This window comes from Oceanobacillus sp. J11TS1 (genome assembly GCF_018333215.1).
In the GTDB taxonomy this organism is placed as follows: domain Bacteria; phylum Bacillota; class Bacilli; order Bacillales; family Amphibacillaceae; genus Oceanobacillus.
Genome location: NZ_BORO01000005.1, coordinates 1 through 115,343, shown reverse-complemented (window position 1 = coordinate 115,343; position 115,343 = coordinate 1). Strand labels below are relative to the sequence as shown.

119 protein-coding genes and 1 riboswitch (1 of these 120 running past the window's edge) are annotated in these 115,343 nt (G+C 37.4%); of the genes, 7 read left to right on the top strand and 112 right to left on the bottom strand.

What is annotated here, in order from left to right; all coding sequences use genetic code 11:
• A protein-coding gene (locus KI343_RS06080) for a PBP1A family penicillin-binding protein (RefSeq protein ID WP_212925549.1) crosses the window boundary here: on the top strand, nucleotides 1-1,515 show its 3' portion. The gene continues 1,410 nt to the left of window position 1, outside the view; the window shows 1,515 of its 2,925 coding nt (coding positions 1,411-2,925); the start codon falls outside the window, past its left edge; the stop codon is at nucleotides 1,513-1,515.
• A gap of 167 nt (nucleotides 1,516-1,682) precedes the next feature.
• Here the strand turns inward: KI343_RS06080 and nth are convergent, their stop codons facing one another.
• The 12 genes from nth to KI343_RS06020 all read right to left on the bottom strand — a co-directional run bounded on the left by nth (nucleotide 1,683) and on the right by KI343_RS06020 (nucleotide 14,345).
• Nucleotides 1,683-2,333, bottom strand: a complete 651-nt coding sequence (nth, locus tag KI343_RS06075) for an endonuclease III (RefSeq protein ID WP_212925548.1) — start codon at nucleotides 2,331-2,333, stop codon at nucleotides 1,683-1,685.
• Nucleotides 2,334-2,337: 4 nt separating this feature from the next.
• On the bottom strand, nucleotides 2,338-3,027 hold the full coding sequence (locus KI343_RS06070) for a DnaD domain-containing protein (RefSeq protein ID WP_212925547.1): 690 nt from the start codon (nucleotides 3,025-3,027) through the stop codon (nucleotides 2,338-2,340).
• A gap of 160 nt (nucleotides 3,028-3,187) precedes the next feature.
• Entirely contained in the window at nucleotides 3,188-4,480 is a 1,293-nt protein-coding gene (gene asnS / locus KI343_RS06065) for an asparagine--tRNA ligase (RefSeq protein ID WP_212925546.1), read from the bottom strand.
• 19 nt (nucleotides 4,481-4,499) lie between these two features.
• The gene (locus tag KI343_RS06060; protein WP_212925545.1) at nucleotides 4,500-5,684 is read right to left on the bottom strand and encodes a pyridoxal phosphate-dependent aminotransferase; all 1,185 of its coding nucleotides are present in this window, start codon (nucleotides 5,682-5,684) and stop codon (nucleotides 4,500-4,502) included.
• A 20-nt stretch (nucleotides 5,685-5,704) separates the two neighbouring features.
• Nucleotides 5,705-6,220, bottom strand: coding sequence for a hypothetical protein (locus tag KI343_RS06055; protein ID WP_212925544.1), 516 nt, complete (start codon nucleotides 6,218-6,220; stop codon nucleotides 5,705-5,707).
• A 120-nt stretch (nucleotides 6,221-6,340) separates the two neighbouring features.
• A complete protein-coding gene (gene dinG, locus KI343_RS06050; protein ID WP_212925543.1) occupies nucleotides 6,341-9,151 on the bottom strand; it encodes an ATP-dependent DNA helicase DinG in 2,811 nt (936 codons plus the stop codon).
• A 157-nt stretch (nucleotides 9,152-9,308) separates the two neighbouring features.
• The gene (locus KI343_RS06045) at nucleotides 9,309-10,289 is read right to left on the bottom strand and encodes a biotin--[acetyl-CoA-carboxylase] ligase (protein WP_212925542.1); all 981 of its coding nucleotides are present in this window, start codon (nucleotides 10,287-10,289) and stop codon (nucleotides 9,309-9,311) included.
• Complete coding sequence (locus tag KI343_RS06040) at nucleotides 10,265-11,452, bottom strand: CCA tRNA nucleotidyltransferase (protein ID WP_212925541.1); 1,188 nt, start codon at nucleotides 11,450-11,452, stop codon at nucleotides 10,265-10,267. Before KI343_RS06040 ends, KI343_RS06045 begins: the two co-directional genes overlap by 25 nt.
• Before the next feature lie 15 nt (nucleotides 11,453-11,467).
• On the bottom strand, nucleotides 11,468-12,592 hold the full coding sequence (gene bshA / locus KI343_RS06035; RefSeq protein WP_212925540.1) for an N-acetyl-alpha-D-glucosaminyl L-malate synthase BshA: 1,125 nt from the start codon (nucleotides 12,590-12,592) through the stop codon (nucleotides 11,468-11,470).
• Nucleotides 12,593-12,607: 15 nt separating this feature from the next.
• Complete coding sequence (gene mgsA, locus KI343_RS06030; protein WP_212925539.1) at nucleotides 12,608-13,009, bottom strand: methylglyoxal synthase; 402 nt, start codon at nucleotides 13,007-13,009, stop codon at nucleotides 12,608-12,610.
• 195 nt (nucleotides 13,010-13,204) lie between these two features.
• Complete coding sequence (gene dapB, locus KI343_RS06025; protein WP_212925538.1) at nucleotides 13,205-14,002, bottom strand: 4-hydroxy-tetrahydrodipicolinate reductase; 798 nt, start codon at nucleotides 14,000-14,002, stop codon at nucleotides 13,205-13,207.
• Entirely contained in the window at nucleotides 13,992-14,345 is a 354-nt protein-coding gene (locus KI343_RS06020; protein ID WP_212925537.1) for a nucleotide pyrophosphohydrolase, read from the bottom strand. The genes dapB and KI343_RS06020 overlap by 11 nt, the downstream gene beginning before the upstream one ends.
• A 319-nt stretch (nucleotides 14,346-14,664) precedes the next feature.
• Here KI343_RS06020 and KI343_RS06015 point away from each other — a divergent pair, with 319 nt between their 5' ends.
• Nucleotides 14,665-15,531, top strand: coding sequence for a YitT family protein (locus KI343_RS06015; RefSeq protein WP_244856751.1), 867 nt, complete (start codon nucleotides 14,665-14,667; stop codon nucleotides 15,529-15,531).
• Nucleotides 15,532-15,691: 160 nt separating this feature from the next.
• On the opposite strand, the gene KI343_RS06010 is transcribed toward KI343_RS06015, so the two are convergent.
• The 58 genes from KI343_RS06010 to KI343_RS05725 all read right to left on the bottom strand — a co-directional run bounded on the left by KI343_RS06010 (nucleotide 15,692) and on the right by KI343_RS05725 (nucleotide 69,951).
• Nucleotides 15,692-16,372 carry a zinc metallopeptidase gene (locus tag KI343_RS06010; protein ID WP_212925536.1) on the bottom strand — a complete coding sequence of 227 codons (681 nt, stop codon included), beginning with the start codon at nucleotides 16,370-16,372 and terminating at the stop codon, nucleotides 15,692-15,694.
• 55 nt (nucleotides 16,373-16,427) lie between these two features.
• Entirely contained in the window at nucleotides 16,428-16,685 is a 258-nt protein-coding gene (locus tag KI343_RS06005; protein WP_212925535.1) for a sporulation protein YpjB, read from the bottom strand.
• A 66-nt stretch (nucleotides 16,686-16,751) separates the two neighbouring features.
• Complete coding sequence (gene lhaT, locus KI343_RS06000) at nucleotides 16,752-17,327, bottom strand: lipoprotein heptaprenylglyceryl N-acetyltransferase LhaT (protein WP_212925534.1); 576 nt, start codon at nucleotides 17,325-17,327, stop codon at nucleotides 16,752-16,754.
• Nucleotides 17,328-17,398: 71 nt separating this feature from the next.
• Nucleotides 17,399-18,181: a menaquinol-cytochrome c reductase cytochrome b/c subunit gene (locus KI343_RS05995; protein WP_212925533.1), complete on the bottom strand. Its 783-nt coding sequence runs from the start codon at nucleotides 18,179-18,181 to the stop codon at nucleotides 17,399-17,401.
• A gap of 15 nt (nucleotides 18,182-18,196) precedes the next feature.
• Nucleotides 18,197-18,871 carry a menaquinol-cytochrome c reductase cytochrome b subunit gene (gene qcrB, locus KI343_RS05990; protein ID WP_212925532.1) on the bottom strand — a complete coding sequence of 225 codons (675 nt, stop codon included), beginning with the start codon at nucleotides 18,869-18,871 and terminating at the stop codon, nucleotides 18,197-18,199.
• A gap of 6 nt (nucleotides 18,872-18,877) precedes the next feature.
• On the bottom strand, nucleotides 18,878-19,390 hold the full coding sequence (locus KI343_RS05985) for a QcrA and Rieske domain-containing protein (RefSeq protein ID WP_212925531.1): 513 nt from the start codon (nucleotides 19,388-19,390) through the stop codon (nucleotides 18,878-18,880).
• A gap of 168 nt (nucleotides 19,391-19,558) precedes the next feature.
• Nucleotides 19,559-20,017, bottom strand: coding sequence for a DUF2487 family protein (locus KI343_RS05980; RefSeq protein ID WP_212925530.1), 459 nt, complete (start codon nucleotides 20,015-20,017; stop codon nucleotides 19,559-19,561).
• A 414-nt stretch (nucleotides 20,018-20,431) separates the two neighbouring features.
• A complete protein-coding gene (locus tag KI343_RS05975) occupies nucleotides 20,432-20,980 on the bottom strand; it encodes a ReoY family proteolytic degradation factor (RefSeq protein WP_212925529.1) in 549 nt (182 codons plus the stop codon).
• Nucleotides 20,981-21,014: 34 nt separating this feature from the next.
• A complete protein-coding gene (locus KI343_RS05970; protein WP_212925528.1) occupies nucleotides 21,015-22,274 on the bottom strand; it encodes a tetratricopeptide repeat protein in 1,260 nt (419 codons plus the stop codon).
• A gap of 152 nt (nucleotides 22,275-22,426) precedes the next feature.
• Nucleotides 22,427-23,716: a 3-phosphoshikimate 1-carboxyvinyltransferase gene (gene aroA / locus KI343_RS05965; RefSeq protein WP_212925527.1), complete on the bottom strand. Its 1,290-nt coding sequence runs from the start codon at nucleotides 23,714-23,716 to the stop codon at nucleotides 22,427-22,429.
• A 103-nt stretch (nucleotides 23,717-23,819) separates the two neighbouring features.
• Nucleotides 23,820-24,923 (bottom strand): prephenate dehydrogenase, encoded by a 1,104-nt coding sequence (locus tag KI343_RS05960; RefSeq protein WP_212925526.1) that lies wholly within the window; start codon nucleotides 24,921-24,923, stop codon nucleotides 23,820-23,822.
• Nucleotides 24,924-24,936: 13 nt separating this feature from the next.
• Nucleotides 24,937-26,031: a histidinol-phosphate transaminase gene (hisC, locus tag KI343_RS05955; RefSeq protein WP_212925525.1), complete on the bottom strand. Its 1,095-nt coding sequence runs from the start codon at nucleotides 26,029-26,031 to the stop codon at nucleotides 24,937-24,939.
• A 3-nt stretch (nucleotides 26,032-26,034) separates the two neighbouring features.
• Nucleotides 26,035-26,409 carry a chorismate mutase gene (gene aroH / locus KI343_RS05950; protein WP_212925524.1) on the bottom strand — a complete coding sequence of 125 codons (375 nt, stop codon included), beginning with the start codon at nucleotides 26,407-26,409 and terminating at the stop codon, nucleotides 26,035-26,037.
• Entirely contained in the window at nucleotides 26,406-27,482 is a 1,077-nt protein-coding gene (gene aroB / locus KI343_RS05945; RefSeq protein ID WP_212925523.1) for a 3-dehydroquinate synthase, read from the bottom strand. Before aroB ends, aroH begins: the two co-directional genes overlap by 4 nt.
• Complete coding sequence (gene aroC, locus KI343_RS05940) at nucleotides 27,483-28,652, bottom strand: chorismate synthase (RefSeq protein ID WP_212925522.1); 1,170 nt, start codon at nucleotides 28,650-28,652, stop codon at nucleotides 27,483-27,485.
• A 180-nt stretch (nucleotides 28,653-28,832) separates the two neighbouring features.
• A complete protein-coding gene (locus tag KI343_RS05935) occupies nucleotides 28,833-29,606 on the bottom strand; it encodes a CheR family methyltransferase (RefSeq protein ID WP_212925521.1) in 774 nt (257 codons plus the stop codon).
• A 70-nt stretch (nucleotides 29,607-29,676) separates the two neighbouring features.
• Nucleotides 29,677-30,123 (bottom strand): nucleoside-diphosphate kinase, encoded by a 447-nt coding sequence (ndk, locus tag KI343_RS05930; protein WP_212925520.1) that lies wholly within the window; start codon nucleotides 30,121-30,123, stop codon nucleotides 29,677-29,679.
• Between the two features lie 99 nt (nucleotides 30,124-30,222).
• A complete protein-coding gene (hepT, locus tag KI343_RS05925; protein ID WP_212925519.1) occupies nucleotides 30,223-31,194 on the bottom strand; it encodes a heptaprenyl diphosphate synthase component II in 972 nt (323 codons plus the stop codon).
• Between the two features lie 39 nt (nucleotides 31,195-31,233).
• Nucleotides 31,234-31,941 (bottom strand): demethylmenaquinone methyltransferase, encoded by a 708-nt coding sequence (gene menG, locus KI343_RS05920; RefSeq protein ID WP_212925518.1) that lies wholly within the window; start codon nucleotides 31,939-31,941, stop codon nucleotides 31,234-31,236.
• A gap of 18 nt (nucleotides 31,942-31,959) precedes the next feature.
• Nucleotides 31,960-32,730: a heptaprenyl diphosphate synthase component 1 gene (locus KI343_RS05915; RefSeq protein ID WP_483874247.1), complete on the bottom strand. Its 771-nt coding sequence runs from the start codon at nucleotides 32,728-32,730 to the stop codon at nucleotides 31,960-31,962.
• A gap of 255 nt (nucleotides 32,731-32,985) precedes the next feature.
• Nucleotides 32,986-33,210, bottom strand: a complete 225-nt coding sequence (gene mtrB / locus KI343_RS05910) for a trp RNA-binding attenuation protein MtrB (protein ID WP_212925516.1) — start codon at nucleotides 33,208-33,210, stop codon at nucleotides 32,986-32,988.
• Between the two features lie 128 nt (nucleotides 33,211-33,338).
• Entirely contained in the window at nucleotides 33,339-33,611 is a 273-nt protein-coding gene (locus tag KI343_RS05905; RefSeq protein ID WP_147207791.1) for an HU family DNA-binding protein, read from the bottom strand.
• A gap of 380 nt (nucleotides 33,612-33,991) precedes the next feature.
• Nucleotides 33,992-35,470 (bottom strand): stage IV sporulation protein A, encoded by a 1,479-nt coding sequence (gene spoIVA / locus KI343_RS05900; RefSeq protein WP_212925515.1) that lies wholly within the window; start codon nucleotides 35,468-35,470, stop codon nucleotides 33,992-33,994.
• A gap of 616 nt (nucleotides 35,471-36,086) precedes the next feature.
• On the bottom strand, nucleotides 36,087-36,806 hold the full coding sequence (locus KI343_RS05895; RefSeq protein ID WP_212925514.1) for a hypothetical protein: 720 nt from the start codon (nucleotides 36,804-36,806) through the stop codon (nucleotides 36,087-36,089).
• A 16-nt stretch (nucleotides 36,807-36,822) separates the two neighbouring features.
• Nucleotides 36,823-37,029, bottom strand: coding sequence for a DUF2768 family protein (locus KI343_RS05890; protein ID WP_306432548.1), 207 nt, complete (start codon nucleotides 37,027-37,029; stop codon nucleotides 36,823-36,825).
• Nucleotides 37,030-37,289: 260 nt separating this feature from the next.
• Nucleotides 37,290-37,550, bottom strand: a complete 261-nt coding sequence (locus tag KI343_RS05885; RefSeq protein WP_212925512.1) for a stage VI sporulation protein F — start codon at nucleotides 37,548-37,550, stop codon at nucleotides 37,290-37,292.
• A gap of 57 nt (nucleotides 37,551-37,607) precedes the next feature.
• Complete coding sequence (locus KI343_RS05880) at nucleotides 37,608-38,648, bottom strand: NAD(P)H-dependent glycerol-3-phosphate dehydrogenase (RefSeq protein ID WP_212925511.1); 1,041 nt, start codon at nucleotides 38,646-38,648, stop codon at nucleotides 37,608-37,610.
• A gap of 14 nt (nucleotides 38,649-38,662) precedes the next feature.
• Entirely contained in the window at nucleotides 38,663-39,973 is a 1,311-nt protein-coding gene (gene der / locus KI343_RS05875) for a ribosome biogenesis GTPase Der (RefSeq protein WP_212925510.1), read from the bottom strand.
• 358 nt (nucleotides 39,974-40,331) lie between these two features.
• Nucleotides 40,332-40,517 carry a capping complex subunit for YIEGIA gene (locus KI343_RS05870; protein WP_212925509.1) on the bottom strand — a complete coding sequence of 62 codons (186 nt, stop codon included), beginning with the start codon at nucleotides 40,515-40,517 and terminating at the stop codon, nucleotides 40,332-40,334.
• Nucleotides 40,518-41,414, bottom strand: a complete 897-nt coding sequence (locus KI343_RS05865; protein WP_212925508.1) for a YIEGIA family protein — start codon at nucleotides 41,412-41,414, stop codon at nucleotides 40,518-40,520.
• Nucleotides 41,415-41,661: 247 nt separating this feature from the next.
• On the bottom strand, nucleotides 41,662-42,792 hold the full coding sequence (rpsA, locus tag KI343_RS05860) for a 30S ribosomal protein S1 (RefSeq protein ID WP_212925507.1): 1,131 nt from the start codon (nucleotides 42,790-42,792) through the stop codon (nucleotides 41,662-41,664).
• Nucleotides 42,793-42,908: 116 nt separating this feature from the next.
• On the bottom strand, nucleotides 42,909-43,490 hold the full coding sequence (locus tag KI343_RS05855) for a lysophospholipid acyltransferase family protein (RefSeq protein ID WP_212925506.1): 582 nt from the start codon (nucleotides 43,488-43,490) through the stop codon (nucleotides 42,909-42,911).
• A gap of 97 nt (nucleotides 43,491-43,587) precedes the next feature.
• Entirely contained in the window at nucleotides 43,588-44,274 is a 687-nt protein-coding gene (cmk, locus tag KI343_RS05850) for a (d)CMP kinase (protein WP_212925505.1), read from the bottom strand.
• A 195-nt stretch (nucleotides 44,275-44,469) separates the two neighbouring features.
• Nucleotides 44,470-45,813, bottom strand: coding sequence for a germination protein YpeB (gene ypeB, locus KI343_RS05845; RefSeq protein ID WP_212925504.1), 1,344 nt, complete (start codon nucleotides 45,811-45,813; stop codon nucleotides 44,470-44,472).
• Between the two features lie 16 nt (nucleotides 45,814-45,829).
• Nucleotides 45,830-46,582 carry a spore cortex-lytic enzyme gene (gene sleB / locus KI343_RS05840; protein WP_212925621.1) on the bottom strand — a complete coding sequence of 251 codons (753 nt, stop codon included), beginning with the start codon at nucleotides 46,580-46,582 and terminating at the stop codon, nucleotides 45,830-45,832.
• 488 nt (nucleotides 46,583-47,070) lie between these two features.
• Nucleotides 47,071-47,751, bottom strand: a complete 681-nt coding sequence (gene prsW, locus KI343_RS05835; RefSeq protein WP_212925503.1) for a glutamic-type intramembrane protease PrsW — start codon at nucleotides 47,749-47,751, stop codon at nucleotides 47,071-47,073.
• Between the two features lie 34 nt (nucleotides 47,752-47,785).
• Nucleotides 47,786-48,751 carry an asparaginase gene (locus tag KI343_RS05830; RefSeq protein WP_212925502.1) on the bottom strand — a complete coding sequence of 322 codons (966 nt, stop codon included), beginning with the start codon at nucleotides 48,749-48,751 and terminating at the stop codon, nucleotides 47,786-47,788.
• A 400-nt stretch (nucleotides 48,752-49,151) separates the two neighbouring features.
• Complete coding sequence (locus KI343_RS05825; protein ID WP_212925501.1) at nucleotides 49,152-50,126, bottom strand: YpdA family putative bacillithiol disulfide reductase; 975 nt, start codon at nucleotides 50,124-50,126, stop codon at nucleotides 49,152-49,154.
• 230 nt (nucleotides 50,127-50,356) lie between these two features.
• Nucleotides 50,357-51,637, bottom strand: a complete 1,281-nt coding sequence (locus KI343_RS05820) for a Glu/Leu/Phe/Val family dehydrogenase (protein ID WP_212925500.1) — start codon at nucleotides 51,635-51,637, stop codon at nucleotides 50,357-50,359.
• A gap of 225 nt (nucleotides 51,638-51,862) precedes the next feature.
• Complete coding sequence (locus tag KI343_RS05815; protein ID WP_212925499.1) at nucleotides 51,863-52,444, bottom strand: genetic competence negative regulator; 582 nt, start codon at nucleotides 52,442-52,444, stop codon at nucleotides 51,863-51,865.
• 801 nt (nucleotides 52,445-53,245) lie between these two features.
• Complete coding sequence (locus KI343_RS05810) at nucleotides 53,246-53,521, bottom strand: hypothetical protein (RefSeq protein ID WP_212925498.1); 276 nt, start codon at nucleotides 53,519-53,521, stop codon at nucleotides 53,246-53,248.
• Nucleotides 53,522-53,531: 10 nt separating this feature from the next.
• Nucleotides 53,532-54,098 carry a CPBP family intramembrane glutamic endopeptidase gene (locus tag KI343_RS05805; protein ID WP_212925497.1) on the bottom strand — a complete coding sequence of 189 codons (567 nt, stop codon included), beginning with the start codon at nucleotides 54,096-54,098 and terminating at the stop codon, nucleotides 53,532-53,534.
• A 1-nt stretch (nucleotide 54,099) separates the two neighbouring features.
• Nucleotides 54,100-55,632 carry a RecQ family ATP-dependent DNA helicase gene (locus KI343_RS05800; RefSeq protein WP_212925496.1) on the bottom strand — a complete coding sequence of 511 codons (1,533 nt, stop codon included), beginning with the start codon at nucleotides 55,630-55,632 and terminating at the stop codon, nucleotides 54,100-54,102.
• A gap of 11 nt (nucleotides 55,633-55,643) precedes the next feature.
• The gene (locus tag KI343_RS05795) at nucleotides 55,644-56,684 is read right to left on the bottom strand and encodes a YpbB family protein (protein ID WP_212925495.1); all 1,041 of its coding nucleotides are present in this window, start codon (nucleotides 56,682-56,684) and stop codon (nucleotides 55,644-55,646) included.
• 113 nt (nucleotides 56,685-56,797) lie between these two features.
• Nucleotides 56,798-57,532: a YkgJ family cysteine cluster protein gene (locus tag KI343_RS05790; RefSeq protein ID WP_212925494.1), complete on the bottom strand. Its 735-nt coding sequence runs from the start codon at nucleotides 57,530-57,532 to the stop codon at nucleotides 56,798-56,800.
• A gap of 255 nt (nucleotides 57,533-57,787) precedes the next feature.
• Entirely contained in the window at nucleotides 57,788-58,297 is a 510-nt protein-coding gene (locus KI343_RS05785) for an ECF transporter S component (RefSeq protein WP_212925493.1), read from the bottom strand.
• Nucleotides 58,298-58,300: 3 nt separating this feature from the next.
• Nucleotides 58,301-58,750 (bottom strand): DUF4430 domain-containing protein, encoded by a 450-nt coding sequence (locus KI343_RS05780; protein ID WP_212925492.1) that lies wholly within the window; start codon nucleotides 58,748-58,750, stop codon nucleotides 58,301-58,303.
• 129 nt (nucleotides 58,751-58,879) lie between these two features.
• Nucleotides 58,880-59,044, bottom strand: a riboswitch (cobalamin riboswitch).
• Nucleotides 59,045-59,087: 43 nt separating this feature from the next.
• Entirely contained in the window at nucleotides 59,088-60,842 is a 1,755-nt protein-coding gene (locus KI343_RS05775; protein ID WP_212925491.1) for an ATP-binding protein, read from the bottom strand.
• Nucleotides 60,842-61,558 carry a response regulator transcription factor gene (locus tag KI343_RS05770; protein ID WP_212925490.1) on the bottom strand — a complete coding sequence of 239 codons (717 nt, stop codon included), beginning with the start codon at nucleotides 61,556-61,558 and terminating at the stop codon, nucleotides 60,842-60,844. The genes KI343_RS05775 and KI343_RS05770 overlap by 1 nt, the downstream gene beginning before the upstream one ends.
• Before the next feature lie 215 nt (nucleotides 61,559-61,773).
• Nucleotides 61,774-62,964 (bottom strand): c-type cytochrome biogenesis protein CcsB, encoded by a 1,191-nt coding sequence (gene ccsB / locus KI343_RS05765; RefSeq protein ID WP_212925489.1) that lies wholly within the window; start codon nucleotides 62,962-62,964, stop codon nucleotides 61,774-61,776.
• A gap of 55 nt (nucleotides 62,965-63,019) precedes the next feature.
• Nucleotides 63,020-64,660 (bottom strand): cytochrome c biogenesis protein ResB, encoded by a 1,641-nt coding sequence (gene resB, locus KI343_RS05760; protein WP_212925488.1) that lies wholly within the window; start codon nucleotides 64,658-64,660, stop codon nucleotides 63,020-63,022.
• 25 nt (nucleotides 64,661-64,685) lie between these two features.
• Nucleotides 64,686-65,264 (bottom strand): thiol-disulfide oxidoreductase ResA, encoded by a 579-nt coding sequence (gene resA, locus KI343_RS05755; RefSeq protein ID WP_212925487.1) that lies wholly within the window; start codon nucleotides 65,262-65,264, stop codon nucleotides 64,686-64,688.
• Nucleotides 65,265-65,329: 65 nt separating this feature from the next.
• Nucleotides 65,330-66,064, bottom strand: coding sequence for a pseudouridine synthase (locus KI343_RS05750; protein WP_212925486.1), 735 nt, complete (start codon nucleotides 66,062-66,064; stop codon nucleotides 65,330-65,332).
• A gap of 148 nt (nucleotides 66,065-66,212) precedes the next feature.
• Nucleotides 66,213-66,743 carry a spore maturation protein gene (locus tag KI343_RS05745; protein ID WP_212925620.1) on the bottom strand — a complete coding sequence of 177 codons (531 nt, stop codon included), beginning with the start codon at nucleotides 66,741-66,743 and terminating at the stop codon, nucleotides 66,213-66,215.
• Nucleotides 66,743-67,333 carry a nucleoside recognition domain-containing protein gene (locus tag KI343_RS05740; RefSeq protein ID WP_212925485.1) on the bottom strand — a complete coding sequence of 197 codons (591 nt, stop codon included), beginning with the start codon at nucleotides 67,331-67,333 and terminating at the stop codon, nucleotides 66,743-66,745. Before KI343_RS05740 ends, KI343_RS05745 begins: the two co-directional genes overlap by 1 nt.
• Complete coding sequence (locus KI343_RS05735) at nucleotides 67,326-68,378, bottom strand: D-alanyl-D-alanine carboxypeptidase family protein (protein WP_374705414.1); 1,053 nt, start codon at nucleotides 68,376-68,378, stop codon at nucleotides 67,326-67,328. Before KI343_RS05735 ends, KI343_RS05740 begins: the two co-directional genes overlap by 8 nt.
• 251 nt (nucleotides 68,379-68,629) lie before the next feature.
• Complete coding sequence (scpB, locus tag KI343_RS05730; protein WP_212925484.1) at nucleotides 68,630-69,205, bottom strand: SMC-Scp complex subunit ScpB; 576 nt, start codon at nucleotides 69,203-69,205, stop codon at nucleotides 68,630-68,632.
• Nucleotides 69,196-69,951: a segregation/condensation protein A gene (locus KI343_RS05725; protein ID WP_280530116.1), complete on the bottom strand. Its 756-nt coding sequence runs from the start codon at nucleotides 69,949-69,951 to the stop codon at nucleotides 69,196-69,198. Before KI343_RS05725 ends, scpB begins: the two co-directional genes overlap by 10 nt.
• A 175-nt stretch (nucleotides 69,952-70,126) precedes the next feature.
• Here KI343_RS05725 and KI343_RS05720 point away from each other — a divergent pair, with 175 nt between their 5' ends.
• Nucleotides 70,127-70,222 carry a YjcZ family sporulation protein gene (locus KI343_RS05720; protein WP_212925483.1) on the top strand — a complete coding sequence of 32 codons (96 nt, stop codon included), beginning with the start codon at nucleotides 70,127-70,129 and terminating at the stop codon, nucleotides 70,220-70,222.
• Between the two features lie 99 nt (nucleotides 70,223-70,321).
• Here the strand turns inward: KI343_RS05720 and KI343_RS05715 are convergent, their stop codons facing one another.
• The 10 genes from KI343_RS05715 to KI343_RS05670 all read right to left on the bottom strand — a co-directional run bounded on the left by KI343_RS05715 (nucleotide 70,322) and on the right by KI343_RS05670 (nucleotide 78,641).
• Nucleotides 70,322-70,678, bottom strand: coding sequence for a GNAT family N-acetyltransferase (locus KI343_RS05715; RefSeq protein WP_212925482.1), 357 nt, complete (start codon nucleotides 70,676-70,678; stop codon nucleotides 70,322-70,324).
• 306 nt (nucleotides 70,679-70,984) lie between these two features.
• A complete protein-coding gene (locus tag KI343_RS05710) occupies nucleotides 70,985-71,416 on the bottom strand; it encodes a peptidylprolyl isomerase (RefSeq protein WP_212925481.1) in 432 nt (143 codons plus the stop codon).
• A gap of 72 nt (nucleotides 71,417-71,488) precedes the next feature.
• Nucleotides 71,489-72,814 (bottom strand): diaminopimelate decarboxylase, encoded by a 1,326-nt coding sequence (gene lysA, locus KI343_RS05705; protein ID WP_212925480.1) that lies wholly within the window; start codon nucleotides 72,812-72,814, stop codon nucleotides 71,489-71,491.
• Between the two features lie 259 nt (nucleotides 72,815-73,073).
• Nucleotides 73,074-74,546, bottom strand: coding sequence for a spore germination protein (locus KI343_RS05700; protein WP_212925479.1), 1,473 nt, complete (start codon nucleotides 74,544-74,546; stop codon nucleotides 73,074-73,076).
• An 86-nt stretch (nucleotides 74,547-74,632) separates the two neighbouring features.
• The gene (locus tag KI343_RS05695; RefSeq protein WP_212925478.1) at nucleotides 74,633-75,064 is read right to left on the bottom strand and encodes a stage V sporulation protein AB; all 432 of its coding nucleotides are present in this window, start codon (nucleotides 75,062-75,064) and stop codon (nucleotides 74,633-74,635) included.
• Complete coding sequence (locus KI343_RS05690) at nucleotides 75,042-75,659, bottom strand: stage V sporulation protein AA (protein ID WP_212925477.1); 618 nt, start codon at nucleotides 75,657-75,659, stop codon at nucleotides 75,042-75,044. The genes KI343_RS05695 and KI343_RS05690 overlap by 23 nt, the downstream gene beginning before the upstream one ends.
• Before the next feature lie 141 nt (nucleotides 75,660-75,800).
• A complete protein-coding gene (gene sigF / locus KI343_RS05685) occupies nucleotides 75,801-76,553 on the bottom strand; it encodes an RNA polymerase sporulation sigma factor SigF (RefSeq protein WP_212925476.1) in 753 nt (250 codons plus the stop codon).
• Nucleotides 76,554-76,563: 10 nt separating this feature from the next.
• The gene (gene spoIIAB / locus KI343_RS05680) at nucleotides 76,564-77,004 is read right to left on the bottom strand and encodes an anti-sigma F factor (RefSeq protein ID WP_212925475.1); all 441 of its coding nucleotides are present in this window, start codon (nucleotides 77,002-77,004) and stop codon (nucleotides 76,564-76,566) included.
• Nucleotides 77,001-77,354, bottom strand: a complete 354-nt coding sequence (gene spoIIAA, locus KI343_RS05675) for an anti-sigma F factor antagonist (protein WP_212925474.1) — start codon at nucleotides 77,352-77,354, stop codon at nucleotides 77,001-77,003. Before spoIIAA ends, spoIIAB begins: the two co-directional genes overlap by 4 nt.
• A 108-nt stretch (nucleotides 77,355-77,462) precedes the next feature.
• Entirely contained in the window at nucleotides 77,463-78,641 is a 1,179-nt protein-coding gene (locus KI343_RS05670; protein ID WP_212925473.1) for a D-alanyl-D-alanine carboxypeptidase family protein, read from the bottom strand.
• 181 nt (nucleotides 78,642-78,822) lie between these two features.
• Between KI343_RS05670 and KI343_RS05665 the strand changes: the two genes are divergently transcribed.
• Entirely contained in the window at nucleotides 78,823-79,545 is a 723-nt protein-coding gene (locus tag KI343_RS05665; protein WP_212925472.1) for a 3-ketoacyl-ACP reductase, read from the top strand.
• Between the two features lie 180 nt (nucleotides 79,546-79,725).
• Here the strand turns inward: KI343_RS05665 and KI343_RS05660 are convergent, their stop codons facing one another.
• The 28 genes from KI343_RS05660 to KI343_RS05525 form a co-directional block, all read right to left on the bottom strand.
• Nucleotides 79,726-81,393, bottom strand: a complete 1,668-nt coding sequence (locus tag KI343_RS05660) for a long-chain fatty acid--CoA ligase (protein ID WP_212925471.1) — start codon at nucleotides 81,391-81,393, stop codon at nucleotides 79,726-79,728.
• 142 nt (nucleotides 81,394-81,535) lie between these two features.
• Nucleotides 81,536-82,732 carry an ABC transporter substrate-binding protein gene (locus KI343_RS05655; protein ID WP_212925470.1) on the bottom strand — a complete coding sequence of 399 codons (1,197 nt, stop codon included), beginning with the start codon at nucleotides 82,730-82,732 and terminating at the stop codon, nucleotides 81,536-81,538.
• Between the two features lie 70 nt (nucleotides 82,733-82,802).
• Nucleotides 82,803-83,510, bottom strand: a complete 708-nt coding sequence (locus tag KI343_RS05650; RefSeq protein ID WP_212925469.1) for an ABC transporter ATP-binding protein — start codon at nucleotides 83,508-83,510, stop codon at nucleotides 82,803-82,805.
• A complete protein-coding gene (locus tag KI343_RS05645) occupies nucleotides 83,503-84,267 on the bottom strand; it encodes an ABC transporter ATP-binding protein (RefSeq protein ID WP_212925468.1) in 765 nt (254 codons plus the stop codon). Before KI343_RS05645 ends, KI343_RS05650 begins: the two co-directional genes overlap by 8 nt.
• Before the next feature lie 12 nt (nucleotides 84,268-84,279).
• Nucleotides 84,280-85,278, bottom strand: coding sequence for a branched-chain amino acid ABC transporter permease (locus tag KI343_RS05640; protein WP_212925467.1), 999 nt, complete (start codon nucleotides 85,276-85,278; stop codon nucleotides 84,280-84,282).
• A complete protein-coding gene (locus tag KI343_RS05635; RefSeq protein WP_212925466.1) occupies nucleotides 85,279-86,142 on the bottom strand; it encodes a branched-chain amino acid ABC transporter permease in 864 nt (287 codons plus the stop codon). It abuts the gene before it with no gap.
• 193 nt (nucleotides 86,143-86,335) lie between these two features.
• Nucleotides 86,336-87,115: an enoyl-CoA hydratase/isomerase family protein gene (locus tag KI343_RS05630; protein ID WP_212925465.1), complete on the bottom strand. Its 780-nt coding sequence runs from the start codon at nucleotides 87,113-87,115 to the stop codon at nucleotides 86,336-86,338.
• A gap of 406 nt (nucleotides 87,116-87,521) precedes the next feature.
• Complete coding sequence (locus KI343_RS05625) at nucleotides 87,522-88,241, bottom strand: 2-phosphosulfolactate phosphatase (RefSeq protein WP_212925464.1); 720 nt, start codon at nucleotides 88,239-88,241, stop codon at nucleotides 87,522-87,524.
• A gap of 275 nt (nucleotides 88,242-88,516) precedes the next feature.
• The gene (locus KI343_RS05620) at nucleotides 88,517-89,590 is read right to left on the bottom strand and encodes a phosphotransferase family protein (RefSeq protein ID WP_212925463.1); all 1,074 of its coding nucleotides are present in this window, start codon (nucleotides 89,588-89,590) and stop codon (nucleotides 88,517-88,519) included.
• A 32-nt stretch (nucleotides 89,591-89,622) separates the two neighbouring features.
• A complete protein-coding gene (locus tag KI343_RS05615; RefSeq protein WP_212925462.1) occupies nucleotides 89,623-90,024 on the bottom strand; it encodes an acyl-CoA thioesterase in 402 nt (133 codons plus the stop codon).
• Between the two features lie 174 nt (nucleotides 90,025-90,198).
• Nucleotides 90,199-90,768 carry a TetR/AcrR family transcriptional regulator gene (locus KI343_RS05610; protein WP_212925461.1) on the bottom strand — a complete coding sequence of 190 codons (570 nt, stop codon included), beginning with the start codon at nucleotides 90,766-90,768 and terminating at the stop codon, nucleotides 90,199-90,201.
• Between the two features lie 73 nt (nucleotides 90,769-90,841).
• Nucleotides 90,842-92,011, bottom strand: a complete 1,170-nt coding sequence (locus KI343_RS05605; RefSeq protein ID WP_212925460.1) for a thiolase family protein — start codon at nucleotides 92,009-92,011, stop codon at nucleotides 90,842-90,844.
• Nucleotides 92,012-92,054: 43 nt separating this feature from the next.
• Complete coding sequence (locus KI343_RS05600; RefSeq protein ID WP_212925459.1) at nucleotides 92,055-92,828, bottom strand: SDR family oxidoreductase; 774 nt, start codon at nucleotides 92,826-92,828, stop codon at nucleotides 92,055-92,057.
• A gap of 27 nt (nucleotides 92,829-92,855) precedes the next feature.
• Nucleotides 92,856-94,061: an acyl-CoA dehydrogenase gene (locus KI343_RS05595; protein ID WP_212925458.1), complete on the bottom strand. Its 1,206-nt coding sequence runs from the start codon at nucleotides 94,059-94,061 to the stop codon at nucleotides 92,856-92,858.
• A gap of 50 nt (nucleotides 94,062-94,111) precedes the next feature.
• On the bottom strand, nucleotides 94,112-94,510 hold the full coding sequence (locus tag KI343_RS05590; RefSeq protein WP_212925457.1) for a MaoC/PaaZ C-terminal domain-containing protein: 399 nt from the start codon (nucleotides 94,508-94,510) through the stop codon (nucleotides 94,112-94,114).
• The gene (locus KI343_RS05585; RefSeq protein WP_212925456.1) at nucleotides 94,507-94,956 is read right to left on the bottom strand and encodes a MaoC family dehydratase N-terminal domain-containing protein; all 450 of its coding nucleotides are present in this window, start codon (nucleotides 94,954-94,956) and stop codon (nucleotides 94,507-94,509) included. Before KI343_RS05585 ends, KI343_RS05590 begins: the two co-directional genes overlap by 4 nt.
• Nucleotides 94,957-94,982: 26 nt before the next feature.
• Nucleotides 94,983-95,747: a 3-oxoacyl-ACP reductase FabG gene (gene fabG, locus KI343_RS05580; RefSeq protein ID WP_212925455.1), complete on the bottom strand. Its 765-nt coding sequence runs from the start codon at nucleotides 95,745-95,747 to the stop codon at nucleotides 94,983-94,985.
• Nucleotides 95,748-95,771: 24 nt separating this feature from the next.
• The gene (locus tag KI343_RS05575; protein WP_212925454.1) at nucleotides 95,772-96,950 is read right to left on the bottom strand and encodes an acyl-CoA dehydrogenase family protein; all 1,179 of its coding nucleotides are present in this window, start codon (nucleotides 96,948-96,950) and stop codon (nucleotides 95,772-95,774) included.
• A gap of 80 nt (nucleotides 96,951-97,030) precedes the next feature.
• On the bottom strand, nucleotides 97,031-98,614 hold the full coding sequence (locus KI343_RS05570) for a long-chain-fatty-acid--CoA ligase (protein ID WP_212925453.1): 1,584 nt from the start codon (nucleotides 98,612-98,614) through the stop codon (nucleotides 97,031-97,033).
• Between the two features lie 316 nt (nucleotides 98,615-98,930).
• Nucleotides 98,931-100,115, bottom strand: coding sequence for a thiolase family protein (locus KI343_RS05565; RefSeq protein WP_212925452.1), 1,185 nt, complete (start codon nucleotides 100,113-100,115; stop codon nucleotides 98,931-98,933).
• A gap of 584 nt (nucleotides 100,116-100,699) precedes the next feature.
• Nucleotides 100,700-102,301 carry a long-chain-fatty-acid--CoA ligase gene (locus tag KI343_RS05560; RefSeq protein WP_212925451.1) on the bottom strand — a complete coding sequence of 534 codons (1,602 nt, stop codon included), beginning with the start codon at nucleotides 102,299-102,301 and terminating at the stop codon, nucleotides 100,700-100,702.
• Between the two features lie 27 nt (nucleotides 102,302-102,328).
• On the bottom strand, nucleotides 102,329-102,706 hold the full coding sequence (locus tag KI343_RS05555) for a hypothetical protein (RefSeq protein WP_212925450.1): 378 nt from the start codon (nucleotides 102,704-102,706) through the stop codon (nucleotides 102,329-102,331).
• Between the two features lie 722 nt (nucleotides 102,707-103,428).
• On the bottom strand, nucleotides 103,429-104,364 hold the full coding sequence (locus KI343_RS05550) for a ketopantoate reductase family protein (protein ID WP_212925449.1): 936 nt from the start codon (nucleotides 104,362-104,364) through the stop codon (nucleotides 103,429-103,431).
• A gap of 4 nt (nucleotides 104,365-104,368) precedes the next feature.
• Complete coding sequence (locus tag KI343_RS05545) at nucleotides 104,369-106,054, bottom strand: sigma-54 interaction domain-containing protein (RefSeq protein WP_244856749.1); 1,686 nt, start codon at nucleotides 106,052-106,054, stop codon at nucleotides 104,369-104,371.
• A 169-nt stretch (nucleotides 106,055-106,223) separates the two neighbouring features.
• Nucleotides 106,224-107,516 (bottom strand): pyrimidine-nucleoside phosphorylase, encoded by a 1,293-nt coding sequence (locus tag KI343_RS05540; RefSeq protein ID WP_212925448.1) that lies wholly within the window; start codon nucleotides 107,514-107,516, stop codon nucleotides 106,224-106,226.
• A gap of 28 nt (nucleotides 107,517-107,544) precedes the next feature.
• Nucleotides 107,545-108,726: a phosphopentomutase gene (gene deoB, locus KI343_RS05535; protein WP_212925447.1), complete on the bottom strand. Its 1,182-nt coding sequence runs from the start codon at nucleotides 108,724-108,726 to the stop codon at nucleotides 107,545-107,547.
• Between the two features lie 147 nt (nucleotides 108,727-108,873).
• The gene (gene xerD, locus KI343_RS05530) at nucleotides 108,874-109,764 is read right to left on the bottom strand and encodes a site-specific tyrosine recombinase XerD (RefSeq protein ID WP_212925446.1); all 891 of its coding nucleotides are present in this window, start codon (nucleotides 109,762-109,764) and stop codon (nucleotides 108,874-108,876) included.
• A 6-nt stretch (nucleotides 109,765-109,770) separates the two neighbouring features.
• Nucleotides 109,771-109,977 carry a DUF4227 family protein gene (locus tag KI343_RS05525; protein WP_212925445.1) on the bottom strand — a complete coding sequence of 69 codons (207 nt, stop codon included), beginning with the start codon at nucleotides 109,975-109,977 and terminating at the stop codon, nucleotides 109,771-109,773.
• 349 nt (nucleotides 109,978-110,326) lie between these two features.
• Between KI343_RS05525 and KI343_RS20330 the strand changes: the two genes are divergently transcribed.
• The gene (locus KI343_RS20330; protein WP_280530115.1) at nucleotides 110,327-110,455 is read left to right on the top strand and encodes a hypothetical protein; all 129 of its coding nucleotides are present in this window, start codon (nucleotides 110,327-110,329) and stop codon (nucleotides 110,453-110,455) included.
• Nucleotides 110,456-110,550: 95 nt separating this feature from the next.
• On the opposite strand, the gene fur is transcribed toward KI343_RS20330, so the two are convergent.
• The 3 genes from fur to KI343_RS05510 all read right to left on the bottom strand — a co-directional run bounded on the left by fur (nucleotide 110,551) and on the right by KI343_RS05510 (nucleotide 112,543).
• Nucleotides 110,551-111,021 carry a ferric iron uptake transcriptional regulator gene (gene fur / locus KI343_RS05520; RefSeq protein ID WP_212925444.1) on the bottom strand — a complete coding sequence of 157 codons (471 nt, stop codon included), beginning with the start codon at nucleotides 111,019-111,021 and terminating at the stop codon, nucleotides 110,551-110,553.
• A gap of 200 nt (nucleotides 111,022-111,221) precedes the next feature.
• Nucleotides 111,222-111,866: a stage II sporulation protein M gene (gene spoIIM, locus KI343_RS05515; RefSeq protein ID WP_212925443.1), complete on the bottom strand. Its 645-nt coding sequence runs from the start codon at nucleotides 111,864-111,866 to the stop codon at nucleotides 111,222-111,224.
• A gap of 137 nt (nucleotides 111,867-112,003) precedes the next feature.
• A complete protein-coding gene (locus KI343_RS05510; RefSeq protein WP_212925442.1) occupies nucleotides 112,004-112,543 on the bottom strand; it encodes an NUDIX hydrolase in 540 nt (179 codons plus the stop codon).
• A gap of 230 nt (nucleotides 112,544-112,773) precedes the next feature.
• Between KI343_RS05510 and KI343_RS05505 the strand changes: the two genes are divergently transcribed.
• Both KI343_RS05505 and KI343_RS05500 read left to right on the top strand, forming a co-directional pair.
• A complete protein-coding gene (locus KI343_RS05505; RefSeq protein ID WP_212925441.1) occupies nucleotides 112,774-113,694 on the top strand; it encodes an aldo/keto reductase in 921 nt (306 codons plus the stop codon).
• Nucleotides 113,695-113,937: 243 nt separating this feature from the next.
• Nucleotides 113,938-114,171, top strand: a complete 234-nt coding sequence (locus KI343_RS05500) for a hypothetical protein (RefSeq protein ID WP_212925440.1) — start codon at nucleotides 113,938-113,940, stop codon at nucleotides 114,169-114,171.
• Nucleotides 114,172-114,461: 290 nt separating this feature from the next.
• On the opposite strand, the gene KI343_RS05495 is transcribed toward KI343_RS05500, so the two are convergent.
• The gene (locus KI343_RS05495; RefSeq protein ID WP_212925617.1) at nucleotides 114,462-115,202 is read right to left on the bottom strand and encodes an SDR family NAD(P)-dependent oxidoreductase; all 741 of its coding nucleotides are present in this window, start codon (nucleotides 115,200-115,202) and stop codon (nucleotides 114,462-114,464) included.
• Between the last annotated feature and the right edge of the window lie 141 nt (nucleotides 115,203-115,343).

The following is a 115,343-nucleotide window of genomic DNA, read 5'->3' as shown; positions in this document are numbered from 1 at the left end:
TTTGACTCCGATTATTTAGATCTCCGGGAGGCAATTGGAGGTACAAATACGCAAGTAACGCCGCTGCAAATGGCGGGAGCATATAGCGCATTTGGTAATGAAGGTACCTATACAGAGCCTTATGCAGTAACCAAAGTAGAATTTTCTGATGGTCGGGAAGTTGATTTAACTCCGGATTCTGCAAAAGTAATGGAAGATTATACTGCATACATGGTAACAGATATGCTTAAATCTGTTGTAAGTTCTGGTACGGGTACAGGAGCAAGTGTGCCAGGCTTAGAGGTTGCCGGGAAAACAGGAACCACTACAATGGATGAGGAACCAGGAAGCCCAGACTCTTGGTTTGTCGGCTATACGACAAATTACACAATAGCGGCTTGGACTGGCGGTTATCAAATTAATGAAGAAACCAATAAAGCAAAACGTGTTCCTTTACAAGATACAAGCTTATCTGCAAAAATGTTCCAACAAACCATGAGTCATTTATCGGAAGGAATTGAGACTGCTGATTTCACCCGTCCTGACTCGGTAGTTGAAGTTACGGTAGAAAAAGGATCCAATCCTGCTGCTCTGGCTAGCGACAGTACACCAAGTGAAAACAAAGTGACAGAGCTATTTGTTAAAGGGACAGAGCCAACAAAAGTTTCAGAGCGCTTTGAAGAATTAGATGCTGTTAGTGGACTTTCTGGCAGCTATAATAAAGATGATAATTCCATTGAAGTTTCTTGGAATTACGATACAGATTCTGAAGAAGATGTTTCCTTTGAAGTAAGTGCCAGCATTGATGGCGGCAGTATGCAATCCCTCTCTTCTACTAGTGACACCTCAATGGAAATTTCAGATGTAGAGGAAGGCGCTGAATATACAATACAAGTTGTTGCAAAAAAAGGATCGCTAACGAGTGAACCGGCTACAACGACGGTTAAAGTCTCTGATGAAGAGGAAGCGGATGAAGAAATCCCAGGCGTCAGCAACCTTTCAGCCGAATTTGATGGAAGTGAATCCATTCAAGCTACATGGAGTTATGACGGTCCTCCAGCTTCCTTTGAAGTAAGTGTTAATGGAGAAACTCAAAATGTAAGCTCACAAAGCATCGCTATAAGCGGTGTTACGCCGGGAGATTATACCATAACAGTTACACCGGTTAGTGAAGAAGATAGTATCCGGGGGCCTTCTGAATCAACAAGCGTAACAGTACCTGGAGAAGAGGCAGAGGAAGAAGAAGCTGAAGAGGAACAACCGCCTGAAGAAGAATCAGATGAAACAGAATCTGATTCTGACACGGGTACGGATTCCGACTCTGGACAATCCGAAGATTCAGGTCAAGATGAATCGAATAATAGTGAAGAAAACAACGATAATAGTGACGGTTCCGATAGTGGTAATAACGCTGATAGTGGCAGCGAAACCGAACAACCCGAAGAACAAGAACCCGCAAGTGACCCGGCAGAAGCTGGTGAAGGCACAGATGAAGTTTCTCCTCAAGAAGACGGCAATGGCGATTCTGAGGAATAACAACAGGAACAAAAAAACAATCCCTGCTCATTTAAAAGAGCAGGGATTGTTTTTTTGTTTTACTATTTCTCGCAGCAGAAATTCCCTTCGCTGGCATTGTGATAAGCGTTGAGAGCGACTTCTCAGTTCACGCGGAGATCGACACGGCAAAAGCACATTTATTTCATTCACCCTATTTTTTTCATTCGTTTCTTTCCTTCTCGGCAAATATCTAATAAAGGACATTCTGGGCAGTTTGGGTTTCTTGCTTTGCAATGGTATCTTCCAAAGAAAATCATTCGATGGTGGGTGACACTCCACTCATCTCTTGGAACTTTGCGCATTAATGTATTTTCTACTTCGACGACACTATCTTTCCATTTGCATATCCCTAAACGTTTTGAAACACGCTCTACATGCGTATCTACCGCAATCGCCGGTTCATTAAAAGCAATAGAAGCGACAACATTAGCAGTTTTCCTGCCAACGCCGGCAAGTTTTACTAATTCCTCTTTCGTTTGTGGAACTTCACCGTTATAATCCTCTATTAATGTACGACAGAGTTTTTGAATATTTTTTGCTTTCGAACGATATAAACCAATCGAACGAATATCATTTTCAACCTCTTCTAAAGGTACTGCAAGATAGTCTTCTGGCGTTTTATATTTTTTAAATAGATCTGCTGTTACTTTATTAACCAATTTGTCTGTACACTGTGCAGAAAGCAAGACTGCTATCACCAATTCAAAGGGATTAGAATGGATTAGCTCCCCTTCTGCATCTGGAAACATTTCCGCCATCACATCTAAACAATGTCTGATTTGTGTATTATTTAGCATCATCTTACTCTCCTTCTAGCCAATTATAATAAAAGGATGTATCTCGTTTAGGACGTGTACTTGTATTATTTTCACTGGGTTGATTCTGGTGAAACTGCTGGCTTGCTTTTCTTGCATCCTGTACAGTATGAATTCCTTTTCTTTTCCATTCTCTTAAAATACGATCGATATATTTAAAATTAAGTTTACTCATAAGTACAGATTCGCGCAATCCTGCTTTGATAAGAGCTGGTTCGATATGGTCTACATCTAACCAGCTATTAATGGTTTCAATTTCGAACGGAGACAACGGTCTACCAAATTCTTGTTCAAATAAAATAAAGATATTGCCAATATTATCTTCATCCCTTGTTATTGTCGCAGCATTTGAATCATACAGTTTTTCGAATAAGGGTTCCAAAGAGTACGATTCGCTGATTGGTGTTTGTTCTATATTATTTTTTTCAATAGATAGAAATCCCTTTTGTACTAATTTTCGCAGCATGCTTGCAGCTTGTTCTTCAGAAAAGCTTCCTGATTGTGCGAGTTCAAAAGGTGTTGGAAAATGATTCCCTTCATCCGCAAAACGAGAAAGCTGAAGAAGCAAAATAAGCTCTGTTTCGTGAAGACCTAATTCATAATAATTTGTAAGCAATTTTTTGGAAACAGACATTTGGTCTTGGATAACATCTTGAAAGTTCAATTTTTTGTTCATATATAGCACCTCTAGTAACAGTATAGCATGAGTACTGCTTTGTTTCTTAAATGAGAAAGGAAAACCCCTCGCTGAAGAGCAAGGGATTTTTCATATTTAGAAACTTATAAAATGTTTTGGTTGACAATAGTTGATAGAGAAAACAGTCACACACAGTACATTAAGGATATAAGCGATTTAATAATCTTGGGAATGGAATGGTTTCTCGAACATGTTCTACTCCGGATAACCAGGCTACTGTTCGTTCCAGACCTAGTCCAAATCCACTATGTGGAACACTGCCGTATTTACGTAATTCTAAATACCATGCATAAGCAGGACCAGTTAATTCGTGCTCTTCGTATCGCTGTTCCATTAATTCAAGGTCATCAATACGTTGTGAACCGCCAATAATCTCTCCATAGCCTTCTGGAGCAATAAGATCGGCACATAGAACAACATCTGGACGCTCCGGATCTGGTTTCATATAGAAAGCTTTAATATCTTTTGGATAATTCGTAATGAAAACCGGTTTATCGAAGCTTTCGGCAATTGCTGTTTCATGTGGCGCACCAAAGTCTTCTCCCCACTCGATATCATCAAAGCCTTTTTCTTTTAAGAGTTCTATTGCCTTATCATAACTGATACGAGGAAATGGCGCTGTGATTTTTTCAAGCTTCGACGTATCTCTTTCTAATGCTTTAAGTTCTAGAGCACAATGATCTAAAACAGACTGGACAATGAAGCTAACATAGTTTTCTTGTACTTGTAAGCTTTCCTCATGGTCCATAAATGCCATCTCTGGTTCAATCATCCAAAATTCAATAAGATGTCTTCTCGTTTTTGATTTTTCTGCACGGAAAGTAGGACCGAATGAGAATACTTTCCCTAATGCCATCGCTGCTGCTTCCATATAAAGCTGTCCGCTTTGTGATAAGTATGCTTCTTCATCAAAATATTTTGTATGGAATAATTCTGTTGTCCCTTCTGCAGATGCACCAGTCAAAATAGGGGGATCTACTTTTACAAAACCATTCGTATTAAAGAATTCATACGTAGCGCGGATAATTTCATTACGAATTTTCATGACAGCATGTTGTTTTTTAGAACGGAGCCATAGATGACGGTGATCCATTAAAAATTCTGTACCATGATTTTTTGGTGTAATTGGATAATCGGTAGATTCATGGATTACTTCTAAATTACTCACCTGCATTTCATAGCCGAAATCAGATCGTGTATCTTCTACAATCTTTCCGGTGACATATAAAGATGTTTCTTGTGTTAAAGCTTTAGCTTTGGTGAATACGTCCTCGGGAACATCACTTTTTACAACAACACCTTGCATAAACCCTGTCCCGTCACGGAGCTGCAGAAAGGCAATTTTGCCGCTTGAACGTTTATTTGCTAACCAGCCGCCGATTGTTACCTCCTCTTCAACATGTTTTGATGCTTCTTGAATTGTTATTTTCATCTTCATATCCTCCAACTTCTTATTGATGCTTTTCTACAAAACGTTTGATTCTATGCGCTGCCTCAAGCAATTGAGTCTCAGATAACGCATACGATAAACGAACGTTTTCTGGTGAACCAAATCCTGATCCTGGAACAAGCGCAACCTTTTCTTCCTCTAATAGCGCAGCAACCCATTCATCGACCGTCTCGAAGCCATTTAATTTTGCTGCTTCGATAACATTTGGGAATAAGTAGAATGCGCCTTCTGGTTTAATGCATTGAAAACCAGGAATGGCTTGTAGTGCATTATAAAATTTATCAAGTCTTTCCGAAAAAATCGAGCGATATGTTTCGCTGATATTATTTTTATCATCGTTATAGGCAGCTAAGGCAGCATATTGTGCAATCGATGTTGGGTTGGAAGTAGAGTGAGAAGCAAGGCTCGTCATTGCTTTAATAATTTGAGCATTACCAGCCGCATACCCTATTCTCCAGCCTGTCATTGCGTGAGATTTTGATACGCCATTAATAATAATTGTTTTATCATATAGTTCCTTGGAAAGAGACGCAATAGAAACATGCGGTTTGGATGTATAAATAAGCTGTTCATATATTTCATCAGAAATAATCCAAATATCATGTTTTACAGCAACTTCTCCCAATGCTTGTAGCTCTTCCTTCGTATACATCATTCCAGTCGGGTTCGATGGAGAATTTAAAATAACCGCCTTTGTTTTTTCTGTGATTGCTTCTGTAAGCTCCTCCGGTGTTATTTTAAATTCATTTGCTTCTGCTGCTTTTATAAAAACAGGCTTTCCTTCTGCTAATTTCACTTGTTCTGGATAACTCACCCAGAAAGGTGCTGGAATGATAACTTCATCAGCAGGATTAAGAAGCACTTGGAACAATGTATATAAACCATGTTTTGCGCCGTTTGTAACAATAATTTGACTTGGATCATAGCTAATGTGATTATCCTTTTTAAATTTATCGATAATCGCTTGTTTTAAGGGTAAAATCCCTCCAGCCGGAGTATACTTTGTAAAGCCTTGATCCATTGCCTTTTTAGCTGCTTCTAAAATATAATCTGGCGTATTAAAGTCAGGCTCCCCGGCTCCTAAACCGATAACATCATATCCAGCTTCTTTTAACTCTTTCGCTTTGGCGGTAATTGCTAAAGTTGCGGAAGGTGTCAGCGTCTGTACTCTTTTAGCTAATTCCATCATCCGTTTCTCCTCTCTGCTTATTGAAACATCTTATTATATGTGTATCTTTCTTCTAAATCTTGACCATCAATCGAATAATAATCCATGACAAATTGGTCGTTCTTATCGTGGTACGTAATTTCCCATAAAGCTTGCCCGTCTTCATAAGCAGGCGTAATATCAGCAAGTCGGCAAGAATCACAACTTGAAGACCAGGCCTCTAAAATAGCGTCCTCACTCACCATGTCATTTTCATTAATAACGATTAATTCACGTTCATCCCCTTCTAAAGGAAGGAATATAAGGTGCTCTTCATTCTCCTCGTTACTCGCATAGAATACATGGTAACTATTTTCGCCATAATAAGCCTGTATAGAGTGAACATTATGATATGAGGTTTGTGTTTCTATTTGCTTTTTCGTCGTATCAAATCCGTCTGTACGGCTATCATTGATTACTTGATACAAATAAATGCCATACCCCGCTCCAATAAGGAGAAGGACTGTGATTACAACAAGCGTCCACCGTACCCACCTATTTTTTGATTCCCTCATTTGCTTCCATCCGTTTCTTATTAAATTATCTTTCTTTCATCACTTACTATACCTAGATGTAGGGTTTCTGTAAACAAATACCGTTAAAAAACTGGCCCCTAGATGAATATCGCCCGAAAATTAATCTTTTTGATGGAACCAATTTTCTGCGCTGTTCATCAACTTGCGTGTAGTATCGTAGTGAACAGGTACCTCCGGGATAGACTCCATAAAATATTTTCCGTATTTTGCAGTTCTGATACGCGCATCGCAAATAAATACAATGCCTCTATCCTCCGAGGAACGAATTAACCGTCCAAATCCTTGTTTAAATTTAATGACAGCCTGAGGTAAAGATAAATCCATAAACGGGTTTCTTCCCTCCTCTTTTAGTTGCTGCGATTTTGCTTCAAAAACAGGATGATTTGGCGGTTGAAAAGGCAACCTTACCATCACAAGTGCGGATAAATCTTCTCCCGGGATATCGACACCCTCCCAGAATGAACTTGTTCCAAGAAGTATTGCTTGATCATATGATTGGAAATTCTTCTTCAACCTGCTTCGACTGCCGCTTGTAACCCCTTGAGCAATAATGACATATTGCTGTTCCGTCATCATTTCCTTTAATAAATCATTGGCCTTTCTTAACATATCATAGGATGTAAATAAGACGAGCATTCTGCCGGATGTTACTTCTGCTAATGATAATATTGCTTCACAAACTGCGTAGACAAAATCATCGATATTTCCATATTTTATATCCGGGAAATCTGTAGGAATCAAAAGCTGTACTTGCTTCTTATATTGAAATGGGGAAGCAATTTGTTCTGTTATTAACGATTGTTCCGAAACGCCCAGTCTTTCTTTTATGAATTGGAAAGAGCTTCCCATTGTCAATGTGGCACTTGTAAAAATGACACTTTCTTTTTTTGAAAAGAAATCACTTGCTAAAATAGGTGCGACATTCGATGGCTCACTATAAAGAAATACACTATGGTGTTTTCCTTTTAGGTCTACTTCCACCCATTTAATTAGCGCTACTTCATTCTGTTCCTGAAACATCACTCTTAAATCATCGATATATTTTTGTAAGATGTCTTGCATCTGACCAATGTCTTCTAGAGATTTTTTTTCATTCTCATCCGCCGCAGAAAAATTATTCGTTAGCTGAGACAGGACATCTAATAGTTTTTGGAAATGCATACGCAAGCGGGCTGCCATATCCTGGACAAGCTGCCACGAATTCTGTTGATAGGTATCTGGCTTTATCCGGTACTGGACTCTTCCAATGTCACTTGTTGCTTTATCATTCTTTTGCTGCGACATAACAAATCGTTCGATATACTGAAACAGTTCATCAATATCATATTTAGCTTCTTTAATCGCAGCGTTCCATTTTTCTAGCAGCTTCTCCGATGGATTTATACCAGAAGCTTCTACCACTGTACTGAATTGTTTATCTTCATCTACTGTTCCTAAGTAGTTACATGTAAATTGCATCTGTATATAATCAAGTTTTAATCCATAGTGATGAGAAGCAGTTTCCTCAAAATGATGCGCCTCATCAATAATTATCTTTTGATAGCTTGGTAAAAAAGCGTACTGATTAAACATATCTGTACAAAGTAACGCATGATTTGTTATCACAATATCTGCTGATTGAGCACGCCGTCTAGCTAATTGATAATAGGAATAATGAAACCAGGGAGATTTAGGGTTAATTGATTTCTCTACACCCGCAGAAACTTTTTGAAAGAAAATATACCCCCCTGCTGGCAGCTGAATTTCATCAATGTCTCCTGTTTCCGTTTCTGTAATCCATACTAATAAGATGGCTTTGGTTAAGACAAAATCATAGTTATCCTTTGATCCATAATCTAGTTCATAAAGGAACTTTTCAAGATTCAAATAATGATTTTTCCCTTTCATTAAAGCGACTTTAAATGGCGTGTCTATAATTTTCTTTATCAGAGGTATTTCCTCTTCCAGCAGCTGACTCTGTAATTGTGTCGTATAGGTGCTAATAATTACGCGTTCTTGATGATTTATTGCTTGGTAAATAGCAGGTAATAAGTAAGCTAAAGATTTACCTGTTCCGGTACCCGCCTCAATAAATGCATGTTTTTTTGAAGAAAAAGCATCATAAATTGTTTCAGACATTTGCCGTTGCCCTTCTCTTGGTTCATAAGCAGAAAATGCTTTAGAAAGTGCACCGTTCTCTTGATAAATATCATCTAAGTATTCTCCAAAGGATAACTCCGTTGCAGACTGCGTTTTTGGCTCTTTCTCAGTCATACGAAAAGCAAGCCCTTGATAGTGTTTTATTTGATCATCTGGATGATCTTGAAATGCGAGTTGTTCCAATCGTTCCTCCAGCATTACAGCTAAATCAGATTGTAATTTATCCTCGAGCATTTTGATTTTGTATAATGTTTCATACGGGAGTTGGTCTAATTTCTCTTTTAACTCAAAAAATAACTTTGCGGTTACATAAGCATCTGATAAGGCACGATGTGGGTCATCATGATGCAGTTTAAAATGATCTGCTAAGTGGCTTAATTTATAACTTGAAATGCTTGGGAATAATATCCGAGATAGCTCGACGGTATCTAAGATTGGATTCTGTAATTCAGGGTAGCCATGAGAGGCTAATTCTTGGTTGAGAAATCCTACATCAAAGTTTGCATTATGGGCAATAATATAGCTGTCCTGTAAAATATCGATAATTTCTTCTGCTTTATCTATAAATAATGGCGCATTCTTTACATCTTCATCATGAATACCAGTCAGATTGGAAATGAACGGCGGTATCGGTTGATTTGGATTTAACAATGTAGTTTTTGTATCTTTTATCTCCTCTTTTTCAATCACTACCATACCTATTTCAATTATTTTTCCTGACTTTGCCGGAGAATGTCCAGTCGTCTCTAAATCAATCACCACATATCGCATAAAACCACCTCCAATCTTCTTTTCTCTTTTTTGGGCTCACCAAAATCTATGGTTATAAATCAAATACACAGCTAAGGTCTTATGAAAACACTGCCCTAGCTAGCCTTCCTATTTATTCTTTCATCTTAACAGTACGTTCATGTGTTGATTTATCTTTTTATCGATCAAACCAAGTAATTTCAGCAGAGTAAAGCGTTATTGGAGTGCCATCGGATGACTCTACAATTAAGGCTCCTTCATCTGAAATACCTAAAAAGCGTCCAGCCCATTCGTCATGAAATGTTTTTATTTTGATATTCTCGCCAATTTTAAAGGCATTCTCTTCCCATCTGGATTTAATTGTTTTAAACCCATCCTTTAAATATAGCTCATATGTATCTTCAAAACACTTTAATACAGCTTGGACAATCTCCTTCTTATCCCATGTCTCTCCTGTTTCTATTTTTAATGAGGTTGCAATATCACCAATCGACGTATCCCAGCTTGCTTCATCTTGATTTACATTTAAACCAATTCCAATTAAAACATAATCAATTCGATCTTGCTCTCCTTGCATTTCTGTTAAAATACCACAAAGTTTTTTATCACCAATTAATAAATCATTCGGCCATTTGATACCAATTGATAAATTTGTCAGCTGATGCAGTGCATCCCTTACTGCAACTGCAGTTAATAACGTTAACTCAGAGGCCTTATTCGGCGGAATGGATGGTCGTAAGAGAAGGGTCGTCCATAGCCCCTCTTTATTAGAAAACCAATTTTTTTTCATTCTGCCTCTGCCGGCAGTTTGTTCTTCAGCAATAATAATGGTTCCATCCGGAGCATTATCACGGGCTGCTTCATGACCAATTAATTGCGTCGAAGGTGTTGCATCTTTGTGAATGATATGGTGCCCTAACCATTTTGTTTCTAATCCCCAACGTATGGTATTACTGCTAACTTTATCAGGGAATGACACAATTCGATAGCCTTTGCTTCGTTTTGCATGAATAATGTATCCATCTCTCTCTAAATCTTTCATATGTTTCCAAATTGCATTTCTAGAAATCCCTAATTGTTCAGAGAGGGATTGGCCAGAGACATAGCTCTCCCTATTTTGTGATAAAAGATTTATCAATCTTGCTCGGGTTGATTCCATTGTATCCAGTCCTTTATTCTCGATTTATCATTTGCCAGCTCGCAAGTAACAATCCGATACTCAATTTCATCTAAAAGTTCTTTAATCCATTTTCCTCTGGGGCGATCCGGAAACCATTCCATTAAATCATGCCCATTCAGACAAAGTTCCTTTTTGGATGCGATAGGCAACCTTTCTTGCTTTGACTTAAGCTCTTGGATTTCAATATTTTCATGGTCTAATTGTTTTACTAAGTATACGAAATAATTCCATTGTTCCTTTGGAAGCAAATAAACAAACCACGCATCTATTCCATGTTTCTTATAACGATGATATGCATCTACTAGAGTTTTTGCCTGTTTCTTTAATTGGTTAGAACATTTATAAGCAGTAACACAATCGGTTACCGTAAATGGAGAATCACTCAGCTCGACAAATGCAAAAATAGGTGCAAGGGAAGAGACTGGTTTTAATTCTTTTAGCAATAGCGGTACATCTTTGAATATCGGTAAATGACAATAAAGCTCTAATTCAAAAATATAAGTCATTGCTTTCGTCAAAAAGGAACCTGCACATAATTTTTCTAATTCAACGGTCAATCGTTCTACTGCTAATTTGTCTGTTAATGCTCTGCTTCTTTTCATTGCTTCTTTCGTCTTTTCTTCAATTGAAAAACCTAGTTGGCTAGAAAACCGCAGCGCGCGGACAATTCGTAAAGCATCCTCTTCAAATCGAGCTGTAGCATCCCCAACGGTTTGGATTTGTTCTCCAGCGATATCTTTTCTTCCTTCAAAAGGATCCAAGATATTCCCTTTCATGTCCATGGCGATCGCATTCATGGTAAAATCTCTGCGCCCGAGATCCTCGTTAATATCGCGAACAAAGACAACTTTATCTGGACGGCGATGATCTGTATAGTTCCCATCCGTTCGATACGTGGTCACTTCAAAAGATTCTTGCTCATACCGAATAATGACTGTTCCGTGTTCCAAGCCTACGGGGATTACTTTTGGAAATAATGCTTGAATTTCTGAAGGAGTAGCTGAAGTTGCTATATCTATATCGTGAATCGGACGGTCAATGATAAAATCACGAACACACCCGCCAACAAAATAGGCTTCATATTGATTTGCTTCTAGGATAGATATAATTCCTGCTGCTTTTTGAAAAACAGATGGTAACATGTCTTTTGGCTCCTTTTATTCTTCCAAAACTCGGTTATATAAATGTTCATATTGATTCACAATGGTATCAGATGCAAAATGAGTGCGCACATGCTTTATGGCAGCTTCAGAAAATTGTAGCTGTTTCTCTCTATCGGAAAGTAGTTCGATAGCATAATCTGCTGCTTGATGAACATCTCCTAATTCTACAATATAACCTGTTTGATTATGAACTATCACCTCAGGTATCCCGCCAATATTTGTACCGATTCCAGGAACACCACAAGCCATTGCTTCTAATAGTACTAACCCAAAACTCTCTTTTTCAGACATAAGCAGCATTAAATCTGCCATCGATAAAATATCACTGACATTATTTTGTTTTCCAAGAAAGTGCACTTCTTTTTCTAGACCCATGTCATTAACATGTTGCACCATATTGGAGTATTCTGGGCCGTCGCCAATTAACAATAATTTGGAAGGTATTTTCTCGTTTACCTTTTTGAAAGTATCAATAACGTCTTGAACTCGTTTTACCTTTCGAAAATTCGATATGTGAATCATTATTTTATCTGATTGGTTAATTTGAAATTGTTGACGCAGTTCCGTTACTTGTTTAAGGTAATATTCTTTTTCATTAATAAAGTTATAGATCACATCAATTTCTTTATTCGTTTCCAGCATGGCAACAGTTTGCTCCCGTAAACTTTCTGAAACTGCCGTAACTGCATCTGATTGTTCAATACCATGGCGGATAACTGGTTTCAATGTATTATCTATACCTAATACAGTAATATCTGTACCGTGTAAGGTTGTGACGATTTTCACCGGATGCTCCGCCATATCTCTTGCTAAAATACCGCAAATAGCATGTGGCATTGCATAGTGAACATGGAGTATATCTAGTTTTTCACGATCAATAACTTCTGCCATTTTCGCAGCTAACGCTAAATCATAAGGAGGGTATTGAAATACAGGGTAATGACTCATCTCCACTTGATGATAGTACACATTCACATACACTTTTTCCAAACGAAAAGGCATACTGGAAGTGATAAAATGTATTTCATGCCCTCGTTCAGCTAATTTTTTTCCTAATTCTGTAGCGATAACCCCCGAACCCCCAATGGTTGGGTAACATGTAATTCCTATTTTTTTCACAATTCCCCTTCTCTCCTATTCTTCCTTCACAATGTCTCTCCACTTGAAATCGCCGCGGTTCAATCCATGCATAAAGATTTCCCCTCCAGCAATATTTGTTGCTAGCGGAATTTGATAGACATCACACAAACGCATTAAAGCACTAATATCAGGTTCATGCGGCTGAGCTGTTAATGGATCTCGGAAGAAAATAACCATATCCATTTTATTTTCAGCAATCATGCTGCCAATTTGTTGATCGCCCCCAAGTGGACCGGATCGAAAACGATGGACCGGAAGCCCTGTTGCTTCCATGATTCTCGTTCCAGTTGTTCCAGTTGCATACAATTGGTGATCCTTTAAAACATGTGTATAGGCTGTTGTAAATTGCACCATATCTTCTTTTTTCTTATCATGTGCAATTAATGCGACATTCATGGTATTCCCCCCTAAATAAGTATGTGTTTAAGAAAGGACGATAAATTGGACCAAGGAGTTCAAACCATGGCTAACTCTTGGTCCCCGGCAACCACATGATATGAGGACTTGTATATTGTCCGCATCCTATGGGTGGACTTCATCAATGTCCCATCTTCAGATATCTGTTTGTTTTTGGAACTTGCGAAGATTCCTTTATAAAACGTTCTCCAAGCCATAAATAAGCTCGTCTAAGTCCATTACTTGATAGACACATTCCCTAATTCCATCCATAAAAGAGGCACGGTTCATGGAATCATGTTGAATCGTTAATGTTTGGCCGGCACCGCCAAACACAACTTCCTGATGCGCTACAAGGCCAGGAAGCCGCATACTATGAATACGCATGCCATCAAAATCTGCTCCGCGAGCACCTTGAATCGTTTCTTCCTCACTTGCATGACCTTGTTTTTTCGATTTTCTAACTTCCTGAATAAGCTCTGCTGTTTTCTTAGCAGTGCCAGACGGAGCATCTAGTTTTTGATCATGGTGTTTTTCGATAATTTCTACATCAGGGAAGTATGCAGCAGCCATTTTCGCAAATTTCATCATTAAAACTGCTCCAATGGCAAAGTTTGGCGCAATAATACAGCCTGATTGTTTTTCTTTTGCTAATTGCTTTAATTCTTCTAACTGCTCCCTCGTATATCCTGTTGTACCAACTACTGGACGAATGCCATGATTTAATGCTGCCTTTGTATGTTTATAACCTGCCTCAGGAACTGTCAAATCAACAAATACATCTGCCTTCTGGTCCGCAAAGCACTTTTCGATATCTGTGTAGATTGGTACATTCCATCCGTTATCAAAGTCTTCTAAGTCACCTAATGTCTGTCCATCGTATTTATGATCAAGGCACGCAACTAATTCAAAATCTGCTGTTCCATCAATCATATAGACAGCTTCTTTTCCCATTCTCCCTCTTGGCCCTGCTAGTATAATTTTAATTGCCATGATTATTTTCCTCCTCTTTCCTTGTCCAACGATTTTTGTCCCTCGTTTCAAATTTTTGCATGGATGCCTCAAAGGAACCCGACAAATCAAAGTCTAGTGAATTGGCTAAACAAGCTAATACAAAGATGATATCACCGACTTCTTCCTCTACCGTATTTGCTTTCTCTGTAGCTTTCTTTGGTTTTTCCCCATGATAATGATTAATCTCTCTAGCTAATTCACCGGTTTCTTCAGACAACCTTGCCATTAAAGCCAATGGAGAAAAATACCCTTCTTTAAATTGAGATATGTATTGGTCCACACGTTCTTGAACATCCTTTAATGTATGGTTGGTATTCGACATCTGTAACACCTCTTCTGTATACTTGAAATTAAATAGCTCTTCACCGAAAATTTGTGGATCTAAAGCGGACAAGCTTCTACTTTGGGCTACCGCTTTAGTGTTGTTACCATTAGCCAAATTTAAGGTTTGTCTAATTAAATCAACACTTATTATTTTTCTCTTCTCTAATGTTAGCTAAAAGCAAGGATTTTGACAACTAATTGGTACAGGATGTGGATTGTTACTTCTTTTTCTATTGTCTATAATAGAGGTTGGTTGAAAGTTTTACCAATAAGCTTTGTATACAAGTTTGTACATATAACCTAAGGAGGAATAGTAATTGAACATTCGGGTTAAAAATATCGTATTTATTTTATTGGGAGCAGCTATATTCTCGTTTGGTCTGGTCCATTTCAATATGCAGCATAATCTAGGAGAAGGCGGTTTTACAGGAATTACACTGTTGCTGTTCTTCTTATGGAACATAGACCCAGCTATATCGAATATCATTCTAAATATTCCGGTATTTTTTATCGGGTGGAAAATATTAGGTAGAAATATCTTCGTTTATACAATGGTTGGAACTATTTCTGTTTCCCTATTTCTATGGATTTTTCAAATATACCAAATTCCAATTGGGTTGGAACATGATATGACGCTTGTTGCTTTATTTGCAGGTGTATTTATCGGTGTGGGCCTAGGAATTATTTTCCGTTTTGGGGGGACAACAGGCGGTGTCGACATTTTAGCCCGTATTATTAGCAAATATACCTCCTGGAGTATCGGTCGAGCTATGTTCGCATTTGACTTTCTCGTGATTTTAACCTCCATCTTCACATTTTTAAATCTGGCACAGGGGATGTATACGCTTGTTGCGGTCTTTATTGGCGCAAGGGTTATTGATTTTATCCAAGAGGGTGCTTATTCTGCTAAAGGAGCGTTTATTATCTCGAATCAAAGTGAGGAAATCGCTAATCAAATTATGGAAAAAATGGAGCGCGGCGTCACCATTTTGAACGGCCAAGGAAGTTTCTCAAAGGAAAAAAGAAATGTTCTATACTGTGTGGTAGCACGGAATGAAATTACGCGAATGAAAAATATCATTAATCAAACTGACCCTTATGCATTTGTTTCCATGACAACTGTCCATGAAGTCATGGGTGAGGGATTTACACTGGATGAAAATAAAAAGCCATTAAATGAATAGAACCGCTAAAGTGGCTGAGACAAAACTGTTTTTTATCTAGCAACTACCAAAAATAATTTATGCGAATACCCGCTTTGCAAATAATGTCATACCCATTTTATTAATTTGTTTTTGAGTATAAAAAAGATGACCCAGTTTTTTGGGTCATCTTTTATCAATATTATTCTCTGTTTGCTGCATAGATAAGAATAAAGCGGAGCAATTCCATAACGGCTACCAAGGCAGCAGCAACGTATGTCATTGCAGCAGCATTTAATACTTTCTTTGTTTCCCGTTCTTCATTATTACGTATGACGCCCGTTGAAATCATTTGCGTCATCGCCCGATTAGATGCATCAAACTCCACAGGCAATGTTACTAATTGGAATAGTACAGCAGCAGCGAAGAAGATAATCCCTAAGAGCAGCATATTCGTTGCTCCCATAAGCATACCTGCGATAATAAGGAACATAGAGACATTGGAACCAAAGTTCGCTACTGGAACTAATGCGCTTCTAAATCGTAAGAATGCATAGTCTTCCTGGTCCTGTATCGCATGCCCTACTTCGTGTGCTGCAACTGCAGAGGAAGCCATGGATCTTCCGTGGTAAATATCTTCGGAGAGATTCAATTGTTTTTTACGAGGATCATAATGGTCTGTTAATGTACCTTTAACCATTCCGATTTGCACATCATGCAACCCATTATCATCAAGAATTTTTCGTGCAACATCTGCCCCGCTCATACCAGAAGACGTTGATTTTTTAGAGTACTTGGAATACGTACTTTTTACTTTTGCCTGTGCAACTAATGGTATGATCATTAGTAAAAGAAAATAAATCAAATAACTGCCTAGACTCATTTTTTAATTCCCCCATTATTGTATCTTAAGGTCAATTTTAGTCAGTATTCTATTTTTAGTCAACTGATTTGTCGTTTTTACGAAGCTCCTTATTAGCTACTTTTTCCCCTTTGTATTTTTTCCAACTTACGTAAGATAATGTAGCAATAATGCAACCGCCTACAATAATGACACCTAAAATAAATGGAGATGGTACTAAACTGTTATGGTAGATGCTTGGTGTTGAAATAGAGGCTGCATAAATGACTTCTACACGGTAAGACAACATCCCTATGATTCCGATTGCCATGACACGAAGTAGTTTCCCCGCCATAGAGATCACCTCTAACCTTTTAGTATATAGTCTAAGTTTATGTGTCGAGGTGAATCGATATGACCGTTAGCATTTTTGTTTTCGGTGAATCGTTAAGTAATAAGCAAGAAGAATAGACCCAATGCTGAGCCAAAATGTAAAATATCCAATTTCATTCGTATAGGTCATTAAATTGGAATAAATAGGCATTTGACCAAAAACGTAGTCAATTATATCGTTATGTAATAAGACAATACCTGCAACTGCTAAATGCCGTAATTTTATTTTATAGTACGGTGCATATAGCAAGCCTTGGATAGCCATACCTAGATGAGATGCCATTAACATGTATCCGGCCGTATCTAACGTTCCGTTTATCGCTAATGTTAATAAGTTCATGACTACAGCCCAAACACCATATTTAAATAAAGACGTAATAGCTAAGGCCTCAATGTACGGAATATGTTTACCAAACAAGAAAAATAATACAAAAATGGTAAAGAATAGACTAGCGGTTGGACTGTCCGGGACAAAGGGAATAAATATAGCTGGAGTTATCTCTAGTTGCCAGCCATACCAGTAATACCCATAAATCGTTCCCAAGAAGTTTATTACGAAAAGGATAATTAAAAATTTTTTGTCTAACAGGATGTATGATAGCATTTTTTTCTCCGTTCTTTTTCAAAAGTATAGAGAAAGCACCTTTGCCTTATTTTGGTCAAAGGTGCTCATGTTTATTCTTGCTCTGCTGCTGCTTCACTTGTTTCAATAATGAAGTCCGCTAATTGTTCTAACTCTTCATCAGAGCCTTGGAACTGATCAGCAGGCATGGCTCCAATACCGTTTACAGCAATGTCCATAATTTCTTCTTTTGAGTGTTCCGTTCCTACTAATGTAGGACCGGCTCCACCTTCTAATTCGCCACCATGACATCCTAGACAGCTACTTTCATATGCTGCAAACCCAGGATGGTTTTGGTCGACGACAGATTCACCTGGTGGAATTGGTTTATTTTGTTCGGCACGTTCTTCCCAATCAACATGTGCTGCCGAAGAATACGTTAGCCAAATGACAGATGCTAAAGCTAAAAGCATCATGCCGACAGCGATTGGACGCTGACGCGGACGGCGTCCTGGACCATTATCTAAGAACGGTGCGATTAACAGTCCTCCAAATGCGAGTCCTGGAATTACAATAATTCCTAGGATTGTCCAATCACCACTTGCAAATTGATATTTCAATAATTCATATAAGAATAAGAAATACCAGTCTGGTAGAGGGATATATGCTGCATCTGTTGGATCAGCCATTCCTTCAAGCGGAGATGGATGCGCCAACACTAAGCATAAAAACCCGACAAGGAAAACTGCCCCAGCCAACCATTCTTTTAATAAAAAGTTGGGCCAAAACGCTTCTGTTCTACCAGGATATTCGGAATAATCTTTTGGTACTTTTGATGTTCTATCCGCTGTGATTCGGGAATCCCCAACGAATTTCATACCTTTACCCTTATGCATCAGTTGCCCTCCTTTTTATAGTGGTCCGGAAATACCTTGTCTACGGATTAAGATAAAGTGAATTGCTAATAATGCAAACAATGCTCCTGGTAAGAAGAAGACATGGATTGCAAAAAATCGAGTCAGGGTTTGTGCCCCAACAATCGTAGCGTCACCAGCTAGAAGCGTTTTTAAAGCTTCTCCAATAAATGGTACTTGTTCAGCAATCTCTAATCCAACCTGAGTTGCAAAGTATGCTTTATTATCCCAAGGAAGTAGATAACCTGTAAAGCCGAGACCTAGCATAACAAAGAAGATAAGAACTCCTACCATCCAGTTAAGCTCACGCGGTTTTTTGTATGCTCCTTGGAAAAATACACGTAAAGTATGTAATAATAGCATTACGACAACGACACTTGCCCCCCAGTGATGCATACCGCGAACAATTTGCCCATGTGCTACCTCTGTTTGCAAATAATAAACAGATTGCCATGCGTTTTCAATATCTGGTACATAATACATTGTTAGAAACATACCAGAAAGAATTTGGATAACTACTACAAAGAATGTTAATCCGCCAAAGCAGTATACAAATGCTGAAAAATGATGCGCTGGATTAACGTGCTCCGGAACCTCATGATCGGCAATATCTCGCCAAATCGGCGTAATATCAATGCGATCATCGATCCAATCATAAATCTTTTGTAACATTGTTCATTACGCCTCCTCATGTGGTTTAATATTACCTAGGAATAGCATGCCATCCCTTTCTTCCTGTTCATAAACATCAAGCGGTTGCAAAGGCGGTGTTCCAGGAACGTTAACTCCGTTCTTGTAATAACGACCATCATGACAAGGACAATAATATTGTTCTGGATAGTCGTCATTTCCTTCCCAAGAAACAACACAGCCTAAATGCTTACAAACTGGGGAAAAGGCTACAATTTCATCATTTTCATTCCGATATACCCAGGCAGAGCGATTTACTTCCGATTCATACCAGCCATCCACCTGATCGATTGTCCAATCGACACGCTGCGGATCAGAAGTAATTTCAGAAACTTCTAGGCCAACGTTTGCAAAATCTCCACCGTCATTTGATTTCAAAACAGGATCAATTGCCATACGGACAGGCGAGATTAACAAACCAGCGGCCATAAAGCCACCTACACCCGTAAGCGTATAATTCAGAAATTGTCTACGGGATACTTGCTGCTTTTCATCACTCATCTTTTTCCCCCCTCTTTTTCCAATAGTCACGGACATTATTTAGATTAAATCAGATTACTAGGACAATAACAATGATAGCGCAAACTATTAGTTCGGTCAATAAATATTCAAAGGTTAACGACAAATGTTTTGATAAATTTTGATAATGATGAGAATTTCGTCACGAGTCTACCAAAATGACTTCACTAATTCTACTGTTTGCATTGTTTGTTCTCTTATCATTCCTTTAACGACCGCAGGGTCAGAATCTTTCAAAGGAATGGACGGTAACCAAATAAATTCTCCATCTAAGTCGTTAGCTACTTTTCTCCAAGACGGATCAAAACTAATATAGAGTACTTGTTTAAATGGCTGCTCTTTAAAATGACTTGTCCATTCATTCATTCTTTCTGCTTCTTGTGATTTCTCTGCTGTGGTTATATATGTATAAGTCGGTGCGAGCATTACCCTGCCCATCAGCTCTTGTTCTAACTCTCTTGCAAAAAGGGTTAAAACATCAAACTGATCTGCGTTTTTTGCAGAAGGTTCTAAAGCGCCAATTTGAAAAGGAGCTAAGGGCACAATGATTGTATCTATATACTCCTTAGCTTGATCATATTTTTGCAAATCCATACTTGTCCATTTCATAAAAATTCCTCCTTCCATTACTTGCCTATATTGTAACAATTTTTTACGGTCCCTGAAAGCGCTAAGTATGAAAGCTTCCAAATACTAAATCGACAGAAGAAGTACCACAAAATTAAAATATGAGTCAACACTAAAATCAATGGTTCAAATATATGAATAAATATGGTATTGATAACTAGCTAGCGTAGTGTTTTTCCGTAGCGGTCACTATTTATCAAACTTAATTCATGAGATTTTGGTGAAGAGCCTAAAATATTAGCTAAAAAATAGCGAGACCTTCACAAACGAAGGGAATTATGGCAGTCCAGTTCTCACTCCATTCCAAATGACTTTCATTTTCTCAACGGGAAATAGAATGAAGAGCAAAAAAACAACCTACATAAAAAATATATAGGTTGTTTTTATATACAAAATTCAGGATTTATTCATAAGTTTTTCAAGCTCTCTCGTTAACTCTATAAATTTTGACTGGTTTCCAGTATCTAACGCTTGGTCAATCTCTCCAAGCAATCGTTCTTTTTTTTGATCCCTTAAAAGCTGATCGAGTAAATCAACGGTTATCTGTTTATCGTCTTTCGTCACATAATAATCATCTGGTAAGAACGGATTCTCTTCTAGTACAGCTGCATAATACGAGCTTTGATTTGCTTGATGAAAATTTAACTGGATAAATAGCGATTCCTGTTTGTTTAATCGGATGTCATGAAAAGTTTTCTCTGCGTCTGTAGTAACTAAATGATTCTTATAAAAGCGAAACGGGATTTTCTCTGAACAACGACTTGAAATCATTACCCCTCTTGGACAATACTTCACATCTCTTACAAAATGAACATGTTCTAAAATATCCATATGATTCACTAAATAATTAAGTATCCATACACTTTCTCTTTTCTTAAGACGATAATGGTTTAAGAACCACTGGATGAATTTTTTCTTGTCTTTTGCAGTTACAGATGATAGCATTCCACTCTCCCCTCTCTGAAGCTAGTTATTGCTTTCAAACTAAATCTTGTTCTAAGCGCTCCACGTGCTCAAGCACATCCTCATCCATAGGCTGGTGCTCTAAATACGCTTTTAGGACTGGGATAGCTTCTCGCACTCTTCCTTCTTCTGTCAAGAAATAGCCGTATTCTTTCAAAAAGTCGCTGTCGTGATTTAAACTAGTATATGCATCTTGGTAACTATTTAATGCATCATCAAACGATTCTATTTCCACATTTGCTTTCGCTAGTTCCCAATCATAGAGTGCATCTTCTGCACCTGTTTTTTTGATACTTTGGATTAATTCAATAATATCATTAAATGCTTCTCTTGTTTTAAGCAACTCAATTAAAAACAACACTGCTTCTTTATAATCCGGGTCTAATGCAATTGCTTGTCTGACATGTTCTTCGCTTTCTTCATTTTTCCCTAATTGATGAGCGATATCTCCGGCAAGGAAGAAAAGTTCTTTTTGATAGGAGTCTCTCTCTATCCCTTGCTGAACAGTTTTATATGCTTCATCCGACATGCCTTGTTCCTTATACACGTTCGCAAGTTGCGTATAGGCTGCATAATAATCTTGATCAATCTCTAACACATGCTGCCATGCTTTCATTGCAATGTCGTTACGGTCCGTTTGGTGTGCTGTAATTCCATGTCTAAATAATTTATCTGGATCTGGTTCTTCCTCTTCTTTGTAAAAGTCGAGAGCTTTCTCATATTCTCCAGCAGCTGCATACGCTTCGCCCAAACGGTCTTCAATGGAAACATGTCCCACCTCTTTTGTTTTCGCATATACGCGTTCATAATAGTTAATGGCCTTTACATATTCGCCAATCGAAAAGAACAGCTCTCCTAACGCGAAGTCAATAATGCTTTCCTGGGGCTCTATATGTTTTGCTTCAAGCAATTTTTGCTCAGAAACCTCAAATAATCCTTGTGCTTGGTATAAATCCGCTAATTGGATTAACGCTTGAACATACCCCTCATCGTCTTTTGAGATTTCATTTAATATTGTAATCGCAAGCTCATCTTCTTCTGATTCAATAAAAATATCGGATAACGCAAGCTTTAGCGACGTTTCTTCAGGATATTTTCCAATCAATTTTTCAAGAATGTTTCTTGATTCAAGTAAAAATCCCCATTGCAAATAAAGTTCTGCTATTTGATACAATGCATCATCGTCTGCATTTTTTTCAAATTCACGTAAAAGTGCCAATGCTTTTTCTGTTTCATTATTTTCAGCAAGTTCCATTGCTTTATGAATGGTGTTCATTTAAAGAACCCCTCTCTTCTGTGTTTCTATCACTTCCAATTTATCATACAAAAAAGATAGCTACAGTTCAAATAACTTAAACTGTAGCTATCCCTTAATTATTTTATTTTTATATGATTGCCAGTAAATAAAGCAAGCTGATTATCGTTCTTTTACTTCAAGACAGCTTCTAAATCCTTGAAAAAAGTTGGATAGGAGATGTTAATACTATCTTTTTCGTCCATTTCTACCGGTTTTTCTGTTACAAGTGCCGCAATAACCCCCATCATCGCAATCCGGTGGTCCATATAGGAAGAAATCGTACCGCCTGCAAGCTTTGTCGGCCCTTCAATAACCATTCCGTCTTCAGTTGGCGTGATATTTGCCCCAAGTGCCTGTAAATTATCACAAACAGCTTGAATACGATCTGTTTCTTTAACTTTTAGCTCCTCTGCATCCTTAATAACTGTTTTCCCCTCTGCCTGTGTTGCTAACAAAGCAAGGATTGGTATCTCGTCAATTAGACGGGGAATGACATCTCCTTCTATCGTCGTCCCTTTTAGGGTGGTATGTTTGACCGTCAAATCACCAATTTTTTCACCGCCAGTAATCCGTTCATTTGAAATGGTAATCGCTGCACCCATTTGTTTAAATACATCTAAAATACCGGTACGTGACTCATTTAAGCCAACATTTCTTAACGTTACCGTACTTCCAGGAACAATAGCTCCAGCCACCAGGAAGAAAGCGGCTGATGAAATATCTCCAGGCACTTCTACATCACACGCTGTTAATTTCCCTTTGTTTGAAATCATAATCCCATCTTCATATTGTTTAATATCTGCTCCAAACGCCTGAAGCATTACTTCGGTGTGATTTCTTGTTTCTGTATCTTCATAAACTACTGTTTCACCTTCTGCAAGCAATCCAGCTAATAAAATTGCAGACTTTACTTGTGCACTTTTTACAGGAAGACGATAAGTAATTCCTTTTAACGCACCGCCTTTAATCGTAATCGGAACATAATTCCCTTCCTGTTTTCCCTCAATGACTGCGCCCATTTCTCTTAACGGATTAACTACACGATCCATAGGACGTTTGGAAAGGGATGCATCCCCAAATATAGTTGTTTCAAATGGCAGTCCAGAAAGCAGACCGAGCATTAATCTTGTTGTCGTACCCGAATTCCCAAAATCTAATTCTTTCTCAGGCTTTTTCAACCCTTCTAACCCTTTACCGTCGACAAGTACTGTATTCCCTCGTTTTTCAATCTGAACGCCCATATCACGGAAAGCATCAATGGTTCTTAAACAATCCTCCCCATCAAGAAAGTTGCTTACTTTTGTTAAACCATGTGAAATACTTCCAAAAATAATGGAACGATGAGATATCGACTTATCTCCAGGGACAACTACTTCTCCTTCTAGTTTTGGAGAGGTATATTCAAGTATAACATTCGACATATCTTATCCTCCTTCTTTATTATACTGCAACCCTTTTTGCTTTGGTGTATCATTGCAGCTATTCCGTGTAAAGATTCAAATATACCACAGAATGAGTTTCGTTTTATACTTCCATCGTCGTTTCAAATCCGCGTTGCCTTAATACTTTTTGTCCTGCTTCTTGTTCTTCTTTCGTATAAAAGCTCAATCGGAGTGCACCAGTTATGCCTTCTCTTACCTCCAATATTTCGATATTTTTAATACTTAACGACGCATTCGCTAAAATAAGTGCAACTTCAGCAATGGCCCCCGGCTGATCGGCAATATCAACGTAAACATCGTAAAAGGCAGGTATCGCCCCGCGTTCACCTTCATTTAATCCGTCACGATAATTTTTAGCACTATCTAAGTAAGTAATGACTTCTTCCTTTTCATTTTCTTCAATCATTTTTTTCAAATGCTCCATCTCGATAATCCAATCTTCTAGCATGGCAGACATTTTCGACTGATTGTGATAAAAAATATCCTGCCACATAACAGGGTTACTGGAGGCGATGCGCGTGATATCACGAAATCCTCCTGCAGCAAGCTTGGGAAGAAAAGCATGCTTCTTTTCCCATTTTCTCGCCTGATGAACAAGGGAGGATGCGATAAGATGCGGAAAATGTGAAATAACCCCTGTCATTTCATCATGTTCTTCTGATTGCAATACAACAAAGTTACTTTTTGTTGAAGCTAAAACGCCTCTTAATGTATTTACATTTTCCTCAGTCGCATTATCAAGCGGCGATAAAACATAGATAGCATTTTCAAATAAATGTTCCTTCGCTGCTTCAATCCCTTTCTTGTGAGAGCCGGCCATAGGATGTCCCCCAATAAAACGAATGGATTGATTCGTTAATTCCTTTGCCGCAATAAGGATGGAACTCTTAACGGATGCCGTATCAGAGACAATAACATCTTTTGTAAAAGCTAGACCATCCAACTTGGCGATAAGCTGAATCGTCTCTGAAATTGGTGCAGAAATAATAATAATATCCGCCTGTAATGCAGCCTCCTCAAAGTTTGTAGAAGCTTCGTCAATGATATTGTGATCCAGCGCAAATCCCAATGTATTTTTCTGTATATCAAAACCGATTATGTAATGTTCAGACTGTTTTTTGATTGCCTTAGCAATGGACCCGCCAATAAGGCCGAGTCCAGCTATTAATACCAGTTGCTTTTCCATGTATTCACCTTACCTAATTTAATTGATTATGATAATCTTGTAGAACGCTCTGTAATACTTTCATATCTTCCTCTTTACCAATCGTGACACGAATAGTGTTGGGGATGCCTAATAACTCGCCTGGACGTACAATAAACCCATATCTAGTCAGAAAATCATATGCATCCATCCCGCTTTCAGGTGTCTTGACTAGTAAGAAATTAGCTTCGGACGGATAATAGTCCCACCCGATAGAGGTTAAGAAATCTTGAAATTGCGCTAATACTTTTTTGTTCTCCTGGTACGTATAGTTAATAAATTCCTGATCTGAAAAGGCTGCAGCAGCGGCTTGCTGCGCCAAAGAAGTTGTATTAAATGGACCGCGGACCTTATCTAAGGTTTCTACAATCAATGCATCCGCAACCCCGTAGCCAATACGCAAGCCTGCTAAACCATAAGCCTTAGAAAATGTACGTAACACTATGAGATTTTTATATTCGTTCAATAGGTGGATAGCATCTAAATCTTTTTCTTGCTGTAAAAATTCATAATATGCTTCGTCCAAGACAATTAAAACTTCAGATGGGCATTTCACTAAAAAGTCCTGTAATTCCTGTTTAGATAAAGCTGTACCAGTTGGATTATTAGGGGAGCAAAGCCATATAATTTTTGTATTTTCCTGTACAGCGTCAAGCATCGTTTCTAATGGATGGCTGCCATCTTCCTCAACTGGGATTTCTACTATTTCAGCACCTTCAATTAAAGCATAGTGCTTATACTGCGGAAAAGTAGGGGTGGTCATAATCACTTGATCGCCAACAGAAAGATAGGAACGGCAAAGCATTTGAATAATCTCCTCAGAACCGCTCCCGAAGATAAGAGACTCCGGTCTCACATTTAATGTCTCACTTATTAAAGACCGAAGCTCTGTGGTATAACCGTCCGGGTAAATATTAAAGTCGGGTTTATTTGTTTGAAATAATTCTTTTACTTTATCCGAAAAACCATAAGGATTCTCATTTGATGCAAGTTTGACAATATAATCGAGTCCAAATTCTTTTTGAATATCCTTTGTTTGTTTTCCTTGCTTATAGGGACGGAGCTGTTTTAATACCTCTTTACTTTTCATGACTTAACTATCCTTTCTTTCTAAAAGATCCGGACGAAGCTTTACAGCCTCTCTTTGGAATGTATGCTCTATTTTTTCTTGACTTTTTTCGGTATTTACTACCATCATAATTCGAATACATTTAGGCAGACTGTTCGGAACAGCTATTTCCTGCATACACATCACAGGTACGTATTTCCAGCCGTTAATTTCACGTAATGCTTTGGCGGGGAAAGCTGCGTCTACATCCTTCGTTACCGAAATAAAAGCGTGGGAAACGTCTTCCGGATGAATTTGATTCTTTGCTGCCATTTCAAGTACTAAATCTTTTGTACGTTCAATTATTTCGCCTGCTTCATTATGTTCTACAGTTGTAGCGCCTCGCACGCCTCTTGTCATAACTTTTTCATCCTCTCTATATATGTTCTCATATAGGCCTCCACAGAGGAATCATCTAAGTTTTGGACGGTTGGCTCACCAACTTTATTTAACAACACCATTTGGATTCGGCCTGAGACCGATTTTTTATCTGACTTCATACTTTTAATGATTTTGGGAATGTTCGCTTCTTCTATGTTAATAATTGGATATTCATTTTTCTTCATCCAACCATGTAGTTCAGAGAAAGGAAGTTGGTGCTGATTCACATCTTCACTGACATGAAAGGCAAATAATAAACCATTTGCAACAGCTTCCCCATGCGTTACTTTTCCATAACCAAGTGTAGATTCTAACGCATGTCCTAAAGTGTGACCAAGATTCAAATACTTACGAACACCCGCTTCTTTCTCATCTGCTTCCACAATATCTGCTTTTACTTTTATACCAGCTTCCAAATGGTTCTCCAGCTGGAAAGAAGAAATTCCCTTTAATGAAAGCGTCCATAATTCTTCTACTAAACTACTATTAGAAATCAGCCCTTCTTTTAAAATTTCAGCATAGCCGCTCCGAACTTCTTGATAAGGTAAAGATTCCAAGGTTTCCGTGTCATATAAAACAGCTGCCGGAGGATAGAAACAGCCAATTAGGTTCTTTCCTAATTCGTGATTAATAGCCACTTTCCCACCAACACTGCTGTCATGCGCTAAAATGGTTGTTGGGATTTGAATATAATCAATACCACGCATAAAAGTGGCTGCAACAAATCCTCCTAAATCGCCTATAACACCGCCGCCTAGAGCAACAAGGAGTGATTTACGATCTAAACCACTCTCTATTGCCTTTGTTTGTAATCTATCGTATTGTTCGATACTTTTAGAAGCCTCTCCAGCTGGAACGATATATGAAAAGATATTTTCAGCTCCCAAGCTGTCAAGAACATCCTGCAGGTATCTTTCTGCTACATGATCATCTGTCACAACTAAAATGGAACTGTATTCTTTCTTTAACCATCTGTTTAAACGAAACCTTAAACCAGCTTCCATCACAACGGGATAGCTATGCCGGCTAGATTGAATAGTCAATTGTTTCATTTAAAAGCACCTAATTTCTTCACGGTATGCGTCAATAGCTTGTTTTAATTGAGGAAAACGATCACTTGAAAATTGTTCCGTTATGGCCTTAGCAATTTCAAAAGCGACCACATGCTCCATAACCACGGAAGCAGCTGGAACAGCACAAGCATCCGATCTCTCTACAGTTGCCTTAAAAGGCTCTTTGGTTTCAATATCAACGCTTTGTAATGGGCGCTTCATCAACGTTGGAATAGGTTTCATCACACCGCGTACCACAATCGGCATGCCCGTAGTCATTCCACCTTCAAAACCGCCTAAACGGTTAGTTGTACGATAATATCCATCCTCTTTGTTCCAGGCAATTTCATCGTGAACTTCACTGCCATTTAATCGGGCAGCTTCAAATCCAATACCGAATTCTACCCCTTTAAAAGCATTAATACTTACCACACTCGCTGCAATTTTACTATCTAGCTTCCTATCATAGTGAACATAAGATCCAATTCCAGCCGGCATACCTTCCACATATACTTCACAAATACCGCCAATCGAATCACCTGCTTTTTTTGCCTCATCGATGGCTTCAATCATCGGCTGCTCAACATTTGAATCTAATACCATAACAGGGGAACTCTCAGAAATTTCAGCTCGTTCCTTGGCTGTCAAATCTAGTTTTTCTTCTGCACGAATGCCAGCAATCTCTTTCACATATCCAGTAACATAAATACCTAGTTGTTCTAAAAGAGATTTTGCCACAGCGCCTGCAGCAACTCTTGCGCCTGTCTCTCTTGCGGAGGAACGTTCTAATACATTCCGCATATCCCGATGACCATATTTCAGACCGCCATTCAAATCAGCATGACCCGGGCGCGGCTTGGTTACAACTCTGCGTAATTTAGCTCCTTCTTCTAAAGGATCGGCTCCCATAATGTCTGTCCAATGCTTAAAATCATCGTTATGTATGACTAGTGAAACAGGAGAACCGAGCGTATATCCATGTCTTACACCACTTGTAATGTCTACTGTATCCTTTTCAATTTGCATCCTCTTTCCTCTGCCATGTCCGCCTTGTCTTCTACGCAGGCTTTTGTTAATATCTTCTGCTTTTAATTCCATCTGGGAAGGTAACCCTTCGATAATCGTAGTTAATTGTTTTCCATGTGACTCTCCAGCTGTTAAGTAACGCACTATACATTCTCCTTTACCTTTTGAAGCTATTAAAAACGAGTAAGAAAAGTTATCACCAAAACATTCCTAACATAACATGTCGTATTTTTTTGATAATACCGAATATACTTCACTCGTTTAAATAGTTGAAAGTTTTCTAATTACTATACCACATTTCTCAACATTTCGGGTAGTGTAAATTTAGTCTTTCCGATAAAAAAAGCTATCTTCTAAGTAAAATCCAAATTGTTCGGGGTTAAATATCTGTTCTGTACTCCCAACAAACAAGCACCCATCTTTTGTTAAGGCCTTACTAAAATTGTGAAAAATATTGTTTTTGGCATCATCGGTAAAATAAATTAAGACATTTCGGCATACGATGAGATCTACGCCTGTTGGATAATCATCTTCTAATAGATTATGGCGCTCAAAACGGATATGTTTTCTTAATGCGGGGTCGACCTGGAATATCGTTCCTTGGGACGTAAAATATTTTTTCTTTAAAGCAGCTGGTAATTCTTTCAATGAGCGCTCTTGATAATTGCCCTCCTTGGCCGCTTTTAAAACAGTTTGATCAAAGTCCGTAGCGCGAATTTGATAATTTATGTTTGGAAAATTTTCTTCTAACATCATTGCCAGACTGTATGGTTCCTCACCTGTTGAACACGCTGCACTCCAAATGGTTAATCTTTTCTTACCCTTTATTAATGCAGGAATGATTTTATTCTGCAAAACATCCCAGCGATTTGGATTTCGGTAAAATTCGGAAACATTTATCGTTAATTTTTCTGTGAATTCCTCTAACATTTTCGGGTCCTTTTGACAAGCAGCGAAATAATCAACATAGTTTTTAAATTTATATTTATCTCTTAACGTCGTAATTCTCCGTTTCATTTGTGTTTCTTTATATAAGCTTAAATTCAGCTTAAGTGCTTGATGTACCTTTTGTTTCATTAAACCATAATCATCCATCATAAAATATCCTCTCCTGCCTTCACGTAAAAACCCCCGCTAATTTAACGGAGGTTTAGGTAACGCTTTCACTTTAATAAATCCATGTTTCAGTTTGTTTGTTGTAAGAATGAAGCTCTTTTTCGTTAAAAAACAGGCTAATTTCTCTTGAAGCGCTTTCTAAAGAATCCGAGCCGTGAATGATATTCTTGCCAACGTTAATGCCATAGTCTCCTCGAATAGTTCCCGGAAGTGCTTCAGACGGATTTGTTTTCCCCATCATTGTACGAGCAGAAGCTACTATATTTTCTCCTTCCCATACCATTGCAAATACTGGTCCAGAAGTGATAAAATCAACCAGCTCCCTGAAGAATGGACGTTCCCTGTGTTCCCCATAGTGTGCTTCAGCTAAATCCGTAGATATTGTCATTAATTTAGCCCCAACTAATTTAAACCCCTTTTGTTCAAACCGTGCAACGATATCCCCAATTAAGTTACGTTGCACACCATCTGGCTTAACCATTAAAAAAGTTTTTTCCATTTAAATCACCCTGCCCCTATGTATTTAAAATATGACTTCTAAAAGTCTAACCTCTAAAATAGTAACAAATTATCTGATTAATAACAATATCTTATTTAACTAGGAACGTCTTTTTCCTATAAATGTAGCAATATCTTGTAAACTTTTCTTTGCTTTGGATGTTTCTAAACCATCCAGGGATCGCAATGCTTTCTTTAAATAAAGATCACTGACTGCATAACTTCTTTTGATTGCATCTGTATTTTTTAAAGAGGTAATCAAATTTTGCATGGTCTGCTCTTCAATATCCTGTTTGCTGGTAATTAATGTTGTAAATTGGTCTCGCAATTCCTTGTTTTCCATCGCGTAAAGAACTGGAAGTGTAATATTTCCTTGTAACAAATCATTGCCTGCAGGTTTTCCAAGCTCTTTTGCAGTAGAAGTAAAATCTAGTATGTCATCTATAATTTGATAAGACATACCAACATAATAGCCATACCGATATAACTTGTTAGCATCTTGGTCACTTAGTCCCCCAACCAGTGCACCCAATTTGCAGCTGCATGCAATTAACAATGCTGTCTTTCGCTTTATGCGACGAAGATAATCACGCAGGTTTTGATTCCATTGATATTTAAATTCTATTTGCTCAATTTCCCCGACAGATACTTCTACAAGTGTTTTTGATAATAATGTATGTATTCTCGGATCCTCTATTTTCGTAATTTCTTCCAAAGCTCTTGCAAGTATGAAGTCTCCCGTATACATAGCTATTCTATTTCCGTAGTTAGAGGCTGTTGTCGGTTTCCCGCGACGAAGCTCGGCTTCATCAATCACATCATCATGAACGAGTGTCGCCATATGAATGAGTTCTAAAGTCACGGCAACCTTTTGTATCTTCTCAAAATCATAATTCCCTAAATGGCAGGAAAGCAAAACAAAAACAGGACGAATACGTTTCCCTCCTGCTCTCAATAGTGCTGTAGAAGCGTCTCGAAGTACGGGATGATCAGCCTGAATGCTTTTCTGTAATGTTTTCTCTATAGAGTCCATATCTTTCGTTAAAAAACCATAAATCTTTGGTAGTTTCATGTAAGTCACCTTATTTTACTAGTAAATTCATTCCGTTTCTTAAGATTTATGCCCCATGTGCATAGCAGCGCCACCGCCAGCATAAGTCTTCACATCAACATACTTGAAGCCTGCATCAAAGAACATTTGCTTCAGCTGATTCTTATCTGGAAAATTTTTCGCGGATTCTTGTAACCAGGAATACTCTTGGTAACTTTTCGCAATAAATTTCCCTAATAATGGCATGATAAATTGAAAATAAAAATAATACAATTGTCGGTATCCAACCAAAGTAGGCTGTGAAGTTTCCAGACAAACAACCATGCCGCCTGGTTTTACAACACGGTACATTTCTTTTAGAACTGTCATATAATCGGGAACATTACGCAAACCAAATCCAATAGTCACATAATCAAATTGATTATCTTCAAAAGGAAGTTCCATCGCATTGCCATGGATCCATTGAATTTCATCCAACTGTTCCTGCTCCCCTTTTTCCTTTGCAATAGACAGCATGTTCTCGCTAAAGTCCAGTCCTATTACTTTCCCATCCGTTCCAACAGCTTTCGCTAAGGAAATAGACCAGTCTCCTGTTCCACAACATACGTCCAACGCGCTGTCTCCCGGTGAAACGTGCATCCGCTTCATGACATCTTTACGCCATAATGTATGCTGTTTAAACGAAATCACAGAATTCATCGAGTCGTAGTTTTCATATATTGTTTCAAACACATGATGGACACGTTCTTCTTTAGAGGAATAGCTCATAATTCTTTACACTTCCTTTTAAAGTCTTGAAGTTCTCATTTGCTTCGTTTCTTGTGAATAAAAAAATTGTTCCATAAACACCGTTGAACTAGATAGATTAGAAATATCGCTATATACTGCTTTTTCATAATCACGGATTAACTTTTCGTCTATTAACGGCATCGATGTTGCTTTGTCATTACGTTCTTCCCATTCTGCACGTAATAAAGAATGTCCATAATGTGCTTCTTCTGAATCTAAACGTTGATACATCAGCCAGTTTTGAATAATTGACTCTAAATCGGATCCGTATAAATAATTCGCAACATGCACTAATAAAGATGCATTTAATTTCGTTTTTATATTTAACCATGTTTCAAGCGGTAATTGTTCCTCATAGTATAAGGTTACTTTTAATTCATTAATCTCACGAATGGCATTCGCAAGGGTTTGGATAAACTGGACTTCTCCAGCTTCTGCAAGCAGTAAATAATATAATCCGCTATAATAATCACCAGAGAGCACTTGAAGCTGCTTTTCGATTATTTCACTTTCTGTATCAGCTCTTTGTTTAATTGGAACCAAATCATGTGTATCCAAGGCAATTTGAACAAGCATGGTTGAAATAATATATTTTTCACGTTGTACCGTAGTTAACGATTTATGTTGTTCAATAAGAAATAATAATAATTTCCACTTCTCTTCATCGATAACTGGATAACTTATATGCTTATGGATATATGGATCATACAATTTATCTTCCAGTATTTTTCTATAACTCTTGTCTGTTGTCATAAATGAAGTCAACACTATCACCTGGATCCTTTCAGCCTTTCATTGCTTTTGCTATTATAGCACATTTTACACGTTATAAAAACGAAAGAACTCATACCATTAAAAGCTTCTACAGAAAAATGCACTCCGCGTCTGTTAAAAAACGAGAGAAAACCGAACCAGACATTTAGGGTTGGTTCAACGCTAGTCGAATTCCCCTTGCTGCCTCAGATAACCTACGAATTAATATGCGTCAAATTTTATAAATTTATTTCTGCTTTCATAAACACATTATAAATTTTCTACCTCACCGTGGCTTGTTTGAATAAGTGCTTTACCGCGAACTTTAATGGCAGAAGTATGCTCTGTAAATTGAGCAATCATAATTTCTCCTTGATCTAGTTTTTCGGAATGATGAAACTTTGTATCACTACCACGAGTTAAACCAATTACTTGTACGCCGTCTTCCAACGCTTTAATAACGAAATAATCTGCTTTAACACTCTGATCAGACATGTATTATCCCTCCATGTTTAAATAAGTCGCTATATGTACATGATAAAATCTTATATTATAAACAAAGGAGAGGGGCACGTTTATGAACGTGCCCCTCCCTTTTGTATGCTCCGGATATGTAAAACTTATTATTTCACGCTATCCTTAAGAGCTTTACCTGGTTTAAAAGCAGGAACTTTGCTTGCAGGAATTTCGATTTCTTCTCCTGTTTGTGGATTACGTCCTTTACGTGCAGAACGTTCACGAACTTCAAAGTTACCAAAACCGATTAATTGTACTTTTTCACCATTTTTCAGTGAATCCATGACTGCTTCAAATACTGCATCTACAGCTTTTGTTGCGTCCTTTTTTGAAAGATCGCTTTTTTCAGCCACAGCATTTACTAAATCTGTTTTATTCATGACATTCACCTCCTCCCAAAATATTCATTAGACAAATAGACTTGTTAGTCTGCCTATTCCATGGTCTGTTTCATCAAAGTCACCCTTAAGATATGATGACAAGGCTTATAATAAACGAGTTTGAGATAAAATTCAACAAAAACTATCGATTTCTCTAGAATTTATTGAGATTTTACATGAAATTTCCTTTTTCTTAAGTTAAATAGGCTAAATCCTTACTAAACAAGCATTGTCAGCTTACCCTAAATCTATACGGTATTTCAAAGTTTTTTTTGGCGTTGAGAAGTAATTTTTTATTATCCTTGCTTTAAAAAGTCTGTTTAAAATACGATATACCAATTTTTTATGAACAAAAAAATAAGCAGCTGTAAATTAGCTGCTTATAATATAATAGCGATTAAACCGCCTGATCCTTCATTTATAATTCTTTCTAAAGTATCTTTTAATTTATATCTGGCATTTTCTGGCATTAAAGAAATTTTTCCTTGAATACCTTCTCGGACAATAGAGCTCAATGATCTGCCAAATATATCTGATTCCCAAATAGATAGTGGATCTTCTTCAAAATCTTGCATGAGATAGCGAACCAGCTCTTCACTTTGCTTCTCCGTTCCGATTATTGGAGAGAATTCAGACTCTACTTCGACACGAATCATATGAATAGATGGCGCGACTGCTTTTAATCGAACACCAAACCTTGATCCTTGGCGGATAATTTCTGGTTCATCCAATTGCATATCTTCTAAACTTGGAGCAGCAATACCGTACCCAGTTTGTTTGACCATTTGTATAGCGCCAGAAACTTGATCATATTCTCGCTTAGCATGCGCAAAGTCCTGCATTAATTCTAATAAATGGTCTTTCCCGCGAATTTCTTCTCCTACGATTTCCTTTAACACATGATCATATAATTGGTCAGGTGCATGTAAATCAATTTCGGCGATACCTTCTCCCATTTCCATTCCGGCCAAGTTAGCCCCTTCAATATATTCATAATCTCTAAAATGGCCAACAATATGATCAACATCTCGCAACCGCTTGATATCTTTTACCGTATCCTGTATTGCTTCTTGATAGTTTTGACGAAGCCAATGATTTTCTTTTAAAACCATTACCCAGCTTGGAAGATTCACATTCACTTCAAGTACCGGGAACTCAAACAATGCTTCACGCAATACATTATAGACATCATGTTCTGTCATGGACTCTACACTCATTGCTAAAACTGGAATGTCATGCTCTTCCATCAGCTCATCTCGAAGCAATGAGGTAGCTTTGCTATGTGGTTCTGTTGAATTAATGACCATAATGAAAGGTTTACCAACTTCTTTTAACTCTTCAATAACCCTTGTCTCTGCTTCAATATAGTCTTCCCTATCTATTTCTCCAATGGTTCCATCTGTGGTAACGACGACCCCAATTGTAGAATGCTCCTGAATTACTTTGCGGGTACCGATTTCTGCTGCATCATGAAAAGGGATAGGGTCCTCATACCACGGTGTATGAATCATACGTGGACCATTTTCATCTTCAAACCCTTTTGCACCTTCTACAGCATAGCCAACACAGTCAACTAGACGAACATTTACTTCTAATCCATCCTCTACATTTACTTGTACTGCTTGATTTGGAACAAACTTTGGTTCTGTTGTCATAATTGTCTTTCCTGCTGCGCTTTGCGGTAATTCGTCATGTGCTCTTGCTCGTTCACTTTCACTTTCAATATTCGGAAGTACAACTAACTCCATAAATTTTTTAATAAAGGTGGACTTTCCTGTACGGACTGCTCCGACGATTCCAAGATATATGTCACCATTTGTTCGTTTCGATATATCCTTAAAAATATCTGTTTTTTCCAAAAGATCCCCTCCCGATCTCCGTACTTTGATATACATCACCCGTAATAGTTGGACACTAACAGTCTATGATGTTGTCCTATTAGATTATGACTGGTTTCACATATTTTCGTAACACGTCCATCAGAGTAGATGAAGTAAAGCTAAATTTCTTTCTCTTTCCTATTTGTCAAACGGATTAGAGAATTTAAATAGCACTTTAATTTCTTCTTCTAAATAAATTCAACAACAAATACGCTTGTTAAATGACAATATGTTTAGAAAAGCGGTGTTTTCATAAAGCAACTTTATAATTCCATGTATATGCCTATGTAAAACGATTTATTCTACATTTCAATCTAATAAAACTACATTCATGGGAGGGGTAAGTGTAACCGCACACAATGCGATTAAACACCTTTATATCGAAGAACAATTGAAAACCATTTTCCTTTTATAAAGTGTCTTCCTGATGCAAAACACACTAATTTATTCGGATCTGCGTCAAAATCATGATGTTATCGCAAAATAGGATAAACATGGCCTCGTTTTTTCATAAGGCAAAGACTGGCTGTGGCTATCTTCATCTTCCCTAAAACGAAAGAGTCATACAGTCTTATTAACTGTATGACTCTTCTAATTAGCTTTCTTCCATAAATACTGCTTGGCCATCTTTTATGGTATATGGCAGTGAATAAACAGGAACAAATGGTGCATGATCGACTAAGAGATAACGAATATCATCGCCTTCTCTATAATCATGATCATATTCCTCTAATGCTTGATTCAAATCATAAGAATAATCAATGTATAAATTCCCTTCTAAATCCATCACAATCGGCAAATCCGCTTGTGAATAAGGGCTTGTTACGGTCGGCGCTTCCTTTAAACCTAGCTTTTCATAATCGACTGTATAAATTTGATCAGAAATTTTTTCTCCAAATGCCGGATAAGTGTGCTCTTGTCTATAGACATCTAATCGTATATTGACACTGCGCAGTTGTTCTGTTGCTTGTAAATCAATTAGCCGTACGAGTAAGTCATTTTCTGGATCAACAATGACATATTGGTATACGCCACCTTCTTCAAATGCATTTCCTGGTATTTCAGTCAGATAACCTTTTTCCTGCATCTGTTTAAAATCAATTAAATACTTTTCAAAAATAGGTGTATCATTGCCTTTTGTCTGTATTGGCACCAATCCGCCTTCTTCTTCTCGGTAGGTCTCTACTGCCTGCTGGACAACCGCTAACTGTTCTTCATTCGGAACTTGATTTTCTGCACGTTCACTTTGAGGATACATGCAGCCGCTTAAGAGTAGAAAAATGAAAGGTAATGCAAACAAATATGTATATTTCATAGATAAACTCCTTTTCCTATCTTGTTGGTCCACTAAATGTAACGTATAAAATAATCAAAGCGCCGGCTACAAGACAAAAATACGCTAAAAATGTTATAATACCGCCAAACAACCCTCGCAGCTTTGCTCTACTCCATACAATTAACCCCATGGCCAGGATCAATAAAAACATCCCGACAAAGGAAACATACATCATCAACATGGATATTGACAAAGTTTTCACCCCTATTCCAATCAGAATACACTTCAACAGGTGCTATTATAACATAACTGCCTAGCTATGTACCTCTGAATAACTGAAGAAACCTTGAACGACCTCTCCAAATCAATTATTTATTTGCATATTAAAAACCTATGGCAAAGGGGGCAACTTTACCATAGGTTGACTAAATAATATCCTCAGCAACTCTATTCCTTGAATGCTGGTGCGATTTATCTTATGCATCATATTGAAAATCTGTATCCTCAACTGCCTATAAAACGCTATTTTTTAAATAGGTTATTTAAGGTGTTCATGTCTCCTGGCATTTTATTCTTGACAATGGATTGTACAATTTTATCTTCTCTTTCCTTAGAGAGAGGTTTGTTCGCCATTTGTGAAAGCTGTCTTACGAGATTACGAACCGTTTTTTCATCGGAGAAATCTGCATTTTTTACCGAATCAGCCACTTTATATACTTCTTCAGGACGAATATTTGTGTTCTTTTGTATCTTGTCAAACATACCTTTTTGAAAATTATTCACATCATTTCCTCCTTGCTTTTCATTCGTCATATTATATGCAAGGAGTGAAATTATGTGTTACTGATCCGAATAGCGCTCCTTTAAAACGGCGCTTATATCATCTATTTCTTGGCGTTTACTTCGATTCATTAACTCATCTACAACATCTTTTGGGTTTTTATCTTCAAATAGGACTTGATAAATTCCTTCTGTAATCGGCATTTCAACATTTTGTTCTTTTGCCAATTGATGTGCAGCCTGAACAGTACGAACACCTTCCACAACCATACCCATTTCTTCTAAAACCTGGTCTAAGTTATTTCCTTTTCCTAATAAGTTTCCAGCTCTCCAATTCCTGCTATGGACACTCGTACAAGTAACAATTAAATCTCCCACACCGGATAATCCAAGGAAGCTTAACGGGTTTGCACCGAGAGATGTACCAAGACGAGCAATTTCTGCCAGACCTCGCGTAATCAACGCAGCCTTTGCATTATCTCCGTATCCAAGACCGTCTGAAATCCCTGCTCCTAGCGCAATAATATTTTTGAGAGCTCCGCCAACTTCAATACCTAAAATATCATCGCTTGTATAGACACGTAAATTTTCACTGTTAAACAAATCTTGTGCCTGGCGTGCTCTATCAAGACTGACAGCGGAAACAGATACGGTTGTCGGGTGTCTCAATGCTACCTCTTCTGCATGGCTAGGCCCAGATAAAACAACAATATTTTCATACGGGAAATTTGGCATTTCCTCAGATATCATTTCCGATACACGTTTTAAAGTGCCTGGTTCAATTCCTTTCGTAGCATGAATAATCTGCGTACTAGAGGAAATATAATCTTTCAGATGCTGACAAACTTCACGTATTGCTTTTGTCGGCACACAAACGATGGCGGCGTCGACGCCCTTAGCTGCCTCTTCCATATCATAAAAAGCGGTAATATTTTTCGGGATCGCTACATCTAAATAATTTTTATTTCGATGTGTTTGATTTATTTCCTCTACATGTTCTTTGCGATGTGCCCATATGCGAACCTCATGGCCGTTATCTGCTAAAACAATTGCAAGTGCTGTCCCCCAGCTTCCTGCACCAAGTACTACAACCTTACTCATATCAACTCTCCCCTTTATTGTCTGCGTCGTGCGAATAATTTTATAGGAGTTCCTGCAAAATCGAATGCATCTCTAATTTTATTTTCTAAGAATCTTTCATAAGAGAAATGCATTAGTTCTGGATCATTAACAAAAACTACAAAACTTGGCGGCTTAACAGCTACCTGCGTTGCATATAAAACTTTCAACCTTCTCCCCTTTAAGGTTGGTGTAGGATTCATTGCTATCGCATCCATAATAACGTCGTTAAGGACATTGGTTGGAATGCGTTTAGCATGATTTTCACTAGCTAATTTAACCATTGGAATCAACGTGTGCAGTCGTTTTTTTGTTTTAGCAGACAAGAATACAATAGGTGCGTAATCTAAATATTGAAAATGTGCTCGAATATTCTTTTCGAAGTCTTTCATTGCTTTCTCATCACTATCCACCGTATCCCACTTATTCACAACGATAACGATTGCTCGTCCTGCATCATGCGCATAGCCCGCAATTCGTTTATCTTGCTCTCTGATGCCTGTTTCTGCATCAATCAATACTAAGACAACATCAGAGCGTTCTATTGCCCGTAATGCCCTTAAAACACTGTATTTCTCTGTGCTCTCGTAAACTTTCCCGCGTTTGCGCATTCCAGCTGTATCAATGATGACAAAATCCTGACCATCTTTATGCAATTTTGTATCAATGGCGTCCCTTGTCGTACCCTCTATTTCACTTACAATCACACGGTCTTCATTTAATAAAGCATTAACCAAGGAAGATTTCCCAACATTTGGGCGGCCGATTAAACTAAAATATACCGTATCCTCATCTTTGTCATCCTCTTCATTATTTGGAAAATGATGAACAACTTCATCCAGCATATCTCCGAGTCCAAGACCGTGTGTACCGGAAATAGGAAATGGCTGCCCGAACCCTAATGCATAAAATTCATAAATCATTTGATGCATATCTGGATTATCCATTTTATTAACCGCTAAGACAACAGGCTTATTTGATTTAAATAACAGCTTGGCTACTTCTTCATCTGCTGCAGTAATACCTTCTCTTCCATTTAACATGAAAACAATCACGTCTGCTTCATTAATGGCAATCTCAGCTTGCTGCCTCATTTGATTCAATAATGGCTCATCCACCATCTCAATACCGCCAGTATCTATTAAATTAAATGTTTGGTTTAACCATTCAGCTTGTGCATAAATTCGATCGCGGGTAACACCAGGTGTATCCTCCACTATCGAGATTCTTTCTCCAACTAATCGATTAAAGATGGTTGATTTTCCAACATTTGGTCTACCAACAATCGCTACTACAGATTTCCTCACGTAAGGAACATCCTCTCTTTTTCAAAATTCCTTCTAATAGAGGATGTTCAAAAAGTCACGTAAAAACGACACATCGAGTAAAAGATTTTCTACTAAAACCGACAACCTCATGCGGCCAGAAAACACCCCAGCCCAAGAGAAGCCTGCTGTTGTAAACCCGCACAGCTTCTCCTCAAGGAAACCACAGTCTCAGTTACAAGAGACCTTAGCTGACGAGCCCTTTTTACCAACCTTTTGAACACTCACTTATATATCAGTAGGTTAAACGGATGCAGTAAATATGATTGTTTAAAAAAATCCGACTGCACCTCTGTCTTATTCTAGCAAAAGAAGGAAATTTGCACAACGAAATATATGGCTAGTGTTTTACAATAATATAGACTTCATCACTTAAACGATGTGCAATCCCGTCCAAAATAGCTTCTAGGTTTGCGGAAAAAAAATCTAGTTCTTTTTGTGATTCGCAGATAAAAATTGGTGCCCCGCCAGCAACCTGCTCTTTTTGGGTAGTGATCACTGCCAAAATCGATTTTTCAACAACCATTTATTTTTTTCCTCCCTTAATAAACTTTGCTTCCTTAGGCATTCGGATCGCATTTTCTAAGACTGGAACAGACCCAATCACTTTTTTTGCCAGCTCGACGTCTCGTATAAGCGGTAATATGAAAACACCTAACCTGCCATCATCTAAATCTCTTTTAATCAAAGGTGTTAATGCAGGTGTTCCGGAGTCTTTAAAGATTCCCAATGTAACGGAAACATCATGTAAAATTGCTTGCCTTTGCCCTAAATTACTAATTGTCGGTATAACATTTAAATTTTTGGGTTTTAAAATAAATCCTATTCCATATTTCGCAATCTCTTCTTGTCTTTCTTCCAGACCAATATTCATGATATAGATATTATCCACATACAACCCTGCACCATCAAAAGATATCTCTGATTCCTCTATTTCAACAATGTCTTTTAACGTGGAACCGCTCATAAAGCTAAGTGCCGCAACGATTGACAGCACTCCAACAACAAGCGATGGAAACCATCCCCATGTAACGTAAGCCAGCGTTGTTAAAAAGGCTGTAAACATGACAAGATAATTCCTTCCCTCAAAGGAAACCGCAATCCCTTCAATATAGGTGCTTCCTCTCGATACCAATTCATATTGATCGAGTTCTGTTAATGTATTTCTCTCCATATTCCGTACATCTCTAAATTGCGTTGCAGCAATTGTTAAGAAGGTTACCGCCGTGAATTCAAGTTCCAGTAAAGCAGGAATGGCCAATGCGCCAAGTGATGCTGCAATAAATCCTAACGATAAATGAATAATTCGACCATGCAGATAAGTAGGATATTGTCTATAATCACTCCGTAATGTAATTAATCTGGCTAACGTCCCAGCAATAACCCCAAATAAAATTGCATTTATATATGAATCAATTCCCATACATTCCACCTCTTTCTTATGAGTTAGTATGGCTCTGTTTAACAAGAATATAATTAAACGCAAAAAAAGTTCATCATCAAAATCTATGGTTGTTAAACTGAGACTTTTAAACGGCGCTCCTGAACAATGCTGCGCTAGTGAAGTTTCCAATTATATTTTATCCACTACTATCAGCAGACTAAAAAAGCTGTACACATTTAATTAGTGCACAGCTTTTTTCTCGTCCATATAGAATTTTACTTAAGGCTTATTTGTACTTATCTAGTTTATCACCAATAACATCACCAAGCTGGAAACCAGGATGATCATCGGACTTTTCATATTGCTTATAATCTTTTTGCTCTTGGTCCTGCTCTAATTCTTTGATGCTAAGAGAGATACGCTGCTCTTCTTCATTAACATCTAATACTTTTACCGTAACAGTTTGTCCAATTTCAAGCACCTCTTGTGGTGTTCCAATATGGCGGTTAGCGATTTGAGAAATATGAACAAGGCCTTCAACGCCAGGCAGTAACTCAACAAAAGCTCCAAAGTTGACTAAGCGTTTGACAACTCCTTCTACCGTTGACCCTGGTTTGATTTTTGCGCTCACTTCTGCCCAAGGCCCAGGTAAAGTATTTTTATGAGATAAAGAGATACGCTCGCTATCTAAATCTACAGAAATAACTTCTACTTTAATTTTATCTCCCTCGGAAACAACATCTGAAGCCTTTTCAACATGCTCATGAGCTAATTGTGAAATATGAACAAGTCCATCGACTCCTCCTAAATCAACAAATACACCGAAATTAGTAATCCGTTGTACAACCCCTTCAATAACATCACCAGGATTTAGAGATTGCAGCACTTTTTCTTTTCTTTCCTTTTCTTCATCTTCTACAATAGCACGATGAGATAAGATGACACGATTTTGAGATCGGTCAAGATCAGTAATTCTCACTTCTAAAGTGCGACCTAAATAATCACTGAAATCTTCTACATAATACGTTTCAACTAAAGATGCGGGAATAAAACCGCGCACTCCTACATCCACAACAAGTCCGCCTTTAACAACTTCCTTAACCGTTGTTTCAAAAGCTTCTCCTTGTTCGTATTTTCTCTCTAGTTCTTCCCAGGACTGTTCTGCATCTACCGCTTTTTTCGATAATACAACTTCATCGTCATCGATTTTCTTTACTTTTAATGTAACTTCTTCCCCTTCTGTTAACACGTCAGTTGTGGATTCTACATGAAGCGTGGAAAGTTCACTTATCGGCAAAATTCCTTCTGTTTTATATCCGATATCAACAAGAACTTGTTTTTCTTCCAGTTTTACAACTGTACCTGTTACCGTTGCACCAACCTCTAATACAGGAAGATCTTTATTTTCTTCAGTCATATCCTTAGCCTCCTAGTTACAGTTCACCTATTCAAATCATCGAATAGAAAAAAAGATTATTCATATGTTCTACTTATAACTTCTAATAATTAGTTTTATTTGTCAAGTAAAGTCAATTAATTTTTATGAATTTCATATAAATTTCTGATTTCTTGCATAATTCCCTCTGACATTTCTTTTGCAGAAGCTTTGTTTTTTCGAAATGATTCTACGTCCATAGGTTCTCCATAAATAACTTTCGTACGATGAAATAGTTTATAATCACTAATAATAACGCATGGGACAACTTCTGCTTGTGACCTAAGTGCGAAAAAACCAACTCCAGGCAAAGCATCTCCAGGTTTACCATCCTTACTTCTTGTCCCTTCAGGAAATAGGCCGAGTGTTTCTCCTTCTTTTAAAATTGCCAAGCCACTCCTTAAAGCATTTCGATCAGCCAATCCTCTTTTCACAGGAAAAGCATGTACTCTTCTTAAGATGCCACCCAAAAGTTTTCCGGTAAACAGCTCTTCTTTTGCCATAAAATGAATCGTTCGAGATGCGGTAATACCTACAACAGGGGGATCAAGGTTAGAAGTATGGTTCGAACAAATAATCACTGGACCTTTTTTTGGTATATGCTGTTTGCCAACCACTTTAATTCGATAAATGGGATAAAAAAGAATGCTTATAATAAATTTTGCTATTTTGTATAACACGGGATACACCTCCTATTTTCTTAACACTTACTACAGCAAATAGGAAAGTTTATACTTCCTATTTGCTGTAGTGCAGCAGAGGTATTCGCCTAAAGATTTAGCGAATACCAGGTTTTCCAATAAATGGTTGGCATATCTCGAGAATTCTCTCTACAACATCGTCTATAGATAGCGAGGTAGTATCTAATTCAATGGCATCTTCTGCTTTTAGCAAGGGAGATGCCTCACGCGTAGAATCAAGTTCATCTCGTCTAGCTATTTCTTTCTCTAGTGTATGTAAATCAGCAGGTATGCCTTTTTGTTTATTTTCCTCATAACGACGTTTTGCCCGTTCTGCTACAGAAGCAATAAGGAATATTTTAACGTCTGCATTCGGCAAAACATGGGAACCTATATCCCGGCCGTCCATCACAACACTATTGTCCTTTGCAAGATCTTGCTGGCTAGATACCATATCTTTTCGTACCAATGGGTGTTTCGCAATAACAGAAACAGATGAGGTAACATCAGGATATCGAATTACTTCGGTTACATCCTTATCATTAATAAATACACGCTGGCCTTCTTCACCCTGAACAAGCTGAATATTAATCTTATTTAAAATATCCATAACTGCTTTTTCATCTTCAAGATCAATCTTCTCTTGAAGCGCTTGATAGGTAAGCGCTCGATACATTGCTCCTGTATCAATATAAATAATCCCTAACTTTTTCGCAATCTGCTTTGCAACTGTACTCTTTCCAGCTGCAGCCGGCCCGTCAATTGCAATTGAAATACTCTCCATTTTCTTCACTCCTGCCATTAAAAAGCTTGGCTATTGCCAAGCAAGTTCATTACTACATCATCATAACATATTCTGAATTTATTTATCACGTTGCAAGCTCTTTAAAGGACGTTTCAAAAAAATTGCCTTCGAAAATTAGTTGATAATCTTTTTTCGAAGGCAGTTTTATGATATCACATTAATAGAAATTTCGTTTTAGATAACAGCATCGTAATTAATTTCCGCATCTGTCATCTTCTCAACTCTTTCTTCTTCTCCTGTTTCTGCGTTAATAAATATCCGGTAAGTTGCATCATCCATTGTTCCTAAAAATTCATAGGTGAGAATTTCCTCTCCCTGATTGTTTTCTATAACCGCAAGATGATTTTCTTGAATAGTGACGTTTGGATTTACTGCGTCCCGGGCTTCTTCTTCTGAAACAGCGGGTTCTGGAATATCACGATCGACATGATTTTTAAAGTAATTATTTGCTGTCAGTCCTGTAACATCTCCGTTATCTAAAGCTACTTTCACCTCAACAGCATCAGAGAAAACGCGAACGCCATTATCTTCGTAAAGAAAAGAGTATACGCCGATCTGGTCATATTCACTGCTTTGAAATAGTTGCATTTCATCAAACCCAAGCTCGGAAAGATAGTCGGCTGCAATTTCATAACCTTCATTCAGGCTTAGCTGCTTTTCGTTTACATCTCTGGAAACAAGCAAGTGAAGTGGATGACCGCCTTTAACAGTTAAATCTACATAGCCCCGCACCCCATTCTCCTCATACGAAATACTATACATTGGTGTTACTGCTCCATCACCAGATTTTGTAATTGACCAATCTGTTTCGCTTTCTTTGCCAAAAATTTTAGCTGCTTCCTTTATTGCTGCCTCTTCTGTTAATTCATCACCAGGCAAGTTTTTATAAGAATGTTCCTTTGTATCTGTACTAATCGTCGTATTTTCAGTAGACCCTTTTGCATAGTTATCGAAAGAATCTTCCACAGTTTGGAAGCTATTAACAATCTCATTATCTTTTTGACTATCCGTATTTAATAGGGCCTGTTCTACATCCATCCATTTCAAATCATTGTTTAAAGCAACATGCTGTGCTTCCCGAAGCTCATCTCTTATTTCTCCAGATTGCCGGTAGAATTCTTGTAATTGCTCTGTTTCTTCATCTGTTAATGGATCATCATCTAAGTTGCGGATAGCAGTTTGATAAGTGAAATCACCTAACTCTGCAAGAAATTGCTCTGTTTTATGAATTGGTAATAACCCCATCGGCAATTCTCCTGCATTCGCATGTGCATTGGAACTGACTCGCCAAATATCAACAAATTGTGGTGATAATTTTTCCGGCGAATCCATTGCTAAGGAGGTTGCTATCTGGTCATTTAATACATCCATATGATAAGTGAGCTCATGGAAAGATCGCTGATATTCATTCTCTGCTTGGACATATAAATCATTTTTTTGTTTATTTGTCTGATAGCCCCAAATAGATACAGAAATGAGAGCTACGGTAAGTAATCCGATTGTTATCCAACGATACATTAATTTTCACACCTTTCTAACTACAAAATATATGTTTTCCAATGGTTTTAATCTGTGGCCTTGTCCAAATCCAACCTGAAGTTGCGGTATCCGGATTGAAATAATAAAGTGCATTACCAGAGGGATCCCAGCCATTTATAGCATCGAGCACGGCTTCTCTTGCTTTCTCGTTTGGCTCCAGCCATATCTGTCCATCCGCTACCGCTGTAAACGCCCTCGGTTCAAAAATTACGCCAGACAATGTATCTGGAAATAGCGGACTATTTAATCGATTGAGGATAACTGCAGCTACGGCTACTTGTCCTTCGTAGGGCTCTCCCCTCGCTTCTCCATATACTGCATTTGCCATCAGCTGAATATCATTATTAGAATACCCTTGTGGAACATTTACAGATCCAGTTGGCGTACTTTCTCTTTCATTTCCTCCAGATGGAGTAGCTTGGGTACCATTCATTTCTTGCTTCACCTTTTGCTCATCATATTCTGTTGCTTTTGTTAATTTATCTTTCGTTGATTGGCCTGCTAAACCATCAATCTCCATTCCAAATTCATATTGGAAGTTTCGTAAAGCCCAATAAGTTCCCCAGCCAAACACACCATCAATTTTGCCGTTATAAAAACCAATATGTTTTAATCTAGCTTGTAACTCAATGACATCTTCTCCAACTGCCCCTTGTTGAATAACTTGATTACTAAATGCATCTGCCTGTTCCGGTTTTGCGAAAACAAATGTAGCCAGGAGTATAAAGAATGTTAAGCTATAAATCATAGGCTTTTGTTGTCGGTTCATATTTATGCCTCCATTTTCTTCTGTTTTACCTTTTTTAACAACAGCCTCCCTCTATCCAATTTAGGAAACAGGTTAAAGATTGGTAATATAGAAATTTTTATCACGGATAACCGTCCGTAAATATCCTGCCTTAAAGGAAACTTGGCAAACCAGAGCTTTAAAGGCGCCCTAATTGGGCTACAGCTCCTCACCCTAATAAAACTGTTGAACATGCTTATTTTTTGTGCATTTATACCTTCTTGAAGGCAGTAAAAAACAAGACTAAAGCAGGAGATAACGGACGAAAATTCCTGATTAACTTTACTCACAGTCCACGGGAGAAGAGCAAAGACTCCCGCAGATTGAAGTTTCGTTTTATCTAAGCCTATTTTTTGTGCAATTCTTCTTTTTATGCATCCACATTTAAAATCAAATAAACTAGCTCTTTATAAATGGTAACTTTAAACAAAAAAACTAACGAACAGATTTTATTCGTTAGTTTTTTTGTTTATTTTATTAGGTAGGAATCGAATATCATACATTCTAGCATGCTTTAACCGATAAATAGCAAAAATCCATACGCATGCTAAGAATATTGATAAAGTAATGATAAATTGATTCAGCCCAAGTAATATGTAGTTGTATATGCCATGCAATAATACCGGCAGAACAAATGCCATCGTTGAATATCTGCGTTTGTATTTAGCATACATTTTTGCTTTGCCTAAGTAATAACCCATAATTATTCCAAAAAGGGCATGAGAGGAAACGGGATAAAGGGCACGCATCCAGGCAAATTCAATTCCATTTGATAATAAATAGAATACATTTTCTAAAGAGGCAAACCCTAAACTAATTGCACTAGCATACACAATTCCATCATAATGGTTATCAAATTCCTCATGTTGATAAATTAAAAACATAAACATAAACCATTTAAAAAACTCTTCTAAAAATGCACTAAAGAGAAATGCTTCCATGATAATGGGGACATGGTTCATTTCTGTATGAATACCATACTGAATAAACATTATAGGCAGAACAATTAAAGCGCCTGTAACAAACATGCGGGCTATTAACCAAAGCGGTTCTGTAATGCGATCACGTAAATAAATAAAAGTCATAAAAGCTACAGCAGGGGCAATACCAGCAGATAGAGCAGCTACCATGGATTCTTACTCCTCTTCTCTATTCGATTAAAAATTACATATCAAATAAGTGTTCTAGTTCTACATCACTTGCCAGACCGACAAGAAGCTTAATTCTTGCTTTTTTACTATCGTAATCTCTTCCTAAGAGGACACCATTCTCCATGAGGTCATAGGTGCTTCCTTCATAATCATAGGTGGGGTAAACCTCCCCTTCCACTGCGGAAGTCGTTATCACTACAGTAATCCCTTTCCTAATACATTCCTTGATAGCTGGCATCATTGCTCGTGATACTTGCCCTCTTCCAACTCCTTCAAGAACCAGACCTTTAACCCCGCTATCAATCGCTGCCTGTATATATTTCCCATCTGCATCCATATATACCTTTATAATATCTACTGTTGGTAAATCCCTTTTTAACTCTAAATATTCTCGATAAATAGGTTTTTGAAATACGCGTACAGTATCATTATCGATGATACCTAAATAACCATAACCAAATGCATTAAAACCTTGAATGTTGGAGGCATGCTCCTTCCGTACATAGCGAGAATGGAAAATACGTTCATTGAACACTACCGTAACGCCAATATCCCTTAATTCTTCACTACAAGCTGCAAGTACAGCGTTTTTTATGTTGATGTAAGAATCCGTACCTACTTCCTTAGGGGAACGCTGTGATCCGGTAAATACAACAGGGATTTTATAATTTGAAATTAAATGCATGAAATAGGAAGCTTCTTCTAACGTGTCTGTCCCTTGTGTAATAACAACACCATCAAAAGCTTCTTTCCTTAAATAGTTATCCAATTTCTCCTTTATCTTTATTAAATCAGAGAAGTTTAAATGGATACTTGCTTTTTGAAAAAGGGAATCTACTTTGACTTGAATATCCGTTGGAATAGCACATTTTTCAATGATTTCTTCCCCAGATAATACACCAGAGGCTAATTTACCGCTTTTCTCATTCTTATCACTTGCAATCGTTCCTCCCGTTGCTATTAACAAGACTTTTTTCATCATATTACCTTCTTTTTTTGGCTCTGCACCAGAAACGATGGTTACAATCTAGGTATGATTTATACGAGCGAGCACAAATGCCCGCTGGCGTTACGATCCTATCCAATATCAACCATCGATTTTGATGTTGCCCTTTTTTATTATTAAATTATTAATGATGTTTGCTCTCTTTAAATATGTATCTTTTACTTCGTGGAAGTGAAAATCCTTCCGCGAAGAAAAGACTTTATTCATTAAGATACTATCTTTTGGTAAGATCGCTCTGTTGAAGTAAAAGCACATTATAAATTTTTGGCTCCACCAAGGAGCCTCCGCGTTTTTCCTGCGCTGGTTAAGGCTACTAAGAAATTTATACGAACTTTTTAATCTAAGCCTTGAATTTGGTGTTGACTCTAAATTTTTAATGAGAAAATATTGCTTTGGCAATCTGCTCACCATGAAAGCGACCATTTTCAATAAATACTTTATTATTATCATATCCAGCTGCTACAACCCCTGCGATGTACAAGTTTTTCACATTGGTTTCCATCGTGGATGCATCATGGACAGGCTTGCCATTTTCTAAATTAATCTCTACACCAGCTTGTCTTAATAACCGATAATCTGGCCGGTAACCTGTCATCGCAAATACAAAATCATTTTCAATAGTGAACGTTTCCCCATTCTTTTGATAAGTGAGATGGGTATCGGTGATTTCTTTCACACTAGCTTCAAAAATCATGTCCACTTTGCCATTTCGAACAAGCGATTCAAATTCAGGTAAAATCCAAGGTTTAATGCTCTTCGAATATTTATCTCCCCGGTAGATAATCGTTACATGCGCTCCTGCTTTGTGTAGCTCAATCGTCGCATCTACAGAGGAATTTTTACCACCGATTACAGCGACTTTCTGATTAAAGTACTCATGTGCTTCTTTAAAATAATGCATTACTTTTGGTAATGATTCTCCAGGGACATCTAAATAATTCGGTTGATCATAATAACCTGTCGCCATAATCACTTTGTTGGCACGGTAATTATTTTCTTCCCCGTTCCTTTTGAGCGTTTTTAAGAAAAAGCTCTCTCCATCTTTTTCGAGAGATACTAATTTCTCAAAAGCATTCACACGAAGTTTATTTCGTTCGGCAACCTCTCTGTAATAAACCATCGCTTGATTTCGTACTGGTTTTTTATTTTCGGAAATAAACGGAACCCCGCCTATTTCTAAACGGTCACTTGAACTAAAGAATGTTTGATGTGTTGGAAAGTTGCTAATCGTTTGTGCTACATTTCCTTTTTCAATTAAAAGCGGGTTCTCACCCTTTTTTTGAAGCTCTAAAGCACATGCCATTCCACACGGTCCAGCTCCAATAATAATAATATTTTCGTTTAACATTTTAACCCTTCCTTCATTTACCTCTAGGAAAACCATATTCACGTACCTTTTAGTGAATCGGTTATACTTCGTATGTTAAAGTTTTACTACGTTGACCGCACTGTAAAACAAATAAATTTCATTGATTATCTTACAATGAACCATCCGACATAGCAAATTCAAAAGATGGTTCTTCTCAAACAAATAAAAAACTCTTAGCTTGGAAGAGTTTTTTATTTGTTTCTTTTAAATTATACCCAGCCTCTAAAGCGAGAGGCTTCTGCCATTTTCCGTACACCTACCATATAGGCAGCCAATCGCATATCAATTTTCCTTGTTTTTGACACATTGTATATATTATTGAAAGATTTTATCATAATTTCATGCAACCGTCTGTCGATTTCTTCTTCGCTCCAATAGAAACCTTGATTATTTTGAACCCATTCAAAATAAGAAACAGTAACTCCGCCGGCAGATGCTAGAACATCTGGCACGATAAGCACATCCTTATCAGTAAGAATTTTGGTTGCTTCCATTGTTGTTGGACCATTTGCTGCCTCTACAATAATGGATGCTTTAATATTATGCGCATTATCTCTGGTGATTTGATTTTCAACCGCCGCTGGTACGATGATATCGCAATCAAGCTCAAATAACTCTTTATTCGTAATGGTATTATCAAATAGTTTCGTTACCGTGCCAAAACTATCCCTGCGGTCAAGCAAGTAATCGATATCTAAACCGTTCGGATCATGGAGGGCTCCATACGCATCTGAGATTGCGACAACTTTCGCACCTGCATCATGCAAAAATTTGGAAAGAAAACTTCCTGCGTTTCCGAAGCCTTGAATAACAACCCTTGCTCCGTTGATGTCGATTCCTTTCTTTTTCGCTGCCTCATTTAAAGCAATCGTCACCCCTTTAGCTGTTGCTGATTCTCTGCCATGCGAACCGCCAAGAACGATTGGTTTTCCAGTTATAAAGCCAGGATTATTTAATTTATCAATTTTACTATATTCATCCATCATCCATGCCATGATCTGTGAATTCGTAAATACATCTGGAGCAGGGATATCTTTTGTCGGACCAACAATTTGGCTTACAGCTCTTACATATCCTCTGCTTAGAGCTTCCAATTCTTTAAAGGACATTTCCCTCGGATCACAGATTATTCCGCCTTTTGCTCCCCCATAAGGCAAATCTACAATACCAGCTTTTAAGCTCATCCAGATTGAAAGTGCTTTCACTTCTGTTTCTGTAACATCTGGATGAAACCGGATACCACCTTTTGTTGGACCGATAGCATCATTATGCTGTGCCCTATAGCCGGTGAAAACTTTAACATGCCCATCATCCATGCGAACTGGTATACGAACAGTAAGCATTCGTAAAGGTTCTTTTAATAATTCAAATACTTCTTCAGGGTAACCAAGTTTATTTAATGCGGTTTCCACAATAGATAAAGTTGAATTTAAAACGTCTGTATTCTCTTGATTTTCTTTGGAAGCATCTCCTGCTTTATCGGCTACCATTAATATTTACCCCCTACTATATATATCAATGTTTGACTCACTCAAGGTTTAGTATACACTTTCCTGATGAATATGCAATAAAAGAGACAACATCCTTTCTTCTAACTTTCCGGTAAGAGAACAATAGATTGCGAGTTCCCATTTCCAGCCTGACAGTTCATAATTTCTTCTAAATCTTAAAGAGAAATTATGAACTTTAAAGCCAGATTATTTCCGAGAGTTTTACTACGAAGCAAAATATTGATTAATCTTAGAAATAGCATCTCCGTTAAAAACAGCTTTACCATATTCCTTTATACGGTGCGAAGTTAATATACTTGGGTGTGCAAATTCTGACATGACAGCAATAATGTTTTCCTTATGTCTGGCTGTATGCAAGTAAGGATCCAATAGCATAAAGTAACGATTTTCCATGTAATACACACTGGATGCTTTAATATTCATATTTGATAAGTATCCTGCCACAGCAATGACCTCTTCAAAATCATCAAACGAAAAGATTAGCTCTTTGCTTTCATCCAGTGTTACTTTCATCTCAATGTATTCATTATCTAACTCTATATCCTCATATTGATGTGTCACAAAAATATGCATTCCTTGGGCCTGCATGAGGTGTACCTGTACAAGCAACATACCTTCAAACTCCATATCTAGCTCACTGCTTGCTTCATACATCATATCACTAAACAGAGTACGAACATTAGATGCATCATGCCATAAGTCCTCTCGGGTAAACCCTCTTTCTATCAGATCATCGAACGTAAGAAAAATTTTAAACTGATCTGTTGAAATTCGTTCGATTCGCATACTGCATCCCCCTTTTAGTCTTATCTTTCGTAACAAGTATTTATATACTATATGCACTTTTTTCAAATGATGAACATAACCTGCTTGTATCGTTTTAAAAATAGGTCTTAAGAAGAAAAAACAGCATATAATTTGGTACATTTTTTCTATTAGAGGAAGTTCAAAAAGTCCGGTAAAAATGACACTGCGGAAAAGGAACTTCTACTAAAACCGCCCACGTCATGTGGGCAACGTAGAAGTCACCACCTCCTGTGGAAGCTCGTTAGCTTGCTTTTCCGTTGGGACTGGGACTGCGGTTACTCGTCCCATCAAAGAGCTTTTGCGATTACTCGCCCATCAAAAGCGCTACTCACGTATTAAAAGCAGACGTTCCGTTACCGGGAGCTGCGCCGCCTCGAACTTTCGACGCACAGGACGTGCTAGTGTCGGCGTTGCAACAGGACGTTGCGACCTTAGCCGACTTGGTCCTTTTTATCCTCCTTTTTGAATACACATTATTATAGGTTGTTCAAAAATTCTAACAAAAAGGGTCCATCACTGGAAAGCATTCAACTAACCTCCACAGGCGGGAAATTCGCTGGCGGTGCCCCGCACTGCCTTAAAGTTTCAATCCGCAGCTCTTGATCCAGGCAGGACTATCGCATTATCCCGCGCATCTCTAAGACTTTAACCGACTCCTCTGTTAGGCAACCTCTATTATATTTCAGAGGTAATTATTATATGCTTGTACACTAATTATAACATTTTATGGACACATTAAACCATTTGATGCTTGTCTGGAAGATGACCACGCTTCGTCCCTTAAACAAACCAAATTATCAAGCCGGCTAAAGCAAGAAGCAAGACAACCATAAAAATAAACCGTAGTAAGGACAGATTTATTTTAAATCGCATTTTACTTGTATCTTTATGTACTTCATTTCTCGGCGGCAAATTCAATATATCAATTTCTGGAGATGAATCATCCTTTTGCTTATCTTCTTCTGAACTAGCTAGCTCTGATTCTTCATTATTTTTCGTCACATCTTGAATAGCTTGTCTCAATTCTTCTGCTTGGTCATTTTGTTTGATATTCAATGCCAACACCTCATTTCTTTAACCGTATAACTAACCCAAGTATAAAGTCAACAAAAAAATGCATTATTATTGGAACAAATAAATTACCTGTGTATTGATACAGCCAGCCCAAATAAAAACTAATAAATAGGACAATAAATAATAATAATGGCTTCTTTAAATATCTAACATGAACAACTGCAAAAATAATACTTGCTACGATATACCCAAATGTTGTTTGGATAACACCTCTAAATAACAACTCTTCACAAATGGCCACGACAAACGTAAATACGAATATAAAACTTATTGGCTGATCACGAAACACCGCCTCATTAATCCCACCATCATCCCAGTACCTTTTTGGAGTTATCCGAATAAGAACAAGTTCAATAACAACGATTAGAACACCAGATAATCCTCCATAAATCAGTATTTCTGAAATATCCCACTCAAAAAGAAGGAACCATTCAAAAAACGAGTCGAAGAACAAAAAGCTTAATATGATTGTTAAAAGCAAAATGAAACCTTGTGAGAAAAACAACTGAAATCTTAATTCTCTCTTAGACATTTGCTTTATCAACACGTGCTGCTTCATCTTATCCCTCTTCAATATTTAGGATTTTTTGAAGTTTGTTGCGCCAATTCATCAGAGAAAGAGATTCTACCGTGTTGAGAGACGATTCAGGTAACCAATCACTCCAATGAAAACCACAATTGCTACAGCATTGGCCATCTGGTTTTTGAAAGCCGTTTTGAAAAGATTGATAAAGGGATTGCCTAAAACAATCGTCTGATCGAATCCATTGATACAGTTCGTTTAGTTTATCGTTTTTGTATATTTTCCGCTCCTCGAGGTTTTGGATAATTTTCACTCTCACTGACTTCCATTTCTGTTCATCCAATAACCATACATTGTCACGGACCAGTTCATATTTTTGCAATTGTCTTAGAATAAATCGCCCTGCTCCTTCATTAATATCAATTAACATATGCAGCTGTTCTGGTGATGGTAAATCGATTTGATTATTTTGATAGGTTAAAATGGTTCGGGTTAAACGGTCAATATCCTCTATTGTCGGCAACTCATTTTTAACCATATTTGTTGATAATCTAAAATCCCCTTTATGGTAAAGGATGACTCCGACACTTGAATTCCCGTCTCTGCCAGCTCTACCTACTTCTTGAATATACGATTCAATCTGGAGTGGAAGATGGTAGTGAATGACTAATCGAATATCCGGTTTATTGATTCCCATTCCAAACGCGCTTGTACAACAAATAATATCAATTTGATTATTCATAAACTGCTGTTGAATTCTTAATCGCTCCGAGGCTTCCATTCCGCCATGGTAATAAGCGATATTCATGTTAGGATGTTTTGCACGCAGCCATAAAGCTACTTCTTCAGAAGACTGCCTGCTTGTAAAATAGATTAACGTTGGAACCAAATAAGATTTTGTTATTTCCTCAATACGTTCTAGTTTCTGTTGATCATTTTCAACTTCTTCTACACAAAAAGCGATATTTTTTCGATCCATCGGATAAATATGCTTTTTCATATTTGGTTTATTTAAACTTTGAATAATATCCGTTTGCACGTCAGGTGTTGCAGTAGCACTCAGCGCCAATACAGGCGGATGATTTAGCTCTGCAATAACTTCATGCAGCCGTTGATAGTCTGGACGAAACTCATGTCCCCATTGCGATATACAATGTGCTTCATCCACTACAAACAGTTTAACCTGCAATCGCTTCAAATAGTTTTGATGGTTCTTTTTCTGAAGCCACTCCGGGGATACATAAATAAGTCGATATAAATCTAGATGATTTAACGCTCTTTGTTGTTCATGAAAAGGCATAAAGCTATTTAAGGCAATTACTTCTTTGAAAGAAGCAGCCTTTAACTCCTTCACTTGATCAATCATTAATGAAATCAACGGAGAAACAACGATCGTTACGCCATCCAGTAATTTAGCAGGCAGCTGATAGCAAATTGACTTACCAGACCCTGTTGGCAATACCCCAAGTACATCTTCTCCACGTAAAACATCTGAAATGATTTCCTCTTGTCCGATCCGAAAAGCATCATAATTAAAATGGTGATGCAATGCGTCTTTTAGATGAATCATGCTCGCCCTCCTTATCGATTATATAAAACCAGCGCTAAGCGAATTTGAAAGTAACTAATAGCAGGATTTATATTATTTTTAATTTCTTTAAGCCGATATGTTTGTTTTCGATCCACTACTTCTTTAATTTCTTCATAAATCGTTGAGTCTATATAATCAAAAAAAGGAAAATTTACCTCATGCATAGCAATCTCCACTAAATGATCCTGTATCGTATTCAATTTCAGCTGACGAATTCGCATCATTTCCTCCAAAGAGTGATTCTTTTTCAGTAGGCAGAGTGTGGATTGTGCTGTTCGGCTCAAAGGCGTATGCGCTGCATGCAGGCCTTTGGTAAATAGGTGCAGCATCGGATAATTCCTGCCATCTTCATCCTGTAGCTTTAACAAATGATAAAACACTTTTTGAATGCTTAAAAAACAATCTGGAATAGCCAGCTGATAATCTTGTGATAGTTGCTGTAAACTGCTTCCATAAGAATGGAAACTTGTTATGCGGTCCACAAACATCGAAGCTTCTTGATCGGTTAGATAAGATAAGGCATTTTCTAATTCTTTATAAATTTGTTTCAACGCATCAGATGGCTGTTGCTTATATTTTCTATAACAACTTTTAACAAATTGTTCGATTTCATATTGATCCGTAATCGGAATGAAACGATACTCATTTTGAGTTGTATTCGTCAGAGTCTGAATAAAAAGTAATAATCGTTGTTTAAACGGTTCTATCATCTTTGCGTATTCTGAACCATAAAAACCATTTAAATATCCTCTATGAGATGCTAGCCACGTTTTTCCTTTTTTCGTTATTTGCAGCTTTTTTTCACTATCCTCAACGAAATAGTCTTCTTCAACTAATTGTCTCACCTGTTTATTATAATCCTCTTTGGCTAAGGAAGGATAAATTCCGTAATAATTAGCAGTTTGATAAAACCTGGCATCTTGTATGGTTTGGATTGCTTTTTTTCCAATTAATAGATTATAAACACTTGCGGGTGTACGTTCTTTATTAATTTTTTGAAAACAATCCATAAGAATTCCTTGGAAAAGCATCCTAACACCACCGTTCGTACTTAAACATTTATATAAACTAACTTTTTATATTCGATGACAACTTCCACCATCGATTTTGGTGTTGACCCCCGAATCAGGAGCTTAAATTCACCTTAACGAACAGCCTCTTTCATCCAGTTTATTAATAAATCTTCTTGATACAAGTCCCCTGGATAATCTACATTCTCTATTTTTTCATTTTCATATAGATACTGTAATAACTCATTCATTGCTCCCATGTATTCTTGATACAAGAACTCATAACTAATCGTTTCCTTTGGCATAACATTCTCTGCGCATACCTTAGGATCTGTATAATTTACATACGTCCTGCACGGTAAAGGCCGTATTTCATAGATGGTACAAGCGTTTGTTTCCAAGTTTAAAAATGGACAGGGCAGATTAGCTTTTTTATACGTATATTTCGCATCTGGATCCGTAGCAATGTCTAAATCATGTAGATCATTAATCTTATCTTGATAGGTTTGATAATAATTTAAAAGATGGTTTTCTATAAAACTTTTTCGGTTCTCAGGCATTTTGCCGATTGCATCTTTTATAAGCCTTGCCTCCATTTTATTTGTAACAATGGGAAAATAACAGCAAAATGCACAGCCCATCTGACAAGTCGGCTGTAATCTCGCTGTAGTCTCCATATCGCCTATTTCTTTATTAACTGCTTGTAGTAATCGCTCAAATGCTTTCGCAATTTTTTCATCAGCAGACATTTCTTCATTATCTATTATACAATCAACAATTTCATCAAAGCGTTCTTGATTGATTTCATATTTGGTATTAATTTCTTGGCATTTCACCAGAATTTCATCATAACTCATAAATTCAGACATTGTTAAACTCCTATTTCATATGTGAAGAATAAAATCTTTCACAGAGTAATGCTTTTTTATTTCATAAAGAAAGTATATCACGAATAGACATTTGTTTATAGATTTTCATTTTATAAATAATAAGGTGAATTCGGGTAACTAAAGTTTTCTAGCTAATGTAGTGTTTATACCTAGTGGAAGATTCCGCAAATGCTTCTCTAAAACTTTGCGTTTCCCAAAATGCAAAAAGCTGCCGATTAAAAATCGACAGCTTTTTCATTGTTTCATTCGGAATCTATTTTTTGCATACCTTTGAAATAAAAAATGAAGTAATGGATATAAAAGTACAATAAACACGCCGTTACCAACTGCATGTGCAGTGTCAAAAGGAAGTCCTGCCAAATAATAAGGCCAGAAATGTCCAGTAACTTGATACGTTGTTAACGAAATAATAAATCCATAAAAATAGCCGCTAACTACAGAAAAAAGAACAAGGAAGCCTAATGGCACCTTTTTCCAACCAATTCCTATCATACCTGCAGCTAAACCAATGATACACCATGAAATAATTTGCCAAACAGTCCAGATTCCCATACCAAGTAACATATTCGAAAGGAAAACTACTAGAACCGCTAAAATAACAGATGATACAGGTCCCAGAAAAATACCCGTTAAAATGACAATGGCTGTTACAGGTTGTACATTGGGGATGAACTGAAATGCATACCTGCCGACTACAGCTAAGGCTGCAAGCAATGCAAGTAATGTTAGTTTATATGTGTTCATTTTTTATTCCACTGACTGTAAATCAAATACGACTTCTTCGCCGCCATTTAGCTCGTACTCTCCTGCACCAACAGGCGCAGACTCACCGTCTACAGTATACATCCAATACTTACCTTCGTCTTCATCATCTGAGACACGTTCAATAGATGTAATGAACCCATTATCTTCTTCTACATAAAAGGTATCTTTCAATACGTCTAAAAGGATAGCTCCCTCTTCCACCTCAACGACTTCTTCTGTGACATTTTCTGTACCATTGTCAATTGTTACAGTTAGACGAACTTCATTATCCGCAAGTTCCTCATCTGCACCGCTCGATTCGTTCGTACTCACTGTCGTATTGGAATTTGCATCTTCTTCGGGTGAATTTTGTTCTGTATTGCTGTTGCCACAACCTGCAAGAAGAGCAATAGCGAATAACATCACACCAAAGTACTTTAACCACTTTCTCATTTCCCCATCTCCTCTCATCCTAATTCCATACATTCTTATCCCGTAGAGAAAACCTGTCTTAACAACAGGCAGAAATGGGCAAAATATCCCTGATTATCTCGTCCAATCCAGCTACTTGACCTCGAAGTATGGAATCTGAGGCTAATGGCAGGTTTACTGGCTCAAGGTTCTTCCTACTTTAAGCCCTTCCCATACAGTATTGTACAGTGGATCGCTTATTTCGTACCTTTTACAGTTGCGAGGACAGCTTCAGATTTTCACTGAATTCCCTTCTCCATTAACCTTATTCATATTAGATATTTTATATACGTTATTATATTAACATATCCATCCTTTTTTAGGAATGCTTCATAGGTATTTCAAAACTAAATGTTGTACCAATATCTAATTTACTTTTCACTCGAATTTTCCCATGATGAGCTTCAATAATATTCCTAGCAATAGCGAGTCCCAAGCCAGTTCCCTGTTTCTCTTTTTTCACTCTCGACTTATCAGCCTTGTAAAAACGCTCAAATACGAATGGCAAATCTTCTTCTGGTATACCACTGCCGTCATCTTGAACTTCTACATGGAAAGAATCTGCGTTACTTTTCGCATAGACCTGTACTTTGCCGTTTTTTACAGAATGGCGCAGCGCGTTATCAATTAAATTTGTTAGAACTTGTTCAATTCGATCCGAATCCATTTCGCAAATTTGTTCATGAATATCTAGATCCAGTGAAAGCTCTACTTCATTTTCTTGGGCAAGTCCCTGGAACTTATGAACAACCCGCTCCACAAAGGCCTGAACAGCAACAGAATCGACATGTAATTGAATTTGGCCAGCTTCCATTCTTGCTAAATCAAGCAGTTCATTTACAAGTCTGCCCATCCGTAAAGATTCTTCATAAATGATTTTAGCCAGTTCATTCTTCTCTTCTTTTGTTTCTGCAATATTATCGACAATCGCTTCACTATACCCTTGAAGCATGGAAATAGGTGTCCGTAATTCATGAGAAACATTCGCTATAAAATCTTTTCGCAATTTGTCCAACCTGCGCTCTTCCGTCATATCACGGATAACAGCAACACAGCCGCGGACATAGGATTCATCATATAGAGGAGTCACCAGCATCACATAGTTTCTTCCTTGTACAATGGATTCCTTTAATACAGCTTTTTCTTCGTTAATTACTTCATTTAGAGCATCCTTTAGTTTACCCGGGAGCTGTTTTTCTTTATTATCCTCTTTATTATGCTCGTAATTCCAATTATCTAAGTAAGCCTTAGCTGGCGGATTCATTACGATAATTTCTCCATCTCTACTAAGCGTAAATACGCCGTCCGCCATAGAGCTTACAATACTGGATAACTGCTCTTTTTCCTGTCTTAGAGCCTGAATGTGATAATTTAATTGGTTCCCCATACGGTTAAATTCAATTGCTAGATCTCCAATTTCATCACGGGTTAAAACAGGTACTTTTGTATGAAATTCTCCACGGGTTAAGTTATAAGCTGCCTCACGCATTTTCATTAATGGCGCGGTGATGCGGGAGGATAGGAAGACAGCAAAGAATGTTGTTAACAAAATAGCAATTCCAGCACTTAACAAAATAAGTTTTGTTGTCTGATCTCTCGTTTCATTAATCATATCCAATGATTTGAAAACAAACACTGCTCCTCCATTCTCTAAAGGGGCACCTACCGAAATAATTTCATTGTTATCAGCTATGAACCCATTTGAAGTTTTGATAGCTGCTCGGTTAATTAAGTTCTGCCCCTCTTCATCATGAAGCAGCCATGGTTCATCAATAAAACCTAAACCAGCATCATCGGTTTCAGAAATCCACTGCTTATCGTTTGCATAGTAAATTACAATTCGGCTAGACGGATCTCTTAACATCTCCGTCGCATCCTCAATAAAAGAAACATCATAATCCGAATCAACCAATGATGAAATTTTATTAGCCATTTGTGTCATGTCATTTTCAGCCTCTTGTATATGATACGTTTCAAAAAACTGCATTAAAAAGAAAGTTAACACACTCAAGACAAACGATACTAATAATAAGATGGTTAATGACAGTTTTCCAACGACACTTTTCCAAAACATTAGTCTTGCTCAACCTCAAATTTATAGCCGATTCCCCATACTGTCACAATCATTTTAGCTGCTTGCGGTGAGACAGAATTTAATTTTTCACGTAATCGCTTCACATGCGTATCTACTGTGCGGAGATCGCCAAAAAATTCATATTGCCATACTTCTTTTAATAATTGCTCCCGATTGAATACTTTGTCCGGTGAACTAGCTAAGAAACAAAGCAGTTCGTATTCTTTTGGTGTCAAACTGACTTCTTGGTTATCTGCCGTGACGCGATGACCATCATGATCAATAGTTAAATGCGGGAATACCAATAAATTTTTGGCAGTAGTATAGGATTGCTGATAATTTATGTTAGAAACTCTTCGTAAGATGGCTTTCACACGCAGTACAGCTTCTCTAGGACTAAATGGTTTGACGATATAATCATCCGCTCCTACTTCAAATCCTTGAACACGATTCGATTCCTCTCCTTTTGCTGTTAACATAATGACTGGAGTGTCTTTTTCTTTTTTCAGTTCTTCACAAACTTCGATCCCATCCATCTCTGGCATCATAATATCTAGGATGATGGCGCTGTAATTATTTTGTAGAGCCATCTCTAAGGCTGTTTTTCCATCAGCAGCTTCATCAATTTCAAAGTCTTCTTTTTCTAAATACATTTTTATTAAACGACGGATTCTTTCTTCATCATCTACTACTAATAATTTCTGAGCTTCACTCATTCCAATTCACTCCTCATTTCAACTCTAATTAGCATTATAAACGAACCTATTGGAAAAGTTAAGGAATTAAGAGTATCCTCTCTTTTCTAGACCATCTGTGGGTAATAAAAGGCTTTATTAGACTGTCCACATAGAAAAAAAGAACTGCTATCAACGGTTTGATAACAATTCTCTTTTTCAACGCATCTTTCATCTGTCTCTTCTAGCAAATCTCCTTAGGCATAGGAGTGTAAGCTTGCTAGTACTAGATTTACTACAATTAGATTGAACATAATTATCGCAAACCCTATAACTGCTAACCAACCAGATTTTTCTCCATGCCAACCTCTCGAAAGTCGTAAATGAAGAAATGCTGCATAGAAGAACCAAGTAATTAATGCCCAAACTTCTTTTGGATCCCATCCCCAGAATCTGCCCCAAGCAATTTGTGCCCAAATTGCAGCGAAGATTAATCCACCTAACGTGAAGACAGGAAAACCAATTGCAACGGAACGATACATAATTTCATCAAGCATGTCCGGTTTGACACCCTTTAAAAGCGGCTGCAATCTTTCACCAATCCGCCTGCGTGAAATTAATAAGGCAAGACCATAAATGAGGCTTCCCCCAAAGAAGGACCAGATCACTGTATTTAACTTTCTGCCAGCCTCATCACCATGCATCCAGGCTGGTGCTTCAAACCAGGATTTCATTACGTTTTCAGACAATAGTGTACTGTCTTTCGGCGCTGCAATAGGCGGTAAATGATACTCTGCTATGACAAGCTGGCCATCTCTCTCCACTTCAAAAGTAGCTTCATAGGAAAGCACGTTAAAAATAGTTGTAACAGCAATAAAACCAATAAATAAAAAGATGCAATAAATAACAAGCTCAAGCATTACATTTCGCCAGGAAAGCTTGGTTTGATCAATTTGACGAATTAAATACATTAGTCCAGCAACAAAACTGATAAACAATATCCCTTGCCCTAATGCTACCGTCGTCACGTGAATGGACAGCCAATAGTTTTGCAAGGATGCCTGCAGCGGTACGACATCTGTTGAGAACATACTTGCATAAGCAATAATAATTGTTGCTAATGGTAATGCAAATACTCCTAAAAATGCATTTTTATAGTAGATGTAAATAATAATAAATGCAAAAATCATTGACATTCCTAAGAAAGTAGTAAACTCAAAAAGATTACTTACAGGAGCATGTCCTGTTATGACCCATCTTGTAATAAAGTAAACTAGTTGGGAAACAAAGCCTATTATGGTGATAACTAAGCCAATCGTCCCTGTTTTGGTTTGCTTATTACGTTCACTTTTATTTTGACGGATTGCCCCGCCAAAGAAAAATGTTGCAAGCAAATACAGAATAAACGCAGTTAACAGCGCGTTACTGCTAATACTATATAAATCCATTTACTTACCTCCCACCATTTATTCCAGTTCCATTCTCTTATACAGACACTTCTTCCTATTCATCTAACTCTTGTTGATCTCTAGCCATTGACACATTTGTACCTTCAATCGCTTTTTCAATATCACGTTTGATCCCGTACCAGTTTTTATTCGTATGGGCTGCTAAGAGAAGAGAGCCATCTTTATCTCTATTAATCCACACTCGGCGGTGCTGCCAATACATTCCTTGGATAACCCCGATCATGAATATCGTTGCTCCTAAAATAAAAAATGGAAGCGTCCGGTCAGAACTAATCGCAATCCCGCTTACATCACGGAATTCCACATCTTCAATAGCTACTTTATATTCATTTTCCCCAGTAGCATCAATGTTCTTACCAATTCCAAGAAAGCTGACTTCGCCCTCATCGGAGTCCGGAGGGTATACCGTTACAACAAAAGCTGGATTTCTAGGGTGATCTGTTTCAGAAGCAGGGTTTCCGTTTTCCGTCATAATATAATCGGGGTAATAATTTGTTAACTCCACCCGGAAACCACTATCTAATTCATAAACAGACTCTGGATTGGTCAAATCAATTGTAAAATTGCCCAGAGATTCTTCTTTTTCATCATCCGTCTCATGAATTTTAAAGCTCATATTTTTAAACTCATTTAACTGATAACCTTGCTGATAGAGCGTGTACTTATCAAACTTTGCTGGATTATTCATTTGAATAGAATAGGTCAATATTGGTTCCAGTTCTGGCTCCGCACCTACGACATCTGCATTCTTTGCTTCATAAATAACAACGTCCGTTTGATAATTAACTGGAATCTCCTCTTCTAAGGAAGCTTCCTGAAAACGTTCATCATTTGCATTTTGTGTTTCCAATATAAAATCCTTATTCTCTATGTAATATTTATTATTCGTGCCGGGAATCACTCTCTGTTCTCCTTCACGAACCCACATATAATCTTCAGAGAACATGATCGGCGTTGACCGCAAAATAGCGGCAATTAAAATAATAATGAGACCTATATGGTTTACGTAAGGGCCCCAACGAGAAAAACGTCCTTTTTCTGCTAGAACATGTCCATCTTCTTCTGTAATTTTATATCTTGATTTCTTCAGATTTTTAACGAGCTTGTCTATATCAGCATCGTCCACGTTGGATGATTCACTATACAAACGTTGTTTAGATAAAAACTTCTTATGTTTTTTCGGTTTTTGGTTTCGAAGCGCTCTAAAAAGTGGTATAAATCGATCTAAACTGCAAATAACCAATGATACCCCAATTAAAGCAATTAAAATGATAAACCATAAAGAACTATACATATGATGAAAACCTAGTTGATAATATATCAATCCGAAAATACCGTAACGATCTTCATAAAAGATAGCCGGATCTCTTGATACCGCATCCTGTGGTATAAACTGCTCTTGCGGAAAAATGGTCCCAAATATAGAAGCAACTAACGTAAGGACGATAAGCCAAACGCCAACTTTTACAGATGAGAAAAATCCCCAAATTTTATCGATTAATGATTTTTTAAACGTTTGTGAACGCCGAGCGCTTCCATCATATCGCATGTTTAGCAGTTTCTTATCGTCATTGCCATCGATATGCTGGTTCTCTTCAACCGGCTTTCCGCATGCCTCACATAATACGGTGCCTTCCGGATTGATATGTCCGCATTCGCACTTAATTTTATTCATTGTCTTCCTCCATTCTCATGGATGATCATGATGCATCAGGTGTAATTGCATCCAAGTGTCCTTCTAATTTATCTAATGTCAGCGCGCCTTGAACAATTTCTTCTATCGTCCCATCCGGATTAATAAAGAATGTTGTTGGCATCGGTTTAATTCGATATAAATCTCTGACATTGCCATTTGTATCATGAGGAATTGCAAAGGTCAAACCATATTCTTCGATAAAATTATCGACTACTAATTCCGTGCTATCTAGACTGATGGCAACGATTTCGACTCCTTTCTCCTTATACGCTGGGTATAGCTCCTGCATATATGGCATTTCTTGTTTGCATGGTCCGCACCACGTAGCCCAAAAGTTCAGCATGACGCCTTTTCCTTTGAAATCACTAAGTTGGGTCATTTCTGCATCAACACCATCATTTATTTGACTTAGTCTAAAATCCGGAGCTGTATCACCAGCGCGATATATTATTTCTTCATCTTTTGAATTAGAAAAGAGTGCAAATATAACAGCAGCAATCAGGATGGCTAAGATAGAAGAACGAAAAATAAAACGATTACGTTTCTTTTTCTGTTTATTTATTTTCTTTTCTTCTTTTTCCAACAGTATTCATCCCCTTTCTCAACTGATTATACCACCTGCTAAAGCGTTTAAATTTGACTATTATCTTACAATTTTGTGGACGTTGACCGAAGCTGATTAACTTCTTTCGGTGTTAGTGCCCTATATTCCCCGGCATTTAACCCATGTAACGTAAGAAAATCATATTGTTCCCGTTTCAGTTTCATGACTGGAAACCCTATTGCCTCAAGCATTCTGCGTACTTGTCTATTTTTCCCTTCATGCAGCGTCAACTCGAGTATCGATGTTTTCTTGTCTTTATCACTGGATAAGAGTTTCGCATGGACCGCCTTTAACTTCTCCCCATCGGATATAACACCTTTTTGCAATTTTAATAACGCTTGTTTATGAGGAATACCTTTCACTTTTGCTACATATACTTTATTAATCTCTTTACTTGGGTGCATCAACTGATTCGCAAATTCACCATCATTTGTCAAAAGGAGTATACCTGAAGTGTCATAATCCAATCTGCCAACAGGAAAAATTCTTTCTTCTACACCCGGGAGAAGGTCTGTAACAACTTTTCTGCCTTTATCATCTTTAACACTCGAAATAACGCCCCTTGGTTTATACAGTAAATAGTACACTAGATTCTCTTTTTCAAGGGGAACACCGTCAACTTCTACTTTATCTTCAGGGCTAACCTTTACGCCCATCTCGGTTACTAATTGATTATTCACTTTAACTTTACCTTCAAGAATTAGCTGCTCTGCTTTTCTTCGTGATGTCAAACCACTTTGAGCAATAACTTTCTGTAATCTTTCTTCATGCTTTGCCATATAAATCCCCAATCTATTTTTTGTTTTTTCCATATAACAGGAAAGCCTATGATGAAATATAATTTTTCACATATCCTCATCATAGCCTTTTTTTATACATTAGGAAAGTTCTAGTCCTTGTTTTCTATTATTTATCGCTAGCTTTTCTTTATCCAAACATCATTGTAACAAGAAAAACAGCTACAAGTATAGCAAATAAATCCGCAATTAATCCAACTTGCAGTGCATAGCGAGTTTTTTTAATACCAATTGCTCCAAAGTAAATGGTAAGAACATATAAAGTCGTGTCCGTACTTCCTTGCATAACAGAAGCAAGTAACCCGATAAAGGAGTCTGGACCATAGGTTGCGATGATTTCCGTTGTCATACCTAACGCTGCTGTGCCAGATATCGGACGTATTAATGCGAGTGGTAAAACTTCTGCAGGAAATCCAATAAAGGCTAATACCGGGGACAGTAACTGTACAAATGCATCTAAAGCACCGGAGCTTCGGAGTATCGAAATAGCCGTAATCATTCCAACTAAAAAAGGAAGCAAAGAAACAGCTGTTTTAACGCCTTCCTTTCCTCCCTCAACAAATAAATCGTATGCAGGTAATTTTCGAATACTTGCTGCTATCATAATCATTAAAATAAAGCATGGTATAATCCAAATGCTAATTAAACTGATAAAACCCATCATGATTTCCTCCACTTACTTTTATAATAAAATATTCGATCAATGATTAGTCCAATAATGGTCCCTATACAAGTGACCAATAAAGTGACACCAACAATTTGTGTAGGAGAGGCTGATTCATATTGCATTCTAATTCCGATAACAGTGGTTGGAATCAGAGTTAATCCAGTTGTATTCAAAATAAGGAAAGTAATCATAGAACGTGAGGCCGTATCCGAATGATTATTGAGCTTCTTCATTTCTTCCATTGCTTTAATTCCTAAAGGAGTTGCTGCATTTCCCAATCCAAACATATTGGCTGTTAAATTGGATAAAATATAGCCTAAAGCAGGGTGATCTTTCGGTATTTCCGGAAAAATTTTAGTTACAATTGGCCGAAACAGCTTTGCAAGACCTTTTAAAATACCTGCTTCCTCAGCAATCCGCATCATACCTAACCAAAATACTAAAATACTGATAAGTCCTATTGCTAAGGTCACTGCCTGTGCCGCACTATCAAATATGGCTTGGTTTACGGCTTCCATGTTTCCTGAAAACATGGCATAAATAATCCCAATGGCAGCCATGCAGATCCAAATCCAATTAATCATCTATATCCCACCTTACAATCAAATGAAATACATGTTGTACCTGGTCAAGAAAACCATTACTATCTTGGTATGTGGAATTATCATTATTTTGTACTTGCGCAGTATTGCTTGTTTTAGGAAGAGGCGCTTGCTTTTTTAAATAGATTTCTTTTGCCCACGAATCATTCCCCTCCCTTCGAAGCGGAACAGTTACTGTATTTTTTGAAGGATTTTTTGTATCCGTGACCACATCCCCATTCCTATCGACTTCCTTCATTTCAAACTGGTCAAATCCCCATTCAAACATGGCGATATGATCTTGCCAATCATCGGGAGCATTGAGAGTAACAGCAATTAATTCCATCCCATCCTTTTCAGCTGTCGTAAGTAACGTTCGCCCTGTCTGCTTTGTGTAGCCAGTCTTCCCTCCGGTACAATAAGCATAAAGCCGGGTTAGAAGTTTATTTTTATTCTGCCAGTAGTAAGATCTATTTTCCGACAGATACCTTGTCTCACCGCTTATTTCTTGGAATATAGGATTTTCCATCGCATATTGCATTAAAATTGCCATATCATGCGCACTGGAGTAATGCGTTTCAGAGTCAAGGCCGTGGGGATTATCAAAATGTGTATTTTTCATTCCAAGCCAGTCAGCTTTTTCATTCATTAAATAAACAAATCCCTCTTCACTCTCCCCTACATGTTCAGCAATAGCCACAGCTGCATCATTTCCTGATCGCAGCATTAGTCCATATACCAAATCCTTTAAGGTCATTTTCTCACCTTGTTCTAGATAAATAGATGATCCTTCTGTATAAATTGCGTTTCTCGAAACAGTGACCTCTTCGTTCATTTTTCCAGACTCAATAGCAATAATAGCTGTCATTACTTTTGTAATACTGGCAATAGATGCTTGTTCAACTGCATTTTTTTCAAACAATACTCTGCCAGATGACTGTTCAATCAGAATGGCATGCTGTGCTGACACGCTAGGCGCAGCATGTCCGTGAATTGGAAAAGATAAAAAACTAAAAATAAATATGACCATCCAAACAAAAAAACGCATCAGATTGGTTCCTCCCCATTAGATCAAGCTTCATTTCTTAGATGTTTTCTACTCTCTCCTTGTAACTAGTCTAATAAAAACTTCTTGTTCATTTATATGTATGAAACAAGCTATTATGTATGTTAACGAAAAGTAGGAAGGTCAACTAAAGCTATATACATAGCTTTAGACGACAATCTCATTTTCTAATAAAACAAAAGCCCTTATAGATAAGTATCTTTCACTCATCCACAAGGGCTTCTACTTTATATTTATTCATCTTGAAACCGATCGAAAAACAAATCAACATCTTCGGTATCTGTTTCTGGCTCTAAGGCACTTTCCAATTCAGGTAATTCATCTAATGTAGATAAACCAAAAAAAGTAAGGAATTCTTTGGTTGTCTGAAAAAGTGTTGGTCGGCCGATTGTTTCTTTTCGGCCACATTCTTCGATTAACATCCGAGAGATTAATGTTTGCAATGGTCTTTCACTGCGAACACCGCGTATTTCATCAATTTCGGCTCTCGTTATCGGCTGCTGATAAGCAATAATTGCTAATGTCTCTAATGCAGCTTGGGACATTCTATTTGGCTTTGGCTGGATAACCCATTTTTTAAAATAATCATTATGTTCAGGCTTCGTCGCTAAACTCAGCATCCCATTAGCATTAAGAATCATTAAACCGCGATTCTGCTTTTTATAGTCTGTTTGTAGTTCATCTATTATTTGCCGTACAGTGTCTAGGGAAACATCGAGGACGTTACTGAGTTCGCCAACTGTTATGCCCTCATCCCCGCTGGCAAATAACAGACCTTCCGCAACCCCTTTTAAATGCTCTAATTCCACGATGACTCCTCCATCTTAAAAACATATAATTCTTCAAAGTGTTGTTCTTGTATTGCATAAACTTGTCTTTTTTTCATTAGTTCTAAAATAGCCACAAAGGTTGTTACGATATATGATTTTGTCGGGACAGGGAACAAAGCATTAAATAATACACCATTTTCACTATTGCTAACCTGTTGTAATACTTCTTCCATCCGCTTTTCTATTGGAATATCTATACGTTGAATGACCGTATCCTTTGGTTCTTTCCATTGATTTCGCTGCATCATTTTTTTTAGGGCGCTGATCATATCAAAAATAGATGCATTTCCTGCATTCGCATTTTCCATTGGAACGTCTTTGAAATCAAACACCACTGGCGAACGTGTGTAAATTTGCTGATCCGCAACTTCTCGTTCTTTTAATGCCTCTGCAGCCTCTTTATATTTTCGATATTCAATTAAACGCTGCATTAATTCTTCTCGGGGATCTTCCATATACGCTTCATCCATCTCTTCCTCTTCAAATTCTTGCTTTGGAAGAAGCATCTGGCTTTTTATCGCAAGCAGAGTGGACGCCATAACCAGATATTCACTTGCGATATTTAGTTCCAAATGCTGCATGGTGTGAATATAATCCATATACTGCTGTGTAATCTGAGCGACCGGAATATCGTAAATATCTATTTCATATTGATTTATCAAATGAAGTAACAAATCCAAAGGACCTTCAAATGTGTCTAATTTAACTTCATATCCTTGAATCATTTTTGTAATTCCTCTCAAGCTTTGTAAAACAACGTGTTAATTTTAGTTATCCTAAAAAACGTTTTAAAAAAATCGCAAAAGCCCATACACTCTTAACAGAGCTTACATAAGTTATAACGTAATATAAATGTTAGCACAAAACATTTATGGATTGAATTAAAAAGGAGGAAATAAAATGAGTGGTGGATATTCAGGTGGTTATGCAGGTGGATTTGCTTTAATCGTTGTTCTATTTATTTTATTAGTAATCGTAGGAGCAGCTTGGTACTAAGATTTTATCTCAAATAAGATCGATATAGCAACGAATGAAAAGCCAACCCGAGTTATAAGGGCTGGCTTTTTATACTTTAACCTTTGATAAAGACCAATTTCACAATGAATCCATTGATTTTTCATAAAAATCTTTGACATTTTGAGCAGGCTCGATCTCATATTTGTCCGAATAAATACGATGAATTTCTGCTACCATTTGTGAACCTATTCCCTGATCCCTATGAGAGGGATTTACGGTAAGGTGTCTGATAATTAATTGACTTTCATTTAAAATTTGAACACCTATCGCTCCAAGAACATCATCGTCCTCTTTCCATAAATGCAAATGCCAATTATCATTTTCTTCATACTCACGAATGGTTTCTTGCAGTTTTTTTACATCTTTTTCTTCAGGCATAAATGATAGTAAACCCATTGCAATCTTTTCTAAGTTTCTTTTAAAGCGAATTAGCATAATTACCCCTCATTAATTTCTTGTATGGTAATCCTCTTAACTTTCAATCAGTATTCACTCTGAAAGTATAACGTATTTTAAGTATAATGAAAAGTACCATTATTAAAATTAATTAGCAATTCAAGCCTTTATAGGCAGCGTTGCCCTTGTTAAAGTTATATTTCCTTATAGTGTCAAGGAAGTATAAAAGGGATGTCCCGTAAGAAAATAGATTACCTGAACTAACTTCGCCTCGCTAAAAAGACAACATCAGTATCATTGCTTACTATCTTCCCTCTTAGGCCATCCCTCTACTTACAAAGTGAATTATCCCTCAATGCGAATTTCTTTCATCACATCACCATTAGACATTGCTTTAGCATGTTCAATACCTGATGTTACTTTTCCGAAAACGGTATGAACTCCATCCAAGTGTGGCTGGGGCTCATGCACAATAAAGAACTGGCAACTTCCAGTATCTTTACCTGCGTGCGCCATAGATAAGGAACCTTCTTCGTGCTTGTGCGGATTTCCTTCCGTTTCACATTTAATCGTATATCCCGCAGAACCTGTGCCGGTTCCATTCGGACAGCCTCCTTGACTGACGAATCCAGGAATCACACGGTGGAAAGTTAAACCATCATAAAACTTTTCATTTGCTAATTTTTCAAAGTTAGCTACCGTATTTGGTGCTTCATCTGGATATAATTCAAATTCAATTTTATTACCATTTTCCATTTCAATATAGCCTTTTTTCATCTTAGCAATTCCCCTTTTAAAAATATCTGTTTCTTTAAAAACAACTACACTCTATTCTATCACTTATTCTCCTTAAGTAAAACTATTTATACGCTCATATGACAAGTCATTTTTGACAATATCTTGATAGGTCTCTCTGCGAACAACAAGATGATCCTGCCCATCTTCTATAAAAACGACTGCCGGTTTCGTCAAGCGGTTATAATGACTGGCCATAGAATAATTATAGGCGCCTGTTGCCAAAACAGCTAAGATATCTTTATCCCTAATTTGGGGCACTGGTAAATCCCAAATTAGCATATCCCCAGATTCACAGCATTTCCCTGCAATAGAGACTTCCTTTTCAATTGGTGCTGTCGGGCGATTTGCAATTACCGCATCATACTTTGCCTGGTATAAAGCCGGTCTGATATTATCCGTCATACCGCCATCAATAGAATAATATTCTCTTACTCCAGGAATATTTTTATTGGCCCCAATAGAATAAAGTGTAATCCCTGCATCGCCTACAATTGATCGTCCTGGTTCAATCCAAACTTCAGGAAGCTTCATTTGATATTTTTCACAGTTTTGTTCTACACTTTGAACCATATCTTTAACGTATTCCGCAAGTGGAAGAGGCTGGTCCTCTTTTGTGTAGCGAATGCCAAAGCCGCCACCTAAATTTAAAGCTTCTGATATAAATTGATATTTTCGTTTCCATTCTTCCAATTTAGCAAACAGTATATCTGCTGCTACTCGGAACCCTTCTGTTCCAAAGATTTGGGAGCCAATATGGCAATGAAGCCCTTTTACATGTATTCTTGGATGATTTAAAAGCATTTTTAACGCTTCTTCGGCTTGCCCATTTTGCAAATCAAACCCAAATTTTGAATCTTCATTTCCAGTCATTATATATTTATGCGTCTTTGATTCGACACCTGGTGTAACTCGTAAGAGCACATTCATTGTCTTACTCTGCTTGATGAGCTCTACATCTAATAAATCAATATCATGGAAATTATCAATAACAATACAGCCTATTTCATGTTCTACTGCCATAGCAATTTCTTTTTCACTTTTATTATTTCCGTGCATATGGATTCGTTCTGTTGGAAAATCGGCTAGAAGCGCGGTATATAATTCTCCTTCAGAAATGACATCTAAGCACAATCCTTCTTGCTTTGCCACTTGTAGCATAGCAACCGAAGAAAAAGCCTTACTTGCATAGGCAACTTTACCACGAATGCCTGCCTCACGAAATGCTTGAACAAATGCTCTGGCATGGTTACGAATCATTTCTACATCGTAGACGTATAAAGGTGTACCGTATTTTTCCGCTAATTCGACGGTATCAACACCACCAATTTCTAAATGTCCCTTCGTATTAACTTTAAAGGGGTGTGCATCAAGTATCATTCTTTTTCCCCCATTATTCAAATAATAAAATACTTTAACACAATACAGTAAATAAAGAAAGCCTAAATCTGAATACAGCTTAAAATGTTAGAAAAGCGCAAGCCGCACCAAAATTGACACGGCTTACCTTGGAGAAAAAATAATCACAACATTTTCTATCTTGTACAAAACGCAATCTACGCACACAGCCGCCGTTTTTACTTATCCAACTAATCGAAACATTTTATTTATATATCACAGAACTGCTCTCTTTACTAATCTATGGCCGGCGGTAATTATTGCGCGGGTGAACAATACTGGGACGATGCTTTGAATTTGGAACCGGGATACGGAACAAAACATGCTTCATTGCTTTGAAATTAAAAGGAAGCAATGGCCACATATAAGGCGTTCTTAACGATCTAATCTGCACCATAAATAAAATATAAAGTGTAATACCAATCATATATCCAGGTAAACCAAATAATTCCACCATTAGCACCAGAAATAGGGTAATCACCTTATTTGCAACACTTAATTCATAACTAGGCGTTACATAATTTCCAATGGCGCTCGTCGAAACATACAAAATAACCTCTGGTGAGAAAAGCCCAACTTCAATAGCAATCTCACCAATTAATACAGCTGCAATCAGACCCATCGCTGTAGATAAAGGCGTTGGCGTATGTATTGCCGCCATTCTTAAAAACTCTATTCCTACACCTGCTAGAATAATTTGAATAGCTACAGGCACATTCCCTTCATCATTCGGACCGATAAAACTTAAATTTTGTGGCAGTAACGAAGGCTCCATGGCAAACAACAGCCAGGTTGGCAGTAAAAATAAAGCTGCGAATACAGCAAGAAAACGAATAAAGCGGATAAACGTCCCTATCGAGGGTGCTTGCCGATATTCTTCTGCGTGCTGCAAATGATGGAAAAAAGTTGTTGGAACAATAATGGCACTCGGAGACGTATCAACAAAGAGAATTACATGACCTTCTAATAAATGACTCGTTGCAACATCAGGTCTCTCCGTGTAGCGCACGAGAGGATAAATGTTCCATTTCCGAATCATTAAAAATTCTTCCAGCGATTTATCAGACATTGACATACCATCTACTTGAATACTTTCAATCTTATCTTTTAAAAACTTTACTAAGTTGGGATTTGCAACATCCTCAATATAAGTGATGCAAACGTCTGTTTTAGATCGTTCACCAACCTTTAGCATCTCATTTCGTAAATTCTCATCTCGCAAGCGTCGTCTAGTAAGTGCAGTATTTTCTACAATATTTTCTGTATAACCATCCCTCGAGCCTCGAATCACTTTCTCCGTGTCTGGTTCTTCTGGAGTTCTGCCAGGATAATTACGGACGTCCACAATTTGCGCGTAATTCTTCCCGTCAATAAATACAGCAATCAGTCCACTAAGCACCTGGTCAACGGCTTCATCCATTGTTTTGACTGGTGTAACCTGCTGGTGGACTAATCTATTTTCAACAATCTCTCCAAGACGATCACTTTCCGATTCATTATCGTTTACTTCAATCATTACTTTTAATACTTCTTGTACAACCGAGGTATCCGTTAAACCAGTAACATAATAAAGCTGCACACGTCGGTCCAAAACAACTAATTCCCTGTATCCTAAATCATAGGATTTTTCTAAACCTATTCTCTTTTTCATATATGCATATGTATCTTCAATATGAGGAGAGATAGGTGTATTCTTTTCCTTACCTGTCTGCATACGATCACCTTCTATTTATGTCTTATCTTAGAAAAACGCACATAAAATCGCACTTCTGTTTTTATGGTTACTACGTCAAAATATTCTTAGCGCGGCACAAAATAAATCCACTGAAATAAAGAACCAAACACCTTGCCCAGCATCAAAGCCATCATAAATAAAAGCACATAGCTTTCCATACCGATCCTGCGGGTTAAAATGGGGAAAACATTTAACACCTCTGTCAACGCAGCTGCCAGCATTCCATTAAAAATACCATGAAATAATCCCCAGAGAATTAAAGCAAGAATAGGCTGAGAAGTTGAGATAGGAGCAAAGGAGAAATAAGCTCCGATAAACAACCCAATAATCACTGCAGCGCCATAGACTTTAATATACTTTTCTGTCTTACTTAATTGAATAAGCCTTGGAATAATCCCTAATACAGCAATAAAAGCAACGAAGCCCGCGCCAACAGCAACACCACCGCTGAAGCCGATAAAAATCTGCAGGACATTAAGAAGAATTTCTTGGATCATTAATCTCATTTTCCATCGTATTAATATATCGCTGCATATCCTGTTGATAATTAAAAATCTCAATTTCTAACGGGCTTGGCTCTTCGTTAAATCGTTTTTTAAACCAGTGATTAAAAAATAGAACGGTTCCTAATCCAAGACCTAAGGAATAAGGAATTTGAATCCATAACGGATATTCATTCTCTTCCCCAGTCAGGATAAAATGCAGCTTTTGCTGAACAGGCTGCATACTAACATCATAATGAAAATTCATAATCGTCATTGCCGAGCCGGTAAACAACAGCAGCCAGACAAACGTAATAATCAATGGATGCGGCGGCTTTTTACGCGGTTCAATTTGTATAAGGCACTGCTCAGGTCCGAGTAACTGAATTTCAAGATTTGGATATTCCTTTGTGAGGTGGTCCAGGACCAAAAAGCTATCAATGACTAAAAGATTTTTATCTTTTTTAGATAATCGATAAATCATCGTGTTTTCAAGTATTTCTTTTTTTGGTGATTGCGTAGATAGATAAGCGATATCTTTTAGTTGCAGCTCTTGCCACTGCTCAAGAATTACTTTTTTCCGCATTCTTAAATAAACAAGTTCTGCCATGACCAAACCACCTTTACAATAACTATCTAACAGATAGTATTTGTTAAAAGAAAATAAATTATAAGCCTAAAGACAAATCAGCTTAGAAAAACGACAATAAAAAAGCTTACCTGTGTTTTATACACAAATAAGCTCTATTTATTATCCGGCATCCATACTTTTTTTCATATCTTCTAAAATCTTCTTCTCCAGTCTGGAGACTTGTACTTGGGAAATGCCAAGTCTTTCCGCTACTTCTGTCTGGGTTTGATCCTTATAATAGCGCAAGTAAATAATTAGCCTTTCCCGATCAGTGAGAGCACGAACAGCTTCTTGGACGGATAATTTTTCAAACCATCTAGAATCTTGTTCTGCAATTTGATCTAATAATGTAATGGAATCTCCATCACTTTCATAGACTGTTTCATGAATAGACTGAGGTGATTTCGCAGCTTCTTGAGCATGGACGACTTCTTCTGGCTCTAAATCCAACGCCTCTGCTAATTCATTAACTGATGGAGATCTGCCTAATTCTTTAGACATTTCTTCCCGTTTACGGCGAATCTTATTCCCCATTTCTTTTAATGAACGGCTTACCTTTACACTGCCATCATCACGAATAAATCGCTGTATCTCCCCAATAATCATTGGAACGGCATAGGTAGAAAATTTCACGTTATAGGAGAGATCAAATTTATCTACCGCTTTGATCAGTCCTATACTTCCAATTTGAAATAAATCATCTGGATCGTATCCTCTGTTCACAAATCGTTGGACAACAGACCACACCAGCCGAACATTCCGGCGAATCAGTTCTTCTCTTGCTTCGATGTCTCCAGATTGACTTAATCGAATCATTTTCTTTACCTGTTCATTGGAAAGCTGCTCTCTTTCCTCCGTTTTATGAATATTCACAGTAGATTTCCTAATTAAAAACCGTTTTTGATTTTGATAATTGCTTTTTCATATAAACGGAAGTCCCATTTTCAGGAGCAGAAATGACTTCCACGGTATCCATGAAATTTTCTATAATCGTAAAACCCATGCCGGATCGTTCCATTTCTGGTTTTGATGTAAATAAAGGTTCCCTTGCTTCATCAACATTTAAAATTCCTTGCCCTTCATCGCGGATGGTCAGCTCCACTTCCCCATCATATAACACACAATCAATATAGACTTTATGATGCGGTTCACTATGATATCCATGGATTATTGCATTTGTCACAGCTTCGGATACAACCGTTTTAATCTCGGTTAATTCCTCCATGGTTGGATCTAGCTGTGTGACAAATGAAGCTACAGCAACACGAGCAAATGCTTCATTTTCACTCACGCTAGAAAACGAAAAAGACATTTCATTTCTCATGATGTCACCCCCAAACCTTGTAATGCGCGTTCTTCATTTTCCTCTAAACGAATAATCTTGAAAAAACCAGACATATCAAAAAGACGATGTAACGACGGCGCTACAGAACAAAGAACCATTTCTCCCCCTAATTGAACAATTTCTTTGTAACGTCCTAAAACGACACCTAGACCAGAACTATCCATGAAGCTTACTCCTTTTAAATTCAGGATGATATGCTTAATAGAATGCAAATAGATCCAATCCTTCCATGTATCCCTCAACCCTTCCGCTTCATGGTGATCTAATTCACCTTGCATGCGTACAATCAACACATCGCCTCTTACTTCGAACTTAGTTTGTAATCCCATGTGCAATGCTCCTCCTCTTTGTTGTGAAAATAGTTACTCTCTGAATAGAAGTATTCTCTATACAAATTACTATTTCCTGCTTGTCGACAAAAGAAGTGGAAATACGTGTTAATCAGCCGAATTCACCATTTTTTGCAATGCCCGTTTTGTTAATGTTGTAATAGATGCTTCGGTAATATCTTCATTCACGATTAGCGGTGTGGTGTATATAGTCTGCTCATTTTCCTTCACAATCAGTTCTCCAACAACAGCCCCTTTTTTGATAGGAAATTTCCAATCTTCCTGAAGGGAAATCTCTGTTGTAATAGCTGATTCTTCCTCGCCTTTCTTATGCAAACTATGAACACTTGATTTGGTAACAATGTCAAAATGATATGGATCTGCTTTAATTTTTTCCAGCTCCATCACTTTTTCTTCTTTCCCAAAAAGCTGTTTCGTCTGATAACTCTGGAAACCATAATCTAGTAATCCAGATACCATTTTGTTTCGTTCTTTAGGTGTTTCTGCTCCCATGACAACTGCGATGACTCGCATATCATCCCGCTTCGCAGTAGCTGTTAGGCAATACTTCGCTTCACTTGTATATCCTGTCTTCATCCCATCTGCACCTGGGTAAGAACGAATCAACTTATTCGTATTCACGAGCCAAAATTCATTATCTTCTCCCTGACGTAAATAATCTTCATAAATAGAAGTATAATTTGTAATATCTTCATACTTTAATAATTCTCTTGTCATCACTGCCATGTCATAGGCACTACTATAATGGTTGTCAGCAGGAAGCCCTGTGGTATTTTTAAAATGAGTATCTTTTAATTGAAGTTGTTCCGCTTTTTCATTCATTTTTTGAACAAATTCTTCTTCTGTTCCAGCAATCGTTTCTGCCATCGCCACACTTGCATCATTCCCAGAAGCAATCGCTATACCTTTAATTAAATCATCTACAGACATTTCTTCCCCAGCTTCTAAAAATACTTGGGATCCACCCATAGAAGCTGCATATTCACTCACTACAACCATCTCTTCCTTGGATATCTTCCCTTCTTCTAAAGCTTCCATAATTAGAAGCAAGGTCATTATTTTAGTCATGCTAGCTGGCGGCAATTGTTCATGCGCATCTTTGTCAAATAATACCTTTCCTGTATTCTGTTCAATTAAAACACCAGATAAAGCATTATCAGCTAATGGTGCTTTTTCTTTATTTTCCTCATTCGCTGACACAGTGGAATGGGTAAATAACATATTTCCAATAAGTACTGCAATCGTTAATAAAATTAGACGCTTCATATTGCTTCCCTCCAAGTTACAATAATACCTTTAGGATTTCCATAACAGCCTCGTTTCATACTTTTTTAATCTTCGGTTTTTAGACTGTAAATAGAATAGAAGCTAAAGCATCTTTTTTGTTGTTTGATTGAATTCTCATCTATACTAGAACTAAATTGGATAAACGAAGGGAGATTAGAAAATGGGACAAGAAATCAGAGGTAAAATTGCGTATATAACTGGGGCAAGCAGTGGTATTGGCAGAGCGACTGCACATCAATTTGCAAAAGAAAGCATTCATCTCGGTTTAATTGCAAGGCGGAAAGAAAAGCTGGATGAAGTTCAGAAAGAATTAGAAACATTTGGTGTAAACGTTGTTGCCTGCAAAGCAGATATTTCTCAGCATGAGCAAGTGAGAGAAGCTATCCAGACGTTTGAACAGAAACTAGGTAAAGCTGACATTTTAATAAATAATGCAGCAATCAGTGATTACGGCAACTTGCAAGACATGGATGAGGAAACCTGGAAACATATTTTTGAAGTGAATGTATTTGGAACTTATCATATGATAAAAGAAGTGCTGCCACATCTAGTGAGCAAGAAGAAAGGTGACATTATTAATATTTCTTCTAGTAACGGATTAAAAGCAACAGCAGGTTCGACTGCTTATAGCGCTTCTAAATTCGCTATCCAAGGGATGTCTGAAGCCCTCATGCAAGAAGTGCGCAGAGAAAATATACGTGTATTTACAATGAACCCAAGTTTAGTTGCCACCGAATTGGCATTTGGCGATGCATTAGAAGACAAAAATGAAGATAAGTATATGCAGCCTGAGGATATTGCGGAATATATGGTAGCACAATTAAAATTAAATCAGCGTATTTTTATTAAACAATCCGCTCAGTGGGCCACGAACCCATTTTAATTTCGCTTTCAAAGCGTAATGTAGTAGGAATAAAAAGCAATGCAGACCTCTTTGCTTTTTATTCCTACAAAAAAGAATGAAGCAACTGGTGAAATGCTGGAAATGAACAAATTATCATTCCGGCACCCGAACCTATATTTTATATAAAGAAACTAACTTATTTTCGCTCCATATCCTGTTCTAGGATTGTGCCTTTTCCCATTCACTATGCTGAAGTTTCCGCCATAATATTTTCCCGCTAGATGTTGTTGGCAATGTTTCTCTAAATTCAATGATGCGTGGATATTTATAGGAAGCCATTCTTTCTTTTGACCATTCAATAATTTCTTTGTCACTGATTTTTCCTTTATAATCATCATTTAAAATAATAAATGCTTTAATCGTTTCTCCTCTTCTAGGATCTGGAACACCAACTACACATGCCTGTTGAACAGCTGGATGTTTATAGAGAAAGGATTCAATCTCCGTTGGCCAGACTTTAAAACCTGATGCATTAATCATTCGCTTCACGCGATCAACTATAAAGAAGTAACCTTCCTCATCAAATCGTCCAATGTCTCCAGTTCGGAAAAACCTTTGCCCTTCAATTTCGATAAAGGCGCTTTCATTTTCCTTTTCTCGATTATAATAGCCAACCATTATCTGGGGTCCGCGAACAACAATTTCTCCTACTTCTCCTGCACTTAATTCTTTATGTGTTAAAGGGTCAATTATTCTAGAATCCACATCAAAGGAAGGAATACCTAAACACTGCATCTTCGGACGGTCTACTGGATTTGAATGGGTTTGCGCTATTGTTTCAGAAAGTCCATAGCCTTCTAAAAATTTTAAACCAGTGAGTTTATAAAGCTTTTCACCCACTGCTTCCGGCAGCGCAGCTCCTCCACCGGAAATAGACGTTAAAGATGAAATTTGCTTCGGATCTAAATCTGGATTTGCCAAAAAGTCAACAAGCATCGTACTTATTGTTATCCAATTCGTACATTTCTGGCTTTCAATAAGCTCTACAGCAGTATCTCGATTCCATCTCGTTAAGATTACTATCGTACTGCCACTTAATATAGGCGCATGCATGCTATTAACCATTCCTGTCACATGGAAAAACGGCAAAGTCGCTAGATGCACATTACTAGCTGTACCTCTAGCCCAATAAAAACCTCCAAAGGTATTTGCTTGAACAGTTTTATTTGTATGCATACAACCCTTTGGCAGGCCGGTTGTTCCTGAGGTATACGGGAGAACAATCAAATCATCAGGCCCTGTAACATGGTCATCTGGCAACAACCTCGCTTCAATACATTCTTTCCATGGATGAAGATGTGATTGGAAAAATAGCTTCTTTTCTTCTCGTGCCTCAGCTGGAACAGCGCCATTAAAATCTGTTCCCATATACTCCGAATAAGCAACAATAATAATTTCTTCCAGTGAGGTAGTTTCAATTAACGGACTTATACGATCATACAATTCTTGGCCAATAATAGCATTTCTAATTTCACAATCATTTACGTAAAATTCAAGTTCCTCTCCCTTGAGCATGGAATTTATTGGTACTACTACGGCATCGGCTCTTAAAATAGCATAATACGCTATTACAAATTGCGGAGAGTTTTGCATAAATAAAAGCACCTTTTCTCCTCTCTTTATTCCTAACCTTTTTTGCAAATATCCTGCCATTACATTTACCTCTTCATCTAACTGTTTATAAGAGAGATCGTTCCCATAATAATGAATAGCTCGTTGATTCGGGTATCTTTGTGCACTAACTTCAAGATTTTGATAGACTGTTGTTTCTGGGACAACGAGTGTTTTCGGCAGTCTAGGCCAATGTTCAAAATGTCGTGTAAACATATTATCTCTCCTTCTTTGTAGAGCTTATCGTTTATAATTAATTCTTCTAAAACATAATCCGTTTAAACACGTAGAACACTTGCAAAGAAGCGAAAAGCCAGTATATATCCACTGACTTTTCTTTCTATACTTCATACCGAAATTATTTTATATCAGTAGAAACTATCTCTCCATCCTCAACCGTACTAATTCTTGTAGGAATTTCAAATGCGCCATTTTCATCTATACTTGGAATTTCATACACCTTTTTATCGTCAGGCAAAGCGTCTAAACCCGCTTGAATATTTTCGTGAATTACTTTAGCATCCTCAACATTTCCGGCAGCTTTCATTGCCTCTACAAAGATGTACATGGAAACATAATGGAATCCTGCCTCAGATCCGGGATCTTTCCCAAATTTTTCTCTATATTTTTCAACAAATTCATCTGTTCCAGGATAGTCTGAATAAATTAATGGTACGGTACCAATTGACCCTTCTAATGGTTCAAAGATTTCAGTTATATTCTTCATTTCATCTAATTTCGCTTGATCCATAATAATAAACCCGCCTTCAAACCCTAACTCTCTAGCCTGCATAGCAATATTTGCTGTTGGCTCGGAAGGTCCACCGATAAAAAGCACATCTGGATCTCCCTCTAAAGCATTTGTTAAAAGTGTAAAGAAATCGGTATCCTTAGAAAAATCCACATATGATTCGTAAACAACTTCTCCTCCCTGTTCTTCCCAATGTGGGATTAATTCTTCTGCCCAATCTTGACCATACTGCGTTACTGGTGGGATAGCTGCAAGTTTCTTTCCAAATCGTTCCATCGAATATTCCGTGAATGGCTCTACATAACCATGATAACTCGGTGGTATTCTAACAGTTAACGAATTCCCTCCTTCTGTTATAGCTGGTTCGCTTGAATAAGCTCCTATAAGGAAGTTTTCTTGCTCATTAAATACTTGAAGGGCGTATATCCCACCGCTATGAGGTGTGAAAATAATCGGTGTATTATTTTCTTGAACTAACCTTCTTGCATTGGCAGCTGTTTCATTAGGTAAATATTTATCGTCAAGACCAATAATGTTTAATTTATATGTCTCCCCATCCACCTCAAATCCCGTTTCATTAATTTCTTCTGCTGCCATCTTTAAACCATTTAATGTATTCTCCCCATAGTAAGCAGCTGCCCCACTTAATGGCCCGCTATAACCAATATTGACAACATTCTCTCCACCTGTACTTCCTGTACTTCCTTCACTTTCTTCGGTTTTTCCACTGCCGTCGATACAGCCAGCCAGGCTAACAGCAAGTAATGTTATAAACATTAGCATGATGATTTTGCTTTTTCTCATATTCTTACCTCCATTCTTATCATTAAATTTAAAATTTTCAATCTTCCGCAAGTGTATAAAGACGGAATTTTTATGCACCAATATAAGCCTTTCTAACTTCCTCATTTGAAAATAACTCCTTTGAGCTCCCTTGCACTACAATTTTTCCATTCTCATACACATACCCTTTATCCGCTATGTTTAATGCAGCGTTTGCATTTTGTTCTGCTAGAAGAATCGTGGTACCTTCTTTATTAATTAATTGTATACTTTCAAACATCTGTTCAACAATTAATGGCGCTAAGCCAATTGAAGGCTCATCAAGCAGCATTAATTTTGGCTTAGACATTAATGATCTTCCGATAGCTAGCATCTGTTGTTGCCCACCACTCATAGAACCAGCTTGATCATTTCTTTTTTCATAAAGTATTGGAAATAATTCAAAGACTTCATCCATCGTCTGCTTCATCTTTTTTTTGTTTTTCCGTTGTACATAAGCACCCATGACCAAGTTCTCCTGAACAGTCATTTGCGGAAATAGTTTTCTATCCTCAGCACATTGAACAATTCCTGATTGGACAATCTTATCTGGTGAAATTCCACTTATAGATTTTTCTTCAAATAATATCTCTCCTGACGCTGGTTTACTTAAACCACTAATAGCACGAAATGTTGTACTTTTCCCTGCTCCATTCGCACCCAATAATACAACAATCTGTCCTTGCTCGACTTTAATATTCACCTCGTGAACTGCAGCATAGGCTCCGTATTTAACGGTTACATTCTTTAAACTAAGCACTAGCACTCCTCCCTAAATATGCTTCGATTACTTGTTCATTATTATTTATTTCATTAGGCGTACCTTCAGCAATTTTCTTACCATAGTTTAAAACCATAATCTTATCGGCCATTTCCATGATCATTTGCATTTTATGCTCGATGAGACACACGGTAATTCCTCTTTCCTTCATCTTAACAATCAACGAAGATAGCTCCTCCGTTTCATCTGGGTTCACTCCAGCAGTAGGTTCGTCAAGAAATACGATTTCTGGATTAGTTGCTAATGCAAGCGCAAAGGCAACTCTTTTTTTCTCCTCTTGAGAGATATTTGCAACTACTCTCTCAGCAGACTTCGTTAACCCGACAAAATCTAACACCTCAAGCGCCTTTTCTTTCGATCTTTCTTCTTCCTGCTGTAATCGTTTTGTTCTAAAAATGGCGTCAAAGAGATTTGAGTTCGTTCTTAGACGATGACCGACAATAACATTCTCAAAAACCGTTGACTTTTCAAACAGATTTGTCGTTTGAAATGTTCGCGCCACACCTAGTTTTGCTATTTTGTTGGAGGGGAGATTAGAGATATCCACATTTTTAAAAATCACTTGTCCAGAGCTTGGTTTGTGTACCCCGCTTATCAAATTAAAGAACGTTGACTTACCAGCACCATTGGGACCGATAATTGCATTAATTTTACCCTTTTCGACAGTGAAATCAACTTCATTCACTGCATGAAGCCCCCCAAATTGTTTGGTTAATTGTTTTGTCGCTAAATACATTTTCTCACCTTCCTACGCCTCTTTTTTTAACTCGGATTGGGATTTCTGTGCTTCTTTATTTCTTTTCTTTTCACTAGATTTTACTTTCCAATCACCAATAATGCCCATTATCCCTCTAGGTGCAAAGATAATTAGTATCGTTAATAAAGGACCGAATATGAGCATTCGATAATCTTGTAAGAACTGCAGGTTCTGTGAAATCCATACGATAAGGGTAGTTCCGACAATCGGTCCAAAGAGTGTGCCAATTCCTCCTACAATTAAATACATTAATAAATCAAATGTGATCGCAGTCGATGCTATATCTGGCCCTAAAAAGCGAACAAAACTTGCGTAGAGTGCTCCTGCTAACCCTGCAAAAAAGGTGGAAAGCACAAATGACAGTAATTTATTTTTAATTGTAGAGATTCCTAAAGAAAGTGCGAGCGGTTCACTATTTCGAATAGCGATAAACGTTCTACCAACCAAGGAATTAATTATGCGATAAATAATAAAAATGACGAGTAGCAATATCGCTAATACAAGATAATATTGTGATAATGGTGTAGTAAATGAAATGGGCCCAATATTTGCTGGAGCAGGTATTCCCATCAAACCACGAACACCTTCTGTTAAGCTGTCCCACTTATCAATAATTAAATAGATTACGTACCCTACACACAGCGTATAGATTGCAAAATAGTGCTCCTTCGTTCTAAGTGAAATGATACCTATAAAAAAACCAATAACAGCTGTAATAATTGGAGCTAGAATAAAAGCAACCCAAAATCCCATTTCTATTTTTACGGTTAATAATCCTACAGCATACGCACCAATTGCAAAGAATCCTGCATGCGCAAGTGATAAGTATCCAGTATAACCTGCCAACAAATTTAAACCATAAACCGCAATGCTCCATATAAACGCTAAAGTCATGATATGAATATAATAATCATTTTGAGTAATTAGCGGGAAGATTATTGCCAATACGATAAAGAAAATGACAATATATTTTTCAAATTTCTTTGGCATTTAATGCTCCCCCTTTGCAAATATCCCATTCGGTTTAATTGTTAAAATGATGATGAGCAGTATAAAAGCAATGATGTCCTTGTAATCCCCGGATATATAAGTTGCTCCAATACTCTCAGTAAATCCTAGTAAATAACCACCTAATATTGCTCCAGGTATGCTACCCATTCCACCAATGATGATAATGACAAAGGCTTTAAGTATTACAAGGTGACCCATACCCGGAAATACGAGATTAATAGGTGATGTCAGTGATGCCGCGATAGCAGCTAAAGCACCAGCAACAAAGAAAGTTAACATGGCTACCTTATTAGCATTTATCCCAACTAAAAATGCACCTTCCCGATTTTGGGACATCGCAATAATCGTTCTACCAATAAAAGTCTTTTTCAAGAAAAGATATAGTAAAACCATTACAACTATTGCTGCAACAATTATCAGGAGTCTTTGCACTGTAAAAGTGACACCAAATAGATTCAGGACTTGGTTATAGGGTGAAGACATTTGGCGAAAATCCGCCCCCCATATCAATTGGGCTAATGCTTCTAAAAATAATAAAATTCCGATCGCAGCGATTTTATTATTAATTATTATCGTATTTCTTAATGGATGGAACACAAGTCTCTCCATTAACACACTAAGAACCCCGACAACAATAATACTCACAGCAATAGAAATCCAATAGTTAACCCCAACATACGTCATCATAGTCAATGTAATATAACCACCGATCATATAAATTGCACCGTGAGCAAAATTAGGAATATGCAATATTCCGTATACGAGGGTTAAACCTAATGCAACTAAACTATAAATACTGCCTATTGTTAGGCCGTTAAAAAGTTGCTGAATTAGGATCTCCATAACTTATTTCACCTCCATATTTTTACGAACTATTTGATAATAAATTCTACTTTTAACAACGCCCTGTCACTAACGGAAGCGATTACATTTAATTGTTAAAATCTATTCACGTTCTCTATAATATTATTAATAATATTTTTACAGGAATTTAGATCCGCTTCAAAAATAGAGCAACAGAGATATTTACTTATTATTAAAAGTTGGGCTTTCTCTTTTCTTTAAATGCAGTTACTCCTTCATAATGATCATCAGTTGTAACCAATGTAGCTTGTGTAACCCGTTCCTGCTCAAGAATGTCCTCCAAACTAGAATGAAATGATTGATTTACGATTTTTTTTATAAACCCATACGCTGTCGAGGGTCCAGAAGAGATTTTCTCAGCGTATAAAGCAACACTGGCCTGAAATTCATCTGATGGGTAGACTTGATTTACTATTCCTAAAGAATGTGCTTCTTCCACGTTTAACGGTTCTGCCTTAAAGAATAATTCTTTTGCTCGATAGGCTCCTACTAATCTTGGAAGGAAATATAATCCCCCGCCATCAGAGATTAAACCCACATTTGAAAAACTCATAATAAATTTACTATCATCTGCTGCTAGAATAAGGTCACATGCCAAGGCTAAATTAAAACCTGCACCCGCAGCATATCCATGAACAGCTGCTATAATCGGTTTCTCCAAATCTTTCATAGAAAGAATTAATTCATTTAGTTTTCCGATATGGTCATATGTCCCTATAGGTTCCTTTTTCCCCATACCTTTAACATCTCCACCGGCACTAAACGCACGACCCGCACCTGTAAGCAAAACTACACGAATCTTCTCATTCTCTTTAGCTTGTTTTATCGCTTCTTTTAGACCACTAATCATATCCGGACTAAATGCGTTTAGACTTTCCGGTCGATTTAGGGTGAGTTGCATTACCCCTTTTTTTACTTCTACCAATAAATGTTTCGTTTTTGTTGATTCCATTTACCTCGCTCCAATCCTTTTTATTTTATTAACGCTTACCAGCCATCTCAAATGCATCCTAAATTAGATGGTTGTTAAACCTTTCGACCTCTTCCTGTTTTTCCACATAAAATATATTCAATGAAAAAGAACTGCTAATTTAAAATCAGTAGATGTAAAATACCAAAAAAGTTCATCGAATTTGCCTCTTCTTCAAACAAGGCTTTATTGGCATGCAATGGGTCTTGGATCATCTTACAATTTATATATCTGTCGACTTTCCTAAATTGCTTACTTTTAATCTTCTTATATAATTCTCCCTCCAAAAGAAGACCTTTCAGAAAATACGCCAGCTCATAATACGAAATTTTATATATTTGACGAATAATCTGAAAATATATCAAAAAAGAACACACGTATAAAATAACTAACGTAATACTACTAATTCACTCTCCTGAACAAACGCAATCTGATTTGATGCCCCAACATCGCCAGTAAACCGTAGGAGCTCTTCCATTCCTTTTCTTAGACTAGCGCGACCAACTCTACTTGTTTCTAAAGCTTTATAAATCTTATCCTTATTGTCGAATCGTTGTTCCAAAGCAATTCGAACCGCATCATTATATTTAGCATTATCTAAGTTCATTTCGGATATAATCACACTTGCGCATAAGAAGTCTTCAAGAGAGAAATGTCCGCCAGACCCTGCACAAATAATATTTACTTCTTCCTCTTCTAACGTATTTAAATATTTAGCTACAGATGGTGCATTTCTTAAATTTGCTATCAATACTTTATCAGCATTCTTCGCTCTACAAATAGCCTTTGTACCATTTGTAGTTAAAAAGATCACATCTTTACCTTTTACATATTCAGCAGGATAATCTTCTGGCAAGTGTCCACGCGTAAATCCTTCTATTGGTAATCCACGCTGTTCTCCACCAGTGATAGAAGATTCGCCTAATTCTTCATGTAATCGCTTTGCATCCTCAATGCTTTCTACCGGGAAGACCCTTCTAGCACCTCTTTCTATAATTGTCAGCAGAGTCGTTGTTGCTAAAAGAACATCGATGACAACTACCGTTGATCCCTTTAATATTTCTGGTTCAATCTCTTCCTTCGTTAACCATAGCCGACATTTTTTCATGTCTTACTACCAACTCCTTTATTGTAGAATCATTCCATCTTCTCTTCTGGAAATGTGCTTCCAATTTGCACTGAAAGATCTTCCAGAACATCAAATAATCACAAAAAGAATAGCTTCATTACTTATTAGTGCGTGCTCTGAACGTCCGGTAAAAAGGACGAAGTCGGCTAAAGCCGCCGTGGAAAAACAAGCTAACGCATCGTCATTTCCAGTGGGATTTTTGAATAACTTCAACTAAATGATTGTTCACTCTTCTTTATTAAAAACGATTCATCCTATGATCCAATATTTGACTTTAAAGCCATCTCTAATGAATGTTGAATTAAATTATTTACATAGTCATTTAACTCTTGAAATCTTGAATCTTTCGTTTGACCTATTTTCCAACGATAGTAGATTTGCTGGCATATTACTGCTAATTTAAAATAAGAGAAAGTTAAATAAAAATCCATGTTGTGTACATTTCTTCCGCTCTTGCTTGCATAGGCATTCATAAATTCATTTCTAGTCATAAAACCAGGGTATGTTGTAACAGGATCATCATCGAATCCCTTTTTTAGAAGATCAGAATCGTTTGCTTCCCTCCAATAACTCATCGCCACCCCCAAGTCAGCTAAAGGGTCGCCAACTGTTGTCATCTCCCAGTCAAATAAACCAATAATATCACTAAAGTCTTCGTTGAACATTAAGTTATTTAACTTATAATCATAATGAATAATTGTTGGCGTGGATGATATCGGAATATTATTGATCATCCAGGCTTTCAGTATTTCTACGCCTTTTACTTCCTCTGTCTTTACCCTTTCATAGCGCTTTACCCAACCCGTCACTTGTCTTTCCATAAACCCCTTAGGCATCGTCATATCCTTTAACTTCGTTTGGGTATAGTCAATTGCATGCAAAGCTACTAAAGTATCAACTGCTTTCTCTGATATTTTTCTACCTAACTGTTCCGTTGGTTTAACATGTTTTGGAAATTTTTCATCCAGTACAATTCCATGTTTTCTTTCCATAATAAAGAAGGGGCTATCCATAATAATGTTTGATTTATCCGCGCAAATATATGGTTTTGGCGCTGGCGGGAAGAACGGGTGGATCTCCTTTAAAATAGAGAACTCCCTTTCCATATCATGAGCTCTAGGAGGAATGGGACCTAAGGGAGGCCGCCTTAATACTGCTTCCCAATCTCCTTTTTTCAACAAATAAGTCAAATTTGAACGACCGGCACTAAACTGCTTGATAGTTAATGGACTATCCGGTAAATCTTGTATTTTTTCCTTTAAAAATAAGTCAACACTATTTACGTCAAGTTCTTCTCCCTCACGTATCGGAATTGTTTCAGACGACATACTACCCCTCCTCAAGGAAGTTATTTTTATACTCATACAAGGAACTTCTCTAAATTCAACCTTAACTTCTCGGGAATTGGCACTGATTTTTGTTCCGTATAATTAAACCAAACAGTAACAGCATCCGCTGTCGCAATCGTGCTCCCCGTTTCATTATTGATAAGTGTATGCCTTATAGTAAAACTTTTAAATCCAACTCTTATTACATCCGTAGCAACGATGAGCGTTTGGCCTGCATAAGCTTGTTGCAAATAATCGCATTTTATAGATGCTAATATAAAGCTAATGGAAGAATTTCTTTCAGGATAGAGTTCTTTGAAAAACTTGGTGCGGGCTTCTTCAAAATAGAGAAAGTGACTTGTATTATTAACATGACCTGCTGCGTCCGTTTCACAAAACCTAATATAAACATTGATTTCATGGGGTGTTCGCATGGATTATTAATCCCCTTTCCTAAACAAAGCAAATAATGATTCCACATTTGTCTCTACGCTAGGTAATGATTACTCTGACTGTGCTTGTTGTATGTATTTTTATTTGATAAAAGCTAATATCATGCGTAAAAACACCGCAGTCCTTCCTGCCAATAAATCGTTTGAGCGCACAAATTAACTGTACTTTTTTATACCATTCTTAATGAGTTCTAGGTACATATCCGCAAGCCCTTCTTCACTAACTTCACCATGTGGGTCATACCAGTAATAACTCCGATTTGTCAGACTAAGAATGCCGAATGTAAGAATATCAGGTCTAATATTATTATTAAATTCTCCAACTTGTATTCCTTCCTCTATCATCGTTTGGAAATTTATACGAAATTCTTTTCTTTTCTCTTTTATCTGATTCATATTTTCTTGATTTAAATGACGCATCTCCCTAAAAAATATTCTTGCATTCGGTCCATGACTTTTGATTTTACTTATTAATAAATAGATAATGCTATAGAGTTTCTCCGTGTATTTTTTATCTTGGTTATTTAAAATAACTTTTTGTTCTTCTAATAATTCTTGGATATAGGACAAATGTATATCTCTTAATAAGTCTTGTTTGCTTTCATAATAATAATAGAACGTACCTTTCGTAACTCCAATATTGCCGACTATATCTTGGATGGATGTCTCAATAAATCCCTTTTCATCAAATAACTCTATACTTTCCCTTATGATTTTTTCCTTCATGTGAATATCCCCTTTGTTTTTAATCTAGAGTAAGTATACCCCCGTAGCCGACAATATTGTATCACTTCAACTATTAACTTCTTTCAATTATTAGCGCTATCCCCTGTCCTCCACCAATACACGCAGTGATAAGACCGTATCTTCCGTTTGAGCGTTGTAATTCATGCACAGCCTTTGTTAAAAGGATTGCACCTGTTGCACCTAATGGATGACCATGTGCAATGGCTCCTCCGTTCACATTTAATTTCTTTGGATCAAAGCATAATTCCCTGTCACAAGCAATCACCTGCGCAGCAAAGGCTTCATTAAGTTCAATCATATCTATGTCTTCTATCCTAAGCCCAGTCTTTTCCAATACCTTTTTCGTTGCTGGTACAGGTCCTATCCCCATAATGTTTGGATCCACACCAGCAACGGCCGAATTTCGTATTGTCGCTAATGGTGTAAGCCCTAATTCTTCTGCCTTTTCTCTCGACATTACAACCAGCGCAGAAGCAGCATCATTTAATCCAGAACTGCTTCCCGCTGTTACTGTACCTTCCTTCATAAAAGCTGGAGGCAGTTTAGCCAGTGCTTCTAACGTCGAATCCGGGCGCGGGTGCTGGTCTTTATCAAAAACGTTAGGATCTCCTTTACGTACTGGTACAGTTATTGGTACAATTTGCTCGTCAAAGTATCCTTCTTCCACAGCCTTAGCCATCCGTTTTTGGCTCCGTAATGCGTAATTATCCTGCTCTTCTCTGCTAATATGGTACTTGCTCGCTAAGTTTTCTGCCGTAATTCCCATAGGCGGATCACCTATTTCTTTCGGAGACAATTGTGATTTTCTAAAGTTCGGAAGTGATGGACTATATGCTTTTTCAGCACGATCCATTAGATATGGTGCACGGCTCATGCTTTCTGTGCCCCCAGCAATATAAATATCTCCTGCACCAGATTGTATTGCTTGTGCAGCAAGGGAAACGGCATTAATACCCGAACCACATTGTCGATCGACCGTAAGTCCTGGTAAATGGACAGATAAGCCTGTCTGTAAGGCTGTAAGCCTAGCAATATTACCTCCGCCGCTTAAAACGTTACCAAATATCACATCATCTATCGATTCAGGTTCAATATTAGCACGTTTCACTGCTTCTTTTATGACCTCTGCTCCGAATACATGAGCAGGAACAGATGCCAATGCCCCTCCCTGTCTTGCAATTGCAGTTCGAACAGCTGATACAATGACTGCATCTCTTTTCATAATTTCAATTCAGCTCCCTGTAAATTTATACTTCCTTACGTTTTTACATTGCGTTCTTTCCTCCATCAACTACAATCGTTTCTCCAGTTACAAAGTCGGATGCAGCTGTTGCTAAGAATAACGCTGCTCCCTTTAAGTCATTTTCCGAGCCGAATTTTTGAAGCGGCGTTCCTTCGCGCATTTCATCTCCACTCCGCTCTATTAGAACCTTCGACATCTTGGTTGGAAAAAAGCCAGGTGCAATCGCATTAACATATATCCCGCGGGGTCCCCATTTAACAGCTAAATCTTTTGTAAAGGTAATGACTGCACCTTTACTTGAGTTATAGCCTATTGCATCCATGTATTTAGGACTCGATCCGTTCAATCCGGCAACAGATGCAATATTAATGATTTTCCCATATTTTTGTTCAGTCATAACCTTACCAACTGCTTGTGACATTAAGAATGTGCCAACTACATTGACATTCATCACTTTTTGGAAAGCCTCTAATGGCATTTCATCAACAGGCGCTCCCCAGGTAGCACCACTATTATTAACTAATATGTCAATCCTTCCAAATTTCTCTAAGGTCTTTTCCACTACATTCTTTATATCATCTGGCTTAGTAACGTCACACTTCAGCGCTAATGTTTCGGTTCCTTTTTTTTGTAATTCCTTACTTGCTTCTGTACAATTCTCTTCCTTTCTTGAGCAAACAACGATATTAGCACCCGCTTCAGCGAATCCTTCTGCAATTTGCTTACCGAGGCCTCGCCCTCCTCCAGTTATAATTGCAGTCTTACCAGTTAAGTCAAACAGCTCATGTACATGCATGTCCTCTCCCCCTCTTCTTTAATTAATTTACCGGTATTTCTTTAATTCAAGTCTTGCAATTGTTCTACGATGTACCTCATCCGGTCCATCAGCTAATCTTAAAGTGCGAATTTTCACCCAGCTTGCAGCTAATGGAAAATCTTCCGTAACCCCAGCAGCCCCGAATGCTTGAATTGCTTGATCAATGATTTTCAAAGCCATATTTGGAGCCACTACTTTTATCATCGCGATTTCCGCCTTCGCTTCTTTATTGCCAACTGTATCCATCATATGAGCAGCTTTAAGCGTTAAGAGTCTAGCCTGTTCAATATCTATCCTTGCATTTGCAATCCATTCTTGAATAACACCTTGTTCTGCTAACTTTTTTCCAAAGGTTTCTCTCTCTTGTACTCGCCTACATAACAATTCTAATGCTCTTTCTGCGACGCCAATTGTCCGCATACAATGATGGATTCTACCCGGCCCTAATCTTCCTTGCGCAATTTCAAATCCTCTTCCCTCGCCAAGCAGCATATTAGATGCCGGGACACGTACATTTTTGTATTCAATTTCTGCATGACCGTGCGGTGCATGATCATAGCCGAACACAGGCAATATTCGCTTGATAGTTACTCCTGGTGTATCCAGTGGTACGAGAATCATAGATTGTTGTTGATGCTTCGGAGCATCTGGGTCGCTTTTCCCCATAACAATCGCGATTTTGCAGCGCGGATCTCCTGCACCAGAAGACCACCATTTCGTACCGTTAATGACATATTCGTCCCCATCTCGGATGATACTAGCTTGAATATTCGTTGCATCGGATGAGGCAACATCTGGTTCGGTCATTGAAAAACAAGAACGAATTTCTCCATTTAATAATGGTTTTAACCATTTTTCCTTATGTTCTTCTTTTCCGTATCGAACAATCGTCTCCATATTCCCCGTATCAGGTGCTGCACAATTAAATACCTCTGGACCAATACTAGATCGGCCCATAATTTCACATAATGGAGCGTACTCTACATTTGATAACCCAGCACCATATTCACTCTCAGGTAAAAATAGATTCCAAAGCCCTTCATCTTTCGCTTTTTGCTTTAATTCCTCCATAATCGGCGGCACGATTGCAAATCTATCATCCGCTTTCAGTTGCTCCTCGTATTTCTTCTCATTAGGGTAGATATATTCATTCATAAAGTTATTTAATTTTTTCTGTAATCCTTTTACTTTATCCGAATACTCAAAATTCACTTAGCTAACCTCCTTCAGAACCATTTTTTATCTAAAAGAATGAATCCCTTTTACCTTTTTGAGAAACGGACCATACCCTTGATAACTGCTTTGCCATTTTGATTAGTAGCTTTAACGTTAAAATCTAAATATTCATCCGTGCTTTCATCTACTTGCGCGCTTAACGTAAGTACATCATTTAAGAAAACCATTCCAGAAAATCTTATTTTATAATCTTGGATAAATCCCTCTTCATAGTAAGGAGTAAAAAGTTTCGATAAATTCCCCATGGTCCACATTCCATGGGCGATAATGCCGGGCAATCCTGCTTTTGCAGCTTCCTCATCCACAGTATGAATTGGGTTGAAATCTCCAGAGGACCCCGAGTATTTAATTAAATCCATTCTAGTTACAGGTTCAAGAGTAATTTCTAGTTTCTCACCTGGAGTTAATTTAGCGATTTGCTTCATACCTTCAACGCCTCCCTTACAGCCTCATTAATAATAACAATCGATTCTTCTGTGAAAATCAGGTTTCCTTTTAAATCTTCTCCGTATCTTTTCGTCACTAAGAAACCCATTAAACCGTTTTTACCTGTTTTATCATAGTAATCTTTCACTTCTGTATAGCAATATATTTCTTCTCCAACTAATAATGGTCTGACATAATGATAAATTTGTTCCCCGTGAATTAATCCCTTACTGGGTAAATGGAGTCCCTCGACCGTCCCGTAATCAAAGGTACGAGGAAAAGTTGGAGGTGCAATATTTGCACCATACCTTGACTTTTTCCCAACCTCTTCATCCATGTAGATTGGATGAGAGTCACCAATTGACGCTGCAAATCGTTTAACCATTCCTCGTTCTACAATATTTTTCACCCTGCTTGACTTTTTCCCAATCATTTCTTTATACATCATCTCATCTCCTAACTCCATCATGTTTACGCTTTCGGTCCTCCAGCGACATAAATTACCTGACCATTAACAAAAGAAGATTTTTCATCTGCAAAAAATGCTACAGCATTTGCAATATCGGAAGGTCTACCGCTCCTTGCAACTGGTATTTTACTTACGTTAAACTTTACGAATTCATCAAAAGAAACACCAACTCTTTCCGCAGTTGCCTTTGTCATTTCAGTTTCGATGAATCCAGGAGCAACAGAATTTGCTGTAATTCCATATTTTCCAAGCTCTATTGCCAATGTTTTCGTAAATCCTTGTAAGCCTGCTTTCGCTGTCGCATAATTTGCTTGCCCGCGATTTCCAAGTGCAGACGTTGATGAAATATTAATAATGCGGCCGTACTTTTGGTCTACCATGTATTTTTGAACGGCACGCGCAGCATTAAACGATCCTTTCAAATGAACATCTATAACTTGTTGCCAGTCACTATCCGTCATTTTAAATAACAGATTATCACGGATAATCCCTGCATTATTTACTAGGATATCTATTTTTTCATAGGTATCTATAATTTCTTTTACTGCCGCCTCGACCTCTTCTGCAACAACTACATTCGCTTTTTTGGTGAAAATCTCATATCCCTTTTCAACAAATTCCGTTTGCACCTCATTCAGTGCTTCTTCGTTAATGTCAATAACAGCAACTTTTGCTCCTTCTTCTGCAAACCTTAATGCAACACCTTTTCCAATACCTCGGCTACCACCTGTAATAAAAGCTACTCTACCAGCAAAGTTCCCTACCATTTGTTATTCCTCCTATTTTTTCGTTTAGATATATTGTCCAATTTTCACATTACCTTTTAATAGATTTCTAGCTATGATTAAACGTTGAATCTCATCTGTTCCATCGTAAATTCTCCAAAGTCTTGCTTCACGATACCAGCGCTCAATTGGCAATTCTCTTGTGTACCCCATTCCGCCATGAATTTGCAGTACGCGGTCAATTACTTGATTTCCCATATTTGCTCCATACAATTTAGCCATGGAAGCTAAATGACGGTTATCTTCTCCTTGATCGAGTGTAAATGCAGCATTTAGCACCAACCATTTAGCAGCTTCAATTTCAACCGCTGAATCTGCTATTTGCCATTGAATTGCTTGCCTCTCTGCAATAGGTTTTCCAAATGTTTCACGCTCGTTCGCATAATCAATCGCCATTTGCAGTAAACGCTCTGCCGAACCAACTGCACGCGCCCCAACAAGCCATCTTGCAAAACCAATCCATTCCAGCCCGAGGTTATATCCACCATGTAATTCTCCTAAGATATTTTCTTCTGGGATGCGAACATTTTCAAAGACCAATCCCGCTGGGCCCCATTCTCCCATTGTATGGATATATTCTGATTTCCAACCCATATCACGATCAGCGATAAAACAAGTTACACCTTCTCTACCTTTTGATTTTTGATGTAATTCTTTATCTGTAATAGCAATAACCATTACAAAGTCCGCTTCGTTCCCGCCAGTTATAAACGTTTTTTCACCGTTCAGAACCCATTCTTTACCATTTTTAACAGCTGTCATTTTTATATTTTGTGTATCAGACCCTGCTCCCGGCTCTGTCATCGCAAAGCATGACTTCTTCTCTCCATTAATCGTCGGAATTAAATACTTTTCCTTCTGTTCATCGTTTCCATAGTAAAGGATATTATCTGCAGACCCTCCGAATTTGAAAGGTACAAACGTCTTTGAAACTTCCATCGTAACGATCGCCTGCATCATTTGTCCTAAATCGGCTCCACCATACTCTTCAGGTGTGTTAATCCCCCAAAAACCAGCCTTCTTTGCCTTTAACGTAAGCTCTTCTTGTTTTTCTATCGGAAGACTAGGTTTTCCTTCTCTTTCATTTCGAAGCACCTCATTTTCTAATGGAATTAATTCTTTTTCAACAAATTTACGAATCGTTTTTTGAACCATCTTTTGTTCTTCGGTTAAGCGTAAGTCCATATGCAATCTCTCCTTTTAATCTATTTATATGAGTTTAACAAAACAAAAATACTAACTAGTCAGTATGTTATAAAAAATGATTAGATTTGGGATTGTTCTTTTAGTTTTCTTTTTAAAATTTTCCCTACCGATGTCTTCGGTAACTCATCAATAAACTCTACTTCGTGAGGAACCTTATAGGCCGCCAGTTTAGTTCGGCAAAAATCGATAAGTTCTGTTTCAGTTAGTTGTTCATTTTCCTTTAATACGACAACGGCTTTCACTGTTTCTCCTCGATATTGATTAGCCACACCGATCACCGCAGCCTCTAAAACTTTTGGGTGTGTATAAATGACATCTTCCACTTCAATCGGATATACATTGAAACCGCTCGCGATAATTAGTTCTTTCTTTCTGCCAATAATATAGAAAAATCCATCTTCATCCATTTTTGCTAAGTCCCCTGTATAAAGCCAGCCATCCCGTAATACTTGATCCGTCTCTTCCGGCAAATTCCAGTAACCCTTCATTATTTGCGGACCTTTTACAATTAATTCGCCAACTTCACCAACTTCGACTATCTCTTTACCTAGAGTTGGATCTACGATTTTAGCCTCTGTATTGGGAATTGGAATACCGATACTGCCGGGCTTCTGTAATCCAACAATTGGATTGCGATGCGTGACAGGCGATGCTTCAGATAATCCATAACCCTCTGAGACATTTGATCCACTTTTATTATTAAACTCACTTCGTATTTCTACTGGTAAAGGAGCCGAGCCACTAGTACAAGTTTTTAGACAACTTAAATCAAGGGAATGGTCTTTTGCATAATGAAGCAGTGCAATATACATCGTTGGAACACCAGGAAAAATAGTTGGTTTTGTCTGCTCTATTACCTTTACAGTCTGCACGACATCAAATTTTGGGACTAATATTAAATTCCCTCCTATATAAAACGTTACATTCATGCAACTGGTCATTCCATAAACATGAAATAAAGGAGAAATCGATAATACCCGTTCTTCGCCCAACACTGTTCTAACCTGTGATGTTCCATAACTTTGTAACGTATTTGCCACCAAATTATAATGCGTTAACATCGCACCCTTCGAACGTCCGGTGGTTCCACCTGTATATTGCAGAACAGCAACATCCTCCAATGGTTTGATCGTTACACTGGGCAGTGGTAATCCCTTATCCTGAAGCAGTTCATCAAACTCGCAACTGCTTACAAATGATGCAGTTATAATAGTAGTTAATGGCGTTTGATCTTTAACTTTTTCTATCATAGGTAGTAATGAGTCTAAAACAATCAACACTTCCGCTTCTGAATCGTTTAATACATGCAATAATTCTGCTGTCTTATACATTGGATTGACCTGAACAATGGTCGCCCCGCATAAAAGCGCAGCGTAATAGCTAATAGGATAATATGGGCAGTTAGGAAGCATTAAAGCTACTCTGTCCCCTTTATCCACTCCCAGGTGATGCAAGGAAGCTGCAAAATTGTTTATTAATTGACTAAGTTGTTTATAAGAATAAGACCTATTAAAAAAAGTAATTGCTGTATGATTAGAATACTTTTCTACGGAATTTTGGAATAATTGAGAAAGCGAGATTTCTGGGATTTCCAACTCTAGTGGATTTCCTTTGACAATATGTTTTAACCACGGTCTCTCCATAGCAACTAACCTCCTCTAATATTTCGCACTAGATACCAACCAACCGGTATATTTTAAATATTTAACAATACGGTAGCGGAATTTTCAGAAAAAACGATGTAAATTAGTAAACAATAAAAATCTCCCCTTAGCAGCTTAAACAATCCAAAACCCTTCGGTAACATATTTCCCTTTTCATCTACAAATTCTGACTCTGCGTTTACGAAAGGGAGATCCTAATGGTCGATTAATACCTAGTCTATCCTTCAAATTTACTCTATATATTCTGAACGATATAAACACATCTGCACACCTCCTATTTGAGATGGAAGAATTATTAAATCTGTTCAATCATTATCGCCATACCTTGACCACCACCGGCACATAAAGTAGCGATACCAAATTGCTGTTTCCGCCTAATCAGTTCATGCAGGAGGGTCGTTGTTATTCTCGCTCCACTCGCACCTACCGGATGTCCTAATGCTATTGCACCTCCATTCACATTTACCTTTTCGGGATCTATACCTAATTCTCGTATAACGGCAAGCGATTGCGATGCGAACGCTTCGTTTAACTCGAATAAATCAATATCTTGTAACTGTTTGGACGTTCTTTTTAATAGTTTCTTAACAGCTGGAACAGGACCAACACCCATTATTTCTGGTGAAATACCAGCGTTCGCCCAATCAACGACACGTGCTAATGAGGTTAACCCCATTTCTTTCGCCTGCGACTCTTTCATAAGTACCAAAGCAGCAGAACCGTCGTTCCTGCCACAAGCATTTCCAGCTGTAACGGTTCCATTATTCTTAAATACAGGTTTTAGTTTAGAAAGTTTTTCGATTGTCGTATTTGGACGTGGATGCTCATCTTTTTCAAACGTAAAGGTCCCTTTTCTTTCCTTTACTTCAACTGGGACTATTTCTTCTTTGAAGCGGTCTTCTTTCATCGCTTTACTCGCTCTTCTTTGACTCTCAATTGCAAACGCATCTTGATCCTTTCTTGATATTTGGTATTTTTCTGCTACATTCTCAGCAGTAATTCCCATTCCTAAATCATCCCCGTATATCTCTGGAGGCTGCTGCCCTGCCTCTGTATTCGAATCCACAAGGTAAGGTTTATCACCTCCAAATCTAGCATTTCTTAAATAGATAGGTGAACGACTCATGCTCTCTGTACCACCAGCAACAACAATTTTCGCTTGGTTAAATAAAATTTGCTGCACACCCGAAGCAATGGCCTGCATTCCCGAGGCACATAAGCGATTCACAGTATAGGCTGTTGCTTTTTCAGGTATCCCGGCACGTAATGCTGCAACCCTAGCTATATTCGATGATTCCGTCGTTTGGCGAACCTCTCCCATTATTACTTCGTCCACCTGGTCTGCTGCTATTCCAGATCTATTCACTGCCTCTTTTATCGAAGCAGCAGCAAGATGACCAGATCCTATTTCCTTTAATGAACCACCATAAGCACCGATTGCTGTTCGAACTGCACTAACAATAACGATATTCTCCTTCATTATTATCTGTCCCTTCTAGTTACATATTTTAGAAATGCTCTTTTTTCCATCAACCTGAAATAATAGAATTTCAGGTGTACCTTCATAGATGTGTGCATCATGGAAGAAGCTCACAATCGGAAAGTCTGAAATCTAACCAAATCCCCCATATACTTGGACCGCATTATCAGCTACTCTGTTTTAACCCTCTGTGTCATATAGCTTTAACATCTCGCCGTCTTTAATTACTCTCTACCTTTATCCACCATCCTCGATATATAAAAGGTTGCAATGCTTCAATTCTGCTATTTCAAAGAGCATATATCCAATTGCTTGATGGTCAATAATATAGTTTATACACTGCCCTTAATCTCAGTGATTTCTTAGGTTAATTTAAGTAGAACTTCGAATCCCTCCCTTCAATACCGTAATCTGCAATATTAAGTATATTTGAATTAGCATCTTTATTAATGGCTACGATTGTTTTCGAGCTTGACATTCCACCTAAATGCTGAATTGTTCTGTAAATCTCTTCAGCAATGTAATAATCGGGTTTAACTACTTTCCTGTTTGATCAATTTGAAATACCGCAGCTCCGCCCTCTCCTACTTCTCTTTATTTTTGTCTATTAAGGCCCGTTTTAAGATTTTACCAACTGCATTTCTTGGAAGCTCCTCGATGGTCGCAAACGCTTTTGGTACTTTATATGGTGTTAAGTTTCGATAGCAGAAGCCCTTCATTTCTTCAAAGTCGATGACGGCTCCCTCTCGAGGAACAAGATATGCCTTAAGAATTTCACCTTTTTCTGAATGTGGAATCCCGACAACAGCACACTCTAGAATATCAGGATGCTCATACAAGACATTCTCAACTTCTTGTGGATATACGTTAAATCCTCCATTAATAACCATCTCTTTTTTCCTGCCAACAATATAAAAATAGCCATCCTCATCTTGTTTTGCCAGGTCTCCTGTAAATAACCAGCCAGCTCTTAATGCATAAGCTGTTTCCTCATCATTATTCCAGTAGCCTTTCATAATTTGGGGACCTTTAATAATTAACTCTCCTACAAATCCAATTGGAAGCTCTGTATATCCTTCATCTACTATTTTGCAATCTGTATTCGGGAAAGGGACACCGATACTACCAACTTTCCGAACACCACTTGACGGATTGCGATGAGTGGATGGGGATGCTTCAGACAAACCAAACCCTTCACCTATAACTGCTCCAGTAAGTTTTTCGAATTTCCGAATTACTTCTATTGGAAGAGGCGCAGATCCACTAGAACAAAACTTAAAACTATGAAGACCATATTTTTCTACATTCTTATGATTAACAAAGGCATTATACATTCGAGGGACACCTGGGAAAAATGTTGGTTGGTATTTCTTTATAGTCTCTAATACTTTGGTGACTTCAAATTTGTTAATTAATATAATCGAAGCGCCTATATAGATTCCTAGATTCATCGCACTTGTCATTGCATACACATGGTAAAGCGGTGTCGCGGCAAGTATGATTTCCTCCCCAAACTCCATTCTTTTTCCATACATCGCATGACTTTGATAGACATTAGCCACTAAATTGTAATGGGTTAGCATAGCACCTTTCATAACGCCCGTCGTTCCACCTGTATATTGAATAACGGCGACATCATCTCTTGGATGTATCAAGACTTCATTGCTAATTAGGGTTGATTTATTGCTAATTTCGTCGATACTCAGATATTCACTATTCTCCTTATCCGTTGCGACAAAAATCTGTTCAAAAACATATATACTTTCTAGTTGTTTCAATGTTTCTAAACTTTCCTGTTCCACGACGATGTACTTCGCATTCGAATCGTTAACAATTTGTAACAGCTCACGGGTGGTATAGCGTGGATTGATTTGAACAACAATCAAACCTAGCCTCATAGCTGCGTAGTAAGAGATAATATAATCGGGATGATTGGAAACCATTAATCCGATTCTCTCCCCTTTTTGCAAACCTAGGTTATTCCACGCTTCTGCTAACCGATCCGTATTATCCTTTAATTCGCTGTATGTGATTTTCGTATTTCCATAAATGATTGCTGTTCGGTTCCCGTATTTTTCTGATGTTACATCTAACAAGGAATATATCGGAATCTCAGGTATTTCTATATGACTTTTTATATCAGGTGGATATGCTTTATACCAGCTACGTTCTTCCAAACTTTTCATGTTTGCTCCCCCTCCAAATTAATTCACTTACTCCAATACACCTTGTTCTTCATAATAACGTTTTGCACCAAATAACATATAACCAGCTGTAGCCATTGTTACTATGATAATTACAATGTCAATTACCCCAAATTTTTTCCCTTTTTTAAATGGAAAGAGAAGGAAAATCAGCAACATTGCCCACAATACGTGAATACTTCTTTGCTGCCATGAGGATAATGTTCCAAACCCTGCAGTATATACATGGAATATTGAAAGTCCAATTGCCAATAAGGAAATAATCGTTAATAGAACTCTTGAGCGGTTCCATTTCCCCTTTCTATTTTTCCAAATCTCTTCAATATATGTTGGTTTCTCTCTAACTGTTGTATCGATTTTCTGTGTGGATACCGTTTCTGTAACCATTAATACACCCCACCACCAATCATTTTATTTTAATAAACAACGATCGAAAAAACTTTCAAAGGAAGTTACAGTACCTATAAGCAGGAATATAACCCCCAGCGAAAATCAACTTTGTTTGCGCTTTCATTTTTTCATTTCTTATTTTTGGGGTTTTATTCATTCGCTTCTAAGAACCTTCTTATATATTTCCTCTTTTAACATTTGTATTACTACTTATCCAGCAAAAAATATGCCAACACCACTAAAAGATAGGAAAAAATGAAAGTCAACGTAAAAATATACCCACTACATATTGGCACGGGAGATTTTAAATTTTTTTCTATTGTCTATGAAGCAAATGCTATGGTAGTTACAAATCTTAAGAATAGATCCAAATTTAAATCATCAAGCACTATTTGGATATAAAATATAACTCCTTTTAGTGGGAGGGTTCGGTCTTTTGTACGGAAGGTTAGTTGAGTGAATCAGGGGATTAGCGACTCGTTTTCTCTCGCCTAAATAGATTATTTCCATTCTTTGGAGAGAGGAGTTTTACGGACGGTTTTCCATGATAAAATCAATGATTTAAAAATGAATTACTCATTTATTTTTGAATCACACCAATAAAAAAATCCTTTAGAACCTAAAGGATTTTTTTATTAACTGTCAGTCTTTTATCAGGCAGGGTATCCGCAAGCCTGTGAATAGTGAAAATAATTATTTTCCACATTCCTTGCGTCACTTTATTTAGTTCGTTGGCTACTCTTTATCATTGTTCTATTAAGATGTGTTAAGATGCTATAAAAAGCTTGTATAGTCGGTACAGCTATATCAAATTCTTCTGCTTTCCGCATGACATATCCACACATAGATTCTACCTCCATTTGCTTGCCACTTAACCGGTCTTGGAGCATGGAAGTCTGATGTTCTCTTGCACGTTCTGCATTTTTAAAAATAGTTTCCTTTATCTGTTGGGAATCAATCGAAATACCTAATCTAATGGCAACCTCCATTGCTTCTTCACATACCTTCTCCGCTGTTTTCCGCAAAGGTCCATCATCGAGTATATGTCCAACCGCTGCTGTTGAAATTGCTGATAAAGAATTAAAAGTTACGTTCCAAAGAAATTTACGCCATTTCTTCTCGAGAATATTGCTTGTATGTTTTGCATCAATTCCTGCTAGTTGAAAAAGCGTAACAATTTGTGAACATTGCTCGCTCGTTGTACGCTCAAGCTCTCCTATTACTAATGAAACCCTGCCATGTTGTTTCACGATTCCAGCTTTTTCTTTTACAGCTTGTACATAGGTTGCACAAGAAAAGGTACGCTCCGCTCCAAATATTTGTTCTAATTTTTCTTCGTTATCTACTCCATTTTGCATCGTCATCACAATGGAATCTTTTTGTAATATCGGAAGTAATTTCTTTGCCATGTGTTCGGTGTCATTTGATTTTACACAAAATAAAATAAGATCTGTGTTTCCTAACTGTTTCAGATCATCTGTAAATGTGCCGTGTACTGTAATGGTTTCATCTTCTCTTTTTATAATTAAACCTCGCTTTATCATTGCTTCCAAATGCTTTCCCCGTGCAAGAAAAGTCAGTTGATGCCCTCCTTGCTCAAGTAAAGCACCAAAAAAACTACCTACTGCACCTGCACCAACAATTCCAATTCGCATAAACTCATCCCCTTAGATTAATCTTATATTTCTTTAACTTTCTTACAATCGTCGGCTGACTCGAACCTAATGCTTCAGCAATTTCGTACGTACTTTTGTATTTTTCAGCCGCTAACGTTAACACTTTTTTCTCAGCAATTTCTGCCGCATCCTTGAGTGAAACAATCTTATCTATCGTTACATCATTCGTTTGACGGTATTCAGCAGGAAGGTCTTCCATCGTTATAACTTCCTTATAAGTTGTCACAGCCAACCTTTCTATAAGATTGGCTAACTCTCTTATATTACCCGGCCAATTATAAGACAATAAAAAACTCTTCAATTTATAGTCCAATGCTTTCGTCAAATTATATTTTTCGTTAACTTTCTTTAAGAATAATTGAACCAACGGCAGGATATCATCTCGACGTTCCCGAAGCGGCGGTATTTTAATTGGAATGACGTTTAAACGATAATACAGGTCTTCCCGAAAAGTGCCTTTTTCTACCATTGTTTTCAGATTTCGATTTGTAGCAGTAATAATTCGAACATCTACCTTTTTTGGACGCATCCCTCCTACCCTTTGAATTTCCCCTTCCTGTAAGACACGCAATAATTTAACCTGCAAAGATAGAGGCAATTCACCTATTTCGTCTAGAAAAAGAATTCCTCCATCAGCCAGTTCGAACATCCCTGGTTTCCCTTTGCTGTTAGCTCCAGTAAAAGCCCCGCCTTCATAACCAAATAATTCTGATTCCAGTAAATCAGGTGGAATCGCACCGCAGTTCAATTTTACGAATTGGCCTTCTTTGGATCTGATGCTATTTGAGAAAATATAATTTGCCAGTTCATCTTTACCTACACCTGTATCTCCCAGAATTATTATAGTTGCATCAATATTAGAAATCCTTCTTGCAGTGTCATAAATCATTTGCATTTTTTCGCTTTTGGTAATTATATCGTTTTGTTGATAAGGTTTGTTCTTTAATCGTTGTAATTCTTTTTTATATTTGTCATTGAGTTCGTTTACTTTAACTAACTCTGCTTGTAATTCATTTAAATCCGATAAATCTCGAATATTAGTTATAATCTTCTCTATTTCCCCATTTTCATTAAAAACAGGACTGCCAGTTAGAATTGTTTCATTTCCTGCATAATTTTGCTGTACAACAGATACGGTTCTTTGATATTTCAATACTTTATTGGTTACAGAATTTTTAAGGATACCCCTTTTCATGAGAGCGTTAACGTCTTTTCCGATGTAATATTCCTTTGGTATATTCGTAATTCTTTCAATCGCCGAATTCGTTTTTAAAGTTATTCCATTTTTATCTGTAATATAAATTCCATCATAGGAGTTTTCAATAATCGTATCTAATTCGCGATTGATCATTTTTAAGTTTTTATTTTCTTTAAGTAACATAGCTATTTCAGGTGTTTCGATGCCGTGCAAAATTTTATTTTCCTTATCATTAAGTTCTCCTTCAATAAAAGCAAAAGTACGATTTTTATATTCAGCATGTATAAGATTAGATTCAGGAGTATGTTTCCATATAGAAAAAATACTGTCTATATCTACACCTGCTGAATTTCTGTTTATTAGGATAGATTCCATTAAACGATTACAATGAATTATCCGGTTATTAACGTCTAATATAATAGATAGAAATGGTGATTCTTCTAATATTTCCGTAATGGTTCCGTTATTCATTGAATCATCTCCTTGTTTTAAATTTACATTATGTTTTAATTATACACAATATTTATAATTAATGTACTTTTGATCGAGTACAATTGGGACGCAAGATAAAATAGATATGAATATAAAAAAGTGTCAGTTCATGTATTTTCTGAACTGACACTTTTTTACTTAAGATAATTTATTGAATTACATCAATGACACTACCTTTTGTTTCTACTCGGGTCGTTGTAAACGAAATCGCCCCTTTTATCTTCTGAATAACCTCATCGTTATCATCCATATTGGTATGAATTGTTGCAAGTTTATCACCTGCTTGCAGTGCATCTCCTAGCTTCACATGCAAGGTAATCCCTACTTGGTGATCAATTTGATCATCTTTTGTTTTGCGCCCAGCACCAAGCAGCATAGCCGCCTCCCCAATTTGCTGTGTTTCGATAGAAGAAATATAACCAGGCCCGTCTGTTGTTACATCGATCGAATTTTTTGCTTCAATCTCATGGATGCTGGATATATCCCCATCTTGCGCTTCGATAAAGGTGACAAACTTTTCATAAGCATCCCCATTTTGAATAACTTCTTCTACAAGTTTTCTCGCTTGCTCTTCCGTGCTAGCTTTCCCGGCTAAGTAAACCATTTGTGCTGCTATTTCTACGGATACATCATATAAATCCTGACTATATTCTTGATCACGCAGTAATTTTACAGCTTCCAATACTTCATTTCCATTGCCGATTTCTTTGCCAAGGGGCTGATCCATGTTTGTTAAAACAGCCACTGTTTCTCGGTTCAATTTTTTCCCGATGGCAACCATTGTCTCAGCAAGCTTTTTGGCTTCTTCTTTTGTTTTCATAAATGCGCCATTTCCTACCTTAATATCTAAGACGATCGCATCTGCACCAGAAGCGATTTTTTTACTCATGATAGAGCTTGCTATTAAAGGAATAGAATCAACTGTTCCTGTAACATCTCTTAATGCATAAATCTTTTTATCTGCAGGTACTAAATTCCCTGACTGTCCGACTAATGCGATACCTAACTCTTTAACCTGCTCTTTAAACCGATCTAACGGAAGTTCCGTATGAAACCCGCTAATGGATTCCAGTTTGTCTACTGTTCCCCCAGTGTGTCCGAGTCCACGCCCGCTCATTTTCGCAAATGGAATGCCTAATGATGATATAATCGGCGCAACCACTAAACTAACTTTATCGCCTACACCTCCAGTAGAATGTTTATCTACAACAGTTGTATTTAAAAACGATAAATCAATTGTTTCGCCGGACTTAACCATTAAGTCTGTAAGAGCAGAGGTCTCATCACTGTTTAATCCTTGGAAATAAACAGCCATAAGCCAACTTGAGATTTGATAATCCGGTATTGTGTCGTTGACATATCCGTTTACGATATGCTCTATTTCCTCATAAGATAATTCTTTACCGTATTTTTTCTTATTGATAATCTCGACCGTATTCATGTTGACCATCCTTTCATTTTAGGCTCTTTTAATTTCTTATCTCATCTAAAAAGCTCGTACCGTGTTCTGGTAATTTAATGTTAAAGTTATCTGCGATGGTTGCTCCGATATCTGCAAATGTTGTACGTAACGGCAGCTCTTTGCCTTCTTCAATGTTTGTATGATAAACAAGAAGCGGCACATATTCGCGGGTGTGGTCTGTACCATGATGTATCGGATCGTTCCCATGATCAGCCGTGATAATTAACAAATCGTCATCCTGCAGTTGGTCAAGAATTTCTGGAAGCTGTTTATCATAAGTTTCCAAAGCTTTTCCATAACCAATGGGATCCCTGCGATGCCCATATTTCGCGTCAAAATCAACAAGGTTGAGGAAGCTTAATCCAGTAAAATCTTTTTTCAAAGAGTCACTTAACTTTACCATACCATCATCATTATCTTTTGTACGAATAGCTTCTGTAACCCCTTCTCCATCATAAATATCAGATATTTTACCGAGTGCAATCACATCAATTCCGGCGTCTTTTAATTCATTCATAACGGTGCGTCCAAAAGGTTTTAATGCATAGTCATGACGGTTAGACGTACGCTCGAAAGCACCTGGTTCCCCTGTAAACGGTCGTGCAATGACGCGCCCTACCATATACTTCTCATCCAATGTAAGTTCTCTAGCGATTTCACAGATACGGTATAATTCATCAACTGGAACTATCTCTTCATGAGCAGCAATTTGCAGTACGGAATCTGCTGAAGTATACACAATCAAACTGCCTGTTTCCATATGTTCTTCCCCAAGCTCCACTAATATCTCTGTTCCTGATGCAGGCTTATTACCAATTACTTTTCTTCCTGTCTTTTTTTCTAACGCTTGAATAAGCTCATCTGGAAATCCATCAGGGAATGTTCGGAACGGTTGATCGATACGAAGCCCCATAATCTCCCAATGACCTGTCATGGTATCTTTTCCATTCGACGCTTCTTGCATTTTTGTATAATGAGCCTTTGGTTTTTCTGCAGGAGCAATTCCCTTAATTTCTCTGATATTGCTTAAGCCCAGGCTTCCCATTGTCGGCATGTTAAGTCCGTTCATCTCTTCAGCTATATGCCCGAATGTATCCGCTCCCAAATCATCAAATTTCTCTGCATCTGGCGCCTCGCCAATCCCGACTGAATCCATTACAATTAAAAATACACGTTTAAATTGTTTCATTATTATCTACCTCCTATGTACTATATTCCCGAAACATCTAATAAGTATGACTCTTTTACAGACGTTAGATGTCTGACAACATAAGCATAAAGGAATTTCTTTTATTTGAAAAGCATTTTAGCCAGGCCAGAGGATTAACAACGATCATCAAGCCCGGGGGTGATAGGATTGATAAATATCTTTTAATCTTGCTTTGGTAACATGCGTATAGATTTGGGTTGTTGATATATCAGCATGTCCCAGCATTTCCTGCACGATTCTTAAATCTGCTCCATTCTCTAATAAATGTGTTGCAAAAGAATGTCTTAATGTATGCGGAGTTATCGTCTTATGTATCCCCGCTTCTGCAGCTAACCCTTTTAGAATCTTCCAGAACCCTTGTCTGCTCAGAGGTCTGCCGTGCTGGTTTAAAAAAAGAGCATTTTCTTGATTGTTTTTCTTTACAAGTTCTTTTCTTGCTGTTTGAATATAATCTTCTAAAACATTCCTTGCTGTATCTCCTAAAGGCACAATTCGTTCTTTAGACCCTTTTCCCATACATTGTACAAAGCCCATTGTTAAGTGCAAGTCTTCCAGTTTTAAACCTATCATCTCTGAGACACGCAACCCTGTCGCATATAATAATTCTAACATCGCTTTATTACGGAGAGACAGTGGGTTTGTTGTATTGATTGTTAATAATTTATCAACTTCTTCTTGGGACAGCGTGTCCGGTAACTTTCGATCTTTTTTCGGAGTCTCAATATGGAGGCTGGGATCTGTTTCGGCAACTCTTTCCCGTATTAAAAACTGATGAAAGGATCGGATAGAAGATATATGCCTTGAAATCGTAGCAGTTGATTTACCGTTATCCTTTAATTCATATAAAAAGCGCATAATATCTGAACGATTTACCTCATTCCAAGAATGACACCCTAATTTTGTTAAGTGTTTCTCATAGGCTGCAAGATCTCTTTGGTAAGACATGATGGTATTATCTGATAACCCTCGCTCTACCCGAAGAAAATGAAAGAAATCTTCTATTGCATATCTCAACATCTTTAATTATTCCCCTTTCATAAAATCAAATGGGAACCAGTCAAACAATGGTACCTCCTGATTCATAACTTTAACTGCTGGTCCTTCCGGTGGATCATAGCGATGTATTTCTTGAAATTCTCGATACATAAAATGTAAGCATCCTGTAAAAAAGCAAGCGCCTATCATAAACCAAATAAATAGCTTCATACCGTCTTTCAAATGCTTTTCCATACCCTAACCTCCCGGAATGTAAAAGATTTGCTGATTCCCCATATCAGAATCAAACACTTTTATAGTTAGAATATGCGAGTAACAAATTCAAAAACACTAGAAAAAGAAGCAATTTTTAAAATAGAAGGTTATTTTAAAAAACCAGCAAACAGACGATCCCCTACCAATTTCGCGCATGTTGCATTTTTTCGCTATTAACCGTTTCATCATCTATTAGAAATACATCTGGGTCTGTTCATATTATACAATGGTTAGCAGCAGAGTTAAACTACAAACGTTCCATCCTTTTGTGTTGTTTATTATGACATATTATAATTAGTCAAATGGAGGTTATAAAGAAGGAGGATAGATGACAACTAATCGGCAACCATATCCACTCCTGTTTCTGGGGATTATAACCGAGCTTATGATAGGAATGACGGAAACACAGGATATTTATAAAAATGAAGCAAGATGGGGGATTAGAATGAAGAAGTGAAGCCGATTTATCAACCACAACGATAAAATTTCCTGCTATATGAAATAAAACCTTTCCCTGTTTTAGAAAAAGGTCTTATGGTCTGATTATATACTTTATGTTGCTTTTTGAACATCCTCTTTTACAACAACTTTTTGACATTGGCGACAAATTCCATGAAAAGTTAATCGGTGGTCTTTTACCTCAAAGCCCCAATCATTCTCAACAATTTGTTCTACTTCACCTAATAAATCATTCTCAATTTCTTCTACAGAACCACATTCAATACATACGAGATGATGGTGAAAGTGTTTAGCACCTTCTTTACGCAGGTCATATCGTGATACACCATCGCCAAAATTAATTTTGTCTACTATTTTAAGTTCAGATAATAATTCTAATGTACGATAAACGGTTGCCAAACCAATTTCTGGTGATTTCTCCTTTACAAGAAGATAAACGTCCTCAGCACTTAAGTGATCTTCCTCTCTTTCAAGAAGCACTCGAACCGTAGCTTCCCTTTGGGGAGTTAATTTGTAGCTATGCGAATGTAGCTGTTTTTTTATTTTTTCAATCCGGTGTTCCATGGATAGTCGCCTCCCTCACTTTACATCTTCATTATATGCATCTATCTATCGTGTGTCAAAGAGTATTCTCAATTATTATTAATAATAATTATAAAGTAATATCAATTATTATATAATGCAAGAAACTCTCTTAGCAAGTTTTAAGAAGACGATATACAGGGAGGACAACATTTCTTCCTAGAGGATAATAAAACAAAGAGCTATCCCTCGTATCTTTCAATCCATTCAATCATTAGTGTATTGGACAAGTAAGCTTCCATTAATGCTGCCAGAGCTGTAAAAATCATTAAAATAACAAAAGTAATAACCAGCCTGATAAAAGGAGGTAACACTTGCTGGTGGTGGTGCTTTAAAAATAACTTCTGCCATAATCCCATTGAAAATATCATGGCAACACTGCCAGCAATGATATATATCGGAATAATCAATAGATTTTGAGGAGCAATCGATATAGCTGATAAAAGCAATCCTTGTCCCCCTAATTGATTAACCATAAAACCAACCGAAAAACCAACAACAAATCCTTTCATAAATAACATAATCCAAATAATTGGCAGCCCAATCATACTTAGCGCTAGTAAAAGCATAAAAGAAAGGTACTTCACATGATAAAGAAGACTTTGAATGAAAACATCTTGTCGATGAATAACTTCCCCATCATTTGTTTGCTGTGTAAAGAACCGTTCTAAGTAAAAGAATAGATTTTGTCTTTGCACAAAATCCATACTATTCACTAAAATAGCCCCAAACACGATACCTGTTAGAAAAAGAATGGTTGTAAATACATAAATGGTAGTATGCCGTCTAATATGCTCGATCAACAAATTATGAGAGGTATTATACATTCGGATCCTCCTGACTATATTTCCTATATTTCAATCTATGAGAATCCCATTTAAAACATACCTATTAATTTTTTGTCTATTGATAGAGCATATAGAATATCACCTATATCATTTTCTCTTACTGCCCTTCTTCTTTCTTATTTGTTTAAGGCATGTAAATAGAGAATTGCATAGTTTGTTTTCGCATCTTGAATACGCCCTTCTTCCACAAGGTCTTTTGCCTCATCTAACGTCACTTCCATAATTTGAACAAATTCATCGTCATCACCAGCGGGCGGGTTTTCCATTTTAATTAAATCATTCGTAATATAAACATAAACTTTTTCATTCGCAAATCCCGGAGAGGTATAAAATGAAGTAACTTGAGATAAATTTGTAGTCGTATACCCCGTTTCTTCTTCTAGTTCACGTACCGCTGCAGTTAATGGGTTTTCATTCTTTTCGAGTTTCCCTGCCGGAATTTCAATCAATGTTCTTTCTAATGGTTTTCGATACTGCTCCACAAGAACAATTTTATTATCTTCTGTAATTGGAATAATTGCTACTGCACCAGGATGATAGACAAGTTCTCTCTCTGCAGTTTCTCCATTAGGAAGTTTAACTTCGTCCACCTGAAGATCTATAATTTTTCCTGAAAAAATTTGTTTAGAGGCTACTGTTTTTTCTTCAAATTGCATATCTGTTCGTCCACCTTTTCATTTTTGATTCCTTCTAATTGCTCTACTTCATTGTAGCAAGGAAATTCCTATTTTTCTTCTTATTCGTTTTAAGTTTTTACATATTTATTCCAAAATATTATTATATTTTCTGGAGATAAGAGAAAACTTACGTGTTACAAGTTATTAATTGTATTCTTTACGCTCTCCCTCTACAATATATGCATAGGAAATAGACAGGAGGAATTAAAATGAAAAAACGTCAGCTTGGTAAAAGCGATATTGAAATTTCTGATTTAACACTTGGCTGCATGTCCTTGGGAACAAACGTTCAACACGGAAAGAAAATGATTGATTATGCTTTAGATAAAGGCATTAATCATTTAGATACGGCAGATCTCTATAATTTTGGGGAGAATGAAAAGATTGTTGGAGAAGCCATTAAACACCGTAGATCTGAGGTCGTCATTACTACAAAAGTAGGGAATCATTTCCAAGAAGGTAAGGGAGATTGGTTTTGGGATCCATCGAAAAAGTATATCCATGAAGCTGTCCGTCATAGTTTGAAAAGATTAAATACAGACTATATTGATGTCTATATGCTTCATGGTGGGACATTGGAGGATCCCATTAACGAAACCATAGAAGCATTTGAAGAATTAAAAAAGGATGGTCTTATTCGTGCATATGGAATTTCTTCTGTTCGTCCAAATGTCGTTCGTGAATATGCAATCCGCTCTTCGATTGATGTGCTAATGACACAATATAGTCTCTTAGACCGCCGGCCAGAAGAGGCGATTTTACCTATTACAGAGGAAAATCAAATCAGTGTCGTTGCACGCGGACCGCTTGCGAAAGGTTTGTTAAGTAATAAGGCTGATGAGGTCTTAGATAAAAAAGGTCATGAAGGCTATCTGGATTATTCTTATAATGAGTTAAAATCGCTTTACTATGAAATTGAACAAGCTATTCCAGACAGTTCGTTACAGCAATTAGCTATGTATTACGTGGCAAATCATCCTGCGATTACATCAACTGTTTTTGGGGCAGGTTCTTTAGAGCAATTAGAACAAAATATTGCAGTCCACCAATCCATCAATGAAATTGCTGACGCTGCTTACCCTATCTTACAGCAGCTAACAAAAGCTTCTCAATATGAAGCGCATCGTTAATAAAAGGTATAAAAATCATTATAATCAAGCTGCTTCATACAAGCATTATTTCTATTAGTATAAACAAAACATGGAGAACAAGAACTTTTACTAAGAACTCCTTTGTCGTTTTACGGCGCTTGAAACTTTAGCCAGTTGGTCCTTTTTATCCTCCTATAAAATATCTCTTATTAAAAATAAGTAGGAAATAGTGTATAATTATACCGCTTATTAAGAAATTATTATTTAGGAGGAAGTGGCGTCTTGGCTTTAATTGCAGGAATATTTATCGCGTGTATTTTATTTTTAATTGCTTTTCTTCCTTTCGGATTGGTAGCAATGCTCGTAAAAAAAAGATCATTGAATAGTGATAAATCAAAATCTACCCAGGAGAAAGGCAAACTCGCAGCTAGTATCATTATTATTGTTGGCTTTATTATAGCTGTACTAGTATTTAAATCTGTGATGGGAAGTTTTATAGATGGTCTTACTGTTTAGAAAGATCCCCAAAAGCAAAGTCAAAGGTTATTGAAGATGCTTGAATTAGATAAAGTTTTATCATAGAGATTGGGACAAAAAGCAAAGTGTTTTGTCTAGAACCCGAACAATATGCTATTAGCGCGTAGAAAACATACGTAGATTCCTGCGAGAAAGCCGCGTATATTTCTTAAGCGTATATTCGCACAAATGATGTTCGGAAGTTGCTGGATAAAAATCATTTTTGTCTCAACCTCTTTTGGTTCATCCAAAATCAAATGGTCGAAATTAACTTAGCAGGTCCATTATCCTTATTTTTTATTAAATTGCGATTTCAAAAGGCTTTCCATTAACCCAGGAAATAAACGATAAAATATACTCCCTATTTCCATCCACCAAGGCATATTAATCTCTCTTCTCCTGGTAAATAGAGATTGAACGACTTTAGAAGCTACTTTTTTAGGCTGGAGCATATACTTTTCCACATTTTGCTGATAAGTACCACTTTTATCAGCAGTCTCAAAGAAGCTCGTTTTAACCGGACCCAGATTCACTGCAGTAACAACAAGATTACTTTCCCTTGTTTCCTGTCTCAGTACATCTGTAAAACCAAGCATGGCTTGTTTAGAAGCAACATAACCTGCCGATTTAGGAGTTGGCAACTTGGCCGCTTGAGAAACAATATTTATAATATGAGATCTTCCCTTAAATTGCAGAAAATGCGGCAGAAACGCTTGTGTATATTGAATACCAGATAAAACATTCACTTGAAACATTTCCTCTATGTCTTCTATATGCAATTCTGCTATCGAATCAAATACGCCAAATCCTGCATTGTTAATTAAACCATGAATGCGTTTCTCTTTTTCAATTATTTCATTAATTTGTTCTTCAATGGCTTCCTTTGAAAATTTCTCAATTGGATAGACTTTACAGGCACCATTATTTTCCTCTATTTCATCGGCTAGTTTTTCTAGTAAGTCACTAGATCTTGCAATTACAATAGGTATACCTCCATGGGCAGCAATTTCTTTAGCAATCTCTCTGCCAATTCCTTTTGATGCGCGGTACTGTCAATAAGTTTGTGTAAATTAATAGGGTATCCTCTCTATTGGGATGTATTTTCAGACACCTTCCCCGGGTACCCGGGGAAGGTGTCTGAAAATTAGCTCGTTTCTTACCTACTCCCCGTA

Excerpts from the sequence above, each read along its gene's own strand:
- KI343_RS05655 (WP_212925470.1), bottom strand. The coding sequence starts at position 82,732 with ATGAGAAAAAGCAAAATCATCATGCTAATGTTTATAACATTACTTGCT.
- KI343_RS05995 (WP_212925533.1), bottom strand. The coding sequence starts at position 18,181 with ATGCATAAGGGTAAAGGTATGAAATTCGTTGGGGATTCCCGAATCACA.
- KI343_RS05645 (WP_212925468.1), bottom strand. The coding sequence starts at position 84,267 with ATGTATTTAGCGACAAAACAATTAACCAAACAATTTGGGGGGCTTCAT.
- KI343_RS05775 (WP_212925491.1), bottom strand. The coding sequence starts at position 60,842 with ATGTTTTGGAAAAGTGTCGTTGGAAAACTGTCATTAACCATCTTATTA.
- KI343_RS05625 (WP_212925464.1), bottom strand. The coding sequence starts at position 88,241 with ATGAAAAAATGTCGGCTATGGTTAACGAAGGAAGAGATTGAACCAGAA.
- KI343_RS05970 (WP_212925528.1), bottom strand. The coding sequence starts at position 22,274 with ATGAACACCATTCATAAAGCAATGGAACTTGCTGAAAATAATGAAACA.
- KI343_RS05720 (WP_212925483.1), top strand. The coding sequence starts at position 70,127 with ATGAGTGGTGGATATTCAGGTGGTTATGCAGGTGGATTTGCTTTAATC.
- KI343_RS05985 (WP_212925531.1), bottom strand. The coding sequence starts at position 19,390 with ATGAGTGATGAAAAGCAGCAAGTATCCCGTAGACAATTTCTGAATTAT.
- lhaT (WP_212925534.1), bottom strand. The coding sequence starts at position 17,327 with ATGCTATCATACATCCTGTTAGACAAAAAATTTTTAATTATCCTTTTC.
- xerD (WP_212925446.1), bottom strand. The coding sequence starts at position 109,764 with ATGTTGAGATATGCAATAGAAGATTTCTTTCATTTTCTTCGGGTAGAG.
- resB (WP_212925488.1), bottom strand. The coding sequence starts at position 64,660 with ATGAATAAAATTAAGTGCGAATGCGGACATATCAATCCGGAAGGCACC.
- KI343_RS05880 (WP_212925511.1), bottom strand. The coding sequence starts at position 38,648 with ATGAGTAAGGTTGTAGTACTTGGTGCAGGAAGCTGGGGGACAGCACTT.
- KI343_RS05745 (WP_212925620.1), bottom strand. The coding sequence starts at position 66,743 with ATGGGTTTTATCAGTTTAATTAGCATTTGGATTATACCATGCTTTATT.
- KI343_RS05665 (WP_212925472.1), top strand. The coding sequence starts at position 78,823 with ATGGGACAAGAAATCAGAGGTAAAATTGCGTATATAACTGGGGCAAGC.
- ccsB (WP_212925489.1), bottom strand. The coding sequence starts at position 62,964 with ATGGATTTATATAGTATTAGCAGTAACGCGCTGTTAACTGCGTTTATT.
- qcrB (WP_212925532.1), bottom strand. The coding sequence starts at position 18,871 with ATGTTACAAAAGATTTATGATTGGATCGATGATCGCATTGATATTACG.
- KI343_RS05725 (WP_280530116.1), bottom strand. The coding sequence starts at position 69,951 with ATGATTCAAGGATATGAAGTTAAATTAGACACATTTGAAGGTCCTTTG.
- deoB (WP_212925447.1), bottom strand. The coding sequence starts at position 108,726 with ATGAAACAATTTAAACGTGTATTTTTAATTGTAATGGATTCAGTCGGG.
- KI343_RS05605 (WP_212925460.1), bottom strand. The coding sequence starts at position 92,011 with ATGAAAAGAGATGCAGTCATTGTATCAGCTGTTCGAACTGCAATTGCA.
- KI343_RS05670 (WP_212925473.1), bottom strand. The coding sequence starts at position 78,641 with ATGAAGCGTCTAATTTTATTAACGATTGCAGTACTTATTGGAAATATG.
- KI343_RS05790 (WP_212925494.1), bottom strand. The coding sequence starts at position 57,532 with ATGTCTGAATTTATGAGTTATGATGAAATTCTGGTGAAATGCCAAGAA.
- KI343_RS05795 (WP_212925495.1), bottom strand. The coding sequence starts at position 56,684 with ATGCTTTTCCAAGGAATTCTTATGGATTGTTTTCAAAAAATTAATAAA.
- KI343_RS05935 (WP_212925521.1), bottom strand. The coding sequence starts at position 29,606 with ATGATGGATGATTATGGTTTAATGAAACAAAAGGTACATCAAGCACTT.
- KI343_RS06045 (WP_212925542.1), bottom strand. The coding sequence starts at position 10,289 with ATGGAATCAACCCGAGCAAGATTGATAAATCTTTTATCACAAAATAGG.
- aroH (WP_212925524.1), bottom strand. The coding sequence starts at position 26,409 with ATGACAAGAGGCGTGCGAGGCGCTACAACTGTAGAACATAATGAAGCA.
- KI343_RS05825 (WP_212925501.1), bottom strand. The coding sequence starts at position 50,126 with ATGTTAAACGAAAATATTATTATTATTGGAGCTGGACCGTGTGGAATG.
- spoIIM (WP_212925443.1), bottom strand. The coding sequence starts at position 111,866 with ATGTATAATACCTCTCATAATTTGTTGATCGAGCATATTAGACGGCAT.
- KI343_RS05620 (WP_212925463.1), bottom strand. The coding sequence starts at position 89,590 with ATGTCGTCTGAAACAATTCCGATACGTGAGGGAGAAGAACTTGACGTA.
- dinG (WP_212925543.1), bottom strand. The coding sequence starts at position 9,151 with ATGCGATATGTGGTGATTGATTTAGAGACGACTGGACATTCTCCGGCA.
- KI343_RS05590 (WP_212925457.1), bottom strand. The coding sequence starts at position 94,510 with ATGAAGCAAATCGCTAAATTAACTCCAGGTGAGAAACTAGAAATTACT.
- KI343_RS05710 (WP_212925481.1), bottom strand. The coding sequence starts at position 71,416 with ATGAAAAAAGGCTATATTGAAATGGAAAATGGTAATAAAATTGAATTT.
- KI343_RS06020 (WP_212925537.1), bottom strand. The coding sequence starts at position 14,345 with ATGTCGAATACCAACCATACATTAAAGGATGTTCAAGAACGTGTGGAC.
- KI343_RS05770 (WP_212925490.1), bottom strand. The coding sequence starts at position 61,558 with ATGAGTGAAGCTCAGAAATTATTAGTAGTAGATGATGAAGAAAGAATC.
- hepT (WP_212925519.1), bottom strand. The coding sequence starts at position 31,194 with ATGAAACTACCAAAGATTTATGGTTTTTTAACGAAAGATATGGACTCT.
- KI343_RS05960 (WP_212925526.1), bottom strand. The coding sequence starts at position 24,923 with ATGGAAAAGCAACTGGTATTAATAGCTGGACTCGGCCTTATTGGCGGG.
- KI343_RS05505 (WP_212925441.1), top strand. The coding sequence starts at position 112,774 with ATGAAAAAACGTCAGCTTGGTAAAAGCGATATTGAAATTTCTGATTTA.
- KI343_RS05615 (WP_212925462.1), bottom strand. The coding sequence starts at position 90,024 with ATGCGAACACCCCATGAAATCAATGTTTATATTAGGTTTTGTGAAACG.
- KI343_RS05585 (WP_212925456.1), bottom strand. The coding sequence starts at position 94,956 with ATGTATAAAGAAATGATTGGGAAAAAGTCAAGCAGGGTGAAAAATATT.
- aroB (WP_212925523.1), bottom strand. The coding sequence starts at position 27,482 with ATGAAACAATTGACTATTCAATCTAGCCGGCATAGCTATCCCGTTGTG.
- nth (WP_212925548.1), bottom strand. The coding sequence starts at position 2,333 with ATGCTAAATAATACACAAATCAGACATTGTTTAGATGTGATGGCGGAA.
- hisC (WP_212925525.1), bottom strand. The coding sequence starts at position 26,031 with ATGAAAAGTAAAGAGGTATTAAAACAGCTCCGTCCCTATAAGCAAGGA.
- sleB (WP_212925621.1), bottom strand. The coding sequence starts at position 46,582 with ATGATTTATAGCTTAACATTCTTTATACTCCTGGCTACATTTGTTTTC.
- KI343_RS05690 (WP_212925477.1), bottom strand. The coding sequence starts at position 75,659 with ATGGCAGAACTTGTTTATTTAAGAATGCGGAAAAAAGTAATTCTTGAG.
- KI343_RS05750 (WP_212925486.1), bottom strand. The coding sequence starts at position 66,064 with ATGGCAAAGCATGAAGAAAGATTACAGAAAGTTATTGCTCAAAGTGGT.
- KI343_RS05545 (WP_244856749.1), bottom strand. The coding sequence starts at position 106,054 with ATGAATAACGGAACCATTACGGAAATATTAGAAGAATCACCATTTCTA.
- KI343_RS05565 (WP_212925452.1), bottom strand. The coding sequence starts at position 100,115 with ATGAAGGAGAATATCGTTATTGTTAGTGCAGTTCGAACAGCAATCGGT.
- KI343_RS06005 (WP_212925535.1), bottom strand. The coding sequence starts at position 16,685 with ATGGCGGGGAAACTACTTCGTGTCATGGCAATCGGAATCATAGGGATG.
- KI343_RS05570 (WP_212925453.1), bottom strand. The coding sequence starts at position 98,614 with ATGGAGAGACCGTGGTTAAAACATATTGTCAAAGGAAATCCACTAGAG.
- KI343_RS05830 (WP_212925502.1), bottom strand. The coding sequence starts at position 48,751 with ATGAAAAAAGTCTTGTTAATAGCAACGGGAGGAACGATTGCAAGTGAT.
- KI343_RS05700 (WP_212925479.1), bottom strand. The coding sequence starts at position 74,546 with ATGCAGACAGGTAAGGAAAAGAATACACCTATCTCTCCTCATATTGAA.
- prsW (WP_212925503.1), bottom strand. The coding sequence starts at position 47,751 with ATGGTAGCTGCTCTATCTGCTGGTATTGCCCCTGCTGTAGCTTTTATG.
- KI343_RS05975 (WP_212925529.1), bottom strand. The coding sequence starts at position 20,980 with ATGCTATCATCTGTAACTGCAAAAGACAAGAAAAAATTCATCCAGTGG.
- KI343_RS05600 (WP_212925459.1), bottom strand. The coding sequence starts at position 92,828 with ATGCATGTACATGAGCTGTTTGACTTAACTGGTAAGACTGCAATTATA.
- fur (WP_212925444.1), bottom strand. The coding sequence starts at position 111,021 with ATGGAACACCGGATTGAAAAAATAAAAAAACAGCTACATTCGCATAGC.
- aroA (WP_212925527.1), bottom strand. The coding sequence starts at position 23,716 with ATGTCGAATGTTATACTTGAATATACCTCTCCAAAACTAGAAGGAGAA.
- KI343_RS05575 (WP_212925454.1), bottom strand. The coding sequence starts at position 96,950 with ATGGACTTACGCTTAACCGAAGAACAAAAGATGGTTCAAAAAACGATT.
- KI343_RS05780 (WP_212925492.1), bottom strand. The coding sequence starts at position 58,750 with ATGAGAAAGTGGTTAAAGTACTTTGGTGTGATGTTATTCGCTATTGCT.
- KI343_RS05865 (WP_212925508.1), bottom strand. The coding sequence starts at position 41,414 with ATGGGAATTGATTCATATATAAATGCAATTTTATTTGGGGTTATTGCT.
- KI343_RS05560 (WP_212925451.1), bottom strand. The coding sequence starts at position 102,301 with ATGAAAAGTTTGGAAGAACGTAGCTGGTATAAAGCATATCCACCTGAT.
- KI343_RS05640 (WP_212925467.1), bottom strand. The coding sequence starts at position 85,278 with ATGCCAAAGAAATTTGAAAAATATATTGTCATTTTCTTTATCGTATTG.
- KI343_RS05630 (WP_212925465.1), bottom strand. The coding sequence starts at position 87,115 with ATGGAATCAACAAAAACGAAACATTTATTGGTAGAAGTAAAAAAAGGG.
- KI343_RS05815 (WP_212925499.1), bottom strand. The coding sequence starts at position 52,444 with ATGCGAATCGAACGAATTTCAACAGATCAGTTTAAAATTTTTCTTACG.
- KI343_RS06040 (WP_212925541.1), bottom strand. The coding sequence starts at position 11,452 with ATGTTACCATCTGTTTTTCAAAAAGCAGCAGGAATTATATCTATCCTA.
- KI343_RS05980 (WP_212925530.1), bottom strand. The coding sequence starts at position 20,017 with ATGAAATGGACAAGTATGGATTTGCAAAAATATGATCAAGCTAAGGAG.
- KI343_RS05555 (WP_212925450.1), bottom strand. The coding sequence starts at position 102,706 with ATGGTTACAGAAACGGTATCCACACAGAAAATCGATACAACAGTTAGA.
- KI343_RS05635 (WP_212925466.1), bottom strand. The coding sequence starts at position 86,142 with ATGGAGATCCTAATTCAGCAACTTTTTAACGGCCTAACAATAGGCAGT.
- KI343_RS06010 (WP_212925536.1), bottom strand. The coding sequence starts at position 16,372 with ATGAGTCTAGGCAGTTATTTGATTTATTTTCTTTTACTAATGATCATA.
- spoIIAB (WP_212925475.1), bottom strand. The coding sequence starts at position 77,004 with ATGAGAAATGAAATGTCTTTTTCGTTTTCTAGCGTGAGTGAAAATGAA.
- lysA (WP_212925480.1), bottom strand. The coding sequence starts at position 72,814 with ATGATACTTGATGCACACCCCTTTAAAGTTAATACGAAGGGACATTTA.
- KI343_RS05905 (WP_147207791.1), bottom strand. The coding sequence starts at position 33,611 with ATGAATAAAACAGATTTAGTAAATGCTGTGGCTGAAAAAAGCGATCTT.
- KI343_RS06070 (WP_212925547.1), bottom strand. The coding sequence starts at position 3,027 with ATGAACAAAAAATTGAACTTTCAAGATGTTATCCAAGACCAAATGTCT.
- KI343_RS05895 (WP_212925514.1), bottom strand. The coding sequence starts at position 36,806 with ATGAAATATACATATTTGTTTGCATTACCTTTCATTTTTCTACTCTTA.
- KI343_RS05820 (WP_212925500.1), bottom strand. The coding sequence starts at position 51,637 with ATGGTAGCCGATAAAGCAGGAGATGCTTCCAAAGAAAATCAAGAGAAT.
- rpsA (WP_212925507.1), bottom strand. The coding sequence starts at position 42,792 with ATGACTGAAGAAAATAAAGATCTTCCTGTATTAGAGGTTGGTGCAACG.
- KI343_RS05870 (WP_212925509.1), bottom strand. The coding sequence starts at position 40,517 with ATGGTTGTTGAAAAATCGATTTTGGCAGTGATCACTACCCAAAAAGAG.
- mgsA (WP_212925539.1), bottom strand. The coding sequence starts at position 13,009 with ATGAATGTCGCATTAATTGCACATGATAAGAAAAAAGAAGATATGGTG.
- KI343_RS06055 (WP_212925544.1), bottom strand. The coding sequence starts at position 6,220 with ATGAGGGAATCAAAAAATAGGTGGGTACGGTGGACGCTTGTTGTAATC.
- KI343_RS05610 (WP_212925461.1), bottom strand. The coding sequence starts at position 90,768 with ATGAAGGAAAAAATCATAAGGGAAAGTATAGAGTTATTTGATGAAAAG.
- KI343_RS05660 (WP_212925471.1), bottom strand. The coding sequence starts at position 81,393 with ATGTTTACACGACATTTTGAACATTGGCCTAGACTGCCGAAAACACTC.
- KI343_RS06060 (WP_212925545.1), bottom strand. The coding sequence starts at position 5,684 with ATGGAATTAGCTAAAAGAGTACAGACGCTGACACCTTCCGCAACTTTA.
- ypeB (WP_212925504.1), bottom strand. The coding sequence starts at position 45,813 with ATGTATCGTTGGATAACAATCGGATTACTTACCGTAGCTCTCATTTCT.
- KI343_RS20330 (WP_280530115.1), top strand. The coding sequence starts at position 110,327 with ATGACAACTAATCGGCAACCATATCCACTCCTGTTTCTGGGGATTATA.
- asnS (WP_212925546.1), bottom strand. The coding sequence starts at position 4,480 with ATGAAAATAACAATTCAAGAAGCATCAAAACATGTTGAAGAGGAGGTA.
- menG (WP_212925518.1), bottom strand. The coding sequence starts at position 31,941 with ATGAGCTATTCCTCTAAAGAAGAACGTGTCCATCATGTGTTTGAAACA.
- dapB (WP_212925538.1), bottom strand. The coding sequence starts at position 14,002 with ATGGCAATTAAAATTATACTAGCAGGGCCAAGAGGGAGAATGGGAAAA.
- KI343_RS05550 (WP_212925449.1), bottom strand. The coding sequence starts at position 104,364 with ATGCGAATTGGAATTGTTGGTGCAGGTGCAGTAGGTAGTTTTTTTGGT.
- mtrB (WP_212925516.1), bottom strand. The coding sequence starts at position 33,210 with ATGTCTGATCAGAGTGTTAAAGCAGATTATTTCGTTATTAAAGCGTTG.
- cmk (WP_212925505.1), bottom strand. The coding sequence starts at position 44,274 with ATGGAGAGTATTTCAATTGCAATTGACGGGCCGGCTGCAGCTGGAAAG.
- KI343_RS05695 (WP_212925478.1), bottom strand. The coding sequence starts at position 75,064 with ATGATCCAAGAAATTCTTCTTAATGTCCTGCAGATTTTTATCGGCTTC.
- ndk (WP_212925520.1), bottom strand. The coding sequence starts at position 30,123 with ATGGAAAAAACTTTTTTAATGGTTAAGCCAGATGGTGTGCAACGTAAC.
- fabG (WP_212925455.1), bottom strand. The coding sequence starts at position 95,747 with ATGGTAGGGAACTTTGCTGGTAGAGTAGCTTTTATTACAGGTGGTAGC.
- KI343_RS05510 (WP_212925442.1), bottom strand. The coding sequence starts at position 112,543 with ATGCAATTTGAAGAAAAAACAGTAGCCTCTAAACAAATTTTTTCAGGA.
- KI343_RS05785 (WP_212925493.1), bottom strand. The coding sequence starts at position 58,297 with ATGAACACATATAAACTAACATTACTTGCATTGCTTGCAGCCTTAGCT.
- KI343_RS05805 (WP_212925497.1), bottom strand. The coding sequence starts at position 54,098 with ATGAAGCAGCACGTGTTGATAAAGCAAATGTCTAAGAGAGAATTAAGA.
- KI343_RS05800 (WP_212925496.1), bottom strand. The coding sequence starts at position 55,632 with ATGATTCATCTAAAAGACGCATTGCATCACCATTTTAATTATGATGCT.
- KI343_RS05715 (WP_212925482.1), bottom strand. The coding sequence starts at position 70,678 with ATGCTAATTCGCTTTAAAAGAAACTTAGAAAAGATTGCAATGGGTTTA.
- KI343_RS05735 (WP_374705414.1), bottom strand. The coding sequence starts at position 68,378 with ATGCGTTTTTTTGTTTGGATGGTCATATTTATTTTTAGTTTTTTATCT.
- KI343_RS05740 (WP_212925485.1), bottom strand. The coding sequence starts at position 67,333 with ATGATTAATTGGATTTGGATCTGCATGGCTGCCATTGGGATTATTTAT.
- KI343_RS05540 (WP_212925448.1), bottom strand. The coding sequence starts at position 107,516 with ATGAATACGGTCGAGATTATCAATAAGAAAAAATACGGTAAAGAATTA.
- spoIIAA (WP_212925474.1), bottom strand. The coding sequence starts at position 77,354 with ATGGGATTACAAACTAAGTTCGAAGTAAGAGGCGATGTGTTGATTGTA.
- KI343_RS05525 (WP_212925445.1), bottom strand. The coding sequence starts at position 109,977 with ATGGAAAAGCATTTGAAAGACGGTATGAAGCTATTTATTTGGTTTATG.